At 74.1% G+C, this 112,319-nt stretch carries 101 protein-coding genes and 3 pseudogenes (2 of these 104 running past the window's edge); 48 read left to right on the top strand and 56 right to left on the bottom strand.

All coding sequences use genetic code 11. The features are described from left to right. The 7 genes and pseudogenes from OOK31_RS01600 to OOK31_RS01570 all read left to right on the top strand — a co-directional run. On the top strand, window positions 1-759 hold the 3' portion of the coding sequence (locus OOK31_RS01600; RefSeq protein ID WP_267010484.1) for an ABC transporter permease. Its footprint begins 228 nt before the window's first position; the window shows 759 of its 987 coding nt (coding positions 229-987); the start codon falls outside the window, past its left edge; the stop codon is at window positions 757-759. Continuing rightward, window positions 756-1,682 (top strand): ABC transporter permease, encoded by a 927-nt coding sequence (locus OOK31_RS01595; protein ID WP_267010483.1) that lies wholly within the window; start codon window positions 756-758, stop codon window positions 1,680-1,682. The genes OOK31_RS01600 and OOK31_RS01595 overlap by 4 nt, the downstream gene beginning before the upstream one ends. Next, entirely contained in the window at window positions 1,679-2,665 is a 987-nt protein-coding gene (locus tag OOK31_RS01590; protein WP_267010482.1) for an ABC transporter ATP-binding protein, read from the top strand. Before OOK31_RS01595 ends, OOK31_RS01590 begins: the two co-directional genes overlap by 4 nt. Further along, on the top strand, window positions 2,662-3,519 hold the full coding sequence (locus OOK31_RS01585; protein ID WP_267010481.1) for an ATP-binding cassette domain-containing protein: 858 nt from the start codon (window positions 2,662-2,664) through the stop codon (window positions 3,517-3,519). Before OOK31_RS01590 ends, OOK31_RS01585 begins: the two co-directional genes overlap by 4 nt. Before the next feature lie 106 nt (window positions 3,520-3,625). Continuing rightward, on the top strand, window positions 3,626-3,988 hold the full coding sequence (locus OOK31_RS01580; protein ID WP_267010480.1) for a DUF6204 family protein: 363 nt from the start codon (window positions 3,626-3,628) through the stop codon (window positions 3,986-3,988). 10 nt (window positions 3,989-3,998) lie between these two features. Continuing rightward, window positions 3,999-4,556, top strand: a complete 558-nt coding sequence (locus OOK31_RS01575) for a 2'-5' RNA ligase family protein (RefSeq protein ID WP_267010479.1) — start codon at window positions 3,999-4,001, stop codon at window positions 4,554-4,556. 141 nt (window positions 4,557-4,697) lie between these two features. Next, a pseudogene (locus OOK31_RS01570) lies at window positions 4,698-5,603 on the top strand (PQQ-binding-like beta-propeller repeat protein); the annotation flags it as partial. Window positions 5,604-5,636: 33 nt separating this feature from the next. Here OOK31_RS01570 and OOK31_RS01565 read toward each other — a convergent pair. Next, window positions 5,637-5,867 (bottom strand): DUF6296 family protein, encoded by a 231-nt coding sequence (locus tag OOK31_RS01565; RefSeq protein ID WP_267011796.1) that lies wholly within the window; start codon window positions 5,865-5,867, stop codon window positions 5,637-5,639. Between the two features lie 108 nt (window positions 5,868-5,975). Further along, window positions 5,976-6,551, bottom strand: a complete 576-nt coding sequence (locus OOK31_RS01560) for a maleylpyruvate isomerase N-terminal domain-containing protein (RefSeq protein ID WP_267010478.1) — start codon at window positions 6,549-6,551, stop codon at window positions 5,976-5,978. Window positions 6,552-6,687: 136 nt separating this feature from the next. Here OOK31_RS01560 and OOK31_RS01555 point away from each other — a divergent pair, with 136 nt between their 5' ends. Next, a complete protein-coding gene (locus OOK31_RS01555; protein WP_267010477.1) occupies window positions 6,688-7,350 on the top strand; it encodes a GNAT family N-acetyltransferase in 663 nt (220 codons plus the stop codon). A gap of 10 nt (window positions 7,351-7,360) precedes the next feature. On the opposite strand, the gene OOK31_RS01550 is transcribed toward OOK31_RS01555, so the two are convergent. Both OOK31_RS01550 and cynR read right to left on the bottom strand, forming a co-directional pair. Further along, window positions 7,361-8,017, bottom strand: a complete 657-nt coding sequence (locus tag OOK31_RS01550; protein ID WP_267010476.1) for a hypothetical protein — start codon at window positions 8,015-8,017, stop codon at window positions 7,361-7,363. 133 nt (window positions 8,018-8,150) lie between these two features. Continuing rightward, window positions 8,151-9,074, bottom strand: a complete 924-nt coding sequence (gene cynR / locus OOK31_RS01545) for a transcriptional regulator CynR (protein WP_267010475.1) — start codon at window positions 9,072-9,074, stop codon at window positions 8,151-8,153. Window positions 9,075-9,198: 124 nt separating this feature from the next. Between cynR and OOK31_RS01540 the strand changes: the two genes are divergently transcribed. Together OOK31_RS01540 and cynS are read left to right on the top strand one after the other, a co-directional pair. Then, window positions 9,199-9,795: a carbonic anhydrase gene (locus OOK31_RS01540; RefSeq protein ID WP_267010474.1), complete on the top strand. Its 597-nt coding sequence runs from the start codon at window positions 9,199-9,201 to the stop codon at window positions 9,793-9,795. 60 nt (window positions 9,796-9,855) lie between these two features. Continuing rightward, window positions 9,856-10,326 carry a cyanase gene (gene cynS / locus OOK31_RS01535; RefSeq protein WP_267010473.1) on the top strand — a complete coding sequence of 157 codons (471 nt, stop codon included), beginning with the start codon at window positions 9,856-9,858 and terminating at the stop codon, window positions 10,324-10,326. A 39-nt stretch (window positions 10,327-10,365) separates the two neighbouring features. On the opposite strand, the gene OOK31_RS01530 is transcribed toward cynS, so the two are convergent. Continuing rightward, window positions 10,366-11,634, bottom strand: coding sequence for an amidohydrolase (locus OOK31_RS01530; RefSeq protein WP_267010472.1), 1,269 nt, complete (start codon window positions 11,632-11,634; stop codon window positions 10,366-10,368). 151 nt (window positions 11,635-11,785) lie between these two features. Between OOK31_RS01530 and OOK31_RS01525 the strand changes: the two genes are divergently transcribed. Next, window positions 11,786-11,959 (top strand): thiazolylpeptide-type bacteriocin, encoded by a 174-nt coding sequence (locus OOK31_RS01525; protein ID WP_007268044.1) that lies wholly within the window; start codon window positions 11,786-11,788, stop codon window positions 11,957-11,959. A gap of 82 nt (window positions 11,960-12,041) precedes the next feature. On the opposite strand, the gene OOK31_RS01520 is transcribed toward OOK31_RS01525, so the two are convergent. The 11 genes from OOK31_RS01520 to OOK31_RS01470 all read right to left on the bottom strand — a co-directional run bounded on the left by OOK31_RS01520 (window position 12,042) and on the right by OOK31_RS01470 (window position 29,611). Next, window positions 12,042-13,940: a TOMM precursor leader peptide-binding protein gene (locus OOK31_RS01520; RefSeq protein WP_267011795.1), complete on the bottom strand. Its 1,899-nt coding sequence runs from the start codon at window positions 13,938-13,940 to the stop codon at window positions 12,042-12,044. 62 nt (window positions 13,941-14,002) lie between these two features. Further along, complete coding sequence (locus OOK31_RS01515) at window positions 14,003-14,758, bottom strand: ABC transporter permease (RefSeq protein ID WP_267010471.1); 756 nt, start codon at window positions 14,756-14,758, stop codon at window positions 14,003-14,005. Continuing rightward, on the bottom strand, window positions 14,755-15,789 hold the full coding sequence (locus OOK31_RS01510) for an ABC transporter ATP-binding protein (protein WP_267010470.1): 1,035 nt from the start codon (window positions 15,787-15,789) through the stop codon (window positions 14,755-14,757). Before OOK31_RS01510 ends, OOK31_RS01515 begins: the two co-directional genes overlap by 4 nt. A 68-nt stretch (window positions 15,790-15,857) precedes the next feature. Then, the gene (locus OOK31_RS01505) at window positions 15,858-16,949 is read right to left on the bottom strand and encodes a M50 family metallopeptidase (protein ID WP_267011794.1); all 1,092 of its coding nucleotides are present in this window, start codon (window positions 16,947-16,949) and stop codon (window positions 15,858-15,860) included. 8 nt (window positions 16,950-16,957) lie between these two features. Beyond that, the gene (locus OOK31_RS01500; RefSeq protein ID WP_267010469.1) at window positions 16,958-18,043 is read right to left on the bottom strand and encodes a lantibiotic dehydratase C-terminal domain-containing protein; all 1,086 of its coding nucleotides are present in this window, start codon (window positions 18,041-18,043) and stop codon (window positions 16,958-16,960) included. Then, window positions 18,031-20,874 carry a lantibiotic dehydratase gene (locus OOK31_RS01495; protein ID WP_267010468.1) on the bottom strand — a complete coding sequence of 948 codons (2,844 nt, stop codon included), beginning with the start codon at window positions 20,872-20,874 and terminating at the stop codon, window positions 18,031-18,033. Before OOK31_RS01495 ends, OOK31_RS01500 begins: the two co-directional genes overlap by 13 nt. A gap of 30 nt (window positions 20,875-20,904) precedes the next feature. Beyond that, the gene (locus tag OOK31_RS01490) at window positions 20,905-22,479 is read right to left on the bottom strand and encodes a SagB family peptide dehydrogenase (RefSeq protein ID WP_267010467.1); all 1,575 of its coding nucleotides are present in this window, start codon (window positions 22,477-22,479) and stop codon (window positions 20,905-20,907) included. A 58-nt stretch (window positions 22,480-22,537) separates the two neighbouring features. Next, window positions 22,538-24,472 carry a TOMM precursor leader peptide-binding protein gene (locus tag OOK31_RS01485; protein WP_267010466.1) on the bottom strand — a complete coding sequence of 645 codons (1,935 nt, stop codon included), beginning with the start codon at window positions 24,470-24,472 and terminating at the stop codon, window positions 22,538-22,540. After that, window positions 24,462-26,684, bottom strand: coding sequence for a TOMM precursor leader peptide-binding protein (locus OOK31_RS01480; RefSeq protein ID WP_267010465.1), 2,223 nt, complete (start codon window positions 26,682-26,684; stop codon window positions 24,462-24,464). Before OOK31_RS01480 ends, OOK31_RS01485 begins: the two co-directional genes overlap by 11 nt. A gap of 102 nt (window positions 26,685-26,786) precedes the next feature. Next, entirely contained in the window at window positions 26,787-28,553 is a 1,767-nt protein-coding gene (locus tag OOK31_RS01475; protein ID WP_267010464.1) for a BTAD domain-containing putative transcriptional regulator, read from the bottom strand. Between the two features lie 437 nt (window positions 28,554-28,990). Then, window positions 28,991-29,611, bottom strand: coding sequence for an L-threonylcarbamoyladenylate synthase (locus OOK31_RS01470; protein ID WP_267010463.1), 621 nt, complete (start codon window positions 29,609-29,611; stop codon window positions 28,991-28,993). A gap of 252 nt (window positions 29,612-29,863) precedes the next feature. Here OOK31_RS01470 and OOK31_RS01465 point away from each other — a divergent pair, with 252 nt between their 5' ends. The 3 genes from OOK31_RS01465 (at window position 29,864) to OOK31_RS01455 (ending at window position 33,969) form a co-directional block, all read left to right on the top strand. Next, window positions 29,864-31,360, top strand: coding sequence for an Ig-like domain-containing protein (locus OOK31_RS01465; protein WP_267010462.1), 1,497 nt, complete (start codon window positions 29,864-29,866; stop codon window positions 31,358-31,360). Window positions 31,361-31,444: 84 nt separating this feature from the next. Beyond that, window positions 31,445-32,788 carry an MFS transporter gene (locus tag OOK31_RS01460; RefSeq protein WP_267010461.1) on the top strand — a complete coding sequence of 448 codons (1,344 nt, stop codon included), beginning with the start codon at window positions 31,445-31,447 and terminating at the stop codon, window positions 32,786-32,788. Further along, the gene (locus tag OOK31_RS01455; RefSeq protein WP_267010460.1) at window positions 32,785-33,969 is read left to right on the top strand and encodes an anhydro-N-acetylmuramic acid kinase; all 1,185 of its coding nucleotides are present in this window, start codon (window positions 32,785-32,787) and stop codon (window positions 33,967-33,969) included. Before OOK31_RS01460 ends, OOK31_RS01455 begins: the two co-directional genes overlap by 4 nt. Here OOK31_RS01455 and OOK31_RS01450 read toward each other — a convergent pair. Continuing rightward, entirely contained in the window at window positions 33,887-35,473 is a 1,587-nt protein-coding gene (locus tag OOK31_RS01450; RefSeq protein WP_267010459.1) for a hypothetical protein, read from the bottom strand. The two genes, OOK31_RS01455 and OOK31_RS01450, sit on opposite strands and share 83 nt — an antisense overlap. Next, window positions 35,470-36,864 (bottom strand): hypothetical protein, encoded by a 1,395-nt coding sequence (locus tag OOK31_RS01445; RefSeq protein WP_267010458.1) that lies wholly within the window; start codon window positions 36,862-36,864, stop codon window positions 35,470-35,472. The genes OOK31_RS01450 and OOK31_RS01445 overlap by 4 nt, the downstream gene beginning before the upstream one ends. A gap of 170 nt (window positions 36,865-37,034) precedes the next feature. Here OOK31_RS01445 and OOK31_RS01440 point away from each other — a divergent pair, with 170 nt between their 5' ends. From OOK31_RS01440 to OOK31_RS01430, 3 genes are all read left to right on the top strand, one after another. Further along, window positions 37,035-37,670: a response regulator transcription factor gene (locus OOK31_RS01440; protein WP_267010457.1), complete on the top strand. Its 636-nt coding sequence runs from the start codon at window positions 37,035-37,037 to the stop codon at window positions 37,668-37,670. Window positions 37,671-37,783: 113 nt separating this feature from the next. After that, window positions 37,784-39,889, top strand: coding sequence for a GAF domain-containing sensor histidine kinase (locus OOK31_RS01435; protein ID WP_267010456.1), 2,106 nt, complete (start codon window positions 37,784-37,786; stop codon window positions 39,887-39,889). 68 nt (window positions 39,890-39,957) lie between these two features. Next, a complete protein-coding gene (locus tag OOK31_RS01430; protein WP_267010455.1) occupies window positions 39,958-40,212 on the top strand; it encodes a hypothetical protein in 255 nt (84 codons plus the stop codon). A gap of 108 nt (window positions 40,213-40,320) precedes the next feature. On the opposite strand, the gene OOK31_RS01425 is transcribed toward OOK31_RS01430, so the two are convergent. Together OOK31_RS01425 and OOK31_RS01420 are read right to left on the bottom strand one after the other, a co-directional pair. Further along, a complete protein-coding gene (locus OOK31_RS01425; RefSeq protein ID WP_267010454.1) occupies window positions 40,321-41,109 on the bottom strand; it encodes an oxidoreductase in 789 nt (262 codons plus the stop codon). A gap of 140 nt (window positions 41,110-41,249) precedes the next feature. Beyond that, window positions 41,250-41,828, bottom strand: a complete 579-nt coding sequence (locus OOK31_RS01420) for a TetR/AcrR family transcriptional regulator (protein ID WP_267010453.1) — start codon at window positions 41,826-41,828, stop codon at window positions 41,250-41,252. A 260-nt stretch (window positions 41,829-42,088) separates the two neighbouring features. On the opposite strand from OOK31_RS01420, the gene OOK31_RS01415 reads away from it, so the two are divergent. The 6 genes from OOK31_RS01415 to OOK31_RS01390 all read left to right on the top strand — a co-directional run bounded on the left by OOK31_RS01415 (window position 42,089) and on the right by OOK31_RS01390 (window position 48,949). After that, window positions 42,089-43,528, top strand: a complete 1,440-nt coding sequence (locus OOK31_RS01415; protein WP_267010452.1) for a multicopper oxidase family protein — start codon at window positions 42,089-42,091, stop codon at window positions 43,526-43,528. A gap of 49 nt (window positions 43,529-43,577) precedes the next feature. Further along, window positions 43,578-44,504: a zinc-binding dehydrogenase gene (locus tag OOK31_RS01410; RefSeq protein ID WP_267010451.1), complete on the top strand. Its 927-nt coding sequence runs from the start codon at window positions 43,578-43,580 to the stop codon at window positions 44,502-44,504. Window positions 44,505-44,657: 153 nt separating this feature from the next. Next, window positions 44,658-46,178 (top strand): alpha/beta hydrolase, encoded by a 1,521-nt coding sequence (locus OOK31_RS01405; RefSeq protein WP_267010450.1) that lies wholly within the window; start codon window positions 44,658-44,660, stop codon window positions 46,176-46,178. A 175-nt stretch (window positions 46,179-46,353) separates the two neighbouring features. After that, window positions 46,354-47,181: an MBL fold metallo-hydrolase gene (locus OOK31_RS01400; protein ID WP_267010449.1), complete on the top strand. Its 828-nt coding sequence runs from the start codon at window positions 46,354-46,356 to the stop codon at window positions 47,179-47,181. Window positions 47,182-47,562: 381 nt separating this feature from the next. Further along, window positions 47,563-48,237 (top strand): intradiol ring-cleavage dioxygenase, encoded by a 675-nt coding sequence (locus OOK31_RS01395; RefSeq protein WP_267010448.1) that lies wholly within the window; start codon window positions 47,563-47,565, stop codon window positions 48,235-48,237. A 52-nt stretch (window positions 48,238-48,289) separates the two neighbouring features. Continuing rightward, window positions 48,290-48,949, top strand: coding sequence for a DUF2278 family protein (locus tag OOK31_RS01390; protein WP_267010447.1), 660 nt, complete (start codon window positions 48,290-48,292; stop codon window positions 48,947-48,949). A 3-nt stretch (window positions 48,950-48,952) separates the two neighbouring features. On the opposite strand, the gene OOK31_RS01385 is transcribed toward OOK31_RS01390, so the two are convergent. The 3 genes from OOK31_RS01385 to OOK31_RS01375 form a co-directional block, all read right to left on the bottom strand. Then, complete coding sequence (locus tag OOK31_RS01385; protein WP_267010446.1) at window positions 48,953-50,212, bottom strand: ATP-grasp domain-containing protein; 1,260 nt, start codon at window positions 50,210-50,212, stop codon at window positions 48,953-48,955. Continuing rightward, window positions 50,212-51,381, bottom strand: coding sequence for an MFS transporter (locus OOK31_RS01380; protein WP_267010445.1), 1,170 nt, complete (start codon window positions 51,379-51,381; stop codon window positions 50,212-50,214). Before OOK31_RS01380 ends, OOK31_RS01385 begins: the two co-directional genes overlap by 1 nt. Window positions 51,382-51,529: 148 nt before the next feature. Continuing rightward, window positions 51,530-52,249 (bottom strand): TauD/TfdA family dioxygenase, encoded by a 720-nt coding sequence (locus OOK31_RS01375; RefSeq protein WP_267010444.1) that lies wholly within the window; start codon window positions 52,247-52,249, stop codon window positions 51,530-51,532. A 63-nt stretch (window positions 52,250-52,312) separates the two neighbouring features. Here OOK31_RS01375 and OOK31_RS01370 point away from each other — a divergent pair, with 63 nt between their 5' ends. Then, the gene (locus OOK31_RS01370) at window positions 52,313-53,461 is read left to right on the top strand and encodes an alanine dehydrogenase (RefSeq protein WP_267010443.1); all 1,149 of its coding nucleotides are present in this window, start codon (window positions 52,313-52,315) and stop codon (window positions 53,459-53,461) included. 119 nt (window positions 53,462-53,580) lie between these two features. On the opposite strand, the gene OOK31_RS01365 is transcribed toward OOK31_RS01370, so the two are convergent. Next, entirely contained in the window at window positions 53,581-54,015 is a 435-nt protein-coding gene (locus OOK31_RS01365; protein WP_267010442.1) for a CBS domain-containing protein, read from the bottom strand. 159 nt (window positions 54,016-54,174) lie between these two features. Between OOK31_RS01365 and OOK31_RS01360 the strand changes: the two genes are divergently transcribed. The 3 genes from OOK31_RS01360 to OOK31_RS01350 all read left to right on the top strand — a co-directional run bounded on the left by OOK31_RS01360 (window position 54,175) and on the right by OOK31_RS01350 (window position 57,053). Continuing rightward, window positions 54,175-54,759 carry a TetR/AcrR family transcriptional regulator gene (locus tag OOK31_RS01360; RefSeq protein ID WP_267010441.1) on the top strand — a complete coding sequence of 195 codons (585 nt, stop codon included), beginning with the start codon at window positions 54,175-54,177 and terminating at the stop codon, window positions 54,757-54,759. A gap of 86 nt (window positions 54,760-54,845) precedes the next feature. Next, window positions 54,846-56,252: an MFS transporter gene (locus OOK31_RS01355; protein WP_267010440.1), complete on the top strand. Its 1,407-nt coding sequence runs from the start codon at window positions 54,846-54,848 to the stop codon at window positions 56,250-56,252. Between the two features lie 42 nt (window positions 56,253-56,294). After that, complete coding sequence (locus OOK31_RS01350) at window positions 56,295-57,053, top strand: SDR family NAD(P)-dependent oxidoreductase (RefSeq protein ID WP_267010439.1); 759 nt, start codon at window positions 56,295-56,297, stop codon at window positions 57,051-57,053. A 60-nt stretch (window positions 57,054-57,113) separates the two neighbouring features. Here OOK31_RS01350 and OOK31_RS01345 read toward each other — a convergent pair whose 3' ends face one another. From OOK31_RS01345 to OOK31_RS01335, 3 genes are all read right to left on the bottom strand, one after another. After that, window positions 57,114-58,661: an alpha/beta hydrolase gene (locus tag OOK31_RS01345; protein ID WP_267010438.1), complete on the bottom strand. Its 1,548-nt coding sequence runs from the start codon at window positions 58,659-58,661 to the stop codon at window positions 57,114-57,116. Between the two features lie 146 nt (window positions 58,662-58,807). Continuing rightward, the gene (locus tag OOK31_RS01340; protein ID WP_267010437.1) at window positions 58,808-59,350 is read right to left on the bottom strand and encodes an FABP family protein; all 543 of its coding nucleotides are present in this window, start codon (window positions 59,348-59,350) and stop codon (window positions 58,808-58,810) included. 40 nt (window positions 59,351-59,390) lie between these two features. Then, window positions 59,391-59,852 carry a DUF6463 family protein gene (locus tag OOK31_RS01335; protein WP_267010436.1) on the bottom strand — a complete coding sequence of 154 codons (462 nt, stop codon included), beginning with the start codon at window positions 59,850-59,852 and terminating at the stop codon, window positions 59,391-59,393. A gap of 19 nt (window positions 59,853-59,871) precedes the next feature. Between OOK31_RS01335 and OOK31_RS01330 the strand changes: the two genes are divergently transcribed. Both OOK31_RS01330 and OOK31_RS01325 read left to right on the top strand, forming a co-directional pair. Next, window positions 59,872-60,459, top strand: coding sequence for a TetR/AcrR family transcriptional regulator (locus OOK31_RS01330; RefSeq protein ID WP_267010435.1), 588 nt, complete (start codon window positions 59,872-59,874; stop codon window positions 60,457-60,459). A 142-nt stretch (window positions 60,460-60,601) separates the two neighbouring features. Next, window positions 60,602-61,417 carry an alpha/beta fold hydrolase gene (locus OOK31_RS01325; protein WP_267010434.1) on the top strand — a complete coding sequence of 272 codons (816 nt, stop codon included), beginning with the start codon at window positions 60,602-60,604 and terminating at the stop codon, window positions 61,415-61,417. Window positions 61,418-61,430: 13 nt separating this feature from the next. Here the strand turns inward: OOK31_RS01325 and OOK31_RS01320 are convergent, their stop codons facing one another. Next, window positions 61,431-61,886 (bottom strand): DUF4440 domain-containing protein, encoded by a 456-nt coding sequence (locus tag OOK31_RS01320; RefSeq protein ID WP_267010433.1) that lies wholly within the window; start codon window positions 61,884-61,886, stop codon window positions 61,431-61,433. Window positions 61,887-61,910: 24 nt separating this feature from the next. On the opposite strand from OOK31_RS01320, the gene OOK31_RS01315 reads away from it, so the two are divergent. The 3 genes from OOK31_RS01315 (at window position 61,911) to OOK31_RS01305 (ending at window position 63,695) form a co-directional block, all read left to right on the top strand. Continuing rightward, window positions 61,911-62,336 carry a helix-turn-helix domain-containing protein gene (locus OOK31_RS01315; protein ID WP_267010432.1) on the top strand — a complete coding sequence of 142 codons (426 nt, stop codon included), beginning with the start codon at window positions 61,911-61,913 and terminating at the stop codon, window positions 62,334-62,336. Window positions 62,337-62,389: 53 nt separating this feature from the next. Then, a complete protein-coding gene (locus OOK31_RS01310) occupies window positions 62,390-62,821 on the top strand; it encodes a VOC family protein (protein ID WP_267010431.1) in 432 nt (143 codons plus the stop codon). A gap of 163 nt (window positions 62,822-62,984) precedes the next feature. Continuing rightward, the gene (locus OOK31_RS01305) at window positions 62,985-63,695 is read left to right on the top strand and encodes a hypothetical protein (protein ID WP_267010430.1); all 711 of its coding nucleotides are present in this window, start codon (window positions 62,985-62,987) and stop codon (window positions 63,693-63,695) included. 84 nt (window positions 63,696-63,779) lie between these two features. On the opposite strand, the gene OOK31_RS01300 is transcribed toward OOK31_RS01305, so the two are convergent. Both OOK31_RS01300 and OOK31_RS01295 read right to left on the bottom strand, forming a co-directional pair. Beyond that, the gene (locus OOK31_RS01300) at window positions 63,780-64,886 is read right to left on the bottom strand and encodes a mechanosensitive ion channel family protein (protein ID WP_267011793.1); all 1,107 of its coding nucleotides are present in this window, start codon (window positions 64,884-64,886) and stop codon (window positions 63,780-63,782) included. 248 nt (window positions 64,887-65,134) lie between these two features. Further along, window positions 65,135-65,785 (bottom strand): TetR/AcrR family transcriptional regulator C-terminal domain-containing protein, encoded by a 651-nt coding sequence (locus OOK31_RS01295; RefSeq protein WP_267010429.1) that lies wholly within the window; start codon window positions 65,783-65,785, stop codon window positions 65,135-65,137. Window positions 65,786-65,853: 68 nt separating this feature from the next. On the opposite strand from OOK31_RS01295, the gene OOK31_RS01290 reads away from it, so the two are divergent. Further along, window positions 65,854-67,266, top strand: a complete 1,413-nt coding sequence (locus OOK31_RS01290) for an FAD-dependent oxidoreductase (RefSeq protein ID WP_267010428.1) — start codon at window positions 65,854-65,856, stop codon at window positions 67,264-67,266. 9 nt (window positions 67,267-67,275) lie between these two features. Here OOK31_RS01290 and OOK31_RS01285 read toward each other — a convergent pair whose 3' ends face one another. Together OOK31_RS01285 and OOK31_RS01280 are read right to left on the bottom strand one after the other, a co-directional pair. Next, window positions 67,276-67,938, bottom strand: coding sequence for a disulfide bond formation protein B (locus OOK31_RS01285; protein WP_267010427.1), 663 nt, complete (start codon window positions 67,936-67,938; stop codon window positions 67,276-67,278). 35 nt (window positions 67,939-67,973) lie between these two features. Beyond that, on the bottom strand, window positions 67,974-68,135 hold the full coding sequence (locus OOK31_RS01280) for a hypothetical protein (RefSeq protein WP_267010426.1): 162 nt from the start codon (window positions 68,133-68,135) through the stop codon (window positions 67,974-67,976). Between the two features lie 259 nt (window positions 68,136-68,394). Here OOK31_RS01280 and OOK31_RS01275 point away from each other — a divergent pair, with 259 nt between their 5' ends. After that, a complete protein-coding gene (locus OOK31_RS01275; RefSeq protein ID WP_267010425.1) occupies window positions 68,395-68,751 on the top strand; it encodes a hypothetical protein in 357 nt (118 codons plus the stop codon). Here OOK31_RS01275 and OOK31_RS01270 read toward each other — a convergent pair. From OOK31_RS01270 to OOK31_RS01250, 5 genes and pseudogenes are all read right to left on the bottom strand, one after another. Continuing rightward, window positions 68,741-69,178: pseudogene (locus OOK31_RS01270) on the bottom strand (GNAT family N-acetyltransferase); the annotation flags it as partial. The gene OOK31_RS01275 and the pseudogene OOK31_RS01270 overlap by 11 nt on opposite strands. Before the next feature lie 199 nt (window positions 69,179-69,377). After that, window positions 69,378-70,538 carry an amidase gene (locus tag OOK31_RS01265; RefSeq protein WP_267010424.1) on the bottom strand — a complete coding sequence of 387 codons (1,161 nt, stop codon included), beginning with the start codon at window positions 70,536-70,538 and terminating at the stop codon, window positions 69,378-69,380. 55 nt (window positions 70,539-70,593) lie between these two features. Then, window positions 70,594-70,743, bottom strand: a pseudogene (locus tag OOK31_RS01260) (radical SAM protein); the annotation flags it as partial. A 111-nt stretch (window positions 70,744-70,854) separates the two neighbouring features. Next, window positions 70,855-72,195 carry a radical SAM protein gene (locus OOK31_RS01255; RefSeq protein ID WP_267010423.1) on the bottom strand — a complete coding sequence of 447 codons (1,341 nt, stop codon included), beginning with the start codon at window positions 72,193-72,195 and terminating at the stop codon, window positions 70,855-70,857. A 35-nt stretch (window positions 72,196-72,230) separates the two neighbouring features. Further along, on the bottom strand, window positions 72,231-73,031 hold the full coding sequence (locus OOK31_RS01250; RefSeq protein ID WP_267010422.1) for a PP2C family serine/threonine-protein phosphatase: 801 nt from the start codon (window positions 73,029-73,031) through the stop codon (window positions 72,231-72,233). A gap of 134 nt (window positions 73,032-73,165) precedes the next feature. Here OOK31_RS01250 and OOK31_RS01245 point away from each other — a divergent pair, with 134 nt between their 5' ends. Further along, on the top strand, window positions 73,166-73,465 hold the full coding sequence (locus OOK31_RS01245; protein ID WP_267010421.1) for a hypothetical protein: 300 nt from the start codon (window positions 73,166-73,168) through the stop codon (window positions 73,463-73,465). 43 nt (window positions 73,466-73,508) lie between these two features. Here the strand turns inward: OOK31_RS01245 and OOK31_RS01240 are convergent, their stop codons facing one another. Beyond that, window positions 73,509-74,552, bottom strand: a complete 1,044-nt coding sequence (locus tag OOK31_RS01240) for an aldo/keto reductase (RefSeq protein ID WP_267010420.1) — start codon at window positions 74,550-74,552, stop codon at window positions 73,509-73,511. A gap of 138 nt (window positions 74,553-74,690) precedes the next feature. Between OOK31_RS01240 and OOK31_RS01235 the strand changes: the two genes are divergently transcribed. The 3 genes from OOK31_RS01235 (at window position 74,691) to OOK31_RS01225 (ending at window position 80,111) form a co-directional block, all read left to right on the top strand. Continuing rightward, the gene (locus OOK31_RS01235; protein WP_267011792.1) at window positions 74,691-75,356 is read left to right on the top strand and encodes a TetR/AcrR family transcriptional regulator; all 666 of its coding nucleotides are present in this window, start codon (window positions 74,691-74,693) and stop codon (window positions 75,354-75,356) included. A 280-nt stretch (window positions 75,357-75,636) separates the two neighbouring features. Further along, entirely contained in the window at window positions 75,637-76,587 is a 951-nt protein-coding gene (locus tag OOK31_RS01230; RefSeq protein ID WP_267010419.1) for an NAD-dependent epimerase/dehydratase family protein, read from the top strand. A gap of 14 nt (window positions 76,588-76,601) precedes the next feature. Continuing rightward, a complete protein-coding gene (locus OOK31_RS01225) occupies window positions 76,602-80,111 on the top strand; it encodes an aminotransferase class I/II-fold pyridoxal phosphate-dependent enzyme (protein WP_267011791.1) in 3,510 nt (1,169 codons plus the stop codon). 10 nt (window positions 80,112-80,121) lie between these two features. Here OOK31_RS01225 and OOK31_RS01220 read toward each other — a convergent pair whose 3' ends face one another. The 4 genes from OOK31_RS01220 to OOK31_RS01205 all read right to left on the bottom strand — a co-directional run bounded on the left by OOK31_RS01220 (window position 80,122) and on the right by OOK31_RS01205 (window position 83,418). Continuing rightward, on the bottom strand, window positions 80,122-80,691 hold the full coding sequence (locus tag OOK31_RS01220) for a toxin (RefSeq protein ID WP_267010418.1): 570 nt from the start codon (window positions 80,689-80,691) through the stop codon (window positions 80,122-80,124). After that, window positions 80,688-81,146, bottom strand: a complete 459-nt coding sequence (locus tag OOK31_RS01215; RefSeq protein ID WP_267010417.1) for a helix-turn-helix domain-containing protein — start codon at window positions 81,144-81,146, stop codon at window positions 80,688-80,690. Before OOK31_RS01215 ends, OOK31_RS01220 begins: the two co-directional genes overlap by 4 nt. 329 nt (window positions 81,147-81,475) lie before the next feature. Beyond that, a complete protein-coding gene (locus tag OOK31_RS01210; RefSeq protein ID WP_267010416.1) occupies window positions 81,476-82,639 on the bottom strand; it encodes an MAB_1171c family putative transporter in 1,164 nt (387 codons plus the stop codon). 44 nt (window positions 82,640-82,683) lie between these two features. Then, complete coding sequence (locus tag OOK31_RS01205; RefSeq protein ID WP_267010415.1) at window positions 82,684-83,418, bottom strand: TetR-like C-terminal domain-containing protein; 735 nt, start codon at window positions 83,416-83,418, stop codon at window positions 82,684-82,686. A 160-nt stretch (window positions 83,419-83,578) separates the two neighbouring features. Here OOK31_RS01205 and OOK31_RS01200 point away from each other — a divergent pair, with 160 nt between their 5' ends. Beyond that, a complete protein-coding gene (locus OOK31_RS01200) occupies window positions 83,579-84,913 on the top strand; it encodes a serine/threonine-protein kinase (RefSeq protein ID WP_267010414.1) in 1,335 nt (444 codons plus the stop codon). A gap of 16 nt (window positions 84,914-84,929) precedes the next feature. Here the strand turns inward: OOK31_RS01200 and OOK31_RS01195 are convergent, their stop codons facing one another. Next, the gene (locus OOK31_RS01195) at window positions 84,930-85,880 is read right to left on the bottom strand and encodes a DMT family transporter (RefSeq protein ID WP_267010413.1); all 951 of its coding nucleotides are present in this window, start codon (window positions 85,878-85,880) and stop codon (window positions 84,930-84,932) included. A gap of 64 nt (window positions 85,881-85,944) precedes the next feature. Next, on the bottom strand, window positions 85,945-86,670 hold the full coding sequence (locus OOK31_RS01190; protein WP_267011790.1) for a helix-turn-helix transcriptional regulator: 726 nt from the start codon (window positions 86,668-86,670) through the stop codon (window positions 85,945-85,947). A 219-nt stretch (window positions 86,671-86,889) separates the two neighbouring features. Between OOK31_RS01190 and OOK31_RS01185 the strand changes: the two genes are divergently transcribed. Both OOK31_RS01185 and OOK31_RS01180 read left to right on the top strand, forming a co-directional pair. Beyond that, on the top strand, window positions 86,890-87,681 hold the full coding sequence (locus OOK31_RS01185; protein ID WP_267010412.1) for a polysaccharide deacetylase family protein: 792 nt from the start codon (window positions 86,890-86,892) through the stop codon (window positions 87,679-87,681). Between the two features lie 145 nt (window positions 87,682-87,826). Next, window positions 87,827-89,335, top strand: coding sequence for a SulP family inorganic anion transporter (locus OOK31_RS01180; RefSeq protein WP_267010411.1), 1,509 nt, complete (start codon window positions 87,827-87,829; stop codon window positions 89,333-89,335). A gap of 28 nt (window positions 89,336-89,363) precedes the next feature. Here the strand turns inward: OOK31_RS01180 and OOK31_RS01175 are convergent, their stop codons facing one another. Then, window positions 89,364-89,861 carry a hypothetical protein gene (locus tag OOK31_RS01175; RefSeq protein ID WP_323188168.1) on the bottom strand — a complete coding sequence of 166 codons (498 nt, stop codon included), beginning with the start codon at window positions 89,859-89,861 and terminating at the stop codon, window positions 89,364-89,366. Window positions 89,862-90,033: 172 nt separating this feature from the next. On the opposite strand from OOK31_RS01175, the gene OOK31_RS01170 reads away from it, so the two are divergent. Beyond that, complete coding sequence (locus OOK31_RS01170; RefSeq protein ID WP_267010410.1) at window positions 90,034-91,005, top strand: zinc-binding dehydrogenase; 972 nt, start codon at window positions 90,034-90,036, stop codon at window positions 91,003-91,005. 36 nt (window positions 91,006-91,041) lie between these two features. Here the strand turns inward: OOK31_RS01170 and OOK31_RS01165 are convergent, their stop codons facing one another. Further along, complete coding sequence (locus OOK31_RS01165) at window positions 91,042-91,776, bottom strand: hypothetical protein (RefSeq protein ID WP_267010409.1); 735 nt, start codon at window positions 91,774-91,776, stop codon at window positions 91,042-91,044. 125 nt (window positions 91,777-91,901) lie between these two features. Between OOK31_RS01165 and OOK31_RS01160 the strand changes: the two genes are divergently transcribed. After that, the gene (locus tag OOK31_RS01160) at window positions 91,902-93,002 is read left to right on the top strand and encodes a M20 family metallopeptidase (protein ID WP_267010408.1); all 1,101 of its coding nucleotides are present in this window, start codon (window positions 91,902-91,904) and stop codon (window positions 93,000-93,002) included. Between the two features lie 29 nt (window positions 93,003-93,031). Here the strand turns inward: OOK31_RS01160 and OOK31_RS01155 are convergent, their stop codons facing one another. Further along, window positions 93,032-93,709 (bottom strand): TetR/AcrR family transcriptional regulator, encoded by a 678-nt coding sequence (locus tag OOK31_RS01155; protein WP_267010407.1) that lies wholly within the window; start codon window positions 93,707-93,709, stop codon window positions 93,032-93,034. 167 nt (window positions 93,710-93,876) lie between these two features. Here OOK31_RS01155 and OOK31_RS01150 point away from each other — a divergent pair, with 167 nt between their 5' ends. After that, window positions 93,877-94,908 carry a medium chain dehydrogenase/reductase family protein gene (locus OOK31_RS01150; protein WP_267010406.1) on the top strand — a complete coding sequence of 344 codons (1,032 nt, stop codon included), beginning with the start codon at window positions 93,877-93,879 and terminating at the stop codon, window positions 94,906-94,908. A gap of 204 nt (window positions 94,909-95,112) precedes the next feature. Here OOK31_RS01150 and OOK31_RS01145 read toward each other — a convergent pair whose 3' ends face one another. Continuing rightward, a complete protein-coding gene (locus OOK31_RS01145) occupies window positions 95,113-95,511 on the bottom strand; it encodes a nuclear transport factor 2 family protein (protein WP_267010405.1) in 399 nt (132 codons plus the stop codon). A 168-nt stretch (window positions 95,512-95,679) separates the two neighbouring features. Between OOK31_RS01145 and OOK31_RS01140 the strand changes: the two genes are divergently transcribed. Further along, window positions 95,680-99,936 (top strand): trypsin-like peptidase domain-containing protein, encoded by a 4,257-nt coding sequence (locus OOK31_RS01140; protein ID WP_267010404.1) that lies wholly within the window; start codon window positions 95,680-95,682, stop codon window positions 99,934-99,936. On the opposite strand, the gene OOK31_RS01135 is transcribed toward OOK31_RS01140, so the two are convergent. From OOK31_RS01135 to OOK31_RS01125, 3 genes are all read right to left on the bottom strand, one after another. Further along, the gene (locus OOK31_RS01135) at window positions 99,933-101,711 is read right to left on the bottom strand and encodes an SMI1/KNR4 family protein (protein ID WP_267010403.1); all 1,779 of its coding nucleotides are present in this window, start codon (window positions 101,709-101,711) and stop codon (window positions 99,933-99,935) included. The two genes, OOK31_RS01140 and OOK31_RS01135, sit on opposite strands and share 4 nt — an antisense overlap. Before the next feature lie 70 nt (window positions 101,712-101,781). After that, the gene (locus tag OOK31_RS01130) at window positions 101,782-102,615 is read right to left on the bottom strand and encodes a class I SAM-dependent methyltransferase (protein ID WP_267010402.1); all 834 of its coding nucleotides are present in this window, start codon (window positions 102,613-102,615) and stop codon (window positions 101,782-101,784) included. A 98-nt stretch (window positions 102,616-102,713) separates the two neighbouring features. Further along, the gene (locus tag OOK31_RS01125; protein WP_267010401.1) at window positions 102,714-103,037 is read right to left on the bottom strand and encodes a putative quinol monooxygenase; all 324 of its coding nucleotides are present in this window, start codon (window positions 103,035-103,037) and stop codon (window positions 102,714-102,716) included. 128 nt (window positions 103,038-103,165) lie between these two features. Between OOK31_RS01125 and OOK31_RS01120 the strand changes: the two genes are divergently transcribed. Continuing rightward, a complete protein-coding gene (locus OOK31_RS01120; protein WP_267010400.1) occupies window positions 103,166-103,429 on the top strand; it encodes a hypothetical protein in 264 nt (87 codons plus the stop codon). A gap of 79 nt (window positions 103,430-103,508) precedes the next feature. Here the strand turns inward: OOK31_RS01120 and katG are convergent, their stop codons facing one another. Beyond that, window positions 103,509-105,752 (bottom strand): catalase/peroxidase HPI, encoded by a 2,244-nt coding sequence (gene katG / locus OOK31_RS01115; RefSeq protein WP_267010399.1) that lies wholly within the window; start codon window positions 105,750-105,752, stop codon window positions 103,509-103,511. Window positions 105,753-106,152: 400 nt separating this feature from the next. Next, complete coding sequence (locus OOK31_RS01110) at window positions 106,153-107,058, bottom strand: LysR family transcriptional regulator (RefSeq protein WP_267010398.1); 906 nt, start codon at window positions 107,056-107,058, stop codon at window positions 106,153-106,155. Window positions 107,059-107,248: 190 nt separating this feature from the next. Between OOK31_RS01110 and OOK31_RS01105 the strand changes: the two genes are divergently transcribed. Then, a complete protein-coding gene (locus OOK31_RS01105; RefSeq protein WP_267010397.1) occupies window positions 107,249-107,803 on the top strand; it encodes a DUF6817 domain-containing protein in 555 nt (184 codons plus the stop codon). Here the strand turns inward: OOK31_RS01105 and OOK31_RS01100 are convergent. The 3 genes from OOK31_RS01100 to OOK31_RS01090 are packed head-to-tail and all read right to left on the bottom strand — an operon-like array spanning window position 107,800 to window position 110,923. Then, window positions 107,800-108,774, bottom strand: coding sequence for a DUF6183 family protein (locus OOK31_RS01100; protein WP_267010396.1), 975 nt, complete (start codon window positions 108,772-108,774; stop codon window positions 107,800-107,802). The two genes, OOK31_RS01105 and OOK31_RS01100, sit on opposite strands and share 4 nt — an antisense overlap. Before the next feature lie 6 nt (window positions 108,775-108,780). Next, on the bottom strand, window positions 108,781-109,626 hold the full coding sequence (locus tag OOK31_RS01095; protein ID WP_267010395.1) for an ATP-binding protein: 846 nt from the start codon (window positions 109,624-109,626) through the stop codon (window positions 108,781-108,783). 49 nt (window positions 109,627-109,675) lie between these two features. Continuing rightward, window positions 109,676-110,923 (bottom strand): MFS transporter, encoded by a 1,248-nt coding sequence (locus OOK31_RS01090; protein ID WP_267010394.1) that lies wholly within the window; start codon window positions 110,921-110,923, stop codon window positions 109,676-109,678. 256 nt (window positions 110,924-111,179) lie between these two features. Between OOK31_RS01090 and OOK31_RS01085 the strand changes: the two genes are divergently transcribed. Next, window positions 111,180-112,319, top strand: partial view of a lysylphosphatidylglycerol synthase transmembrane domain-containing protein gene (locus OOK31_RS01085; protein ID WP_267010393.1) — the 5' end (the start) only. 1,272 nt of this gene lie beyond the right edge of the window; 1,140 of the gene's 2,412 nt are visible here — the first part of the coding sequence; the start codon lies at window positions 111,180-111,182; its stop codon lies off the right edge, out of view.

The following is a 112,319-nucleotide window of genomic DNA, read 5'->3' as shown; positions in this document are numbered from 1 at the left end:
CGGTACTGGCACTGGCTCGAAGGGGTCCTGCACGGCGACTTCGGCCGCTCCCACCTCTTCCACCAGGACGTCGGCGCCGTCATCTGGTCCCGGCTGCCCGCCTCCCTGCTCCTCGTCTCCACCGCCGCCGTGCTGATCGCCGTCTTCGGCGTCGGCGCGGGCATCGTCGGAGCCCTGCGCCGCGGCACCCGCACCGACCGGAGCCTGATGCTGATGGTCACCGTCGGAGCGGCCGCGCCCGCCTTCGTCGTCGCCCTGCTCCTGCGGTCCCTGCTCGGGGTCCGCCTCGGCTGGTTCCCGACCATCGGCAACGGCGACGGCCTCCTCGACCGGCTGCACCACGTGATCCTGCCGGCCATCGCCCTGTCGGTGACCTTCATGGCCCTCGTCACCCGCGTCACCCGCTCGGCGATGCTCGACGAACTGCGCCGCGAGCACGTCGAGGTCGCCCTCAGCCGGGGGACACCCCGGCGGACCGTCATCCGGCGCCACGTCCTGCGCAACGCCCTGGGGCCCATCGTCACCGTCTCCGCGCTCCTGGTCTCGGGCATGCTCGTCAGCACCGCGATCGTCGAGACCGCCTTCGGCATGTCCGGGGTCGGCTCCCTGCTCGTCCAGGCCGTGGACCAGCTGGACTTCCAGGTCGTCCAGGCGATCGTGCTGCTCGTCGTGGCCGCCTTCGTCGTGGTCAACGCCCTCGTCGACCTCCTCCAGCCCCTGATCGACCCCCGTACGGCCGCCGACGGGAGCGCCCGATGAACGCCCGCACCGACCCCCGCGCGCAGAGCCCCGCCGAAGCCCCGGCGCCCGGCCCCGCCGCCCCCGCCGCACGGTCCGGCCGCCGTCCCCGCCTCGCCCGGCTCCGGGCCCTCGGAGGCAGCCCCCTCCAGCGGATCTGCCTGCTGGTGCTGCTCCTGTTCGTGCTGGCCGCGCTCCTCGCACCCTGGATCTCACCCCAGGACCCGACCTTCGGGAACCTCGGCGACAGCCTCCTGGGCCCCGGCCCCGACCACTGGCTCGGCACCGACCAGGGCGGCCACGACACCCTGTCCGCGCTGATCACCGGCACCCGCACCAGCCTGACCGGACCCCTCGCAGTGGTGCTGTTCTCCACCGTCCTCGGCGTCGCCGTCGGCCTCTTCACCGCCTGGCGCGGCGGCTGGGCCGACGCCCTCGCCGGCCGGGTGCTCGACGTGGTCTTCGCCTTCCCCGCGCTGCTGCTGGCCATCCTCGCCGTCGCCCTCTTCGGCAAGGGGATGACCGCCCCCGTCCTGGCCATGGCCGTCGCCTACATGCCGTACACCGCACGGCTCGTCCGCGGCCTCACCCTCCAGGAGAAGGCCCGGCCCTACGTCGCCGCCTACCGGGTGCAGGGGCACTCCGCGTTCTTCGTCACCGTACGCGCCGTCCTGCCCAACATCGCCCCGACCCTGCTCGCCCAGTCCACCGTCAACTTCGGCTACGCCCTCCTCGACCTCGCCGCCCTGTCCTTCCTCGGCCTGGGCGTCCAGCCGCCCACACCCGACTGGGGCGCCATGATCAACCAAGGTCAGACCGCCGTCCTCCAGGGCCGGCCCCTGTCCGCGATCGTCCCGGCCGTCGCCGTGGTCCTCGTGGTCGTCGCCTTCAACATCGTCGGGGAGAACCTCGGCGACCGGCTCGCGGGGAGGGACCCCCGATGACACTGCTCCAGTACGAAGACCTCCGCATCACCCTGCCCGGCACGGCCCGCCCCGTCCTCGACGGGATCAGTCTCACCGTCGGCGCCGGCGAGGTCGTCGCCCTCGTCGGGGAATCCGGCTCCGGCAAATCGGTCACCGCCCGTGCCGCACTCGGCCTGTTCCCCGAAGGCGCCCGGATCTCCGGCCGGGTCAGCGTCGACGGCACCGACCTGGCGGGCGCCGACCAGGCCGCACTGCGCGAGGTCCGCACGGCCAAGGCGGCGATGATCTACCAGGACCCCCGCGCCGCCATCAACCCCGTACGCCGCGTCGGGGACTTCCTCACCGAGTCCCTGCGCCTGGTCCACGGCTGGTCCAAGGACCGCGCCCGCACCCGGGCGGCCGAACTCCTCACCGCCGTCGGCCTCCCCGACCCCGTCCGGCACCTGGACCAGTACCCGCACGAGCTGTCCGGCGGAATGCTCCAGCGCGTGGTCATCGCGGCCGCGCTCACCGCCGAACCCCGCCTCCTGCTGTGCGACGAACCCACCACCGCCCTCGACGTCAGCACCCAGGCCGAGATCCTCGCCGTCCTCGGCCGGCTGCGCCGCGAACGCGGCCTCGGCCTGCTCCTCATCACCCACGACATCGAACTCGCCGCCTCCGTCAGCGACCGCATCTACGTGATGTACGCGGGCCGGATCGTCGAGACCGCCTCCGTCGACACCCTGTTCACCGCACCCCGGCACCCCTACACCGCCGGCCTGCTCGGCTCCTCGCCGCCCCTGAACGGCAGCCCCACCGAGCGCCTCGTCCCCATCCCCGGCGCCCCGATGGGCCTCCTCGAATCCGCCCCCGGCTGCGCCTTCGCCCCGCGCTGCCGCTTCGCCGAACCGGGCCGATGCGACCAGAGTCCGCCGCCGCTGCGGGAGCACGGCCCCGCCCGGGTGGCCTGCCACCGGGCCGGCGAAGCCGCCCTCACCCCGCACCAGGAGGCCAGGTGACCCAGAAGCCCCCGCTCCTCGAAGTGAGCGGTCTGCGCAAGACGTACCGCACCGGCGGGGCGGAGGTCGTCGCCGTCGACGGCCTGACCTTCTCCCTGCCGCCCGGCGGCGCCCTCGGCATCGTCGGGGAGTCCGGCTCCGGGAAGACCACCACCGCCCGGATGCTGATCGGCCTGGAGCGCCCCGACGCCGGACGGATCCTCGTCCAGGGCAGCCCCCTGGCCGCGTCCGTCCGGGGCCGGACGGCCCGGCTGGCCCGGGCCAAGGCCGTCCAGATGGTCTTTCAGGACCCCTACCTCTCCCTCGACTCCCGCGTCAGCATCGGCGCGACCGTCGACGGGGTGCTGCGCCTGCACAGCCTGAAGGATCCGGCGGCCCGCGCCGACCGGGTCCGGGAACTCCTCGCCCAGGTCGGCCTCGGCGCCCGCGAGGCGGCCGCCCTGCCCCGCCACCTCTCCGGCGGCCAGCGCCAGCGCGCCGCGATCGCCCGGGCGCTGGCCGTGGAGCCGGCCGTCCTCGTCCTCGACGAGGCCGTGTCCGCCCTCGACGTGTCGGTACAGGCGCAGGTCCTCAACCTGCTGTGCGACATCCGGCGCGACACCGGCATCGGCCTGGTCTTCGTCAGCCACGACCTGGCGGTGGTCCGCTACGTCTGCGACGAGGCCCTCGTCATGTACCGGGGCCGCACCATGGAACACCGCCCCGTCGGGGAACTCCTGACGGACCCCGGCCACCCCTACACCCGGCTGCTGCTGGCATCCGTCCCCCGCCCCGGCTGGGACCCCGACTCCATCAGCCGCCGCCGTCGCGCCCTCGACCCCCTGGAGGCCACCGGGCGACGGCCGGGGCCGTGAGCCCGGACTCGCGGCGGGAACCCGGCCGGGTTCCCGCCGCCCGCCGGGGCCCGCGTGCCCGGAAATCCCGGTGCGCACCGCACGGAACCTGACCTACGGTGCGGGGATGAGCACCCGCACCTTCCGTGTCACCGTCCGAGGCTTCTTCGACGCCCTCACCCCCGAACAGCGCGCCGGACTCGAGGCCGCAGCTCCGGAGCACGACATGCTGCGGGCGACCTTCACCACCGAAGGCAACCTCACCTACGAACTCGGCGGCCGGAACTCCTTCGCGTTCCGCTACCTCGACTCCGGGGAGGCCGAGGAGGACATCCTGGAGGCGACGGCCCGCGCCGAACTCGCCGCCGAGAGCTGGCTGACGGAGCACGGCTACGGCTTCAAGCGGCTGCGCTCCACGGCCGAGGACCTCTCGATGGCCGCCCTCAGCAAGCGCCAACGCCAGGCCGCCGCCCGCGCCCAGACCTCCTGACACCCCCCACATGGCACAGGCAGCCCCCGGCACACCCCGCGCGGGCCGCACGGGCCTCGTCGTCCGCATCCCGGAGGCCGAACCGGCCGTACGGGCCTGGCGCGAGCGCTACGACCCCTCGGCCCGTGCCGGGGTCCCGGCGCACGTCACCGTCCTGTTCCCGTTCCTCGACGAGGAGCTGCTGGACCCGGAGGTTCACGCGGCCCTCGCCGAGGTGCTGGGCGCCCGGCCGGCCTTCGACCTCCGCTTCACGCACTGCGGCCGCTTCCCGGGGGTGCTCCACCTGGCCCCGGAACCCGACACCCGCCTGCGCGAGCTCACCGCCGCTGTCTTCGCGCGCTGGCCGCAGACCCCGCCGTACGGAGGGATGTTCGAGGACGTCGTGCCCCACCTGACGGTGGCCCAGTCCGAGGACGGGAGCCTCCTCGCGGAGATCGAGTCCGACGTCGCCGCCCACCTCCCCCTGACCGCCCGCGTCACCTCGGTCGACCTCATGGTCCACGACGGGACCAGGTGGCGGCAGCGGGCCTCCTACGAGCTGAAGCACGGGCAGCCGTACGCCCGTTGACCGCGCACCCGCCCGGCCCCGGACGCGACGGGCCCATCAGCCGGGTGTACGCCGCCGCGGGCGGGAGCGCTGCCGGCCGGGACGCCCGCCCGGCCGGGCTCCTGGTACCGGCGCCCCCTGCCGCTGGCGGTCGCCGTCGCCGTGCTCCTCGCGGCCACCGTGGCCGTGGTCCGCTGGATACCGTCGGACCGCGGTGGCAGCCCGAGGGCGGCGGGCTCGCAGCCGGCGGGACCGCAGGTGGGCAGGCTGGCCCGCGACCTCGGGGCGGACCCCGGCGCGCCCGCCTTCGCCGACGGCACGGTGTACGTCGGCAGCCTGGACGGCCAGGTGTACGCGGTGGATGCCGCGAAGGGGTCCGTGACCTGGTCGCACCGGACGGGCCGGGGAGCGGTCCGCGGCGCGCCCGCCGTCCACGGCGGCCTGGTGTTCGCGACCAGCGTCGACGACCACGTGTACGCCCTGGACGCCAGGACGGGCGAGGACCGCTGGCAGTTCAAGACCGGCGGCGACATCGCCTCCTCGCCGAAGGTCCAGGGCGGCCTGCTCCTCGCGGGCAGCGAGGACGGCAAGCTGTACGCGCTGGACCCGGCGGACGGCACGCTGAAGTGGTCCAAGGAGACGGACAGGCCGATCCGCCTCACCCCCGCCGTCACCAAGGGGTTCGTCCATGTCGTCAGCGGAGACAAGGACATGTACCGGATCGAGGTGGCGACGGGCGCCATCGTGCTGGCCGCCACCCTCCTGGAACCGCCGACCGCCGCCCCGGCCGCCGACGGGGACCTGTTCCTCTACGCCGACGCCTCGAGTCGGCTGCACGCGCTGGACGTGGACACGGGAAGCGAACGCTGGCGCTTCGAGGCCGCCGGCCCGGTCGCGGGCTCACCCGCCGTCGTCGGCGGGACCGTCTACCTGGGCAGCGACGGAGGCAACCTCTACGCCCTGCGAGCCGGTACCGGCACCCAGCTGTGGCGCCGGAGCGTGGGAGCGGACATCCGCACCACCCCCGCCGTCGGCGGCGCCGCCGTGTACGTGACGGGCGAGGACGGCACGGTTTCCGAGGCCGCGCCGGGCACCCGAGGGTCAGGGCGGGAGGGGGCGGGCCGTCAGGGGGTGGGCCGGGACCTGGTGGCCGCCCGAGGGGAGCATGCGCACCTCGCCCCGGTCGCTGATCTCGGCCCGGACGATGCCCGTGGCGTCGGCGTAGACGGGGTGGCCGCCGGGCCCGCGGGACTCGGTACGGTCCACGATCACGATGTCCTGGCCGGTCCCGGCACTGTCGGGGAACGCCAGCTCGTACCGTCGGACGTCCATCGGCTCACTCCTGTCGGTGTCCTTCCATCGTGAGCCGCCCCGGCCCGCCCCGCCCGCCGGCTTTGCCCGCGCTTTGCGCTCGCTCGCCCGGCCGGGGCCGGGACCCGGTCAGCCGGGGAGGGCGGCCTGCCACGTCCAGGAGGTGCGGCGGGCCCGGCCGGCCAGCTCACCCCGGCCCGTGCACCACAGGAGGACCCCGGCCGGGTCGCCGGCCGGGGCGTCGGGGAAGAGCCGGCGCAGCACGGCGGCGCACAGGTCCCCCGGCGGCAGCCACTCCACCCCCAGCCCCCGCGTGATGTCGTGGGTGTGCAGGAGGACCTCGGCGACGCCCATCGCCGCGAAGCCGCCCGGGTCGGTCGGCCCCCAGTGCCAGGCCCGTACGTCCGGACCCGCGACGGCCAGCGCGGCGCCGAGCAGCCCGCCGCAGGCGGCGACCACCTGGAGCACCTCCCGCGGGGAGGCGTCCGCGCGGACGGTCAGGTCGAAGGGCAGGTAGGCGTCGGCCGGGCGGCCCGCCAGCTGCCCGGCGTAGGCCAGCAGGTCGTGCGCGACGTGGGCCGCGGTGGTCCGGCAGCTCCACTCCAGCGAGCCCGCCGGCACCGACCAGTCCTGCGCGTCGTGCGGTCCGAGCACCCGCAGCATCTCGGCTACGGCCCGCCCGACGTCCAGGTGGTTCAGGGGCACCGGGGACCACTCCTCGATCTCGTTCGTGCAGCGCTCGACTCGGTCGGGCGACCTGCTCCTATGGCCAAATCCTACGCCCGTCACGTAAGGTCCATTCAGCGGTATGACCTATTACTATTCAGGGGGGCGGGCGGCGATGCCGGACACCAGGGACACCAGGACCAGTGAGCTCGTGCGGATGTGGATCGACGGCTGGGCGGTCTCCCGGGGCAGCTCGGACCCGATCGACGAGCCGTGGGGATGGACGATCGACGTCGGGCAGCCCCGGCACGTCTCCCGGCACGTGCTGCCGGAGCCCACCGAGGGCGACGTGCGCAAGATCGTCGCCGGGACGAGCGCGCCCGGGACGTGGCTCAAGCTGTTCGCCGAGGAGCAGGCGGTCCTGCCCTGGGTCGGGCCGGGCTGGCGGCTCGACAGTCCCGGCTTCCTGATGACCTGCCACCTGGCGCCGGAGCGCACCGGGGTGCCGGCCGGTTACACGCTCACCAGCTGGACCCGGGGCGGCGTCAGCCGGGTGCTGGTCCGCACGCCCGCCGGGCACTTCGCAGCCCGCGGACAGATCGCCCGGGCGGGCGCCCATGTCGTGGTCGACCAGGTCGAGACCGCCGCCGAGCACCGGCGCAAGGGCCTCGGCGGCCTGGTGATGCGCACGCTGCAGAGCACCGCGTACGAGGCCGGCGCACGGACGGGCGTCCTGGTCGGAACGCCCGAGGGCCGGGCGCTCTACGCCTCGCTGGGCTGGACCGCGCACTCCCCGATGACGAGCCTCTGGTACGAGCCGTCGGATGCCGGCCGGTGAGCTGTCCGGCCTAGACGGAGCCGCCGCAGATCACGTCGTAGGGCCGGCCGATCGACAGGGTCAGTTCCATCGGCTCGGTGGTGCCGGACGGGCACTGCTCCTTCTCCTTGACCAGGTCCAGGACCTTGACGGCGCCCGAGCCCGCGCTCGCGCAGGCCACCTCCTGGGCCGTCGAGCTCACGCAGTCGCCCTTCACCAGCTGCCCGCCGCCGGCGCCCGCGTCGCCGGGGTGGTCGCCGGAGAGGTTGCGTCCGCAGACGGTGTGGGTCGGGATGCCGCCGCCCTTGTTCTTGTCCTTGCCGGAGGAGCCGTAGGACACCGAGACCCGGATCATCACGTCCGTCCCCGCCGGGCACTGGATCGAGCCGGGGAGGATCCCGGCCGAGGTGACCTCCAGGGCCTTGAAGGTGGCGGCGGAGTCCGAGCAGTCGAGCGCGCGGTAGCCGTCCGGGGCGGCCTTGGGGTCGGGGCCGCCGCAGTCGCCGGTCTGCCACGAACCGCTCTTCCCGCCGCCCTTGGAGTCCGACGACGAGGAGCCCTTGTCGTCGAAGACCACCGCGAGCGCGACGCACAGGCCGAGTACCGCCAGGAGGACGACCGCCGCGACGGTGTTGGCGGTACGCCGCCGGGGTGTGCCGGGGGGTGGAGTGGTGCCGTGCTGGACCATGCTGTTCCTTCTCTCGTACCGATCAGCCGTGTTGAGATAGTGGCGCTGTCCCATGGGGGGCGCAAGGGATGCGCCCGGCGGACGATCCGCGGGGGCGCGGCCCGGTGGGCCCTCGTCGGTCCGCGCTACGGCATCACCTGACGGCGGGTCGCACCGGCGGGGCGTAGCCGCGCGTACGGGTCAACTCGTGGGCCAGGGCGGCGAAGGCGCGGGCGGCGGCGCTCTCGTACGCGCCGTCGCGGCGCAGCAGGGTGACCGTGCGCGGGGGCAGGGGCGGGTCCAGGGGGACCGGGGCCAGTCCGGGCTGCTCTTCGGTGACGGCCTCGGGCAGGACCGTGGCCAGGCCGGTGCGCCGGACGAGCTCGGTGAGGGCCTGGACCGAATTGGCCTCGACCGAGATGCGCGGGCGCACCCCGTGCGCCGCGAGATGCGCGTCCACGTGCACGCGGGTGGCGAAGTCCCCGCTGAGCAGGGCGAGTCGGCGGTCCGCCAGCTCCGTCACGGGTAGCGCGGCCCCGGCGGCGGGCGGGCCGGGGGCGCAGGAGACCACCAGGGTCAGGAGCTCGGTGAACAGCGGGGTCGCGGCGATCCCCGGCAGGTGCGGTCCGTGGAAGGCGATGCCGAGGTCGAACTCGTCGGCCAGCAGCCCCGATTCGATGCGGTCCTGCGGGGCCTCCCGCACCTGGACGCCGATGCCGGGACGGGCCTCATGGAAGGCGGCGAGCAGGGGGCCGAGGAGGTACGCGGTGAAGGTGGGCGTGAGGGCGAGGCGCAGATGGCCGCGGGAGAGGTCGGCGACGTCGTGGACGGCCCGCTCGGCCGCCTCCAGGTCCCGCAGCGCCCGCCGGGCGTGGTGGGCGTAGGCCTCCCCGGCGTCGGTGAGGCGCACCGAGCGGCCGCCGCGGTCCAGCAGCGGCACGCCGACCATCCGCTCCAGCTGCTTGATCTGCTGGGACAGGGTGGGCTGGGAGATGTGCAGCTCCTCCGCCGCGCGCGTGAAGCTGTGCTGCTCGGCGACCGCGAGCAGGTAGCGCAGATGACGCAGTTCCATGGCCATGGCACCGACTATAGATGCCATCGATGAAATTCATCGACAGCACGTCTTGGACGCTATAGGTGCAGGTCGTGCATGGTGGAACACGTCAGCCCCACGGGGTGGATCCCAGAGAACGGGAGTGACCGTGCACGATCTCACCGAGGGCCTCGAGCGGTTCCGGCGCGAGGTGTTCCCCGCCAAGGAGGAACTCTTCGCCGAGCTGGCCTCGACCCACCGCCCGACCGCACTGTTCATCGGCTGCTCCGACGCCCGCGTGGTGCCGGAGCTCATCACCCAGAGCGAGCCGGGCGAGCTGTTCGTCATCCGGACCGCCGGAAACCTCGTCCCCGCCCACACGCCCGGCCCGGACGGGGTCGCCGCCAGCATCGAGTACGCGGTCGCCGTCCTCGGCGTCACCGACATCGTGGTCTGCGGGCACTCCGCCTGCGGGGCCATGACCGCCCTCGCCGAGCGGCACGACCTCAGCGCCGCGCCCGCCGTCGCCGGCTGGCTGCGCCACGCGGACGCCTCCCTGGCCCGTACCGCGGGGGCCGGCGCCGGCCTGGACGCCCTGGTACGGGAGAACGTACGCGCCCAGCTCGCCAACCTCGCCACGCACCCCTCGGTGGCCCGGGCCCTCGCCGGGCGGACCGTGACCCTGCACGGCTGGGTCTACGACATCCCCACCGGCGCCGTCGAACAGCTGGCCCCCGCGGGCAGCCGCGTCACGCTCGCCGCCTGAACCTCCCCCCAAAAAAAGAGAAACCACCCGCACCACCCCTTTCGAGAGGAACCCTTCCCCATGGCACACGCCCAGTTCGCCCCCGCCGTCCGTGAGCAGCTCGCCGCCGCCGCGGTCGAGTCCAAGATCCGCAAGGACCTCACCTGGCAGGAGATCGCCGACACCACCGGCCTGTCCGTCGCCTTCGTCACCGCCGCCGTACTCGGCCAGCACCCGCTGCCCGAGGCCGCCGCGAAGGCCGTCGCCACGCTCCTGGAGCTGGACGAGGACGCCGCGATGTGGCTCCAGACCATCCCCACCCGGGGCTCCATCCCCGGCTCCGTCCCCACGGACCCGACGATCTACCGCTTCCACGAGATGCTCCAGGTCTACGGCACCACCCTCAAGGCCCTGGTGCACGAGCAGTTCGGCGACGGCATCATCAGCGCCATCAACTTCAAGCTGGACGTCAAGAAGGTCGCCGACCCCGACGGCGGCGAGCGGGCCGTCATCACCCTCGACGGCAAGTACCTGCCGACCCGGCCCTTCTGACCCCCACCGGGAAGCCCCACCGGGAAACCGCGGCCGCGCTCAGCGGCGCCGGTCCAGGCAGGCCAGGGCCGCTTCCGCCAGCGCGGTCACCCCGGCGGGCAGCGCCGTACGCACGTCGGGGGCGAAGTCCGGGGCGTGGTTGGCGGGGAGGGCCGCGAGCTTCGCCGCCGCGCCCTCCCCGGGCGCCGCGGCCCAGGCCGCCGGCCCGATCGCCCCCAGCATCCAGTAGGCCAGCCGCACCCCCTCGGCGCCGTGCACGGACCGGCCCGCGTCACCGAACAGCCCGAAGTCCTCGGTGGCCAGGGACGGCGGCCACATCGCCACCCGCTCCGCGCCCAGCCGTGCCGTATGGGCCTCCCGCACCGTCGCCGTCGTCGCCGGATCCGGGTGGGTGACGGGGGAGGAGCTCTCCCGGACGATCTCCGGCTCCCTCGGACAGCCCGACGCGGCGCACTCGGCCCGTACGATCCGCTCGACGGCCTCCGCCGCCCGTGCCAGCGCCGCCTCACCGGCGGCCCGTACGGTGATCCCCAGCTCGGCCCGGTCGGGTACGACGTTCGCCCGCTCGCCCGCCCGGAACGAGCCCACGGTCACCGCCACCAGCTCCGACGGCGCCGCCTCCCGCGACACCACCGTCTGGAGCCGTGTCACCACGTGGGCGGCCGCCACCACCGGGTCCACCGTCAGCTGCGGGGCCCCCGCGTGCCCGCCGCGCCCGTGCACGACGACCCGGAAGGTGACGCTCCCGGCGGTCATCGGCCCGTACCCGTGCGCGACCATCCCGGCCGGCAGCGGCGCGCAGTGCTGCGCGAGGACCACGTCCGGGCGCCCGGTCCGCTCGTACAGGCCGTCGGCCAGCATGGCCCGCGCCCCCTCCAAGGTCTCCTCGGCGGGCTGCCCCACCACCACGAGCGTGCCCCGCCAGTCCGGCGCGCCCGGCCCGGCCAGCAGGGACGCGGCCCCGGCTGCCGCCGCCAGGTGCAGGTCGTGCCCGCAGGCGTGCGCCGCCGGGCCCTCGCTGGCGTAGGGCAGGCCGGTGGTCTCCCGTACCGGCAGGGCGTCCAGCTCGGCGCGCAGCATCACCGTCGGGCCCGCGCCCCGGCGCAGCACCCCGGCCACACCGTGCCCGCCGATCCCGCGCGTGGTCGCGTACCCGGCGGACTCCAGCCAGCCCGCGAACCGGTCCGCCGTCCGCCGCTCCCCGCCCGACAGCTCGGGGTGGCGGTGCAGGTCCAGGTAGAAGGCCGTCAGGGGCCGCAGGAGCGCGGGGAGTCCGGCGGGCGTGGCGGGCGTGGCGGAGACGGTCATGACGGCCATGCTCGGCCACCGGCCGGAACCGGACGTCTCAGGGCGCTGACACTTCCTGTCAGCGGGGTGTCAGGGGGAGAGCGGGTCAGATGACGGCGCGGGGGGTTCTCCTTGAGGTGCGCAGTGACCGCACCGACTGAAGGAGCCCCCCATGGAGAAGTCCCCGCTCGCCTCGCTCGCCGACGAGATCCTGGAACTGGAGTCGGAGACCTTCGAGATCTCCGACTACTCGGACGCCAGCGAGGTCGTGCTCGCCGGTTCCACAAGCTGCAGCTCCACCTCGACCTGTTCCTCGACCACCAGCACCACCTCCTGCAGCGCCTGACACCCCAGCGCCGCACAGGGATGCCCCGGACCCCTTCGCAGGGGTCCGGGGCATCCGGCGCGTCCGGTGCTCGGCGCACCGCTCAGGGGAAGGGGTGCGGCACCAGCCGGATCTCCGCGTCCGTCAGCGGCGCGTCCCGAAGTCCCGCCCGGTGCGCGGCCGTCCGCAGCCGGGGCAGGTACGGGGCCCGCTGCCGGGACCAGCCGAAGTCGATCGGCAGCAGCCCCGGCACGATCGCGCACACCGTCCGCAGCCCCATGCGCAGCTGCTCCGGCGTGCTCTGGTCGACGACGATCACATCGTGCCCCGCCCGCGTCAACTCCCCGACGCAGAACAGCAGATCGTCGCGCAGATCACCGGTCGACGGCCGCACCCCCGCCTCCCAGGACCGGTACAGCTCCGCCATCGGGCGTACGGACAGGGGCTCCCGGTAGGTCCGTACGTACGGGGCCATCGCGGGCAGGCCGTACAGCTGGGCGTGGTCCTTCAGGTGCTCGACCCGCCCGAAGTCCCGCGTCATCGCCTCCAGTTCACCCTGCCGCTCGGCGACCTGCCGGGGCAGGTGCGGGATGTACGTCAGCACCTCCGACAGCGCCGACTCCACCGCCGCCGCCGGGTCGAGGGCCGCGCCCGCGCCGAAGGAGTACAGCCCCGGACCGCCGTCGCGCCGTACCGCCAGCCCGGTGACCACGGGGACCGCCAGGTCGATGCGGTTGTCGAAGGCGTGCACGTCGTAGCCCTGGAGGGCCGCCCGGTCGACCATCGTGCGGACCGCCGGGCCCGGTACGGAGTCCAGGTCGATCTCCGTCAGCCGCTGGCCCCCGTACCAGGCGAGCAGGAACGCGTCCCGCTCGATCAGTTCGAGCAGCGCCCCGAGCAGCGCCTCCTCCAGACAGCTCCCGATCGCGCAGCCGTTGGAGCACTCGAAGACGAAGTTGTCCGCCGCCAGGCCCGCGCTGTAGTAGGCGAGCCGGTGCGGGACCAGCACCGGACGGTCGTCGCGCAGCGAATGCCCGTACACCCAGGGGATCGGCCGCTCCGGGTCGAAGGGCGACACCATCGGGTCGTCCCGGTAGGTCGCGTCCGGGTACAGACCGCACCGCGCCGGGTCCAGCGCCCGCCCGCCCAGCTCCGCGTACGAGGCGGTGAGCACCGAGGTGCCGGTGCGGCGGTGCGTGCCCGCGTACCGTTCCAGCCCCTCCAGGAAGGCGAGGTCGCGGCTGGCCGAGAAGCTGTTGGCCTGCCCGCTCCAGGTGACGTCCGTGAGGCCCGCGTAGCCGCGCATGAAGACGCTGCCCGCGACGGGGGCGGTGGTCGGCGAGGTCACGTTGATCCAGGTGCCCCCGCCGAGCACCCCGGTCACCGGATTGGCCAGCGCCTCACGCGGCACCGGGTACGAGGACGCCGCGCGCAGCCGCTGGGCACCCGGCTCCGGCTTGGGCCGCGAGACGGGGACGAAGGGCCGGGGCAGATCGGTGCCGCCCGGCCCGCAGTCCGGGCAGAGCGGGTCGGCGGCCAGCGGGTACGTCCGCACCTGGAGGCTCTCCAGGTCCAGCCGGGTCACCTGCGGCAGCGCCCGGTCGGCAGCCGCCGCCCCGGGCGCGGTGGCCGAGCCCGAGGCGAGGGCGGAGTGCAGGGCGGCCACCGCGTCCCGCGCGTACGGGGACAGCCGGGGCCAGCCGGCGGCGACGGCGGTGGGCGGCCGGGTCCCGGTCTCCAGCGCGTCGCGTTCGCTGCGGCTGCGCAGCCGCTGCCAGCGCATGGCCAGGCACTGCCCGCAGGCGGGGGCGGTGCCGTCGCCGCCCCAGGGGCCCAGCAGCACGGCCCGCGCCGTGAGGTGGACGGTGGCGGCCGCCCGTACGGGGGCGAACGGGTCGGCGGCGCGCGGCCCGAGCGCGTCGTGCACGCCCAGGGTCACCACGCGCGGCCCCTCGCCCGACCGGCGCAGTTCCCGCTCCAGATCCCGGCGGGCCGTCTCCATCGGGGTGCCGTCAGGGGCCTCGGCCCGTAGGGCCCGTACGGCCTGCGGCGCGCTCGTCGTGGTCATGACTGGTTGCTCCAGCGGAAGGTCTTGAGCCCGATCGCGCCGAACAGCAGGGCGAACCCGCACAGCGCCGCGCACCCGATCCCGATCGCGGCGAGCGAACCGGAGCCGGTGAGCGCCCCGGTCGCCGCGTCGTTGAGGTAGCGCAGCGGCAGCACCCGCGAGAACGACCGCAGCCAGGACGGCATCATGTCGAGCGGCAGGAAGGAACCGGACAGGAAGGCCATCGGCACCATCAGGCAGTTGGCGATGGCGGCGACGGCCTCCGGCGTCTTGGCGTACGTGCCGACGATCACCCCGATCGCCATGAAGGCGGTGATGCCCGCCACCAGCGCCGGCAGCACCAGCGGCCAGCGGCCGTCCAGTTCGAGCCCGAACCCGGGCAGCATGGCGACGGCGACGAACACCGCGGCCTGCACCACGCCGATCACCAGGGCCAGGACGTAGCGCGAGGCGAGCACGGTGGTCAGCGGGGTCGGGGTGAGCCGGATCAGCCGCAGCAGGTCGTCGCGCCGCCACTGCATCAGGGTGAAGGCGATCCCGAACACGGCGGCGTTGGCCACGCCCCAGGACATCACGCCGGGCGCGATGTACGAGATGTACGGGCGGCCGCTCTGCTCCACGTCCTGGCCGCTGAAGATCAGGCCGAAGACCACGAGGAAGAGGAGGGGGAAGGCGAACGTGAAGAAGAGGGTGGCCTTGTCGCGGACCTGGGCCCGGTAGCCGGCGGCCGTCAGTGCCGTGTACGCGCTCATGCCGGGAACTCCGAGGTGTGTGCGGGGGCGCCGGACTGCCCGGCGGGGTCTGCGGGGTCTGCGGGGCCTGCGGCGCCGGGGTGGTGGCCGGAGTGGCCGGTCAGCTCCAGGTAGACGTCCTCCAGGGTGGCCGTCCGGGTCATCACCCCGTCCAGCCCGGTCAGCGCGTCGACGGCCTGGAGCACCCGGCCGGGCGCCGAGGTCTCCAGGACCAGCGAACCGCCCTGCTCGCTGACCCGGTCCACCCCTTCGAGGGCGGCGGCCTGCGCCAGGCCGAGCCGCCCGGCCGGGACCAGCAGCCGCGCCGGTGCCCCGGCGGCGGCGACCAGCCGGTGCGGGGAGTCGAGGGCGGCGACCCGGCCGCCGACGAGGATGGCCACCCGGTCGCACAGGGCCTCGGCCTCGTCCAGGTGATGGGTGGTGTAGACGATGGTGCGGCCCTCGCTCTTGAGGGTGCGCAGCACCTCCCACAGGTCGCGGCGGGCCTGCGGGTCGAGGGCGGCGGTGGGCTCGTCGAGGAAGATCAGTTCCGGGTCGTGGACCAGCGCCGAGGCGATCGCCAGGCGCTGGCGCTGGCCGCCGGAGAGGTTCTCGACGAGGACGTCGCGCTGTTCGGTCAGCCCGACCGTGGCCAGGGTCCGGTCCGCGGCCGCCGCGTCCTTGCGGTACAGGCCGGCGACGGTGGCGAGGTGCTCGCGAGCCGTCTGGCGGACGAAGAAGGCGGAGGCCTGCGTCTGGACGCCGATCCGGGGCAGCAGGGCCGTGTCGCGGGGCCAGGGGCTGCGGCCGAGGACCCGTACGGTGCCGGAGTCCGCCCGGCGCAGGCCCTCCACGATCTCGATGAGGGTGGTCTTGCCCGCGCCGTTGGGGCCGAGCAGGCCGAAGAACTCGCCGCGGCGCACGTCGAGGGAGATCCCGTCCACGGCCTGGCGGTCGCCGTAGCGCTTGCGTACCTGCTGGACGGAGACGGCGACGTCGGGGTCGGCGTCGCGGTCGGGGGAGTCGGGCGGTGGGGTGCGGTCGGTCGTCATGGGCGGTGCGGTTCCCTCGGATCGAAGACGGGTGGGAGGTCGGTTCGGCGGAGGACGGTCGGGACGTTTCACGGGGGCTGCACGGCGAGGACCAGGCCGGTCACCGCCGCCCCGGCGAGCAGCAGCACCAGGGCGGCCGAACCCAGCCCGTAGGCCAGGTAGAGCCGCCGGGCCCGCCCCGGGTACGCGGCCGCGGCGGCCCGGTCGCGCAGCCGCAGCCGCAGGTACAGCGAGCTGGCCGGCGCCAGCCGGGTCACGCGCAGCGCGTGCCCGAGCAGGGTGTAGCCGTCGAGCGGGGGCAGCGGGACCAGGTTGACCAGGGCCTGCGCGCTGCCGAGCAGCAGCAGCGCGCCCAGGACCCGGCCCGTGGGGTCGCCGGCCGGCAGGGCCGCCCACCAGCCCAGGAAGGGCAGCAGGAAGAGCAGGTTGGCGAAGGCGCCCGCCCCGGCGACGGCCAGCTGCTGCCGACGCCGGGCCAGGTACCGGTAGTTGTCCACGGTGCAGTACATGATCACGACGGGCAGCCGCCAGCGCAGCCCGATCTCCCCCACGGTTCCCCCGACATGGCGCGCGGCGATCCCGTGCGCGAACTCGTGCAGGGCGGTACTGAGCCACAGCAGCGTGGCCACGGCCAGCAGCGGTACCGGCCGCGACAGCAACCACCCGAGATCCCGCAGGAGTTCGCCAGCCGAGGCCGCCAGCACCCCTTCCATGGCCAGGCATACGAGGAGCAGCGCGCCCAGCACCACCGGCCGCAGGACCGGCCGCAGCAGGCGGTGCAGCCGCGCCGTGGTGGCATCGGCATCGGCGACCAGCCGCAGCGTTCCGCGCAGCAGGGTCCCGGTGCGCTGCGGCCCCGGGCCCGCCGCCGGCTCGGGGGCCGGGCCGCCCGCGAGCAGGCGCCGGGATCCGAGCAGCCCGAGCAGCTGCTGCCAGTTCCGCTCGCCCAGGCGGCGCCCGAAGGCCGCCCCGTACGCCTCGCCGATCTCCGCGAGACTGCGCGAGCCGTCCAGGCGCGAGAGCAGGAAGTACTCCTTCGGCCCGATCTCGAAGGACGCCCCGGACACCGGGTCCTTGACCAGGTGCACCACGGCCGGGCCGTTCAGCAGCGGCGGCGACAGCAGGATCCCGGGGCGCAGCGCCGGCCGGTGCTCCAGCATCCCGGTGGTCACGGCCCGACCACCCCGGCCGCCCCGGAGCCCCCGGCCGCCCCCGCGCCCAGCTGCTCCCGCAGCACCCGGCCCAGGAGGTGGGCGAGGTAGGCCTCGTCCCGGATCGTCACGTGCAGCCGGTTGTTGGTCATGTGCATGTACGGCGAGAGGAGCAGCGGCAGCGCCACCGCCGGATCCGTCACCCGCTCGTCACGGCTCCCGTCCCAGGACCGGAACACCAGCTCCCCGCTCATGGCGAGGAACTCGGCCCGCCGCCGCAGCTCCCGGCAGTGCTCGGCCCAGCCGGCGAGGAAGCCGGGCAGCCTGCCCGTCTCCCCGGAGCCGAGCGCCTCCAGGACGCCGGCGAAGCGCCGTCCGAGGCCGGGTCCGGTCTGCTCGTAGCTGCGGTCGTACTCGGCCGAGCCGATGAAGCCGGTGCCGGGGAAGGCCTGGTGCCAGAACCGGTAGTAGCGGTCCAGGTAGTCGCCGAGCTCCTCCCGGCCGGGCAGGAACACCCCGGCCATCACCATCATCAACTGGGCGGAGGTGCCCAGCAGTACGGTCCGCAGGTGCAGGTTCATCCCGCCCAGGGCGTCCATCACCAGGTCGCTGGAGTGCGCGAAGTGCCACTCCGCGAGCTCGACCCCGGCCGGGCCGCCGTACTTGCCGTACTCCGGCTCGTACGGCTCGTAGGACCAGGAGTTGTTGGGGCGCAGGTTCATACGGCCGTCGGGGCCCATGAAGGCGGCCCGGTCGCCCTCGGGGAACTCGATGTCGAAGAGGGTGTTGTAGAACTCGTTGAGGAAGCCGGAGTCCACCTCGTACAGCGCGGGTCTGGCCTTCAGGAAGGCCGCGACGGCCTCCTCCGTGCGGTGGCGCACCTCGTCGGCGGCCGCCGGGCTCGCCGGCCGCAGCCGCAGCCGGACGTGCGGCCCCTCCAGCCAGTAGTTGATGAAGAAGTGCCCCGCCAGCAGACCGTCCGCGGTGAGCGAGGCGATCAGCGGGCGCACGCAGTTCACCAGCAGGGGCTGCGGGTTGGCGGCGTAGAAGATGTGCACGGCCTGCCACGCGCCGCGCCGCGCGTTCGCGCTCAGCTCTGACATCGGGTACCGCCCTCCGGGATCGGGGTGCAAGCGTGGGTGGTGGTGGTCGTGAAGGTTTCGACGGCCAGTTCGGCGACGTGCGCGCCGCGCGCCGAGCGGGCGTACGGGACGCCCGGGGCGTCCGGGTCCGGGAGCATCTCGCGGAACACCACCCGGTGTCCGGGCTCGCGCAGCAGCGGTTCGAAGGCCGCCAGCGAGAGCAGGCTCGCGAAGTCCACGTACTGCGGTTTGGCGCCCAGTGCCGACGGACCCGCCGACACGGTCGCGAACACCCGCTCCGGCAGCCCGTGCGCCCGCCGCCAGCGCTGCCACTCCAGGAAGTGCGCGGCCTCCCGCGCCCCGCGCACGGGCAGTTCGCCCGCCGTGGTGATCCAGCTGCGCCGGCTCAGCACCAGGTCCCCGTGCACCACCCGGGGCCGGGTGGTGACCCCGCCGTGCGCCACACCGTCCGGCACCCCCGCCCACACGTCCAGCGGGGACATCGAGGACGGCGAGAGCAGCAGCAGCGTGCGCGGTACGACGGGCAGCGCGAGCGGCACCAGGTAGCCCAGGTACACCGGGATCACCTCCACCCCGAGCCGCCGCGAGCGCAGCACCACCCGGCCGGTGTCCGGGACGTGCTCCGCGTACAGGTCGTCCAGGCGCAGCAGCCGGTCCTCGGGCAGGGTGCCGCTCTCGCCCGGGCAGACGATCTCGTACTCGGTGAGCCGCCCGTGCAGGTTCAGGTTGGTGGTGACCGGCCCGCCGGTGACCTCCGCGAGGACCGCGCCGGGCGGGGTGGTCTCCAGGGCGCCGGCGCGCAGCAGCCCGTCGAGGCCGGGCCGGACGCCGCCGTCCTCTGCCTCCTCCTCTTCGAAGACGTGGGTGAACCGGCTGAAGGGGAAGGACAGTCCGCCGTAGGAGCGGTTCAGGACGGTCAGCTGCTCGCCGGTGGCCGGGTCGCGGGCGAGCTGGACGTGGTGGCAGCGCGGGACGAACCCCGGTACCACCGGCTCCAGTTCGTCCGCCACCCGCTCCACGTCCTCCTCGGTCAGGCGCAGTTCGCCCTCGCCGCCGTGCTCCTCGTACGCCGCCCAGTGCTCCCGCATCCGGCCGACGAAGGCCCGCCGGGCCGCGTCCAGGGCCCGGATGCCGGGCAGGCCGAGCCAGTTCTCCTCGGGCACGTACTCGCCCCGCGCGTCGAAGGGCGTCCGCCGCGCGGTGAAGGACAGGTACTGGTCGAAGAAGTCCTCGTGGAAGTCGTGCACCAGGCCGAGGAGGTCCTCGCAGCGGCCGCCCTGCCCGTAGCGGGCCGTGAAGAACCCCTCGAAGGTGATGCGCTGGGCGAGCGTCAGGTCGAAGGCCGGCAGGATCCGCTCCACCGACCGCAGCGCACCGCCCCCGCCCTCCGCCCGAGCCCAGGCGGGCTCCGGGGCGGCCAGCTCGCGGCCCGCGCTCACGTCCTCGTAGACCAGCGTCTGCGGCAGCGCCGCGTCCGCGGGAGCCCCCAACTCGGCCCACACCCGGCGCAGTCCGGAGCGCAGCGCGCGCAGCAGCTCCGCCCGCTCGGCCCGCCCCGCGTCCGGGTAGCGCTCCAGGATCCGGGCGGGCTCCTCCAGGAGGGCCCCCAGGGCGTCCGCCCAGGGCCGGTCCAGCCCGGACAGGGAACGCTGGAAGGCCCGTACGGGATCGCCGCCGTGCACCTCGGTGTCCAGGCACGGCACCCGCACCATGCCCAGCTGGAGCAGGGCCCCGATGTACGCCTCGCACTCGGCCGGACCCGCCGCGTGCTCCGCCGCCAGCCAGTCGGCGACCTCCTCGTGGCGCAGGTCCGCCGCACCGCCCTGAGCGGCGCGCTCCGCGAACAGGGCCAACAGCCGCTCCAGGGTGCCGCTGCGGCGCAGGAAGAACAGCCGGTCCTTGACCGCGTCGAAGGTGACGGCCGCGGAGTCGTCGCCCGCCGTCACCGAACGCCGTACGTAACGGATCCGGTCGTCCTCCTGCCCCCAGCCGGAGGCGGGCCGCAGCGGCAGGTCGCGGCGGCGCACCGGGTCGGCGAGGACCAGCTCGGCGAGCCGGGCCAGGACCACGACGTTCAGCCGTACGTGGCTGCGCCAGTCGTCCTCGACCCGGATCCCGTCCGGCTGAGCCTCCGTCCCCGGGGTGAAGCGGCCGGTGGCCACCCCGGTGAAGGTGCTGAAGGGGCTCGTCTTGCAGGCGGTGCGGTACAGGTACGAGAGCACCGAACGCTCCGCCTTGCGGGCCCGGCCCCCCGGCTCCCCGCCCCGCGCGGTGGCCTGCGCGTACGCGTCCAGCTGCCCTTCGAGGACCGGCGAGGCCAGCAGCAGTCCGTGCCGCAGCCGCTCGTCCCCGAGCAGATCGCGCAACGCCGCGCGGCCGCGCCGCAGATCGGCGGCGAGCAGCGGCTCCCCCTCGCCGAGCAGCTTCTCCAGCTCCCGCTGCCGCCCCAGCCACCCGGCCAGCCGCGCGGGAGCGTCGGAGTCGGGGGCGGGTTCCGGGGTGGGGGTGAGGGAGTCCATGAGGCGCAGGGCGGACTCCGCGTCGGCGGGCAGCCTGCCGTTGTGGATCTGGCGGCGCAGCCGCAGCAGGTCGCGCCGGCGGGCCGCGTCCGACCCCCCGGGCTCCGGGTCGGTCGCGGCGACCGCCCGGTGCAGTACCTCGCTCAGCCACTGCGCGTCCGCGCGCAGCGCCTCCTCGGCCGCCAGCACGTCCTCGGCCCAGCGGCGGACGGCCTGCGAGCGCAGCGCGTCGGCCGAGGCCAGCGGCAGGCCGGCCACGCGCAGCATGAAGCGCTCGCCCGCCCGCCATGCGGTGGTGGTGATGGTGTTCATCCTGGTCTTCCTGCTTCTCTCGTCGCCCGGTCAGGCGATCTCGTGGCGGAAGTCGGCGGGCCGCGGCCGTTCGTGGCCCAGCAGCATCACCAGCAGCGGGGCCTCGTCGGTGTCCTCGAAGCCCAGCCGCTCGGCGTAGGAGACGTTGTCGAAGCCGAGCGCGACGCCCGCACCCAGCCCGTGGGCCGCCGCCGTCGTGTAGAAGGTCTGCGCGACCGCGCCGACGGCGGCCCCGACGAGGCGGTAGCCGCGGTCGCCGACCGCGTCGAGCACCGCCCCGGTGCGCACCGTCGGCACCAGTACCGCGCCCGCCTGCTCCAGGTTGTAGTTGGACAGGAAGTAGTTGCGCTGGAGGAACGGGCCGGGCGGCCCGGGGACCACCAGCCGCAGGGCGTGGGCCCGCGGGTCGTAGGCGTAGCTGCCGGGCGCGATGCCCTCGACGTGGTTGACGAAGGCGTACAGCGCGGTGAGCGGCGGCCCCCCGGCGCGTTCGGCCTCGCTGCCCGCCGAGGTCGCCGCGCAGTCGGCCAGGGCGGCCGCGAGCTGCGCCGCCCCGAGCGGCCGGCTCGCGTCGAAGCGGCCGAAGCTGCTGCGCCGGGCCCGCAGCGCCGCCGCCGGACCCATCGGCGCGGGCGCGGCGGCGGGCAGCGGTACGGGCTGCCCGCCCCGGGGCGGGTAGGCGGCCGCCGTGTCGAGGGCGCCGGGCGCCGGACGGTCGGCGGCCCGGCCGAGGGTGGCCCCGTGGATCCGGCGCAGGGTCTCGAACGGCAGGACGGTACGCGAGCGTTCGGCGTCCCGGTGGCGTACGGACACCCGCGCCGGGGGCGGTCCGGCCGGGGCCTCGCGGTCCTCGCCCTCCCACTCCAGCGGGACGACCGCGAAGATCCCCTCCTCCTCGGGGAGGACCCCGAGCAGCCCGGCGAGCCGCTCCTCGTCGAACCAGAGCGCGGGCGCGATCCGCAGCCCGTGGGCCGCCGCCCACAGCCGCCAGGTCTGGAGGACCGTACCGACGTCCATGCTGACGGCGTGGAAGGAGAAGCTGTTGTACTTGAAGGCGTTCTGCCAGTACTTGACGCTGAGCAGCAGGTACTGCCCGGCCGCGCGGGGCCCCTCGGGGCGGCCGGGTCCGGCGTCGAGGGCCTCGCGGACCTCACCGGTGACATCGCCGGTCAGCAGCCGCCGCAGCCCGTGCTGGTGCGGGGCGTAGTGGTACACGCCCGGGGTGAGCGGCCCGCCGGCCCCGGCCGCCCAGTACACGCCGACGGGATACAGACCGCCGCCGGAGGCCGTGCCCCGCGACCAGTTGGCCTGCGGGTAGTGGGGGAGCGCCGCCAGGTCGGTGTTGGCCTGCACGCCCAGGCGCCGCCCGGTCAGCCCGTACGAGTCCTGGAGCATCCCGGACAGCAGCGGCAGGGTGAACCCGCCCGCCGGGCCCGGGCCCGGCGGGGTGCCGTCCGGCGGAGCGGGCAGCGGCAGGGTCTCGGCGTACGGGTAGTACTTCGCCTTGCGGGGGCGGTCGGCCCAGTCGGGCACGAAGTCGACGGGCTCCATGGGCACCCGGCCCCGGTGCAGGATGGCGCTGGCGTAGTCATGGGCGTAGCCCACGGGTCCTCCTCGGTTCGTTTCGGACGCGTCGGATGCGTCGGACGCGTCGGCGGCCGGGTCAGGGGAAGGGGTGCGGAGCCGGATTGAGATCGGCGGGCTCCAGATCCCGCTCGCGCAGTCCCGCCGCCCGCAGGGCGGTCCTCATCCGGGGCATGCCGAGCGCACGCTGGCGCGACCAGCCGAAGTCGATCGGCAGCAGACCCGGCACCAGCACGCTCACCGTGTGCAGGCCCAGCGCCCGCTGCTCCGGCAGGGTCTGGTCGACCACCACCACGTCGAAGCCCCCGGCGGCGACGGCGTCGACGCACCGCGTCAGGTCCTCGCGCACGTCGTCAGCGACCGTCCCGGGCCCGGCCAGCGACCGCACCGGCCGCAGGGGCCCGGCCGGGGCACCGCGCAGCAGGAAGTCGGCGTGCCGGCCCATCTCCGGTACCCCGTACACCAGCGGATGGTCGTGCAGCGCGGTGACCAGGTCGAAGTCGGCCGCCATCGCGCGCAGCCGGTCCGCGTCCCGCTCGGTGCGCCCGGGCAGGTTCACGGCGTCCGTGGCGATCTCGCACAGCGCCGAGTCCAGCGCCGACTCCGGGTCCAGTCCGGCTCCCGCCCCGAAGCACATCCGGCCGGTGCCGCCGTCGAACCGCTCCGCGACGGCCGTCACCACCGGGATCGGGAAGCTGATCCGGGTGTCGAAGAACCGCGCCCGGTACCCGTAGAGCGCGAGCCGGTCGACCATCGCCCGCGTCGAGGCGCGGGAGCTGGTCTCCGGGTCGATCTCCGGCAGCGGCTGACGTCCGTACCAGGCCAGCAGGAAGGCGTCCCGTTCGACGACCTCCATCAGGCCGAAGTAGCAGGCCTCGGCCAGACTCCCGCCGGAGGCACACCCGTTGGAGGACTCCTGCACGAACCGGTTCTCCAGGCCCGGGGCGTGATAGTACGTCAGCACTTCCGGCACCAGGCGCGGCGTCCGGTCGCGCAGCGACCAGCCCCACACCCAGGGGATCTCCCGGTCGGGGTCGAAGGGCCGCACCCGGGGGTTGTCCCGGTGGAACCGCTCGCTGTACAGGCCGACTTCGCGCGGGTCGACGGCGTCCGGGCCGAGCGAGCGCAGGGAGCCGGTGACGCTGGTGGTCCGGGCGCGCGAGCGCATCCCCGCGTACCGCTCCAGTCCCTCCAGCACGCCGACGCGCGCACTGCGGTCGAAGGAGTCCGTGTGGCCGCCCCAGAACGTCTCGCGCAGGTACTCGCCCGAGCGCATGGAGAAGCAGCCGATGGTCGCCGAGGTGGAGGTCGAGGAGACGTCCTGCACCAAGGAGGGGCCCAGCGCCCCGCACAGGGGGTTGGCGAAGGCCGCCACCTCGATCCCGTACGCCTCCACGGGCCGCGTACGGAACGCACCCGGCCGGTACTTGGGCGCCGGAGCCAGCTCCAGTACCCCCGCCGCGTCCACCGAGGGCGTACCGCACACCGGGCACTCCGGATCGGGCACCAGCGGATACCCGCGCACCGCCCCGCTGCGCAGGTCCAGCACCCGCACCTCGGGGAACACCCCGCCGGGAGCCCCGGCCCGCTCCGCCCGCACCACCAGCGCCGCGAGGGCGTCGGCGGCGAAGGCGTGCGCGTACGGCCAGCCGCCCGCCGCCCGGGTGCCCCCGCCCAGCTCCAGGGCGTCCCGCAGCGCGACGGACCGCACGGCCTGCCAACGCCGCTCCAGACACCGGGCACACCCCGCCGCACCACCGCCCGGCACGGGCCCGACGACAGCCTGGTACCCGTACACCCGCACGGGCACCTCACCACGCGCGTCGAAGCCCCCACTGCCCGCCTGGGCGAACGAGTCGCGTACGCCCAGCGCCGACAGGGCCACCGGCGGCCCGTCCAGGGCCGAAAGGGCACGGTCCAGCAGGGCCGTGAACCGTTCGGCCGCCTCGGCCCCGAGGCCCGCCGCGAGCGCGGCGTCGGCCCGGACCAGCCGGGCCCCGGCCCTACGCGTCATCGCCGGACTCCCGTACCGACGTCAGCAGGACCCGCACGGTGTGGATGCCCACGCCCGCCAGCTCCGGCGAGCCGGTCGCCACCACGTACGCGTCGAGCCCGGCGTCGCCGAGCCGCTCCAGCACCCGCTCCCACGACGTGCCCGGCCCCGCCACCGGCTCCGCCCCGGCCCCGGAGACGCCGATCGCGCGGGCGTCCAGGTCGCGCAGCAGCGGGTCACCGGTGTCGGCCGGGCCGCCCGGGCCCGCCCCGTCCGCCTCGTACTGCACCGCGCCCAGCAGCTCCCGCAGCGCCGCGACCGCCGCCGTACGCCGGTCCAGGCCCTCGCCCAGCGCCCACCGCTCCCCGGCCCGCGCCAGCAGCACCTGTACGCCGCTGCGCCCGCCCTCGCCCAGGTCCAGCAGTTCCACCGCCAGCTCCAGCCGGTCGGCCGACCGGACGAGGAAGGTGAGCTCGGCGTCTGCGCCGTCGGGCCCGGGCAGCGGTACGCGCGCCGCCGCCGCACCCCGTACGGCCCGCAGCAGCGCGGCGTGCCCGAGCGCCGACAGCAGCCCGGCGGCCGCCGCGTCGGCGGCGGAGGGACCGGCGCCCGCCCCGGCCCGGGTCCGCTCGAAGAGCCGGTCGGCGTTGTGCGGGCCGAACGGCCGTACCGCGCCCGCCGGGACCAGCACGGGCTCCTTCGTCAGCAGGGACACCGCCCGCTGGTACGCCGCCACCTCGCCCGGCATCCCCGAGGCCGTGGCCAGCGCCGCAGGGACCACCGCCGCCGGGTCCCCGGCCGCCGGCGCCCCGGGGACCTCGACCAGCCCCCGCGCGGGCACCACGTGCTCCGCGTACACCAGGGCCGCCGCGTCGAGGGCCCGCATCCGCGCACCCGCCACGTGGTGGACGTCGAAGGCGGCGACCGTACGCGGCCCCGCGTGCCCGACGCCCAGCTCGACCACGCCCAGCTTCAGCGGGATCTGCGTCAGCTCCTCGTCCGCGTACCGGGTGAACACCCCCGCGTACGGGCGCACCAGCGCGGAGCGCCGGTTCAACTCCTCGACCAGGGCGTCGGCTTCACGGGCCGTCTCCAGCGTGGGCAGCGCGGGCGCGCCCGAGGTCCCGGCCGACGCGAGGTCCACGGCCTGCTCGGCCGGCCCCTCGGGCACGCAGAACGGGCAGCGCGGATGCGGGAACAGCGGCTCGGCCGTCACGTCCAGCGAGGCCATGTCCTGGACGAGCAGCCGCCCGGCGGTCTCGGCGGGCAGCGCCCCCGACGTCGCACGGAACACCTCGTAGCCCAGCAGGTTGCCGATCATCGCGGCCAGCGGCCGCCCCGGCACCGGCCCGGCGGCCAGGGGCGCGCCCGGCAGCGCCAGCGAACTCCACAGCTCGGCGGCCCCCGCACCCCCGCGCGCCGCGCCCAGCCGCAGCGCCGCGCAGGACCAGCAGCCGGCCGCGCCGTGCGTCATCAGCGGGCCGACGACGGCGTCGTTCCCGTACGACCAGGCGGGCAGCAGGCTTCGGCCCTCGGGTATCCCGGCGCGCAGCAGCGGGAAGAGCCGCGCGGGCGCGCCCGCCCCGCCGCTCACCACGACGAAGTCGAACCCCTCCAACTCGGCCCAGCCCAGCGGGGTTTCACCGTCCGGCAGGGTGCGTATCTCCACCGGGCAGCCATCGGCGCGGGCCTCGGCCGCCTCCGCCTCGACCTCCTGCGCGGCCGCCCCCGGCAGGACGCCGACGACCGCGCAGCCGTTGCGGACCAGGCTCACCGCGCACCAGCGGGCGACCGCGTCCGCACCGAGCACGGCGACCCGGGTCCCCCGGAAGCGCAGGAAGCGGGCCTCGGCGTCGTCCGCGTAGTGGTCGGCGTAGGCGATCTGCGGCGCGAACCGGCGGGCGACGTCCGGTTCCGGGACGGCGGCGGGGAGCTCCGCCGCGCCGGGCTCCTCCACGGCGCGGGCGAAGTCCCGTTCGTACAGGGTCTTGACGAGTTCGCCGATCATCGTGCGCTGGGGTTCGCCCAGCCCCTGACAGAGCTCGGCGACGGAGTGTTCGCCCGTCAGGTGCGGGACGATCAGCGTGGCGAAGCGGTACGCGGTGCGCGCGGTGAGGCGGAAACCGCCGTCGGAGTTGTGGAAGAGCACCCCGTCGGGGGTCTCGGTGAAGAGCACGTCACGGCGGATGCGGGGCCGGGTCGCCGCGACGGCCTGGTAGCTGGCTTGGGACATGGAACACCTCTGAGTGCGGTCTGAGTGGGGAGAAGCGTGAGGTGGGAAATGCCGGTGGGACGGGTGAGGGGTGGGGGAGTGGGAGGTGGGGGAGCGTGTGGGTCAGGGGCAGATCTCGGGTGCGCGGCTCGCGCCACCGTGTTCCCGCGCCAGCCAGCGCGCGCAGACCCGCAGGAAGGCGTGGACCCGGTACGGCTGGCCGGGCGGACCGTCCTCCAGCAGCCCCGCCTCCACGAGTTGTTCGAGGACGGTCTCGCTGCCCGCTCCGGAAAGACCTGAACCCGGGTCGAGCGCGCCCAACCGCAGGAACACGTCGCGCAGTTCGGGCGCGAGCGCGCCGACGGCCCCGCCGATGACCTCCGGCACCGAGAGCCGGGGATCCTCGGCGAGCGCCAGCCGGCCCGGCGGGTCCTCCGCCAGCCAGGCGGCGCAGTCGGCGACGGACAGCCCGGGCCGGGTCAGCAGCCTCCCCGCGGCGATCCGCAGCGCGAGCGGGAAGTACCCGCACACGGCGGCGAGTTCCCTCGTGGCCCGTTCCTCGGCGGCGATCCGCGCGGTCCCCACGAGCCCGGCCAGCAGCGCGTGCGCGTCGCCCGGGCCGAGTACGTCGAGCCGGTGGACGGCGCCGCCGTGCGTGGCGACCACCGCCGCCAGTCCGCGCCGGCTGGTGACGACGACCGTGGCCCCGTCCGTCGCGGGCAGCAGCGGCAGCACCTGCCCGGCGCCGGCCGCGTTGTCGAGGATCAGCAGCCGCCGCCCGGAGCCGCCCGGCCCGGGCAGCAGCTTCCGCGCCTCCTCCACGTCCAGCGCGGTGCCGTCCGGCCGGGCCAGGTCGACGCCGGTCACCCCGCCGGGGAACGCCTGGCGGACCTGGTACGCGCTCTGGTGCGCGAGCGCCGACTTCCCGATCCCGGGAGCTCCGGAGACGACCACCAGCCGGGGCCCGCCGGGGTCGGTGAGGCGCAGCGCCATGGCCCGCAGGTCGTCCTCACGCCCGGCGAACCCGGGCACCGGCGGTATCACGGCCCCGCCCGGCGACGCCGACGGCGCGGGGGCCGGCGGTGGGGCGGGGAGGGCCGACGCGGCGCGCGGCGCGGGGAGTTCGGGTTCCCCGGTACGGGTGGCGGGGCCCAGCTCCTCGGCCCGCAGGATCGCCAGCTCCAGGCGCCGCAGCCCGGGGCCGGGGTCGACGCCGAGTTCCTCGCGCAGCCGGTCGCGTACCGTGCGGTACTCGGCCAGCGCCTCCGCCTGCCGGCCGGTGCGGTAGAGGGCCTCGACGAGCTGCTCGGTGAACCGCTCGCGGACGGGGTGCCGGCGGGTGGTCTCGTAGAGGTCGATCAGGACCTGGTGGCAGTTCCCGGCGGCCAGTTCGAGGTCGCAGACCCGCTCCAGGACCCGCAGCCGTTCTTCTTCGAGCGCGGGCACGGCGTCCCGCTGGAGCATGCGCGAGGCGACGTTGGCCAGGGGCTGCCCGTGCCAGAGGGAGAGGGCCTCCCGGAGCCGGTACAGTTCCTCGCCGGTACCGGCGGCGGCCCGGGCCCGCGCCGTCAGCAAGCGGAACAGGACGAGGTCGAGGGTCTCGGGGTCGTTGCGCATGCGGTAGCCGCCCGGCACGGCCTCGATGGTGGTCGCGGATATGCCGTATTTCTCGAATAACCTGCGCAGGCGCAGCACGCACGTCTGGAGTGCGGCTCGCGCGGTGGCGGGCGGTTCCTCGTCCCATACGGCGCGCAGCAGATAGTCGGTGGAAACGACGGTGCCGGGATGGAGCAGAAGGGCGGCCAGGAGACTGGTCGGCTTGGACGGTTTGAGAACCACTGTCTCGGGGCCGTGCGCAATGCTGAGCGGCCCCAGAAGCTGGAACCGCATGATGGTCCCCCGTGTCGGGTCACGTGTGTCGCAGACGAACGCGCGCCGGGGGTGGTGGTCTGGCGAGTCTCCGTGCCGGACATGCTCCGGAAAGAGTCCGGAACCGTGCCTGGGGCCACTCGCCGCACCCCGTCGGGCGGTGAATAACTGGAACCCTACATAACGGATCTTGTGAAAGTCGAGTCGTCGACCCGATCAATTCCGGCGTACCAGGCGAACTTCTCCTCTCCGTAACTCGGGAGTCCCGTGGAGTTACTGTCGGCGGGTCAAGACTGTTCATATCTAAACGAGTCCTGATGGTCGCCGCGCTCGAGTTTGAATTGAAGGCGCAATCCCGCCGTATCCCGCCGTGGCTGGATCCGAACGAACTGAAGGGCAGATTCCGGTTCCCGGACCGGGAAACCGGAATCCGCCCCTGTCGGCGTCTCCCCGGGCGGCTACTCGAAGCGCGCCGTGTCGCCCGCGCCCCGGCGCACGATCTCGGCCTCGCCCTCGGAGAAGTCGATGACGGTCGTCGGCAGGGTGCCGCAGTCACCGGAGTCGACGACGGCGTCCAGCACGTGGTCGAGCCGCTCCTTGATCTCCCAGCCTTGCGTCAGCGGCTCGTCCTCGTCGGGCAGCAGCAGGGTGCTGGAGACCAGCGGCTCGCCGAGCTCGGCGAGCAGGGTCTGGGTCACGTGGTGGTCGGGGATCCGGACGCCGACCGTCTTCTTCTTCGGGTGCAGCAGCTGGCGCGGCACCTCCGACGTGGCCTTGAGGATGAAGGTGTAGGGACCGGGCGTCGCCGCCTTGATCGCACGGAAGACGTCGTTGTCCAGCTGTACGAACTGCCCCAGCTGCGCGAAGTTCTGGCAGACCAGGGTGAAGTGGTGCCGGTCGTCGAGGTTCCGGATCGACCGGATCCGGGTGATGCCGTCGCGGTTGCCCAGCTGGCACCCCAGCGCGAAGCACGAGTCGGTCGGATACGCGATGAGCGCGCCGGAACGGATGCTGTCGGCCACGCTGCTGATGGTGCGCCGCTGAGGATTCTCGGGGTGCACGTCGAAGTACTTCGCCATCCGCCGAGCGTACGTGACCGGACCGGATGACTCCGGCCACGCGGAGGCCACGCGGAGGCCACGCGGCGGCCGGGCGGCGGCCGGGCCCGGCCGGGCCCGGGCCGCGCTCTTCCCCGCCGCCAGGGCCCTCCTGTGCTCCGTGCGGGTTCACTTGGCGGCCCGTTCGGCCGCAGCGCCGGGTTTGTGATCATCGTTTTGGCTCCAGATCGTTTTGATGCTGCCATCCGGCCGTAGGAGATCTGGGAGGGCTGCGTGGCGATGTCGTGGACGAAGACGTGGAGCACGGTGGCCGCGGTGACCGGCGCCCTGCTGGCGGTCGCGGCGGCGCCGGGCCGGGGGCCCGAGGGGGACCTCGGCCAAGGCCCGGCCGCGCCCCCGCAGGAGGCGGCCGTCACCCTGCTCGTCGGGAGGCAGGTCGAGGGTGAGGAAGGCGACCGCGCGGCCGCCCCCGGCTGGTGCCCCGTACGCACCTTCCACGCCGGGGAGTGCGGCTCCTGGCGCGAGCAGCGGATCCTGGCCACCGCCCGGGGCGCGGCGACCGTCCTGTGGAACCCCGCCGTCGGCCGCGCCGACACGCTGCCCACCGACCCCGGCGGACCCCTGGAGATCGCCCTCGCCCGCTCGGAGGCGGGCCGCCTGACCGACGTCACCGTACGCGACGGGCACGGCCGCCACCTGGCCGGCGAGCTCGGCCCCGACGGCGGCCGCTGGCACAACACCGAGCCGCTGAGGGCGGGGGAGGCCTACACCGTGCAGGTCGGGGCCCAGGACGGCAACGGCACCCCGGTCGGGGTGACCATGGCCTTCCGGACCACCTCGCCCGCCGGGCGGGACGCGGGCCCCGACGACGGCAAGGGCGGGCAGGCCGCGGAGGGGAGCGAGGCGGCTCCCGCGCCGTCCGAGCGGCTCACGGTCGAGTTCGGCCCCCGCCCGGGCACGTACGGCGCGGGGGAGATCGTCACCGCCTCCCTCAGCCACCCCCTGCCCGCCGACGACCCCGACGCCCGCGCCCGCCTGGAACAGGCCCTCCAGGTCACCTCCGAACCCCACGTCGAGGGCGCCTGGCACTGGGTCGACGACTCCACCCTGCACTTCAGGCCCCGCACCTACTGGCCCGCCCACACCGTGGTCAGCGTCCGCAGCGGCCTCGACGGCGTCCAGTTCGGCGACCACGACTACGGCGGCCCCTCGGAACCCCTCGAGTTCACCGTCGCCGACCGGATCGAGGCCGTCACCGACTCCGCCGCGCACGAGATGACCGTACGCCGCAACGGACGGGTCATCAGGACCATCCCCGTCACCACCGGCAAGGCCGGCTTCCTGACCCGCAGCGGCGTCAAGGTCGTCCTCGGCAAGGAGTACAAGGTCCGCATGCGCGGGGACACCGTCGGCATCAAGAAGGGCACCAAGGAGTTCTACGACCTCCCCGTCTTCTATGCGACCCGGGTGACGTGGAGCGGCGAGTACGTCCACGCCGCGCCCTGGTCGGTGGAGGCGCAGGGCGAGGAGAACGTCAGCCACGGCTGCACCGGCATGAGCACCGCGGACGCCGCGTGGTTCTTCGAGACCGTGCGCGAAGGGGACATCGTCGAGGTCGTCAACAGCGGCGGCGCGAAGATGCCGCCGTTCGAGAACGGCATCGGCGACTGGAACATGGACTGGCCCACCTGGCTCGCCGGCAGCGCCCTGCCCCCCGCCCCCCACCCCGACACCCCCGTCCCCGCCCCCCGCCTCCACCCCACCGCCTGACGGTCCGGCGGCGGGCCGGGGCCGATCTGCTGAACCCCGGGGCCGGGACGCATTCCCCCCGGCCCCAGCGGGCAACCAGCACGGGTGAACCTCCTCGCGCTCCGTCCCGCGCCGCCGGCCACGGCGGTCCGACCGCGCCGCGTACTGCTGGCGGGGGCGGCGGGCAACTTCGTCGAGTGGTACGAGTTCGGCGTCTACGGCTGCTTCGCCACCGTCCTCGCCGCCCGCTTCTTCACCCCGCCCGACGCGCCGGGCGCGGCCGGCGGCGCGGGCCCGCTGGTGGCCACCTACGCCTCCTTCGCGGTGGCCTTCTTCTTCCGGCCCGCCGGAGCCCTGCTCTTCGGCCGCCTCGGCGACCGGATCGGCCGCCGCCCCACCCTCGTCCTCGTCATCGGCCTCATGACCTTCGCCACCACCCTGATCGGCCTGCTCCCCACCCGCGGGACGGCGGGCGCCGCCGCCCCCTGGCTGCTCACCGCGCTCCGCGCGCTGCAAGGCCTCAGCGCGGGAGGGGAGTTCGGCGGAGCCGTGGCCCTGATGACCGAGTCCGCACCCCCGGGACGCCGCGGCCGCTACGGAGCCTTCCAGTCCCTCACCGTCGCCCTCGGCCTGCTCACCGGCGCCGCGACCGCCGCGCTCCTCGCCACCCTGCTCACCCCCGCCGCCCTGTACGGCTGGGGCTGGCGCGTCCCCTTCCTCCTCGCCCTGCCCCTGGGCCTGACCGCCCTGTGGCTCCGCACCGGCCTCCCGGAGCCCCCGACCCCTCCCACAGCCCCCCACCGACCCGAACCACCCGCGCCGGCCGGTTCCGCCGGTTCAGGCGATGACGGTGGGCCGGGGATCGCGTGGGCCGTGGGGCTCGGGGTCGGGCGCGTCATGGGGTGGGCGGCGGCCGGGTACACCTTCCTCGTCGTCCTGCCCTCCTACCTCCAGAACACGCTCGGCGCGTCCTTCCGGGAGGCCCTGATCGCCACCACCCTCGCCAACCTCGGCTTCGCCGCCGCGATCCTGCCCGCCGGGATGCTCAGCGACCGCGTCGGCCGCCGCCCCGTGATGCTCGGCGGGGCCCTGGCCGTCGTCGTCCTCGCCCTGCCGCTGTTCCACCTCCTCCAGGACCCCGCCGCCTCCGCCCCCGCCAAGGCCGCCGCCGTCCTCGCCGCGGGCGCGGTGGTCGGGCTGCTCGCCGGGCCGGGGCCCGCCATGCTCGCCGAGATGTTCCCCGCCCGCGTCCGCTGCACCGGGCTCGCCGTGGCCTACGCCCTCGCCAACGCGGTGTTCTCCGGCTGCGCCGGCCTGCTCGTCACCGCCGTGACCGCCGCCACCGGCGACACCGACGTCCCCGCCCACTACGCCGCCGGCGCCTGCGCGCTCAGCGCCCTCGCCCTCGCGACCCTGCGCGGCGACGACCACCGGCGGCCCCTGCGATGAGGGTCGTCGGCCTGATGTCGGGCACCTCCTACGACGCCGTCGACGCCGCGGCCGCCGACCTCACCCTCGACGCCGACGGCGACACCCTGCGCCTGGTCCCGCTCGGGATGATCGGCGCCCCCTACGAGGACTCCCTGCGCGGCGCGCTCGGCGCGGCCCTGCCGCCCGCCCCCACCACCCTCGCCGACGTGTGCCGGCTCGACACCCTGATCGGCCAGGCCTTCGCCCGGCTCGCCGTCCGCGCCGACCGCGAACTCTGCTCCGGACGCGCTGAGTTGATGGCCTCCCACGGCCAGACCGTCTACCACTGGACGGACGCCGGCCAGGTGCACGGCACCCTCCAGCTGGGCCGCCCCGCCTGGATCGCCGAAGCCACCGGCTGCCCCGTCGTGTCGGACTTCCGCCCCGCCGACGTCGCGGCCGGCGGCCAGGGCGCCCCGCTGGTGAGCCTGCCCGACCTGATGCTCCTGCGCGGCCGCCCCGGCGCGCCCGCCGCCCTGAACATCGGCGGCATCGCCAACGTCACCGCCCTGCCGCCCGCCGGCCCCCCGGTGGCCTTCGACACCGGCCCCGGCAACGCCCTGCTCGACGCCGCCGTACGCGAACTCACCCGGGGCCGCCTCGGCTACGACGCGGACGGCGCCCTCGCCGCCGTCGGCCGGGTCGACGAACCGCTGCTGCGCAGGCTGCTGGCCGAGCCGTACTACGCCCGGCCCGCCCCGAAGACCACCGGCAAGGAGCTCTTCCACCCGGGCCACCTGCGCTCCGCGCTGGCCGGCCGCCCCGCCCCCGCCCCGGCCGACCTCCTCGCCACCCTCACCCGGCTCACCGCCCGGACCGTCGCCGACGCGCTGCGCCCGCTCGGCGTCACCGAGGTCGTCGCCTCCGGGGGCGGCACCCGCAACCCGGTCCTCATGGCGATGCTCCGCGAGGAACTCCCCGCCGCCACCGCCCTGCTGAGCTCCGACGCGCTCGGGCTGCCCGCCGCCGCGAAGGAGGCGTACGCCTTCGCGGTCCTCGGCTTCCTCACCCTGCACGGCCTGCCCGGCAACGCCCCCGGCTGCACCGGCGCGCGCGGCCCCCGCGTCCTCGGCTCCCTCACCCCGGGCCGGCGGCCCCTGCGGCTCCCGCCCGGTCCGGCGAGGCCGCCCGGCCGGCTCGTCGTGGAGCCGGCGCCGTGAGCAGCACGGCCGGCCGCGCGGGCAGCCGTACGGGCGTGCGCCGGGCCAGCGCGTACTCCTCGCGCCACACCTCGAAGGTGAGCAGCGCCCACACGGCCGCCGCGAGCCGGTCGTCGGGCCGGGCGGCCTGCGCGTCCAGCAACCGCCGCACCGCCGCCGGGTCCAGCAGTCCGCCCGCCCGGAGCCGGCCGGGGGCCAGCACCTCGCGGACGTAACCGGCGAGCGGGCCGTCCCCGGTGAGCAGCCCGCCGAGGGCGGCGCCGGGGCGGGCCTCCGCCGCCTCCGCCGCCTCCCAGGCCCGGCGCGGGGACACCGGGAGCCGGGCCCGCACCCCCTGGGCCCCGCTCAGGTGCGCGAGGCGGCGCAGCCCCCGCGCGGGCAGCAGCACCTCCAGCTCGAACCGGGTCAGGGCGCCGCGCGCCGCCCCGGGCCCCGCCTCGCACGGCGCGCCGAGCCGCTCCGCGAGCCGCAGCGCGGCGTCGCCCCGGTCCGCCAGGTACGCCCGGTAGTCGGCGCTGTAGAGGCGGGACCGGGCGTCGGCGGGGACGGGCGCGAGCGCGTCCGCGTACCGCGCGAGCCGTACGCCGTCCCGCGCGCGGACGGCCTCCTCGACCCGGGCCCGCCCCTCGGCGATCTCCCCGACCGGGTCCGGGGCCAGGGCGGTGCGCTCGCCCGCCCGGCGGGCCGACCCGAAGCGGAGGTAGCCGCCGAGGGTGCCCGGATCGGCGTCGGGCTGCCCCAGCCGCCACAGCAGTTCGGGCAGCAGCTCGGGCAGCCGGGCCGCGTCGGCCCCCGCCTCACCCGCACCCGCCGGCGTCGGCCCCGGCCCCCCGAGCCCGCGCGGCGGCACCGCCGCCGTGCGGGGTGCCTTCGCGGCCCGGCGGACCAGGCTCAGGCCCCGGCCGCGCGAGCAGACGGCGGTCGTCCCGGGCGGCAGCATCCGTACGCCGTCGATCAGGGTCGCCCCGTCCAGCGCGGCCCCCGTGGTCAGGTAGGCGTCGAGGCCGGGCTCCCACAGTCCCGGAGGGTCCGTCAGCAGCGCCAGCAGGGCCGGGATCTCGGAGGCGAAGCGCAGGCAGCCCCGTCCGGGGTCCCAGTGGTAGTAGAGCGGGGTCGTGCCCGCGTCGTCGGTCGCCAGGACCAGCACCGGCGCGGCCCGCGCGTCGACCACGGCCGCCGCGTACGCCCCGTCGAGGTGCTCGGCGAACTCCGCGCCGTCCAGCTCGAAGGCGGCCCGGAGCACCGCCGAGCCGTCCCGGTCGGCGACCGCGTGCCCGCGCACCTCCAGCCGCGTGAACAGGGCCAGCCGGTTGTCGATCTCCCCGTCCAGGACGGCGGCGACCCGCCCCCGGAACGCCGTCCGGCCGGACACCAGCGCCCACCCCTCGCCCCGGCGCACGCACGGCCCGTCCGGGGAGCGGTCGTGGACCCGGGCGGCGGCGCGCAGCCGGTGCGCCGGTACGTCGCCGCCGAAGCAGCCCAGGAATCGGTACACGGTGATCACGTCCTCGGGATCAGGGCCGGCGAAGGCGCCGACGAAGCAACGGGGGAGGCGCCGGGGGAGGCCCCCGGCGGGTCGTCCAGGGAAGCGGCCGGAGCCTTTTGCGGGGAGGTTCCGAGAGCCTCGTCCAGGGAGGCCCCCAGCGGGTCGCCCGGGGAGGCGGTCGGAGCATCGCCCAGTGAGGCGCCCGGTGCGACGCCGACGGCGCCGCCGCGCGACGGCCCCGGGCCGGGGATCCGCTGCGCCGCCACAGAGGCCACAGGGGCAGCAGGGGCAGCAGGGGCAACGGCAGTCACGGGGGCCATAGGGGCAACAGCAGTCACATCGGCCACCCCCGCCACCGAGCCCAGCGCCGCCTCCAGCACCTCCCGGCCGACGGGCGCCAGCAGTCGCCCGTGGTGCGCGTACGGCTCTCCCAGCCCGCGCAGCAGCACCATCGGGGCCGACTCCCGCCCCCGGAGCAGGCGGTCGAGCACCTCGTACGGCCGGATCCCGGAGGGCAGGGTCCGTACGGCCCCCGCCCGGTCGAGCAGTTCGGCGTGCGCGGCCTCGTCCGCCGCGTCCATCAGTCCCGACAGCCGGGCGGCGCGGGCGGCGACGCGCAGCCCGAGGGCGAGCGCGTCCCCGTACGGGATCCCGCCGGCGCCCGGCCCGGGTACGGCCCGTGCCACCTGCTCCCCGTAGCGGAAGGCGGCGGCGGGCCCCCGCCCGCCGGGGTCGTGGCAGCCGAGGACGGCGCGGGCCTCCACGCTCAGGGCGATGAACGAGGCCAGGGTGGCCGGGTCGTAGCGGCCGTCGGGCCGCAGCCGGAAGCCCACCTGCCCGGCGGACGCCGGTACGGCCGCGAGCACGTCCCGGACCACGGTGACCACCCCGGCGCGGACGGCCCCGGGGGAGAGGGTCCGCAGGAACTCCAGCTGCGCCCGCACCAGGACCGCCGGCGCCGGGACGGTGCGCCCAGGGCCCCCGGCCACCGACAGGGCGGTGTCGGACATGGCCCGCAGGGTGGTGGGGAGGCGGACGAGCGGCGGGCGGCCGCCGTCGCCGTAGCGGACCCGGCCGGAGGCGGCCATGACGCGCGTGCCGCCGAGGGCCACGACGAGGGCGCCGTCGGCGGCGACCAGCGGGCCCGCGCCCCGGGCGTCCGGGCCCGAGAGGTACGGCCACAGCACCCCGGTGGGCGCGGCCGCGTCGAGCAGCCGCAGCACGCGGGCGCCGTGTGCGCGCGGCAGGGCGGGGTCGGTGACCAGGACGATCCGCTCAGGGCCCGCCGCCCGCAGGAGCCGGGCCAGTTCGTCCATCGAACCGCCGCCGCACCGCACCTGCACGCTCAGGCGGGCCGGGCCGAGGAGCAGGGACCGGTCGATGGCGACGGGGGAGGTGTGTACGGGCATGCCGTTCACGATCCGTGCGCCCGGACCCCAGGGGCATGAGGCGCGGACCCCCTCCCGGTCCCACCCACCCGGCCCAGCCCCGGCGACGCCACCCCGATTCCGCTCGGTGACCGATTCGTAACTGCTAGTGTCGGTGCGTGTGCGAAGAAGACCGAACCATTCCCCGTGTCTTGATCGTCGATGACCATCCGCTCTTCCGTGAGGGCCTGAAGGCCGCCCTGGAGAGCACGCGCGGCGCGATCGTCGTCGGCGAGGCCGAGACCGGCGGCGCGGTGCCCGACGCGGTGGCCGAGCACCGCCCGGACGTGGTCGTGATGGACCTCTCCCTGCCCGACGTCTCCGGCATCGAGGCCACCCGCCGGCTCGCCGACACCCACCCGGGACTGCCCGTCCTCATGCTCACCATGTCCGACGACGACGGCAGCCTGCTGGCCGCACTCCAGGCGGGCGCCCGCGGCTACGTCGTCAAGGGCGCCGGATCCGAGGAGGTGCTGCACGCGCTGCGCACCGTGGCCGCCGGCGGCGCCGTCATCGGATCGGACATCGCCGCCCGGCTCTCCGCCCTGCTGTCCGGCGGCCACCGGCGCGACGCCGAACAGCTCTTCCCCGCCCTGACCTCCCGCGAGGTCGAGGTACTGGAACTCATCGCCAAGGGCCACGACAACCGGCGCATCGCCCGGGAACTCGTCCTGTCGGAGAAGACGGTCCGCAACCACGTCACCCACGTCTTCGAGAAGCTCCAGGTCACCTCCCGCGCCGAGGCGGTCGCCCGGGCCCGCGACGTGGGCCTGGGCGAGGACGCCTGACCCGGTCACCCGGTCAGGACCCCCGCCTCAGGCGTCCGGGACCCCGGGCGGGCGAAGCTGGAAGCGACGGCAGCGGGCGGCTCGACCCGAAAGAGACGGCCGAGGAGGCCGATATGCGCCCACCGCCCCGGACCACCGCGAACCCGCCCCGCTCGGGGCCGGAGATGCTGCCCGCCTACGCCGTCTGCGTCCTGACCATGGCGGCCGCCATCGTCTGGGCCGTCGTTACCCTCACCCACCTCGGCCACCCGGCCCTGCGCGCCGTCAGCCTCCACCTCGCCGCCGACCACGTCCTCGTCGGCCTCGGCATCGCCCTCACCGGCATGGTCTTCGCCGCCCGCCGCACCGCGCGCGTGCTGGGCGGCCTCATGCTGTGCGCCGGGTGCGCGCTGACGCTCGCCCAGACCGTCCCGCTGATCGCCGTCGTCGCGGACGCCGGCCCGCGCGTCTTCACGGCCGTCGTCGTCCTGTCGATGATCGGCTTCACCCTCATCAACGTCATCATCTACCCCCTGCCGCTGTGGCTCCCCAGCGGCCGTTTCCCCCGGGGCTGGGGTCCGCCGTACGCGGCGTTCACCGCCGTGTGGGCCGCGCTCCAGCAGTACTACGACTTCACCCGCCCCGGCTACCTCTACTACGGGCTCCCCACCCCCTTCACCGGCCCGTTCTGGGAGGGCGTGGACCGGCTGCTGATGCCGTGGATGGACGTCGCCGTCGTCTGGGTCCCCCCGGCCCTCGTCAGCGCCGGCCTGCTCATCATGCTGGTCCGCTGGCCCCGCACGCCCAAGTCCGAACGCCCGTACGCGGTCCTGGCCGTGCCGTACGTCGTCTTCCTCGTGGTGATCTGCGTCAACCAGTACGCCCACGTGCCCGAGGGCGTCGGCGTGGTCATGGTCTTCCTCGCCGCCGCGGCCTGGCCGGCCACCGTCGGCTACGTCCACGTCCGCGAACGCACCTGGGCCCTGGACCGCGCGGGCCGGCGCATCCTCACCGCCTTCGTCCTCACCTTCGCGTTCTTCATGGCCTACGCGGGCGGCGCCTTCGTCCTCTCCTACTTCGCCCCCGGATCCCTGACCCCCGAGGCCGCGCTGATGGCCGTCCTCACCCTGATCATCGGCGCCCTCCTGCGGCCCACCGCCCGCCGCGCCGGCCGGATGGTCGACCGCTACTACTACGGCGAACGCGCCCAGCCCTACCAGGCCGTACGCAAACTCGCCGACCGGCTCAGCCACGCCCTCGACCCCGGCGACATGCCCCGCCTGGTGTGCGACACCGTCGTGCACACCCTGCGGCTGCCGGGCGCCCGCCTCGTCATCCACACCCGGCACGGCAGCCGCGAACTGGCCCGACTGGGCAGCCCCGGCAGCGCCGACGAGGCCTTCCCGCTCGTCCACCGGGACCACGACATCGGCCACCTCTACGTCCCCGCGCGCGAGGGCGAACTCGCCCTCGACCAGCAGGACCGCGAGGCCGTACGCGTCCTCGCCGACCACAGCGCGCCCGCCATCGCCTCGCTCCAGCTCTACGAGGACCTCCAGACGAGCCGCGAACAGATCGTCCTGGCCCGCGAGGAGGAACGCCGCAGGCTGCGCCACGACCTGCACGACGGCCTCGGCCCGGCCCTGTCGGGGCTGCGCCTCCAGGTCGACGCGGCCCGCGCGGCCGTACCGCCCGGCACCCGCGCCACCGCCTCCCTCTCCACCGTCTCCGAGGGCATCGGCCGCGCCATCGACGAACTGCGCCGCATCACGGGCGGCCTGGCCCCGGCCGCCCTGGACGGCGCCGACCTGCCCCGCGCCCTGCGCCAGCTCGCCGAACACCTGGGCCGCACCCTGCGGATCACCGTGAGCCTGGCCCCGGAGCCCTTCCCCGGACTGCCCGCCGCCGTGGAGGTCGCGCTCTACCGGATCGCCGCGGAGGCCCTGAACAACGTGGTCCGCCACGCCCGCGCCGACCACGCCCACGCCACCGTGGTGCTCACCCCCGAGGCGGTGACCGTGGAGATCCGCGACGACGGAAGCGGCGTCCCCGAGGGCGGCCCCGGCGACGGCGGGGTGGGCCTGCGCTCCATGGCCGAGCGCGCCGAGGAGCTCGGCGGCACCTTCTCCCTGGTCAGCACCGAGGCCGGGACCCTCGTACGGGCCGTGCTCCCACGCACGGCCGGGACCGGAGCGGGACCCGCGGACCATGCGCCCGGGACCCGGGGCTTCGTACGTTGATGGTCCGAGATCCGCACGGGTCCCGGGGAACCAGCAAGAAGGAACAGGAAGAAAACGAGGAACCCCTCATGAACGCGAAGATCCTCCGCATCGCTCCGGTGGCCGGTCTGGTCACCCTCGGCGTCCTGCTGGCCGGTCCGGCCGCGACGGCGGCCCCGCAGCACGAGGTCACCGCCGTGTCGGCCGAGCAGCACCGGGCGACGGGCAAGAAGGGCCCCTACTCCTCCAAGTCGTCGTGCGAGTCGGCCGGGAAGAAGGGCCACTACCGCAGCTACCACTGTGAGTACGAGCAGCACAAGTGGTGGCTGTACTACACCTCCTGACGGCACCTCCCCCCTGGAGGCCAGCCACCTTCCGCCGGGCCCGGGACTTCTGTCCCGGGCCCGGCCCCTTCGTGTGCCGGAAGGCTCGCCAGGCCCTTCAGCGGCCCGTCAGAGGGCCTTCAGGGAACCGCCGTCGATGACGTGGTCCGCGCCGGTGATGTTCCCGGCGACCTCGTCGGACAGCAGGAACGTGATGAGCGCGGCCACCTCGTGCGGCTCGGTGATCCGGCCGGTGGTGACGCCGAAGGCCTGCGGGATCGCCTTGAAGAAGGTGTCGTGGTCGACGCCGGCGGCCGCCGCGACCTTGCCGCCGTAGCCCTCGGGGTCGTCCCAGATCGCCGTACGGACCACCCCGGGCGAGACGGTGTTGACGCGCAGCCCCAGCGGGCCGAACTCCTCGGCCAGGGACTTGCCGACGGCGGTGAGCGCCGCCTTGGCCGCGCTGTACGCCACCGGTCCGGCCGCGGGCAGGCGGGAGTTGATGGAGGAGACGTTGACGATCGCACCCCGGCGCTCGATCAGGCTGGGCAGGAGGGCGCGGGTGACGCGGACCGCGCTGTACAGGTTGACGTCCAGGTAGCCCGCCCACACGGCGTCGTCGGTGTCGAGGAAGCCGGCCGGGCCGGTCTCCGTGTCGCCGCCGCCGACGTTGTTCACGAGCAGGTCGATCCCGCCGAGCGCGGCGTGCGCGGCCTCGGCGAGGGCCGCGACCCCGGCCGGGGTGCTGAGGTCGGCGGAGACGGCGACGGCCCCGGACCCGGCGAGTTCGGGCGTCACGGTGCGTGCGGCGCCGACGACGCGGACCCCCTCGTCGAGCAGGGCCCGTACGGTCGCGAGGCCGATGCCGCGGCTGGCGCCGGTGACGACGGCGGTCTTGGAGTTCAGTCCGAGCTTCATGGTTCCCCAATTCTTGAACTGCAGGTACAAAACGAGGGTGTGCGCAGCCGCCCCGGGTGCGGCGAAGAGCACGGCCCGGGGTCGGGTCAGGTCGGAAAGGTCAGGTCGGAAAGGTCGGGCCGGATCGGGCGAGGCCGGGATCAGAGCGAGTCGACCGTGGCGTCGATCACCCGGGAGAGTCGCTCGGGCCCCTCGGCGACGCGTGCCAGCAGGCGCAGGCCCACCAGGGTCCCCAGCAGCATGCTGGCGAGTGCGGCCGCGTCGCGCCCGGGTGCGATCTCCCCGGCGCGCTGGCCCTCCTCGATCAGCGCCCGGAAGGCCTCCTCGGTCCGGTCGAGCATGCGCCGGACCAGGTCCGCCGCGACGGCGTCGGTCCCCGCCAGCTCGGCGGCGGTGTTGATCGCCAGGCAGCCGCGCCGGTCCGGGTCCGCGAGGTCCATCTCGGCGAGCATCAGGAGCATGCCGCGCACCCGTTCCTTCACGGGCCCGCCCGCATCGATCAGCTCCACCAGGGCGAGCGCCTGGGTGTCGCGGTAGCGGCACAGGGCCCGCTCGAACAGGGCGTGCTTGCTGCCGAAGGTGTTGTAGAGACTGCCCTTGCCGATGCCGAGGGCGTCGACGAGGTCCTGCGGGGTCGTGGCGGCGTATCCCTGACGCCAGAACACCTGCATCGCCTGCTCGACGGCGACGTCCGGATCGAACTGCTTCGGCCTTCCCATGACCATGATCAAACACCATTCTTGACCCGTAGGTCAAGTACTTCCTCCCGGCGGCCGGTGGATGGCGGCCGCCGGCCGGGCCGCCGCCCCGCCGACGTGCTCCTCGAATGCGCCGCGAGTGCCGCACCACCGCACCCGCGCACACTCTCTGCGTCCACCACCGCGTACCCACGCGCGAAACCCGCCGGCGCGTGAGGCGCCGGGCCGGCACCACCCACGGGGGAACAGTGATCACTCGACGGACCGCACTCAGGGCAGGCGTGGCCACCGCCAGCGTCATCGGTACGGGCGGCATGCTCCTGCCCGTCGTCAACGCAGCCGCCGACCAGCCCCGCACCGCCGCGGCCGACCTCGACCCGGCCGGCATAGCCAAGTTCACGCAGAAGATGCCGCTGGCGCCGGTGCTCCAGCCCTACCTCACCACGAGCACCACCAGCTACTACAACATGACCCTCAAGGACGCGACGAAGGAGATCGTGCCGGGCCTCACCACCCCGCTGCGCACCTTCAACGGCTCCTTCCCCGGCCCCGTCATCAAGGCCGAGTCGGGCCGCAGGGTCGTCGTCAAGCAGACGAACACCCTCGCCAACCCCACCTCGATCCACCTCCACGGCGGCCACGTCCCTCAGGACAGCGACGGCTCCCCGATGGACCTCATCGCCGCGGGCGGCGGCACCAAGACGTACACCTACCCCAACACCCAGCCGCACGCGAACCTCTGGTTCCACGACCACGCCCACCACCTGGAGTCGGAGAACGTCTTCCGCGGCCTGACCGCCACCTACCTCCTCACCGACGACACCGAACGCCGCCTCGGCCTGCCGTCGGGCGCCTACGACGTCCCCGTCGCGCTGCGCGACGCCCGCTTCGCCCAGAACGGCGAACTCGTCTACGAGATGGGCGACTTCCAGCACCGCAACGTGATCCTCGCCAACGGCAAGGCCTGGCCGTTCTTCGAGGTCGCGGCCCGCAAGTACCGCTTCCGCCTCTACAACACGGCCAACATGCGGTTCTTCGACCTCCGCCTCTCCGACGGCTCCGAGCTCGTGCAGATCGGTACCGACGGCGGCCTGCTCGCCGCCCCGCACCACACGAACGCGGTCTCCATCACCCCCGGCGAACGGGCCGACGTCGTCATCGACTTCTCCCGGTTCCCCGTCGGTACCACCGTCGAACTCGTCAACAAGGCGTTCGCCCCCGGCGAGCCCGAGGACCTCATCGGCCGCGTCCTGCAGTTCCGCGTCAACCGCACCGCGGCCGACGACAGCGTCGTCCCCGCCGCCCTGCGCACCCTGCCGCCCCTCGCGGTGCCCACCGTCAACCGCACCATCGAGCTGCGGATGGACGAGACCGGCGCCCCGAGCGACATGGCGTACATCGACGGCAAGACGTACGACATGGACCGCATCGACACCGAGATCGCCTACGGCGCCACCGAGGTCTGGACCGTCAAGAACGTCAACCAGTTCGTCCCCCACAACTTCCACATGCACCTGGTGCAGTTCAGGGTCCTCGAACGCAACGGGCAGCCCGTCACCGCCGGAGCCGAGACCGGCCTCAAGGACACCGTCGCCCTCATGCCCGGCGAGACGGTCAAGCTCCAGGCCACCTTCACCGGCTACCGGGGCACCTACGTCTACCACTGCCACATGTTCGACCACGGCGCGATGGGCATGATGGCGAACATGCGCATCTCCTGACACACCGTCACGGAAGCACCGGGCCCGCCCCGCCGAGAAAGGCACACAGATGCAAGCCCTCGTCTTCGACCCCCAGGCCCCCATGCGGCTGAGCCTGGCCGACGCACCGGACCCCAAGCCGCGCCCCGGCCAGGCCCTCGTCGAAGTCTCCGCCGTCTCCTTCAACTTCGGGGAGATCGCCTACCGCTCCGACCGCACCCGGCCCGGCTACGTCTCCGGCTGGGACGCCGCGGGCGTCGTGGTCCGCCCCGCCGACGACGGCTCGGGCCCGCCCGCCGGAACCCGCGTCGTCACCTTCGGCTGGGGCGGGGCCTGGGCCCGGCTGCGCGCCGTGGACACCGCCGAACTGGCCGTCGTACCCGACGCGGTGGACCTCGGCACGGCCAGCGCGCTCCCCGTGGCCGGGGTCACCGCCCTGCAGGCCGTCCGCCGCCTGGGCTCGGTCCTCGGCCGCCGGGTCCTGGTGACCGGCGCCTCGGGCGGGGTGGGCCGGTTCGCCGTCCAGCTGGCCGCCCTCGCCGGGGCGCACGTCGTCGCCTCCGCCGGCAGCGCCGCCCGCGCGGAAGGGCTGCGCGAGCTGGGCGCCGCCGAGATCGTCGGGAGCCCGGCCGAACTGACCGCGCCGGTCTACGGGGTACTGGACAACGTGGGCGGAGTCCAACTCGCCGACGCCTTCTACCGGCTGGAGCACGACGGAGTCGTCCAGGCCATCGGGAAGGCCTCCGGGGAGGCGACCGTCATCGACTTCGAGCAGTCCCGGGTCAACAGCGCGCGGGGCCGGCTGGAGAACTTCAACCTGGGCACCCCGCTCGGCAAGGACCTCGGCTTCCTCCTCACCCTGCTGGAATCCGGCCGCCTCGACGCCCAGGTCGGCTGGCGCGGCCCCTGGACCCGCGCCGCCGAGGCCGCCGAAGGGCTCGTCGCCCGCCGGATCCTGGGCAAGGCCGTCCTGGACACCACCCCGGCGGCCGCCTGAACCGCCGGGGGCGGGCGGTGACCGCTCCACCGCCCGTCCCCGGCACAGCCGTTCCCCGCAGGTCTGCCCGAGCCGGACAGGGGGGATATCCCCACCCAGGGTCGACCGGGCTGCCGGATGGGGCCCCGGCGCTGCTTCAACGAGGCTTGCGCCATGACCACTTACCGCAGCAAGGCCCTCCTGATCGCCCTCTGCGCCGCCACCGCGGCCGCGGGCCTCACCGCCACCGTCCCCGCTCTCGCGGACGGCCCCGCCGACACGATCGGCGCGCAGCGCCCCGCCCTGAGCTGGCACCCCTGCGCCAAGCCCGGCGGCCCGGCCACCCAGGAATGCGCCGAACTGCCCGTCCCCCTCGACTACGACGCCCCCGACGGCCCCCAGGTGAGCGTCGCCGTCTCCCGGATCCGCAGCGACCGGCCCGAGGCCCGCCGCGGCACCCTCGTCGTCCTGCCCGGCGGCCCCGGCGGCTCCGGCGTCCAGCGCCTGACGCAGAAGGGCGCCGCCCTCCAGAAGCAGCTGGCCGGCGCCTACGACCTCGTCTCCTTCGACCCCCGCGGCGTCGGCGGCAGCACCACCGCCCACTGCGACCTCGCCCCCGGCGACCGCTACCTCACCAGCCTGCGCGCCTGGCCGGCCCCGGACGGCGACATCTCCGAGAACGTCGCCCGCTCCCAGCGCATCGCCGAGGCCTGCGCCAAGAACGGCGGCCCCGTCCTGCGCAGCTTCACCACCGCCAACCAGGTCCGCGACATGGACCGGCTCCGCGAAACCCTCGGCGAGCGCAAGCTCTCCGCCTGGGGAGTCTCGTACGGCACCTACGTGGGCGCCGTCTACGCGCAGAAGTTCCCCGAGCGCACCGACCGCTGGGTCCTCGACAGCAGCGGCGACCCCGACCCGCAGCGCGTCGCCCGGGGCTGGCTCGCGAACATGTCGCAGGGCGCCGACGACCGCCTCCCCGACTTCGCCGCCTGGGCCGCCCACCCCGACCGCGAGAAGGACGGCCTCCGCTTCGCGCAGCGCCCCGAGGACGTCGCGCCGCGGCTCCAGGCCCTCGCCGCCTCCCTGGACCGCACCCCGAGGCCCTCCACCACCCCCGGCGTGCCCCTCACCGGCAACGGACTGCGCCAGGCCCTGCAGAACACCCTCTACAGCGACGCCGGCTTCCCCGCCTTCGCCAAACTCCTCGCCTCCCTCCAGGACCCGGCGAACACCCCCGCCCTCCCGCCGGAGCTGGCCCAGCCGCTGCGCGACGAGGACGCCGCCCAGATGGTCGCGGTGATCTGCAACGACGTGACGTGGCCGCGCGAGACCACCGCCTCCTTCCAGCGCGCCGTCGACGAGGACCGGGCCCGGCACCCCTTCACCGCCGGCATGCCGGTGAACGTGCAGCCCTGCTCCTACTGGAAGAGCACCCCCGACGAGCAGCCCACCAAGATCACCGCGAACGGCCCCTCCAACGTCCTCATGGTCCAGAGCCGCCGCGACCCCTCCACCCCCCACTCCAAGGGCCTGAAGATGCGCGAGGCCCTCGGCGACCGCGCCGTCCTCGTCACCGTCGAGCAGGGCGGCCACGGCCTCTACCTCGGCAACGGCAACGCCTGCGGGGACCGCACCGTCACCCAGTTCCTCACCACCGGAAAGCGCCCCGCCCGCGACGTGACCTGCGCGAACTGAGCGCGCGGCCCTCAGGCCCTGTCGGCCTAGGCCGCCCGCCGGACCCCAGCGGGCGGGCCGCCGGCCCCCGGCCGGACCCCGCGCCCCGCCGCCCCCTCCCGCGCGCGGGCCCGGGCGGACGGCGCCACGATGGAGGAAGAGCCGCCCGTCCCCCCGCAGGGCTGTGGAGATGATCATGAACACGCACCAGGCCGGGCCCGACACCACCGTCCTCGCCGACTGCCTGGAAGTGCCCGGCATCGGATTCATCCCCGTCAACGCCTTCGTCCTGCACGCCGAGCAGCCCGTCGTCGTCGACACCGGCCTCGGACTGCCCGACCGGGACTTCCTGAACACCCTCGGATCGGTGATCGACCCGGCCGACGTGCGCTGGATCTGGCTGACCCACCCCGACCGCGACCACACCGGCGGCCTCTTCGCCCTCCTCGAAGCCGCCCCCGGAGCCCGCCTCGTCACCACCTTCATGGGTGCCGGGATCATGTCCTGCGAACGGCCCGTGCCCATGGACCGGGTCCACCTCGTCAACCCCGGCCAGAGCCTGGACGTCGGAGACCGCACCCTGCACGCCTTCCGGCCGCCGCTGTTCGACAACCCGGCCACCGTCGGCTTCTACGACGACCGCTCCCGCACCTGCTTCAGCTCCGACTGCTTCGGCGGCCCCCTGCCCACCGCCGAGACCGCCACGGGCGCCGGCGTCGCCGACCTCGACGCGGAGGAGCTGCGCGGAGCCCAGCGGCTCTGGGCCAGCGTGGACAGCCCCTGGGTCCAGCTCGTCGACCCCGACCGCTTCCTCGCCACCGTCGAACCGCTGCGCACCATGGACCCCGAGACCATCCTGTGCACCCACCTGCCCCCCGCCACCGGCCTGACCGGACGGTTCATCGACACCCTCGGCACCATCCCGGGCCTCAGCCCCTTCGTGGGCCCCGACCAGGCGGCCCTGGAACAGCTCCTCGCGGGCTTCGAGCCGGGCCCCGGCGCCACCGCGGGGGGCGGCCGCTGAGCCCCGTGGGGCCTGCCGGGATCGCCGTCGCGGCCGACGGCCGCCCCGCCACCGACCCGGCGTCTGCGGACACTACGGCGACTACACGCACAGCAAGGCCGACGCGGGCACCGTCAAGTGGGGCAAGGAGGTCACCGCCCTGCGGGACTCCGTCGCGTCCGGGCTCAAGGAGGAGCGCGAGTCCCTCGACAACCCCGCCGACGTGGGGCAGGTCTCCATCGCGGCGCGGTCGTACCTCCCCTTACTCCTTCGAGGGGACCAAATGCACGGGCTGAGTCCTAGGTCGTGTCGGTCGTGGCGGCCGACGCCGCCCTGGGGCACGGTGGGCGCGATGGGCGGCCGTCCGCGTGCGCCGGCCCCGGAACACCCCGAGGGGTTCGCATGGCCGACCACGACACCTCCCGAGCCAGCCGTCGTACGGTCCTGCTGGCCGCCGCGCTGACCGCCTCGGCCGCCTCCTGCGCCGCCCCCGACGGACAGCGCTCCACGGCCGCGCCCCCGCCCGCCTGCGTGCTCACCGCGGAGGCGGGGGAGGGGCCGTACTACCTCGACCTGGACAAGGTCCGCTCCGACATCACCGAGGGCCGCGAAGGGGTACCGCTGCGGCTCGACCTCACCCTGGTCCGGGTGTCGGCGGGCTGCCGGCCGCTCGCGGACGCCGCCGTCGACGTCTGGCACGCCGACGCCGCGGGCGACTACTCCACCGGCGGCGCCACCTTCCTGCGCGGCACCCAGGTGACCGACACGGCCGGCCGGTGCGTGTTCCGTACGGTCGTCCCCGGCTGGTACGCGGGCCTGGCACCGCACATCCACTTCAAGGTCCGCCCCGGCTCCGGGGCCGGGACGACCTCGCAGTTCTTCTTCCCCGAGGACCTCCTGCGCCAGGTCTACGCCCGCCGCCCCTACTCCCGCCGCCCCGCCCCCGCGCACCCCAACGAGCGCGACAGCCGCTACCGGGCCACCGGCGCCGCCATGACCCTGGCCCTCCGTCCCGAAGCGGGCGGAGCGGGCGGAGCCGGCGGCTACCGGGCCGCCTACACGGTGGGAATCGCCTGAGCCCCGGCGCGCGTCCCACCCCCGGCGCGGAGCCGGTGGTTGACTGCCCGGCATGCCGCTCGACGCCTACGGGGTGCTGTCAGGAACGCTGCACAGCCACTTCCGCGACCAGCCCGACACCCAGGGCCACTGGTTCCACGTCAACCTGGAGGTGGACGCGCCCGCCGGCCGCTACCGGTGCGCCGTCGACGTGGACAGCAAGCAGTCCACCACCGGGGTCCAGTGGAAGGTCCTCACCCTGGCCGCCTCCGTCCTCGACCCGGTGCCCTCCCTGGCCCCGGGCTTCCACGAACTCGACATGAGCTCCGGATCCGGCGCCCTGGACTACCTGCGCCACCCGGCCCTCGCGCACCGGCCCGGCTGCCTCTTCTTCAGGCGCCCGCCCGCCTGGCTGCAGGCACTCCTGGACCGGGTGAACCCGCCCCACCCCTGGATCTCGGGCTCCAACCTGGACGCCGCGCAGGCCCTCGAACCCATCCTCGTGCCCGGCCGCCCGATCCTGGTGTTCGGCGAGCCCTTCGACCACGGGCTCGGCGTCCACAACATCCACCAGAACCAGGGCGACCCGTACGGCAGCCAGTGGTGGCCCGACAACGGCACCTGGCAGGACGGCGCCACCCTCACCCGCCGTCCCGACGGCCGCTACGACGTCTTCCTGAACAAGTTCTCCAGCCAGGCCGACCAGACCGACGAGGCCGGCCACCCCGCCTAGTACCTAGGCGGTCTCTTCCGGTTCGACCTCGTAGAGGCCGGGGCCGTCCAGGAAGCGGATGGTGCCGGCGCCGCGCAGGACCGCTTCCTCCGTCTCGTGCACCAGGAGCGCGGAACCGGCGTACGTCATGTCGTCGACGGTGCGCGAGATCCGCTCACCCGGCCGCAGGTAGAGCTGGAGGTCGTGGAAGCCCTCCAGGCCCCGGATCGCGTCCAGGCCGCGGTACCCCCGCAGCACCCCTTCGACGGGCGAGACCAGCGCGACGTGACCGACGTGCCGCGCCAGCCGGTAGTCCTCGTCGGCCAGCCGGTGGAAGCCCTCGGGGTCGAGGAACGCCCGCACCGTCCAGTCGAGCTGGGACTCGCCGATGGCCAGCTGTGCGTGCTGGGGCAGCCTGCCGCCGGACAGGCGCGCGCCGACCTCGACGAGCCTCGGCCCGTCGTTGGTCACCTTCACCTCCAGGTGCGCCGGACCGTGCTGGATGCCGAGCGCGTCGAGCACCTGCTCCGCGTACGCGGCCAGCTGGTCCTGCACCTCACCGCGGCGGGCCATCAGGTAGATGCCGTCGAGGAGGTCCGACACGCCGTTGACGGCGAGCCGCGTGGTCCGCCAGATCTCACAGACCCGGTGGTGGCCGTCCCGGCTCACCGTGTTGACCATGTACTCGGTGCCGCTGAGGTACTCCTGAGCCACCACCCCGGCGTTGCGCTCGGAGAACACGTTGATGCTCCCGGCCGTCTTCCGGTACGCGGCCACGGACTCCTCGGGCGTGTCGCAGAAGAAGACGTGGTCGTTGCCCGAGCTCCGCAGCGGCTTCACGACGACGCGGCCGCCCAGGGCGCGGTGCCACTGCGCCAGCTCCTCCTCGCCGGTGACCTGGAGCTGACGGGCCCCGGGAACACCGGCCCGCTTGATCGTCTCGATCATCACGTACTTGTCGCGCCGGGCCTCGCTCAGCTCCACGCCGTTGCCGGCGAGGCCGAGCGCCGAGCTGAGCGCGTCGGTGAGGGGGACGCCGAGCTCCCCACCGGCCACGACGGCCACCGGGGCGTATGCGGCGAGACGCTCGACGGTGGTGGCGAGGTCCTCGTGGACGATGGTGTCCACGTAGCCGTCCGGCGTGTACGACGCCCGGTAGACGGCGGGCACCTCCGCGGTGCTCTGCACCCTGATCAGCGCCGCCCCGGCCTGCCGGAACTCTTCGGCGAGCCGCAGGGCCGGTATGTAGGGATCGACGAGGACGACGTGGGGCACGGCGGACATCAGCGGTTCTCTTTCTCACGGTGGGCGGAAGTGTCGGACGGGGCGGCGGGTACGGCCCGTGCGCGCGGGCGCATCGCGGGCCAGGCCGCCAGGGAGACGAGCAGGACGCAGGCACCGACCGCGGCGAAGCCCCAGGAGGCGTCCCCGTGGTCCAGGGCCGTGCCGACGAGCGGCCCGCCGAGCGCGGCGCCGACGGCCGTCGCGGTGGAGTACAGGCTCAGCGCCGAGGCCCGGGCCCCGCTCACGGCGAAGGTGCTGGCGGCGGTCGCGGTGGAGGCGTAGGCCGGTGCGTTCAGCAGGGCGGCGGGCAGCAGTGCCACGGCCAGCCAGGGCACACCGCCCACGAGGCCGACGGGGATCGTCACGGCTCCCAGGGCGGCGACGGTCAACGCCGCCGGAGGGCGCCGCGACAGGCTCCCGTAGAGGAGACCGCCGACGATCGAGCACAGGCCGACACCGACCAGGACGGGGCTGAGCCACGCCGTCTGGTCGTGCGCGCGCAGGACCCCGACGATCCCCAGCTCCGCGCCGGAGGAGAACATCCCGGCGGCGAGCGCGCACGCGCAGGTCGCGACCAGTGGCCGGTTGAGCCACTGGCGCAGCGGGGGCAGCGGGGCGTCCGACGGCCGGTCCTCGGCGCGGGATCGCGGACGGGGGTTGCGGACGATCACGGCCAGGCAGCCGAGGACCAGCAGCAGCCCGACCGTCCGGACGGCGAGGGTGGTCGAGGCCTGGGTCGCCAGTACGACGGCGAGCGACGGGCCGGTCAGGTACGAGACGGTGGTGAGCGTGGAGTCCACGGCGAAGGCCGTGTGACGGTCCTCCTCGGGTACCAGGCCGGTGATGGCCAGGCGGGAGATCGTCGATCCCTGGACGATGAGCAGCCCCGACAGCGGGGCGGCCACGAGCAGGGCGGCGTACGGCAGTTGCGCCACCAGTGCCCAGAACAGGGCCTGGGTCACGGTGGCGACGACCAGCACCGGGCGCAGTCCGTGCCGGTCGATGCGGCGTCCCTGGAACGGGGAGCCCACGGCGGCGCCGGCGGTCCACAGGGCGATGACCGACCCGGCCTGTGCGTAGCCGAGTTGCTGCGTGGCCGTCAGGTGCAGGGTGAGGACCAGCGGGACGGCCACCAGCGGGATCTTGACCAGCGAGCCGAGCAGGAGCATCGAGGGCAGTCCGGGAGTGCTCAGTACCCGGCGGTAGGCGTGCAGTGTCGTGCCCTTCGTGTCGCGAGTGCCGTTCGGCGGGGGGTGGAGGGGGGAGGGGGCGCGGCGCGGCGCACCGCGGCCGGGGCCGCGGTGCGCGGCCGCCGCGTCAGTCGGCGATCCAGTAGCGGGTGAGGCGGCGCCGGGTGTCGGTGAAGGCCGAACGCGAGTGGAACATCCGGTGGTTGTCCCAGATCAGCATCGCGTCCTCGGGGATGAGGACCGACACCTTGTTGTCCTGGAAGAAGTCCAGCGCCTGCTGGGCGAGCGCCACGCCCTCGGCGCCCAGCGGCGGTTCGTGGGGGCCGGCCTGTTCGTCGAGGTCCTCGGAGTAGCCGCCGGTCCGCAGGAGGGTGCAGCTCAGGCGGTTGATCGTGCCGTGTTCCGTCCGCTCGACCAGGGGCTTCCAGAGCCCCTTGACGTCCGCGTCCTCCACGTAGGAGGGCCAGTACAGCTCGCTCTCGTGCACCAGGTGACGGTCCTGGTCGCTCAGCCCCGCGACGAAGGCGTGCGCGTCGGCGAGCATGGTCTGGCCGCCGCCGCAGGTCGCCTGGACGCGGCAGTGCAGGGCCAGATAGCGGGGCGGCGGGTTCTGCCCCGGCGCTTCGGTGTGCGGCCGCAGCGTGTGGGCGCTGCGGGTGTCACGGACCTTCTCGAAGCCGGGGTGGGCCATGATGTCGTAGGTCAACTCGCCGGTGCTCTGCGGGACCAGGGTGCCCAGGGTTCCCGCCAGCGCGGCAGCCTCCTGCGGATTCAGCGGACCCTGCGTTAACGCGTACCCCTGCACCGTGAGATCGCGGACGATCTCGGAGCTTGTGTGATTCACCATTGCCACCAGAAGTTAACTAGGAGGATTTGACGGTTAGTTAAACATATACACAGACTTGTCAACATGAATCAGCTCAGCATCGGTGTCCTCGCTTCCACCCACAAGAAGCACGAGAAGCGCGCCCCCCTGCACCCCGCCCACTTACCGCTCATCGATGCCTCGATCCGCAGTCGAATGTTCCTCGAGTCCGGCTATGGCAGCCGGTTCGGATTCTCGGACGAACAGCTCGCCCCCCAGGTCGCCGGCCTGCTGCCGCGCGACGAGCTGATACGCCGCTCCGACCTCGTCATGATGTTCAAGGCCACCCCCCGCGACATGGCCGAGCTGCGGGACGGTCAGATCCTGTGGGGGGCGCCGCACTTCGCCCAGAACATGGAGACGACGCAGCTGGCCATCGACCGCAAGCTGACCGTGATCTCCAAGGAGGCCATGCGCGACCGGCCCGAAGGCAGTGACACGGACCGCTTCGTGTTCCACCGCGTCAGCGAGATCGCCGGCTACTGCTCGGTCCAGCACGCCCTGCAGTGCCTCGGGCGGACCGGGGCGTGGGGGAGGCCCCTGGAGAAGGCGGTCGTCCTCGGGTTCGGGTCCACGGGGCAGGGCGCCGCGCGCGCCCTCCAGGCCCACGGCGTGCGCGAACTGAGCGTCGTCACCCAGCGTCCGAGCTCCGCCGTCACCCCGCCCGACGACTCCGCCCGGATGGCTCAACTCCACTACGACCAGGCCGATCCGGCCGCGAGCACCGTGACCGTGCAGGGCGGTGGCACGGCCAAGCTGGCCGAGTTCCTCGCCGAGCACGACATCGTCGTCAACTGCGTGATGCAGGACATCGACGCGCCGCAGGTCTACCTCACCGAGGACGACCTGCCCCGGTTCCCCTCCGGTGCGCTCGTCGTCGACGTCTCCTGCGACGTGGCCATGGGCTTCGGCTGGGCCCGCCCCACCTCGTTCGACGAGCCTCTCGTCACCGTCGGGGACCACGTCCGCTACTACGCGGTCGACCACAGCCCGTCCCTGCTGTGGGACTCCGCCACCTGGGAGCTGAGCAGCGCCGCCCTGCGCTACCTGCCGATCGTCGCCGACCCGCAGGCCTGGGACGCCGACGAGACCGTCCGGCGGGCCCTGGAGGTGCGCGACGGCGTCGTCCAGAACCCCAGCATCCTCGCCTATCAGGGCCGTTCACCGCAGTACCCGCACGCCACCGTGGAGTGACCGCGGAGTGACCGCGGCTCGAGTCCGACTCGAGACCGGCTCGAGCCGGACTCGAAAAGTGCGGACGACGACCGGGAGGGAACGGCCGAGGCCGTTCCCTCCCGGTCTCGAGCGCGGCCCTAGTTGGCGGCGTAGACGCGGACGGCGAACTCGGCGATGTCCTCGTCGGAGAGGTTCTTCGCGAGGTTCGCCTCGGTGATCATGCCGACGAGGCGGTGCCCGCCCGCCACGTCGATGACCGGCAGCCGCTTGATCTGGTGGACCTCCATGGTGTCCACGGCCTCCTGGGCGCTGCTCTCGGAGTCCACCCAGTGCAGGACCCCGCCCAGCTCGCCGGCCCGCACCTGGGCGGGGTCCTTGCCCTCGGCGCAGCACTTGACGACGATGTCGCGGTCGGTGATCAGCCCCTGGAGGCGCTCGTCGTTCCCGCAGATGGGCAGGCAGCCGACGTTCAGGTCGCGCATCATCCGCGACGCGTCCAGCAGGGTCTGGTCCTGCCGGACGCACTGCACATCCCCGGTCATGATGTCCCGGGCCCGCAGGTTCCTGTTCACGGTTCCTCCTCGGCTCTCGGTCTTCCTCCGGCTTCCCCCCTACCGAGGACAGCACGGATGGGGCGGCGCGGCGCGTCGAGGGGGCCCGCCCGATCCGGTCCCGGAAAGCCGTCCCCGCATTGTTGACCGTTCGTTCCAAATGGCTCTAAGATCATCTCCATGGCCAGGACCAAGGAATTCGATCCGGACGCCGTGCTGCAGTCGGCTCTCGAGCTGTTCTGGCGGCGCGGCTACGAGGCGACGTCGGTGGCGGACCTCGTCGAGCACCTCGGCATCGGCCGGGCGAGCATCTACGCCACCTTCGGCAGCAAGCACGAGCTGTACCTCAAGGCTCTGGACCGGTACGCCGAGTCCGTCGACCCGCGGCTCGTCGCGGAGCTGTCCCAGCCAGGGCCGGCCCTGCCGGCGGTACGGGCGCTGGTGCGCCGCTTCGCCGCCGAGGCGGGCTCCGCCGAGGACCGGCGCAGCGGCTGCTTCGTCACCAACACCGCCGCCGAGCTGGGGCCCCACGACCCGGTGGCGGCCCGCCGGGTCGAGTCGAGCTGGGACCGGCTGGAAGCCCTGCTGCACTCGTCCCTCGTACGGGCCCAGGCCCAGGGCGAGCTGCCGCCGGAGCGGGACCCGCGCGGGCTGGCCCGGATGCTGCTGGTCCTGCTGCAAGGGGTGCGGGTCGTCGGCAAGGCCTCGGACGACCCGGCCCGCGTCAGGGGCGCCGCCGAACAGGCGCTGGCCCTGCTGGACTGACCACTTCCTGACCGGGGGAGCCCTCACGGCTCCCTTGCGCATGCCCGCATACTGAACCGTTCATTCAAATATAAGGGGGAGGGGAGATGGGGAGGGGCACGACCGCCACCGAAACCACCGCCCACGACACCGCTGTCGACGACACCACCGTCGACAGCACCACTGCCCACGGCACCACCAGGACCGGCCCGGCCTTCGCGCTGCTCGGCGCCGTCCAGATCACCCTGATCTTCACGCTCGCCGCCACCACCGTCCCGCTGCCCCGGATCGCCCGTGAGTTCACCCTCCAGCGGTCCGACCTGATCCTGCTCAGCGCCGCATACGGACTGAGCTTCGCCGGACTGCTGCTCCTGGGCGGCCGCCTCGCCGACCGGTACGGCGGCCGCCGCGCCCTCACCGTGGGCCTGGCCGTCTTCTGCGCCGCGTCGCTCGCGGCGCCGCTCGCCCCCGGCGCGGACGCGCTGCTCGCCGCACGCTTCGCACAGGGCGCCGGAGCGGCCCTCGTCGCCCCCGCGGCCATGGCGGTCCTGCGCGCCCTCTTCCCCGCCCCCGCCGCGTACGGCAGGGCGATGGCCACCTGGGGCGGGCTCTCGGTCCTCGGCGCCACCGCGGGCAACCTGCTCTCCGGGGTCGTCTCCGCCCTGCTGAACTGGCGCTGGGCCCTGGCCGTACCCCCGGCCGTGGCGCTGGCCGCGCTCGCCCTCGCGCCCCGGCTGCTGCCGCGCACCCCGCCGGGCCGGGGCCGGAGCCTGGACCTGCCCGGGGCCCTGCTCGCCACCGCCGGCATCACCCTCGTCAGCTACGGCCTCGTCGTCACCGACGCCCACCCCTGGACCTCGGCGGCCGTCCTCGTCCCCCTGACCACCGGGGCCGTCCTGCTCGCCGCGTTCCTCCACGCCGAGCGCCGGGCCCGCGATCCGCTGCTGCCGCCCGGCTTCCTGCGCGACCGCCGCAGGGCCGGCGCCCTCGCGGCCATCGCCCTGACCGCCTGCGGGACCGCGAGCACCTTCGTCCTGCTCTCGCTCGACTTCCAGCAGGTCCGCGACTGGTCACCGCTGCGGACGTCCGCCGCCTTCGTGCCCTACGCCGTCGTCCTCATCGCCGCCGGCCGTGCGGCGCGCCCGCTGACCGCCCGCTTCGGGGCCCGGGCCGTCACCGCCGGCGGGCTCGCCACGGCCGGGGCCGGGCTCGCGCTCCTCGCGCTGACCGGTCCGGGCACGGACACCCCGTACGCCCTGGGCCTGCTGCCCGGCCTCCTCCTGCTGGCGGCGGGCGGCGCGGCCTCCTTCGCCGGAGGCGCCGTCCTCGCGACCGAAGGGGTCCCGCCCGAGCACACGGGCCTCGCGGGCGGCGTCCTGAACACGGCCATGGAATGCGGCCCGACCGTCCTGTTCGCCCTCCTCCTCACCCTCGGCAGCGACCGCGCGTCGCTCGCCGCGACGGCGGCCGCGTTCGCCGCCGTCGCCCTCCTGCACCACCGCCGTACCAAGTAGCCGAACAGCCCGACAGCCCACCCACTCAAGGGAGTCATCGAAATGAACCGCTTCACCGGCAAGTCCGTCCTGGTCACCGGCGCGGGATCCGGCCTCGGCCGGGCCATCGCCCTCGCCTTCGCCGCCGAAGGCGCCTCGGTGGTCGCCGCCGGACGTACCGCCGCCTCGCTGGAGGAGACCGTACGCCTCGTGGAGGCGGCCGGCGGCACCGCGGCCGCCGTCACCGCCGACGTCACCGACTCCGACCGGCTCCGCGAGCTCGTCCAGGAGACCGTCACCCGCTTCGGCGGCCTCGACATCGCCGTCAACAACGCCGGGATACTCCGCGGCACGGTCCCCTCCGCCGAGATCCTCGAAGAGGACTGGGACGAGGTGATCCGGACCAACGTCACCGGCGTCTGGCTGGCCATGAAGCACGAGATCGCCCACATGAAGGAGAACGGCGGCGGCGCCGTCGTCAACATCTCCTCCAACCTGGGCGCCCACAGCCGGATCCCGAACGCCTCGGCGTACATCACCTCCAAGGCCGCGGTGTCCGCGCTGACCCGAGCCGCCGCCCTCGACCACATCCGGGACGGCGTCCGCATCAACGCCGTCAGCCCGGGAGCCGCCGCCGCCCCCATGTCGCTGCGGGCCGGTGAGACCGAGGCCGACCGGGCCGAGCGGGTCAAGACGGAGAACCCCCTCGGCCGGGTCGCGGAGGCCGAGGAGGTGGCGGCCGCCGTGCTGTACCTGGCCTCCGCCGCGGCCGGGTCCGTCGTCGGCACCGACCTGGTCGTCGACAGCGGCTCCTCCGCCTGATCCGACCCCCGCACGCCGCCGCGCCCGGGCCCCGCGAAGGGGTCCGGGCGCGGCGGGGGTTCAGCTCCGCGCCGCGGCCCCCGGCAGCGGCTTGCCCGCGCAGGCGGCGTCCCGCTCGGGCAGCCGCCCGTCGAGCAGGAAGCCCTCGACGTACGCGTCCACGCAGGAGTTGCCCGCCTGGTAGACGCCGTGGTCACCGCCGCCCACCGTGATCAGACGGGATCCCTCGAACCTGCGGTGCGCCCGCAGCGCCCCTTCGTAGTGGGTCGCCGGGTCGTGCAGGGAGTTCAGCATCAGCGTCGGCGGCAGCCCCCGCCCGGTGACCTCGACGCGCGGCGCCCCGGAGCGCGGCCAGGCGGCGCAGACCGACGCGAAGGTCAGCTCCCGCGCCCCGGCCATCGGGTGGGTACGGGTGTCCGCCTCGCTCCTGCGCACCCAGTAGCCGGTGCCGCGCGTCCACGGGGTGTCCGAGCACACGACGGTGAAGAAGTCGGCGGCGAACTCCGCCGTCAGCGGGTGCCGCAGGTTGCGGGCGACGGCCTCCCGGGTGGCGGGCGGCGCGGCCTGCGGGTCCCGCAGCAGGGCGAGCAGCCCCGCCAGGTCCGGGAACCGGTCACCGCGGTAGATGATCGAGGTCGCGGCCGCGTCGAGGTGGTTGGCGGTGATCACCGTCCCTTCCAGGTCCAGCGGCCGTTCCCGCAGGACGCCGCGCAGCCGCTCGTAACCGGCCTTGGCCTCCTGGGGGGTGGCCCCCTGGTGGTAGGTGGCGTCGTTCGCCGCCAGCCACGGCAGGAAGTCCTCCTCGAAGCGGCGCTGGAAGCTCAGCGGCTGCCCCGTGAGAAAGTCCTGCCAGCTGCCGGTGAAGTCGACGTTGCTGTCGAGGACCACCCGCTCGACGCGGGCCGGGAACTCGGTGGCGTAGTACGCGCCGAGGAAGGTGGCGTAGGAGGGGCCGTAGTAGGAGACCTTGGGGGCGCCGAGCAGCGACCGGTACAGGTCCATGTCGTGCACGGCCTGGTCGGTCGTGACGAAGGGCAGCAGCCCGCCCGAGTTCCGTCGGCAGTCGGCCACGAACTCCCGCGTGCGCCGCAGGGTTTCGCGGACCGCCTCCGCCGAGCGGTCGCGCAGGTCGCCGCTGGAGAAGAGGGCGTCGACCTTGTCCTGGTCCGAGCACACCACGCGAGTGCTCTCGCCGACGCCGCGCTGGTCGAAGCCGACGATGTCGTAGGCGGCCGCCAGCTTCGGCGCGTACGCCGCCAGCCTCGCCGGCCGCTCCAGGCCGGAGGCGCCCGGCCCGCCGGCGGCCGTCATCAGGACACCGCGCCGGGCGGCGGGGTCCGTGGCCCGGTGCCGCGACACCCGCACGGTCAGGTCCGGGCCGTCCCCGGGGTGGTACCAGTCCCGGGGGACGGCCATCGAGGCGCACTCCAGCGAACCGGAGGCGCAGGGCTGCCAGTCGAGCAGCTGCTGCGCGTACCGGGCGGGCGTGGGCGGGGTGCCGGGCGCGGGCGCGGCGCCCGCCGGGGACGCGGGCAGGGCCGTCAGGGCGAGGGCCGCGCACGCGGCGGTGGCGGCGGCCCACCGGGCGGGTGTGCTGAAGAGGCGCATATGAGGGTGTTCTCCCCGTCGGAGCGGATCGGTGCGGACCTGTCGATCGGTCACCACCACCCTCGCCGGGGGAGCGGGCACCCCGCGATCCCCCTGTCACCCGTGTCGGGGGTGGTGCTGATGCCACCCCCGTCGCGCCGCCCCGGTCAGGAGGAGCGTCGCCGCAGACGCGTCGTCAGGTGGTGCTGGAGGGGCTGGCCCACCGCCGCCATGTCGTGCAGCACCGTCAGCCGGTCGCCGTCGAGGCTGTAGCGGCGGCGGGTGCCGGTGACTTCCTTGGCGAGCGGGGTCAGCGCCACGTCCTTGGTCTCGATCTCGATCTCCGGGCCGGAGACGGTGCCGACGTAGGTCTCGACGATCCCGGTCGGGTGGGCGAGCACGACCTCCAGGGTGCCGTCGGGCGTGGCCCGCCACCATCCGGCCTCGCGCCCGGCCGGGCGCACCGGTGCTCCGGATTCGTCGACGATCCAGGCGCGTGCCTCGTAGCGCAGGAAGGGGCGGCCGTCGTGGCTGAAGGTGATCTCCTGCTCGTAGCGGAAGTCCCGCTCCAGCGTCGGGTACTCGCCCTCGCCCCGGCCGTGCCAGCGCCCCAGCAGGGGCAGCACCGGCGCCAGCAGCGGGTGAGGGTCGGGGCCCTCGCCCGGGGTGTGGGTGTCGGGGTAGGGATTGTCCTGCGCGGGCTCGAACATGGTGACCTTGTCTTTTCCGGGTACCTGGGCGGCGTGCAGCCTAGCGCGGGGCCGTCGGCGTACCGGAGCGGCCGTACCGGGCGGCGAGGAGCAGGCCGACCGGGACGATGCCGAGGGGGAAGCCCGAGGGCTCCAGGACCGCGGCGCAGAGCAGCACCCACGCCCCGAGGGTCCAGGGCACGTACCCGGGGACCTCCTGGCCGGTGCGGGCCATGCGGACGAGCAGCAGCCCGAGCAGGACCAGCGGTACGGCGAAGCTGCCGGGCAGGGCCCAGAAGGCGCTGAGCGAGGGGGAGTTGGCGGGGTCGTCGATGGCGGCCCGGCTCCGCAGGGCGCCGCCCGCCCAGTCGTCCCACCGGGACCAGGATTTGACGGTGAAGTAGACGAGGTGCAGGAGGCCGATGGCGACGGTGGTGCGGCCCGCCCAGACGGTCAGGGAGCGGGATCGGGAGCGGTCCGGATCGGCGGAGGTGGTTACGAGACTTCTCGTTCCGATACTCATAGTTCCGTATGATGGGCCCGTGGAGCCTTCGAAGCAACCCCCCGGCCGGCCGCGGGACGCCCGCGTGGACGACGCGATCCGCACGGCGGTACGCGAGTTGGTGCGGGAAGCCGGGTACGCCGCGCTGACCATGGACGCCGTGGCCGCCAGGGCGCGTGTGGGCAAGGCGGCCATCTACCGCCGCCACGCCTCGCGCGGCGAACTGGTCTTCTCCGCCCTCGTGCACGGACGGGAACCCGAACCCCTGCCGGACACCGGTTCGTTGCGCGGGGACCTCACCGCGCTGGCGGGCCTGATCCTGGGCATCTTCGGCGACCCGGTCGTCGCCGCCACCACCCCCGGCCTGCTCGCGGAGCTGAAGCAGCAGCCGCAGATCGCCGCCCGCTTCCAGGCCACCTTCATCGCCGGGGAACGGGCCGAGGTGACCGCCATCCTCGAACGGGCCCTCGTGCGCGGGGAACTGACGGAGCCTCCGGATCCCGCCCTGGTCCACGCCGCGCTCCTCGGCACGGCGTTCGCCTGGGTCTTCCTGCTGGAGCTGCCCCCCACCCCCGGGCTGGCCCCCCGCCTCGCCGCCCTGGCGGAAGCCGCCGCGACGGGCGCGTAGCCGACGGGCGCCGGCCGCCCGCGCCGTTGCGCCGTTCGCCTGAAGGCGGCGGCTCCCCCGCATACGGGCGCCCGGCCGCTGGTAGGAACCCTCGGGCGGCCCCCCGCCCCCGTCGGTCCCTACGTTCCCCGGGAGTCAGGGCATGCCGCTCCTCCACACCGCAGGCCCCGGCCTCTTCTACGAGGTCTTCGGCGAAGGGGACCCGCTGGTCCTCGTCCACGGCTCGTGGAACGACCACACCTCCTGGCTCCCCGCCGTCGAGGCCGACGTCCGCGCCTCCTACCGGGTGATCGCCTACGACCGCCGAGGCCACGGCCGCAGCGGGAACGCGCCGGGCCAGGGCACGCGCAGGCAGGACGAGGACGACCTGGCCGCCGTGATCGAGGAGCTCGGCCCCGGCCCCGCGCACGTGGCGGGGAACTCCTTCGGTGCCTCCGTCGCCCTCGGCCTGGCCGCCCGCCGCCCCGAACTCGTCCGTACGGTCACCGCCCACGAGCCCCCGCTCGTCACGCTCCTGGCCGGCGACCCGCAGGCCCTCGCGGAACTCGCCCCGGCGGCGGCCTCCATCGAGGCCGCCCTCGCGCTCCTGCGCGAGGGCGAACACGCGGCGGGCGCCCGGCTGTTCGTCGAGGAAGTGGCCATGGGTCCGGGCATGTGGGAACAGCTGCCCCCGCAGGCCCGGGAGAGGTTCGTGAGCAACGCCCCCACCTGGCTCGACGAACAGTCCGACCCCCACTGGGCCGACCTCGACCTCGACGGCCTCGCCCGCTGCCCCGCACCCGTACTCCTGAGCGGCGGCGGCCTGAGCCCGGCCTGGCTGGGCGCCGTCCTCGACCGCCTCGCGGCATCCCTGCCCCACGCCCGCCGCCAGACCCTCGAAGGCGCGGGGCACATCCCCCACATGACGCACCCCCAGCAGTACGTGGCCGCCCTCAAGCGCTTCCTCCGCGCGCAATGACGCCACGCCGCCCTCACCCGCTGACCCCCGCCTCCGCCCCCGCACCGGCCCCGTCCGCCGTGCCGAACGGGTTGTCGATGAGGTACCGCCACAGCCCGTCCGCACCCCGCCGGGCCACGTCCGTGGCCGTGCCCTCGATGTGGACGTGCTCCCCGTCCGGCCCCTCCCCGTCGATGACCCAGTCGACGATCAGCAGCGCGGTGTCGCCGGCCACGTAGGTGTGCCGGGGGCGGACGCGGATGGGCAGTCCCAGCGACTGGAAGGCGGAGTTCGCCGCCCTCAGCTCCGCCCCGCCGACCGGTTCCCCGGCGCGCGGGACGAACACGGCGTCCTCGGTGTACACGGCGGCGAGGGCGTGCGCGCTGCCGGAGTTGAAAGCGGCCTCGAAGACCGACGGGTGTTGCACCGCGTCGGACGTCAGGGTGACAGTGGGGGCATGACCGTGCGCGAGATCCGTAGCTATGTCCATGCCGGCAGTCAAACCTCCGGCGACGTGGGTCACCAAACGGAAACCGACGGCCGGCCCTGGGACACCGACCTGGTCCCCTCCCCGCCCGGCCGCAGCCCGCGCCCGGACCCGGACTGCCCGGTGGAGATCGCCCTGGCGGCGGTGTCCGGCCGCTGGACCACCCTGGTCCTGCGCGAGCTGATGCACTCCCCGCACTCCTTCGGCGCCCTGCGCGAGCGGCTCCCGGACCTCAGCCCCAAGGTCCTCACCGACCGGCTGCACACCCTCGTCGAACGCGGACTCGTCACCCAGCAGCGCCTCCCCGGCTTCCCGGTCCGCACCCGCTACACGCTCACCGCGACCGGCCGCGCCCTGCGCCCTCTCCTCGTCGAGCTCTACCGCACGGGCGAGGCCCTCAGGGACGGCGCCGGCGGAGCGGGACGCGCCGAGGCGCCCGCCCTGAACGGCTGACCGGCCCCGGTGCGGGAGGCTGGACGCACCGCGGCGCCATGAGGAGGCCTTCCGTGAACTGGACGCTCGAAGTCGTCCCCGTCCCCGTCAGCGACATGGACCGGGCCAAGGAGTTCTACGCCGACCGGGTCGGCTTCGCCGTCGACCTCGACGACGAGGTCGCACCCGGGATGCGCGTCATCCAGCTGACCCCGCCCGGCTCCCGCTGTTCCATCGCGCTGCTGCACGGCATGCCCGCCGCGCCCGGTACGAGGACCATGACCCCCGGCACGCTGCACGGCCTCCAGCTCTGCGTCACCGACATCGAGGAGGCCCGCGCCGAACTCGTGGCCCGCGGCGTGGACGTCTCCCCGGTGAGCCACCTCGGAACGACGGGCTGGGAGGACGGCAAGGGCGACACCTGGAACTCCTTCATGTCCTTCGAGGACCCCGACGGCAACGGCTGGACGGTCCAGGAGGCCCCCTCCGAGCTCGCTCAGCGCTGACCGGACGACCGGTGGAGGCGGGCGGCCGTCAACAGGGCCTGCCCGGCCGCCCGTACGCCCGATCCGGACATACCCCGAGATACCCGGTCACCGGGATCGGCGCGCGCTGATAGGAATGCCGGGCAGCTCTGCACGCCGCCACCCATGAGGAAGAGGCACCTTCGTGCGATTACTCCGCCGCGCCATCGGATCCGCCGCAGTCGCTGGTGCGCTGGCACTGGCCCTCGTCACCCCCGCGAACGCCGCGCCCGCGCCCGTCACCCCGGCCCAGCCGGCGGCGGCCGCCGCCGTCGGCCCGGTCCAGCTCTACTTCGGCGGCCTCGGCAGCGGCCCCTACAACATCGCGGTCGAGGCGGCCGTCCGCACCGCACTCGACCAGGCGGCGAACCGGGGGTTCGCCCCGGCCCAGTGCCGGATCACGGCCGGCCCCACCGTCGTCAACCAGCTCCCCAACGGCTACGTCCAGGTCGCGGTCGACATCCTCTGCACGGGCGAGCCGACCGTCACCTCCCCGACCTTCGTCCTGTACCGCTACCACAAGAGCTCCGACACCATCAGCACCCCGTGGAACGCCCCGGCCGGCTACCAGCTGCAGGGCCCCCTCGGCACGCTGCACACCTCCGCGGCCCCGGGCACCCAGCCCCTGTACCTGTGCGTGGTGCGCGGCGACCACTTCGCCACCACGGACGTCAACTGCGAGGGCCAGACGTACGTGACCCGGCTGGGCTGGCTCTACGCCTCTCCGCCGGCCGGGGTGGGCTCGCTCCCGCTGCTGCGCTGCCTGCGCAAGGAGAACCGTCAGATCTTCGAGTCCCACAAGGTCGACTGCGAGGGCCAGATCATCGGCGGAACCCTGGGCTACGTCCTGGCCTGACGCCCGGGTCCGCCCGGGGAGAACCCCCGTCCCGCCCGCGGCCGGAAGTGACCGGCGGTCGCGGGCGGGCTGTCGTACCGCGCACTACCGGGCGCGTTCCGCCGGTACCGGGGCCGATGCCTCCCGCTGGTGGGGGAACGGCGGCGCCGACGGCGCCGGGTGGCCCTCCTGCTGGAGCGAGACGGTCCGCGCGGGCGCGGGGATGGAGATGCCCTCGGCCCGGTACCGCTGGTGCAGCCGCTTGATGAACTCGTGCTTGATGCGGTACTGGTCGCTGAACTCGCCGACTCCCAGGATCACCGTGAAGTTGATCCTGGAGTCCGCGAAGGTGTGGAAGCGTACGGCCGCCTCGTGGGTCGGCACTCCGCCCGCGATGTCGGCCATCACGCTGTCGACCACCTCCAGCGTCACCCGCTCCACGTGCTCCAGGTCGCTGTCGTAGCCGACCCCGGCCTGGACCAGGATCGACAACTTCTGCTCGGGCTGCGTGTAGTTGGTCATGTTGGTGCGCGCCAGGCGCCCGTTGGGGATGATCACCAGGTTGTTCGACAGGTTGCGGACCACGCTGTTGCGCCAGTTGATGTCGACGACGTAGCCCTCCTCGCCGCTGCTCAGCCGGATGTAGTCACCGGGCTGCACCGTCTTCGAGGCGAGGATGTGCACGCCCGCGAAGAGGTTCGCGAGGGTGTCCTGGAGTGCCAGGGCCACCGCCAGACCGCCCACCCCGAGGGCCGTGACCAGTGGTGCGATCGACACCCCGACGGTCTCCAGCGCCACGAGGACGCCCATCGTGAGCACCACGATCCGCGTGATGTTGACGAAGATGGTGGCGGACGCGGCGACGCCGGTCCGGGAGGCGGCGACGGACTGGACGAGCCCGGCGACGACCCGGGCGGCGGCCAGCGTGGCGATGACGATGAACAGGGCGGTCAGCGACTGGTTGACGAGGCCCGAGATCCGTGCGGTCAGCGGCAGCGCCGAACAGGCCACCGCCGTGCCCGTGATCACGGCTGCCCAGGGGACGATCGTGCGCAGCGCGTCGACGATGATGTCGTCGCCGCTCCACCGGGTCCTGCTGGCGTGCTTGCCGAGCCATCTCATGAGGCCGCGCAGCAGCAGACCGGCCACGCATCCGGAGGCGAGCGCGATGGCGGCCACGATCCAGTCGTGGAGGACGAGTTCCCGGGTCAACGGACTGCCTCCGAGGGGCGCGGGCCCGGGGCGGCGGGGAGGGGTGTCCACGCCGGCCGCCGTATGTGTTGTGTCGTCACCTTGTCACCTGTCGGCTCGTGTTGCGGGCTGGCCTCGTTCGAGCGCGTGTACGCAAACGGAACGAGCTGCCATCCTGCCCCATGCACCGTCAGGCCCCGGCACCCGGGCATGCGGAACCCCGCCCCGGCCGGGGCTCCGGCCTTGGTTCCGGTGCCGGTGGAGGGGTTTCAGGCGGTGAGGTACCGGGCCTCGATGCCCGCGACCAGCAGTCCCAGCCCCTCCTCGAAGCCCTCGTCGTACTCCTCGAAGAGGCCGGCGCCCGCCGCCGCGGCGAGCGGGAAGCCGGCCATCCGCGCGGCCCGTTCCTCGATGTCGAAGCCCTCGCGGCGTTCGCCCGGGAACGGCTGGACGCCCTGTTCCTCGGTGACGAAGCCGAGGGTGAAGAAGTAGGCCGTGGTGCTCGCGCGGACGGCCTGGGGGAGCGAGAAGCCGGCTGCCACGAGGGCGCCCAGGACCGCTTCCATCCCGGCCGCGTGCTCGGTGCCGGTGAAGCGGGTGCCGCTGAAGACCTTCGCGCCGTCGCGGTAGCCGAGCAGGGCCGCGCGCAGACCCCGGTTGGCGTCCAGGAGCCGTTCCTGCCAGGGGGCGTCCGGGGCGGCCGCCGCGGACGAGGGCATCCGGCGCAGCATCTCCGTCGCCATCTCGTCGAGCAGTTCCTGCTTGTTCTTGAAGTGCCAGTACAGGGCGGGGGCCTGGACGTCGAGGGCCTTCGCGATGGCCCGGAGGCTGAGGCCGTCCAGGCCGACCTCGTTCAACAGCGTCAGCGCGGTGTCGACGGCCTGCTTCTTGTCGAGCTTGGGGGATCTCCGGGTAGCCACGCTTGACAGCTTAACACCGTTAAGTACATCCTCCGGGGATGGAGCTTAACGCTGTTAAGGAGATGGTTATGGAAACGGACGTACTGATCGTCGGAGCCGGCCCCGCCGGGCTCGCCCTCGCCGTGGACCTCGCCCGCCACGGGGTCCGCGCCCTGCTCGTGGAACGGTCCGCGGACCTCTTCCCGGGCTCGCGCGGCAAGGGCGTCCAGCCCCGCACCCTGGAGGTCTTCGACGACCTCGGCGTCGGCCGGGCCGTCCGCGCCGCCGGCGGCCCCTACCCGACCGGAATGATCTGGCGGGACGGCGAGCGCCAGGGCGAGCACCGGATGTTCGACGACGACGAGGCCACGCCGGCCGAGGGCGCCCCGTACCACGAGCCCTGGATGGTCCCGCAGTGGCGGACACAGCGGATCCTGCACGCGCGGCTCACCGAACTGGGCGGCGAGGTGGCCTTCGGCCGGGAACTGGTGGGCTTCACCCAGGACCCGGACGGGGTGACCGCCGCCTTCGCCTCGGGCGGGCCCGTCCGCGCCCGCTACGCCGTCGCCGCCGACGGCGGCCGGTCCGCCGTACGCCGCGCCCTCGGCATCGCCATGACCGGCGAGAGCGTGGACCCCCGCCCCATGCTCGTCGCCGACGTCCGCGTCCCGGGCCTCGACCGCGACCACTGGCACGTCTTCCCGCCCGCCGGCGGCGAGGGCTTCCTCGCGCTCTGCCCGCTCGCCGGCACCGAAGACTTCCAGGTCGCCGCACAGTTCCCGGAGGGCACCCGGATCGACCTCTCGCCCGACGGCGTCCGCGCGGCCGTCGCGGCCCGCTCCCACCTCGCCGCCGAGGACGTCACCGAGGTGCGCTGGGCCTCGGACTTCCGGCCGCGCGCGGCGCTGGCCGACCGCTTCCGCCAGGGCCGCGCCTTCCTCGTCGGCGACGCCGCCCACATCCACTCGCCCGCCGGCGGCCAGGGCCTCAACACCAGCGTCCAGGACGCCTACAACCTGGGCTGGAAGCTGGCCGCCGTACTGCGCGGCGGCGCCCCCGCCGCCCTCCTCGACTCCTACGAGGAGGAACGTCGGCCCGTCGCCGCCGAAATGCTCGGTCTCTCCACCCGGATCCACCGGGGCGAGAGCCGCCGCGGCGCCGCGACCCGCCAGCTCGGGCTCGGGTACCGGCACTCCTCGCTCGCCGTCGAGACCCGCACCGGCCTGCCCGAGGACGCCCTGCGCGCCGGCGACCGCGCCCCCGACGGAACCCTCGACGGCATCCGCCTCTTCGAGGCCTTCCAGGGCCCGCACTGGACCCTGCTCACCGTGGGAGCGGCGGCCCGGCCCCCGCGACTCCCCGGCGTCCGCACCGTACGGATCCCCTCGTACGGGCCCTACGGGGACGGGGTCTTCCTCGTCCGCCCCGACGGCCACGTCGGCTGGGCGGGTCAGGACGCGCAGGGCGCGGCCGCCTACGCCGCCCGGCTCGGCCTGCGCTGACGGCCGGGCTCAGAGCCCGAGGTCGGTGAAGAACTGGTATCCGGTGGGGTCCCCGGGCATCTGCCAGTGGAAGCCCTGCAGCAGCAGGCAGGCGAGCAGGTTGCTCGCGGCGAAGACGAACAGCACCGCGAGGGTGACGGTCGCGGCCCGGCGAAGAGCGGGAGAGGCGGCCGGGGCGTCCAGGGGCTCCACCCAGGAGGTCAGGAACAGCGCGGCGCCGGCGCCGAGCGCGGCGGCGAGGAAGGCGATCAGGGCCCAGGTGTACAGGTGCAGGCCGAACAGGGCGCCGGCGTAGCCGGGGTCCGGGGGCACGATGTGCATCAGCACCTGCGCCGCGGAGACCGTCGAACCGAGGAGTGCGGCCACGACCGCCCAGCCCCAGCCGCCGGCCCACTCCCGCGAGGTCACCGCCCCCGTGCGGGAGCGGGCGATGATCCAGGCCGGGCCCAGCGCGCTGAGCAGGAAGAACATGCGCTGGAGCAGGCACATGGGGCAGGGGTACTCCCACAGCCCGAACTGGAAGAAGTAGGCGCCGGCCAGGGTCCCGCAGAGCCCGACGACGTACGCGTGGGCGAACCACATGCCCAGGCGGCGGGGGAGCGGGGCCGCTCCGGACGCGGCGGGTCCGGCGGACCCGGAAGGCCGGGCGGGGGTCAGGGTGGTGCTGCTCATGATTGAGGTCTCCTCCTCGGAACGGACGCGGTGGTTCAGAGGGCGATGTGGAAGGTGTGGTCGAGGACGTGCGGCAGGAACGCCAGCACCGAGAGCGCCAGCGTCGCCGTCCACAGCGGCAGCCGGATCCGGGCCGGCCGGTCCTGGAGCACCGCCATGACGCACAGGAAGATCAGAAGGAAGAGGAGGGTGTACATGCTGTCCCAGCTTCATCGGGGGAACGTGTTCTCGACTCCCACCCTCCGCCCGGGACCTACGCGCCGGTAGGTACCTCGGGCCGATGCACCCATAAGCCCGCTCTATGGCCGACGACCGCGTACGGTGCGTGACCGGCCGGGCGGCGCGGCGCCGGCTCCGCGAGGGCCGTTCATCCGGCCAGCCGAGCAGCGGATGCCGTCCGGACGCGGCCGGGGCAGGCTGTGCCCAGGACAGCCGCCACACAGACGAGGACGTGCCATGACCCACAGCCGGCATATCGGCGTCATCGCCGGGGCCGCAGCACTGCTGCTCACCGCCACCGCCTGCTCGGGCCTGGGACGGAGCACCGTCGGCATGCTCAAGTTCCGGTCCCACGACTCGCCGGTCGAGCTGAGCTACTCGAACACCCTGGTGAAGGGCTGCCACCCCATCGCCCTGCCCAAGGGCGCCGCCCACGTCGAGAACAACACCCTCGTCGACATCGTCCTGTACCGCTCTCTCGACTGCGCGGAGGATGAGGAGGACCGGCCCGACGGCACCTACGTCGCCACCACCCTCTCGAACGTGACGGCCCCCGAGAGCCGGCCCTGGCGCAGCTTCCGCGTCATCCACTGACCCCGGGGCCCGGACCCCCGCCCCGGCGGGGGTCCGGGGCCGGCGGGAACGCCGGCAGCAGGCTGTCGTAGCCGTAACCGCTCTTCTCCGCGACACGGCAGGACGCCGCGTTGTCCACCTGGTGGCGCAGTTCGAGCCGTTCCAGCCCCTCGGCGCCGAAGCGGGCGAAGGCCCAGGCGGTGACCGCCTCCAGGGCGCGCGGGGCCACGCCGTGCCCGCGCGCCGACGCCGCCGTCCAGTAGCCGACCTGCGCGGAACGGGCCCCCGCGGTGAGATCCTTCAGGACCACGTTGCCCGCGAGCCGGGGCGCCGCCCCGCCGGTACCGGGTTCGCGGACCGCGAAGCCGAACCGGTCCCCCCGCGCCCACCCCCGCTCCTGCTCCCGGACCCATCGCAGCGCGCCCGCCCCGTCGTCCAGGGCCGCAGCAGGAGAGCGGGCGCCGCCGCGGTCGCGGACGACAGACCCTAGTGCTGTGACCGGAAAGGTTCACCGTGTCACGGCGCCCGGCACGGCACCTCGCCGCGTTGTCGGACCACCCGAGTACGTCCAGTACAAGCGGCGGCCCTCCGCCTTGCGAGGCACCGCACCGGACACCGCGACCCGGCAAACCTTCCCGGCCACAGCACTAGACGGCGGCCGCCGCGACGGCCAGGAGGAGGTCCTCCCGGCCCGGGCGGGCGACGAGTTGGAGGCCGACCGGTTCGCCGGCCGGGGTGAGGCCGGCGGGGATGCTGATCGCCGGGTGTCCGCTGATGTTGAACGCCCAGGTCAGGGCGACGCTCATGACCTCGCCCGGCCCCTCGTGGCCGTGCGGCGGGTTGGGGGTGGTGGGCGTTGCCAGCAGGTCGGCCCGCTCGAAGAGCCGGTCCAGCTCCGTGCGGAGCGCGGCCCGGCTCCGTTCGGCCGCTTCGAGGGCGCGCGCGTCGGCCGCGCGGCCGCGCAGGCTCCGCCAGGCCCCCGAAGGATCCGTGAGCCGGACGGGGAACTCGCACGGGACCAGGGCCCCGGAGCCGGCCAGCGCTTCGAGGAGGGCGTACGCCGTCGCGGCGACCCCCGGATCCGTCGCGGTGAGGCCCAGGTCCGCCGACCAGACGGCCACCGGCCCCCGCAGCGGCGGGCGCGGCGGGGGCCCCACCGGGGTACCGGTGAGCACGCTCAGGTAGGCGGCGGCGTCCCGCGCGTCCCGGGCGAGGGGGCCGGCGACGTTCAGGCCGGCCCGGTCCCGGGCGGGCACGCTCCCGTTGGTCGGCTTGAGCCCGAGTACCCCGCACCAGGCCGCCGGGATGCGCACCGACCCGGCGCCGTCGCTGCCGGTGGCCAGCGGCACCATCCCGGCGGCCACGGCGGCGGCCGACCCGGCGGAGGAACCCCCGGGACTCCAGAGCGGGTTGTGGGGATTGCGGGTCGGGCCGTGTTCCGTGGCGCCCCAGGTCTGCCAGCCGGTGCCCGGCCCGGGGGTGGAGGTGGCGCCGACGGGGACGCAGCCGGCCTCCACCAGCCGGGCGGTCTGGAGCGACTGACGCCCCTCGGTGCCCTTCACGGCGAGCGGGACCCCGGCCAGCGGCAGGCGCTCGCCCGCCCGTACCCGTACGTCGACGGCCGCCGCACGCTCGGCCGCCCAGCCGGGCCACAGCTCGGTGAAGGCCCGGACGCCGGGGTCGAGCCGGGCGATCCGGTCGAAGGCGGCCTCGGCCGCCTCACGGGCCGACAGCCGGCCCGCGTTGACGGCGTCCGCGACCGCCCACGCGGACACCCGGTCCCCGGAACCGCTCGACGCCCTGTCCACGACACACCCTCCGAAGATCGTCCCGCCCGCCCCGTGATGCCGGCCCGTCAGCCCGTCAGCCCGCCGGGTCCTCCAGTCCCTCCAGGCTGTCCATGAAGGAGCTCACCGAGAACACCGCCCGGCCGGGACCCGCCGGGCCGTAGCCGGGCGGGGAGCTCAGACCGTACTCCTCCAGCGTCGCCCGGTACGTCTCCAGCAGGCGGAGTCCGCGACCGCCCACGCGGACACCCGGTCCCCGGAACCGCTCGACGCCCTGTCCACGACACACCCTCCGAAGATCGTCCCGCCCGCCCCGTGATGCCGGCCCGTCAGCCCGTCAGCCCGCCGGGTCCTCCAGTCCCTCCAGGCTGTCCATGAAGGAGCTCACCGAGAACACCGCCCGGCCGGGACCCGCCGGGCCGTAGCCGGGCGGGGAGCTCAGACCGTACTCCTCCAGCGTCGCCCGGTACGTCTCCAGCAGGCGGATGTGGTACTCCAGCGGCGCGCCCAGCGGGTTGGCCTTCCCCAGCGGCGTCGTCGGCTCCGGGCACCAGGTCGTGAAGCGCGGCACGACCCCGTTCGACATGAAGAACCGCAGGCCCTCGGCGGTGGACTCGATGGCCTCGCTCACCTTGGTGAAGCCGAACGGCTCGGCCATCTCGATGCCCGCCACGAAGTTGGGGATCACGTTGCGCGGACCGAACACCTCGGTGGAGTCGAGGATCCTGCGGTGCCACTCGTCGCGGCCGACGTAGCGCTCCTTGCCCGGGCAGTGCAGCTCGAACAGCCGGCGGTCCCACACCTCGAAGTTGGGGTGGTAGATCCGGACCCCGTAGTCGTGGAAACGCTGCACGTCGGCCTTGGGCAGCGCCTGGGCGACGACCTTGCCGATCCAGCGGCCCGGGAAGCGCTCCTCGATGGCCTTCGCGTAGTGGCCGTAGAAGTCGGCCTCGTCGCGGCCCGCGACCTGCGAGGTGATCGACCCGCCGGTGAGGGTGTAGGCGCGGGAGGTCCCGGCGGTGTCGTACCGGTCGATGATCTCCAGGGCCTCCAGCACCTCCTCGACCGGCTTCACGCCCGTGTAGGGCCGGCCGGCGGCCTTGTGCTGGCGCCAGTTGTGGTTGATGTCGCAGAACTGGCACTCCTCCTTGGCGCCGAAGTACTGGCACACCCGGAAGACCGTCAGGTAGATGAGGTAGCCCCACTGGATCGTCGGCGCGACCTCCATCACCGACTTGCCGTTCGCGAGCGTGTGCCGGTAGTACTCCGGCATCGGCGGCAGGCCGACGTCGGCGATCCGCGCCCCGTCCAGGTAGAGGCCGAGCGTGCCGTCCTCGCCGCCCTTCACGACGTACGGGGAGTCGGGATTGACCCGTACGGAGACCACGGTGCGGCGCAGACCGTACGGGCCGCCCGTGAGCACGATCTCCTCCGGCGGCCGGTTCAGCGCGGCCGCGCCGAGCTCCGGCAGGGTGCGGTGGTCGAAGGAGAAGATGAAGTACGACTTGGGCTTGACGTCGCCGGAGGCCCCGTCGGCGGTGCCGCTGAGCGCCGACTCGTCGAAGGCCATACCGCCGCGCAGGAGGTCCTCCTTGATGACGGCTTCCCGTGGTACGTGGGGGAAGCGACCCATCAGGTCCTCGACCAACGCGGTGCGGCTCGGGCTCTCGATGTCCATGGAGGACACGCTATAACCGCCCGTTCCGGGGGGAATTACCGGGGGCCGTGGCGTGCGGGGCCGTCGCCTTCGTCGCCGTCGCCCTCGTCGCTTCCTCCCGCGCGGACGAGCGCGAGGGTGATGTTGTCGGGGCCCCCGGCCTCGATGGCGGCCTTCCACAGCGCGAAGGCGGCCCTGCGGTCGTCGCCCGCGCCGCGCAGCAGGCCTTCGATCACCTCGTCGGGCACCGGGTCGGTCAGGCCGTCGCTGCACACCAGGTAGCGGGCGCCCTCCTCCGGGGCGAAGGCCGCCACGTGCGGTACGACGGTCCCGAAGGCGCGGCTGCCGCCGAGGACCTGGGTGACGGCGGACGTGGTGCGCCGCCCCGGCGGGAGCGGCGGGCTGTCGTCCACGCTGACCTGGCGCAGGCCGCCCTGCGGGCCCACCGCGTACACCTTGCTGTCGCCGATGTTGAAGACCAGCAGGGAGTCCGCGAGGAGGAGGATCCCGGCGACGGTGGTCCCCATCGAGGTCAGGTCGGGGCGGCCTTCGGTCGCTGCGTACACGGCGCGGTTGCAGGCCTCCAGCGCGTCACCGAGGGCCTGCTCGCCGTCGAGGGAGTGTCCGAGCGCCGAGAGCCGGCGGACGACCAGCTCGCTGGCCACCTCACCCGCCGGATGCCCGCCGAGCCCGTCCGCCACCGCGACGACCAGCGGCCTGCCGTAGGGGAAGAGGAGGGTCTGCGGGTTGTCGGTGACGGTGCCGCACAGGGTCCACGGGCCCACGGCGAGGCTGTCCTCGTTGTGGTCGCGGACCAGCCCGGCATGGCTCAGGGCGGTGACGGCTATGTACGGCACCTCGGTCGCCTCCCCTCCCATTGTCGCGCCGGACGGGCCGCGGGGCCGCTCGGCGTGCGGGGGGCCGTCGGCTGCCGCAGGCTGGTCCTTGAGCTGTCCGGCCCGGCCGGCAGCCGTGCAGGAGGGTTTCGGCGATGTTCGCGAGACTGAGCACCTACCAGGGCTCACCCGTTCCGGACGGGGGAGACCTGACCGCGCCATCGGAAGCGATCGTCAAGCAGGTGGAGGACGTCCCCGGGTTCCTCGGCGCGTACTACCTCGTCGACCGGGTCTCCGGGAAGGCCGTGTCCCTGACCCTGTGGGAGGACGAGCGGAGCATGCGGGCGAGCGAGGAGACCGCCGCCCGCATCCGCGAGGAGACCGCGCGGCGCGAGGGCCAGCAGGTCGTCTCCGTCGACCGCTTCGAGGTGGGCTACAGCACCCTGAAGCGCTGAAGCGCTGAAGCCCTGAAGCGCCGCACCGTCGTGCCGGTTCCGGTCAACCCCGGGCGGTCATCGGCGGGTTGATCCGGGCGAAGCCCTCCTGGCGCTCGTAGGGAAAGTGCGGGTACGGGGCCGGCCGGTGGCTCGCCGCGTCGAGCCGTGCCACCTGCTCGGGCGTCAGCTCCCAGCCGACCGCCCCGATGTTCTGGCGCAGCTGCTCCTCGTTGCGGGCGCCGACGATGACCGAGGAGACGGTGGGCCGCCGCAGCAGCCAGTTGATGGCCACCTGCGGGATGGTGCGGCCGGTCTCGTGCGCCACCTCGTCGAGGGCGTCGACCACGTCGTAGAGGTGCTCGTCCTCGACCGGCGGGCCGTAGTCGGCGGTCTCGCGCAGCCGGCTCTGCGCGGGCAGCGGGCGGCCGCGGCGGACCTTGCCGGTGAGCCGGCCCCAGCCCAGGGGGCTCCACACCATCGCACCGACGCCCTGGTCCTGGCCGAGCGGCATCAGGTCCCACTCGTAGTCGCGGCCGATGAGGGAGTAGTAGACCTGGTGGGCGGCGTAGCGCGGGAAGCCGTGCCGCTCGGCGGCCGACAGGGACTTCATCAGCTGCCAGCCCGCGAAGTTGGAGACGCCGACGTAGCGGATCTTCCCGGACCGCACCAGCTGGTCGAGGGTGGACAGGACCTCCTCGACGGGGGTGGCGGCGTCGAAGCCGTGGAGCTGGAACAGGTCGATGTAGTCGGTGCCGAGGCGGCGCAGGGCGTCTTCCACCGCCCGGATCAGGCGGGAGCGCGAGGTGCCGGCGTCCAGGGGGCCGTCGCCGGTCGGCAGGCCCGCCTTGGTGGACAGCAGGACCTGGTCGCGGCGGCCCTTGACGGCCTGCCCGAGCACCTCTTCGGAGGCTCCGGCCGAGTAGACGTCGGCGGTGTCGAAGAGGTTGATGCCCGCCTCGATGCAGATGTCCACGAGGCGGCGCGCCTCCTGTGCGTCCGTGCTGCCCCAGGCCCCGAACAGTGGTCCCTGGCCGCCGAAGGTGCCGGCCCCGAAGCTCAGGGCGGGGACCTTGAGGCCGGACGTACCGAGCTGCCTGTACTCCATGACGACATCCCTTCGACAGCGGCACTAATGGCACCGCAGAACCTTTAAGGTGATCCCAAGGTAGCAAGAGATCGTCACTAATGGAACCGGAGACCCGTTATGGCGGAGAGTGATCCCGTGGACGACAACAGCAGCGACATCGCCGCGGCCTCGGACACGGCCCCGGACACGGCCACGCCCGAGGCCGAGCCCGGCACCGTGCGCCCCGGCGGACGGACCGCCCGGGTGCGCGCCGCCGTACTCGAGGCGGCCGGTGACACGCTCGCCGAACACGGCTTCCCCGGGCTGGACCTGGCCGAGGTCGCCCGCCGGGCCGAGGTGGGCAAGACCACCGTCTACCGGCGCTGGGGCACCGTCGCCGGCCTGGTCGCGGACCTGCTCGCGGACATGGCGGAGCAGTCCCTGCCGCGCACCGAGACGGGCTCGCTGCTGGAGGACCTGCGGGCCAACGCCGGGCTCGTACGGCGCACCCTGGCCGATCCCCGCCAGGGGGCCCTGTTCAAGGCGGTGATCGCCGCCGCCACCAGCGACGAGCGCACCGCCGAGGCCCTCCACCGCTTCTACGCGGTCCGGGTCGCGGAATGGGCGCCCTGCGTACGGCAGGCCGTCGAGCGGGGCGAGGTACCGCCGGGCACCGACGCCGCCGAGGTGATCCGGGCGGTCTCGGCCCCGCTGTACTACCGGTTCCTGACGACGGGCGCCCCCCTCGACGAGGCCGCGGCGCTGCGGGCGGCGGGGGCGGCCTTCGCGGCGGCCAGGGCGGGCGAGTTCACGCCGGGTCACGCGGCCGAAGGAGCCGCCTGACCTGCGGAACGTGCGCCGGGCGGGGGTGTCGCGGAACCGGAACCGTGGGATATAGTCGATCTCACGCTCCCGGCCGCGACTCGCGGTGGTGGGACCGGCGTTGGTGGTCCAAGGAAAGACACCCCACTTCCCGTGGGGGAATGCAGGTGCAAGGCCTGCCCAGCGCTCGACGAAAGCCCCGCCCTCCGCACGGAGGGCGGGGCTTTTCCGTGTACGCGCCCGGGCTCCGCCGGCGGCTGGATTCGTGCTCACGATGTGGGACACCCCGTAGGGTTCGCACGTGAGTTTTTACGTGGTAATCGGATTCGGACCCGCCGGAGCGGCCACTGCTCGACTGCTCGTCGAGCAGGGGCACACGGTCAGGGTCGTGACCAGGTCGGGCCGCACCCCGGAGCCCGGCATCGAGCACGTCGCGCTGGACGCGACCGACAGCACGCGGCTGACCGAAGCCGTACGCGGCGCGGCCGCCGTCTTCAGCTGCGCCGCACCCCCCTACCACCGCTGGACGAGCGCCTGGCCACCCCTCGCCTCGTCCCTCTGCGCGGCGGCCGAGGCGACCGGCGCCGTCCTCGTCCTGCTCGGCAACCTCTACGGCTACGGCCCCGTCGACGGCCCCCTGACGGAGGGCCTGCCCCTCGCCGCGACCGGCCCCAAGGGACGGGTGCGCACCGCCGTCTGGGAACAGGCCCGGACGCTGCACGAACAGGGCCGCCTCAAGGCGGTCGAGGTAAGGGCCTCGGACTTCTTCGGCCCCGGCGTGACCGACGGCGGGCACCTGGCCGGACGGGTCCTGCCCCCGCTGCTGCGCGGCAAGCCGGTCTCCACCCTCGGGGACCCGGACGCCCCGCACAGCTGGACCTACCTCCCCGACGTGGCCAGGGCCCTCGTCGAGGTCGCGGGCGAGGAACGGGCCTGGGGCCGGGCCTGGCACGTCCCGACGGAGCCCGCCCGGTCCGTACGCGAGATGGTCGACCGCCTCGCCGCCCAGGCGGGCACCGGTCCGGTCGCCGTCCGCCGCCTGCCGTCCGCCGTCCTCGCCGTCGGCTCGCTGCTCTCGCCGATGCTCCGCGAGCTCAAGGAGATCCGCTACCAGTTCGACCAGCCCTTCGTCGTCGACGCGAGCGCCTACGAAGCCGAGTTCGCGGTCCGCGCCACCCCCCTCGACCAGCAGGTCAAGGAGACGGTGGACTGGTGGCGCGACCGGGCGGGCAGTGCCGGGGCACGTCCGTGACGACGAACGAGCACATGGACCCCGCCCGGCCCCCCACGGACGCACGGCGCGACGACATCGCGATCGTGGGCATGGCCTGCCGCTTCCCCGGAGCCCGGGACGTCAACCAGTACTGGCGGCTCCTCACGGACCCCCGGCCCCAGTTCTCCACCGTCCCCGACTCGCGCTGGCGCAGCGCCGCCTTCCTCAGCGACAACTTCGCCGACGCGTCCGCCTCCTACACGGACACGATGGCGCTGCTGCCGGACGTCGGCCACTTCGACGCTTCGCACTACGGCATCCCGCCCCGGCGCGCCCGGTCGATGGACCCCCAGCACCGGCTGCTGATCGACCTCGCCCGCGAGGCCGTCCAGGACGCGGGCTGGGAGGTGGAGGGCTTCGACCGCGAGGAGACCTCCGTCATCACCTCCCTCACCGAGAGCGGCTACCGCGAGCTCAGCACCATGCAGATCCGCATGCGCCAGCTGACCGGAGGCGAGTTCGGGGCCAGGGTCGACGATCCCCGCTGGCCGACGGCCGTCCGCGGCGTCGACGGACTGCACGGCACCTCCGTGGCCGGACTCCTGCTCAACATGGGCCCGAACACCATCAGTTCGGTCTTCGACCTGCACGGCGAGAGCTACGCCCTGGACTCGGCCTGCTCCGGCGGGCTGATGGCCGTGGCCAACGCCGTGTTCGCCCTGCGGTCGGGCCGCACCCGCATCGCCCTCGCCGGCGGCGCCCAGCTGATCCTCGCCCCCGACCTGCTGGTGGGACTGAGCCGGATCGGCGCCCTCTCGCGCAGCGGCAGGTGCCTGCCCTTCGGCGGGGAGGCCGACGGCTTCGTCCTGGGGGAGGGCGGCGGGGTCCTGGTCCTGCGCCCCCTCACCGACGCGCTGGCCGCCGGCGACCGCGTCTACGCCGTGATCCGGGGCGTGGGCACGGCCAACGACGGCACCGTCCAGGGCGGTCTGCACCCCCAGGCCTCCGGCCAGCTGCGCGCACTGCGCCGCGCCTACCGAGACGCGGACCTGAGCCCGGACTCGGTGGGCTACCTGGAAGCCCACGGCACCGGCACCCGGGTCGGCGACCCCGTCGAGATCGGTGTCCTGCGCGAACTGCGCGGAGCGGGCACCGAACACGGCGCGGGACCCTCCTCCGGCGGTCCCGCCTTCCTCGGGGCCGTGAAGGCGGTCGTGGGGCACTCGCTCAACGCCGCCGGGATAGCCGGGCTCGTCAAGACCGTCCTCGCCGTCCACCGGGGAGTCGTACCGCCCCAGCCGGACTTCGAGCCGGCCGACCCCGCCGGCCTCGACGCCGCCCGGCTGGTGATACCGACGAAGCCCACCCCCTGGCCGGAGTCCGCCGAGCCGCGCCGGGCGGGCGTCAGCGCCTTCGGCTTCGGCGGTACCGGCGTCCACCTCGTGGTCGAGCAGAGCCCGCGGGCGCCCGCCCGCCCCGCACCGGACGGCGCACCGCACCTCCTGCTGCTCAGCGCCCGCGACCGCACCGGACTCGCCCGCTACGCCCGGGAGCTGGCCCGCACCGTCGAGGAGGACCGGCTCGCGCCGGCCGAGGTCGCGGACACCCTGGCCCGCCGGACCCCCTTCGCGGAGCGCCTGGCCGTGGTGGTCGAGGACGCCGCCGACGCGGCGGCCCGGCTGACGGTGGCGGCCGAGGCCGTGGAGGCGGGCCGCACCGGGGAACTGGGACCCGGGATGGCCGTCGGTACGGTGCCCTCCGCGGGCGACCGGCCGGAGCCGGCCCTCCCCGCGCCGGGCCCGCTGCCGGCAGCCGAACGCCGGGCCGCGTGGGAGCGGCTCGCCGTACGCGCCGTCACCGGCCCCGGGGTCCGTCCCGTGACCGGGCGGACACCCCCGTGCACCCTGCCGCCGAGCCCGCTCGCCCCGCGCCGCCACTGGGTGGTGAAGGAGTCGGCCCGCGACGTCGCACCCCGGCCCGAGCCCGAAGACGCACCGGCCACCCCCGCCGCGGAACACCGGCCCGCCGCGCCCGCCGTGTCGGCCGAGCGGGCGGCATCCGCCGCGACCGTGGTCCTGGACGCGGTCTCACGGACCGGCGTCTTCCCCCTCTCCGACCTGAGCGGGCGGATGGCGCTCACGACCGACCTCGGCTTCGACTCCCTCATGCTGCAGGAGCTGGAGGTCACCCTGGGCAAGCGGGCGCCGGGCTTCGTCAGCAAGGAGATGTTCTCGCCCGGACTCACCATCGACCGGCTGATCACCCTCGTCGGCCCGCACCTCACGGAGCCGTCGGCCGGCGAGCCCCTCCCCGAGGAGGCGGCGGTCGAGCCGGCCGAGCGGGGGGAGTGGGAGGCGGCGACCGCGTCCGTCGACGACTTCCCGGAGGTGCGGCAGTTCGAGCAGCGCCTGAGCGCGATCACCGGGAGCGGCGCGGACTTCCCGTACTTCCGGGTCCACCAGGGCACCATCCGCGACACGACCGTGATCGGCTCCCGCGCGTACCTGTCCTTCGGCAGCTACAACTACCTGGGCCTCTCCGGCCACCCGGCGGTCAACGAGGCCGCGCGGCGGGCGGTGGAGCGCTACGGCACCTCGGTCTCCGCCAGCCGGGCCCTGTCCGGCGAACGGGACCTGACCGTACGCCTGGAGCGGGCGCTCGCCGGCTTCCTCGGTGTCGACGACTGCCTGGCCCTGGTGAGCGGCCACGCCACCAACGTCACCGCCATCGGGCACCTCGTCGGCGCGGGGGACCTGATCCTCCACGACGCGCTCGCCCACGACAGCATCCTCCAGGGATGCGCCCTGTCGGGGGCGGCGCGGCGCCCGTTCGCCCACAACGACGCCGGACAGCTGGAACACATGCTGCGGGCCAACCGGTCCCGGTTCCGCAGGGTGCTGATCGTCGTCGAGGGCGCTTACAGCATGGACGGCGACCTGGTCGACCTGCCCGCCGTCATCGAGCTGAAGAAGCGGTACGGCGCCCTGTTGATGGTCGACGAGGCGCACAGCATCGGCACCGTGGGCGAACGGGGCCGTGGCGTCGGCGAGTTCTTCGGCGTCGACCGCTCCGGCGTGGACCTGTGGATGGGCACCCTGTCCAAGTCCTTCGCCAGCTGCGGCGGTTACCTCGGCGGCTCGGCCCGCATGGTGCGCTGGCTGCGGCACACCCTGCCCGGCTTCGTCTACAGCGTCGGCCTGACCCCGGCGAACGCGGCGGCGGCGCTGGCGGCGACCGAGATCATCGAAGCGGAGCCGGACCGGGTGCGTGCGCTGCGGCGCAACTCCGAGCTGTTCCTCGGCCTGGCCGCCGCGGCGGGCCTGGCGACGGGCTCCAGCGCGCACACCCCGATCGTGCCGTGCCTCCTCGGCGACTCGGCCCGCACCCTGCGCGTCGCGGACCGGCTGTTCGAGCGGGGCGTGGTCGTCGACCCGATCTTCCACCCCGCCGTGGAGGAGGGGCTCTCGCGGCTGCGGTTCTTCGTCACCAGCGAGCATTCCGAGGGCGACATCCGGCGGGCCGTGGCCATCCTGGCCGAGGAGGTGGCGGCCGCCGGGGGGTGAGCGCCCCGCGTCAGAATAGGGTGCGTTCGATCCGGTCGAGCATGTCGTCCTTCGCGGGTGTCCCGCCGTCCGCGGCCGGGGCGGCGCCGTGCCGTTCCTCCGCGCCGCTCATCCGCTGGGAGAGCAGGTAGGCGATGACCTCCGCCTCCTGTTCCTGGACGTCGTCGTAGGTGGCGCGCAGGAGCATGTCCCGTACGAGGTCGGGGTCCAGGCTGGGGAAGAGGAGGCGGGCACCCGCCTCGTCCAGCCCGCCGGCCCCGCGGTGGCAGCAGATGATGTGGCCCAGCTCGTGCAAGATGATGTGCTCCTGATGCGCGCTGGTCGTGTTGGCGTCGTAGAAGATGAGGTCCTCGTCGCGTGCGGCGACCCACATGCCGCAGGGCTGCGACGCGGGCATCTGCATCGGGACCAGGGTGATGGGGCGGTCGCGGATCTCCCCGAGGTAGCGGCACAGCTCGGCCATGTCGGCCCCGTCCGGCAGGTCGAGCTCCGCGATCCGCCGCGCGCCGTCCTTGCGCAGCTTCTTCAGCTGGCTGCGGCGCTCGTGGTCGGCGGACCACCCCTTCCCGGTGACCCTCACTCCGATTCCGTACGTTCTGCGGGTTCGGAGGGATCGGTGACGGGCGGGAGGCCCTGCATCTGCCGGTACTGGTCCATGATGGCGGTGATGGCCTGGAGGTTCTCCTTCTTCATCCCGGCCGCGCGCATCGCCACGGAGCGGACTCCGGCCTGCCGCAGCGCCTCGATGGCGGCGACCTCGCTGAGCACGGACTCGGCGACCTTGTCGTCGAAGAAGTAGGCGACCGACACGCCGAAGAAGCGTGCGAGGGCGGCCAGCAGGTCCGGTGAGGGATTGGAGCGCTTGCCCGTCCGCAGCTGCGACAGGTAGACGCTGCCGGCCTTGAGTTCGGGGTTGGCCCGCTTCAGCTCCTCGGCCACCTCTGCGTTGGTCCAGTGCTTGCCCTTGGGGCGGACCGTCTTGAAGAGGTTGTCCAGACGCACTGCCAGCACGGGCCGTTCGTCGATCTCGGGCACTGCGAATCTCCCTTCCGTCACCTCCTCGGCATTGCTCTCAGCTATCTGCCAGTTTTGCAGATTAGCGGTCAGTTGACAATCTGCTCGGATTCCGCCACCGTGGACCTCGCCGATAGCTGCCAGCTAACTTCGCTTACGGGGGTAGCCGAGTTGGCTGCTGGTTATGGGCCCGGCTCGGACCGGCCCCCGGGGGATGGGGGCCGGGCCGAGCGGGGGAATCCCGCCCGGTCCGATCCGGACCACGGGGGGAGTCACGGGGGAAATCGGGGGGATCACGGGGGCGTGAAACCCGCCCGGCCTGACGGGGGGCAGACCGGGCGGGAGCTCTCTCAACCCGCTTTACTGAGCTTACGATAAACAGACGCCACCTTGGTGAGCCAGGCGACTTCCGCGGAGAAGTTGTCCGTGTCCCGGTCGTCGAAATCGCCGGCGTCCTTGCTGTGGTGCGGGATGGTCCCGGCGCGCTTGGCGTCCAGGGCCTGCCGGATCTGCGCCGCCTCCGCGAACGCCTGCCGGTGCTCCTCGCTCGCCCCGCCGTCCGCCTCGCCGGCGCCCGCGTCCGGCGCGGCACGGTCGATGTAGGGGCGCAGGTCCCGCCACCCGTCGCGGATCTCGATGACCCGCCGGTGGAGCCGGTAGTTGAGGTCGGAGACCGAAGCCGAGCCCGGGGGCTCCAGGACGATGTCGGGCGAGGCCTCGTACAGGTCCCGCCAGAGCGGGTACAGGGCCCGGTACGAACGGTAACTGCGCGCCCAGTCCAGTAGTTTGGCCGCCGACGCCTCCCAGGAGGAGATGGTCAGGCTCAGCGAGAGGGTCAGGATGCCCAGGGCGCTGAAGACGTTCGACGCGAGCTGCCAGACCCCGATGTCGATCCCCCACGCGGCCGTGAGGATGTTGACGGTCCGGCAGGTGCAGTAGAGGAAGAGGATCACCGCGGCGACCGAGAGCATGCGCAGCGCCTGCCGCAGCGAGGCCTTGCCGGTCATCCGGGCGTAAGGGCCGCACTGGCGGAAGATGGTGACGCACGGAACCGCCTGGGAGACGATGAAGACCAGGAGGTAGATGAGCACCAGCGGCTGGCCGCTGCCGGTGTTGAAGTCGGTCGCCGGCCGGTTCGTGCCGTCGGCGACGAGGAAGAGCACGATCAGGAGCACGCTGAGGGCGATGCCGGTGATCAGCCAGTAACGGGCCTTCCGCGCGGCCTCCTCGGTGGGGACGGCCCAGCGCAGCAGGATGATCTGGGCAGCCACGCAGAAGGCGACCGCCGATATGTGCATCATCAGGATCGCGAGGTTTCCGACGCCCAGGAAGCTCCCGTCACCCATGGCTATGGCGCCCATGGTGAAGGTGAGGCACTGGAGCAGCAGCGTGACGACCAGGGTGCGGTAGGCGTTGTCCCGCCAGCTGCGCCGCACTTGGAACAGCCGGTAGACGAGCGCGGCGTACGACGAGAGCGCCGCGATGACGAAGCAGAGGGTTCTAGTGGTGTTCACGGCCTGATTCCCCGCCGGTGCCGCGCGCACGCGCGGCAGACGGTCTAGTCGGTGGTGGTGTTCTCGTCCACGGGGACGTCGAGCCCGACGCCTTCGGCCGCCACCGCGATGGCGAAGTCGAAGTACGCGGACTCGTCCCGGACGCTGTCATGGGTACGGCTGAAGACCTGGAAGACCAGGAGCCCGATCAGGCTGCTCCACAGCACGATGCCGCGCTCGATGATGTCCGAGAACGGGGCCTCGGGCACACCCCCGAACATCTCCACGGCCTCCGGGCGCAGCAGCGGCGGCCCGGGCACCGCCCGCCGGGGCGGGGTGAGCGCGCCGGCCTCCAGCGCGGAACGGATGATTGCGGCGAGCACCGCGGGAGTGCGGGACGCGGGCGGCACCGTCTCCTGCGGAGCGTGGTAGTCCGGTACGGGGGAGCCGTAGATCAGGGTGAACTCGGCGGCGTGCGCGAAGGACCACGCCCGCAGCGCACGGGCCACCGCCAGCAGCCGCGCCCCGGCCGGGGCCCCCGCGGCGACGGCGGCCCGGTCGGCCCGCTCCATCGCGGCGGCGGACTCGTCGTAGGCGTCGACGACCAGCGCGGTCAACAGGTCGTCCCGGTGCGGGAAGACGGCCCGCACCTCGGCGAGGGCGAGGCCCCCGCCGTGGGCGACGGCCTCCAGGGACAGTCCCCCGGCGCCCAGTTTCACGAGCAGGTCGCGAGCGATCGCCTTGACGGCCTCCGGCGGCCCGGTGTTCTCAGCGGTAGCACTTGTTCCGGCAACATCCATGGCCAAACCGTACCTGTCGGCTACCGCGGCCCCGGGGGCATTCCCCCGAGCGCCCGCGAACCTGCCGCGATCCGGACCGTAAGGCGACCGTTTTCGGATACCCCGGCCTGAAGTGCCCGGTCCGGGCCGGGTGTCCGGGGCGGGGGTTAGGGTGTGCGCCGTGGCAGAGTCAAACGGGGCGTTGATCGGTGGACGGTACCAACTCCTGGAGCTGATAGGCCGGGGCGGGATGGGCCGGGTCTGGCGGGGCCGGGACGAAACCCTCGGCCGGGAGGTCGCCGTCAAGGAGGTGACGCTCCCGGAGGGCGTGGGGGAGGAGCAGCGCGAGGTGCTGCTCCAGCGGGTGATGCGCGAGGCGAAGGCCGCGGCGCGGCTGAACCATCCGGGGATCATCACCGTGCACGACGTGGTCGAGCACGAGGGCGCCCCGGTCATCGTCATGGAGTTCGTGACGGGCCTGTCGTTGGGCGCGGTGGTGGCCGGGGAGGGCGGGCTGCCGGTGCGGCGGGTCGCGGAGATCGGCGTACTGCTGCTGAAGGCACTGCGGGAGGCGCACGCGGCGGGGATCGTCCACCGGGACCTGAAACCGGACAACGTGCTGCTGATGGGAGACCGGGTGATCATCACGGATTTCGGCATCGCGCACCTGGCGGACGCCACGACGGCCCTCACGCACACGGGGACGGTCATCGGGACCCCCTCCTACATGGCTCCCGAACAGCTGGAGGGCCGGCCGCCGGCGCTCCCGCAGGACCTGTGGTCGCTGGGGGCCACGCTCTACAGCGCGGTCGAGGGACGCCCGCCGTTCACCGCCGAGACGTTCACCGCGCTGTGCGTCGCCATCGCCACCCAGGAGCCGCCCCTGCCCGGGCGGGCGGGCGCGCTGGCCCCGGTGCTGACGGCGCTCCTCACGAAGGACCCCGCACGGCGGGCCACCGCCGACCAGGCGCTGGCCGCACTGGAGGCCGTCGCGGCGGGCGACGCCCAGGGGGCCGCGCCGCACTTCGCGGTCCGGCCCGTCGGCGCACCTGTATACATCGGCGGCCCCGCGCCCTTCGGTGAACCCGAGCGCTTCGACGAACCCGGGTCCACCGGCGTCCCCGAGCCCGCCGGAGCCACCCGGCCGCCGCGGCGCGGCCCCGCCCTCCGGCTGGAGCCGGCCCAGACCCTGGCGGTGCGCGGGGTGGCCTGCATCGCGCTGGTCTGGGCGGGAGCCGCCGTACTGCCCTGGAACCACCGGGTCAGCGGGCTGGTCGTCTTCCTCATGGCCCTGGTGACGGCCGCCCTCAACACCTCGCTGCGCCCCCACCCCTCGGCGGTCCGGGGGTGGCTGTGGTTCGCCACGGTGAACACCGCCCTGTTCGCCGTCGTGGGCGTGTTCCTGCCGTCGCTGCAGGGCTGGGAGATCCTCCGGGTCGCCCTCTGGAACGGTCTTCCCCTGGCCACCTGCTGCTGGGCCCTGTGGTGGGTACTGCCGGACCGCCGGACCCGCTGAGCGGCGCGGGGAACCGTCAGGTGTCCGCGTTCTCGGGGCGGCGGGGCGCACTGCGGGGGCCGTCCGGGGCGCCGGCCTTCGGGCGGTGGCGGGACACGGCCACACCGGCCAGGCAGAGCACACCGCCCAGCAGGGTCAGCCAGGCGGGAATCTCGCCCAGGAACAGCCAGCTCAGTCCGACCACGATGGCGGGCACGGCGTACGTCGTCGCGCCCAGCTTCGAGGCCGGCATGCGCGACAGCGCGTAACTCCAGGTGGTGAAGGCGAGGGCGGTCGGCACCACGCCCAGGTAGACCATGTTCAGCGTCGCGGACAGCGGAGCCGTCGGCAGCTCCGCCACCAGCTGCCCCGCGAACGGCAGGCAGGCGGCGGTGCCGGTCAGGCAGCTGAAGGCGGTGATCTGCAAGGGGGTCCCGAAGGACAGGGCGGGCTTCTGCGCGACGACACCGCTCGCGTACGCCACGGCCGCGAGCAGGCACAGCACGACCCCGAGCACCGAGGTGGAACTGCCCTCGCCGGAGGACATGGACAGGCCGACGACCACCGCGCCGACGAAGGACACGCCCATCCCGGCCAGCAGCCGCGGCGGCAGCGCCTCGCCGAGCAGGCGGGCCGCGAGCAGCGCCATGAGGATGGGCCCGATGTTCACGAGCAGGGCCGCCGTACCCGCGTCGACCAGGCGTTCGCCCCAGTTCAAGGCGACCATGTAGCCGCCGAACCAGACCAGTCCTGACACCACGATCCCGCGCCGGGCCTCCCGCGGCGGCAGGCCCTCACGGCGTATCAGGAGCAGGACGACGAGCACCACCGAGGCGGCCAGCAGCCGTCCGAGGGCCAGGGCCCCGGGGGAGTACGCGGCGCCCGCGCTGCGGATGGACACGAAGGCGGAGGCCCAGGCGAACACGGTGACGGAGATGGCTCCGGCCGTGAGGACGCCGGGCGGGATCAGGCTCAGGCGAGACTTCATGCCCTCACCGTAGGGAGGAAACATTTCGGCGTCCACCGAAATATCCGAGGGTGCTCGCCCGCGTTCAGCTCCATGCGTCGGGCGTGATCCCCAGCAGCTCCCCGAAGGCCCCCGCGCCCGCCCCGGTCACCTCCAGGGCCCGGCCCCCGTCCGCCGCCCGCAGCACCCACCCCTCCTCCAGCGCCCGCGCGCACAGCCGCGCCCCCGCCAGACCGCCCAGGTGGCGGCGCCGCTCGGTCCAGTCCAGGCAGGAACTCGCCAGGGGCCTGCGCCCCCGCCGGGCCAGGTCGACGCCGGCCCGCGCGCACCAGTCGAGCCCCGACCCGGTCAGCGCGAACACCCCCTCGGTGTCGAGCAGCCCCTGCCGCTCCATGGCATCGGTGACCGCCATGCCGAGCCGCCCCGCGAAGTGGTCGTAGCAGGTACGGGCCCGGGCGAGGGGGTCCGGTGCGAGGACCACGGGGGTGGTGTGCGGCGCGTCCCGGCCCGGGACCGCGTGCGTGGCCAGCTCGTCCACCAGACGGGCCGTCGCGGCGTCGGCGATCCGCACGTAGCTGTGGCGGCCCTGCCGCTCGGTCACGCAGATGCCCGCCTCGATCAGCCGGGCCAGGTGCCCGCTGACCGTCGACGGCGCGACCGCCGTGATCCGGGCCAGCTCGCCCGCCGTCCAGGCGCGCCCCTCGAGCAGGCTCATGCAGATGGCGGCCCGGGTCTCGTCGGCCACCGCCGACGCGAGGGCGGCGAGGCGCGCAGCGGGGGCGGGGGCATCGGCCGGTACCCCGGCAGCCATGTCCTTCATACCCCCAGAATGCCCCAAAATTTCGTCAGATGACGAAAGATTCCCTTCCGCTCCTGCCGCAGCCCGCCGACCGGGGACACCGGTCGAGGCCGAGGAGGCCGGGGCCGAGGATCACCCGGGTGCTCCGGCACGGCTGCGCGACACCGGGCCGCCCGCGCCGGACAGTCGTGAGCGGGCCGCCACCCCGGTCGGGCCCCGGAAGGAGCGACGATGACGGAGACGATGACGGGTACGGGACGACGCACCGCGCTGGTGGCGCTGGCCGCCGCGGCATTCCTGCCCTGCACGGGTGCCCGGGCCGCACCCGGGCGCTCCGCTCCCCGGACCGCGGCGGGCCCGCGCCCTCCGGCCTCGCTGCTCGGCGACGAGATCCGCCGGCTGCCCACCTCGCGCCGGGTCATGGCACTCACCTTCAACGCCGCCTGGGACGAGAGCGGGATCGACACCGTCCTGACCGAGCTGAGACGGCGCCGGCTGCCCGCCACCTTCTTTCCGACCGGCGCGTTCGCCGACGCCCACCCGGCCGCCGTGCGCGCCTTCGCCCAGGCCGGGCACGGCCTGGGCAACCACTCCTACAGCCACCCCTACTTCGCCGACCTCGACACCGAGGAGCGGGCCGAGGAGGTCCGCAGCGCCGACGCGGCGATCCGCACGGCCGCCGGGGCCGAGCCCCTGCCGCTCTTCCGGTTCCCGTACAGCGCGACGACGGCGGACTCGGTGGCCGACGTCAACGACCTCGGCTACGCGGCGATCGAGTTCACCGCCGACACCAACGGCTACCTCGGTCCCGGCGGCGGCATGAGCGTCGACAAGGCGGTCCGGCGGGCCGTCGACGCGTTCACGCCCGGGGCGATCCTGCAGATGCACGTCGGCAGCACCGGCGACGGCGTCGTCCTCGACGCCCAGGCCCTGCCCCGCATCATCGACGCGGCCCAGGCCGAGGGCTACGAGCTCGTCGCCCTGCGGGACTTCCTCACGGACACAGCGGCGCCGGGGCTCTGACCAGGGGAAACGGTGGAGGAGGGGGTGGTATCCTGGCAGGCGCTTCATGGGGGCCACGGATGGTGTCCACACCCCGTCCCCGGTCCTGTCGGGCCGGGCCCTTCCCGCGTCTTCGCGTTCACGACAGGACAGGTCCGCCCCACCAATGCCCTCCTCCACCCCCTCCATACCGCTGTGGCCGCGCCTCCGCCCTCCCCGGCCGGCCTGGCTCTCGCCGAAGGTGCTGCGGACCGAGGTGCTCGGCGGGCTCGTCGTCGCGCTGGCGCTGATACCCGAGGCCATCTCGTTCTCGGTCATCGCGGGGGTCGACCCGGCGATCGGCCTGTTCGCCTCGTTCACCATGGCCGTGACCATCGCGGTCGTCGGCGGCCGGCCGGCGATGATCTCGGCGGCGACGGGTGCGGTGGCCCTCGTCATCGCCCCGCTGAACCGGGAGCACGGGTTCGGATACCTGGTGGCCGCCGTCATCCTCGCCGGCGTGTTCCAGATCCTGCTCGGCGCGCTCGGCGTGGCCCGGCTGCTGCGGTTCGTCCCCCGCTCCGTCATGGTCGGCTTCGTGAACTCGCTCGCGATCCTGGTGTTCCTGGCGCAGACGCGTGAGCTCCTGGACGTGCCGTGGGCGGTGTATCCGCTGTTCGCGGCCGCCCTGGCGCTCATGGTGTTCCTCCCCAGGATCACCGCCGTGGTGCCCGCGCCCCTCGTCTCGATCGTCGTCCTGACCACCGTCACCGTGGCGGCCGGGATCGCGGTGCCGACCGTCGGCGACAAGGGGGCCCTGCCGTCGGCCCTTCCGGTGCCCGGGCTGCCGGACGTGCCGTTCACCCTGGAGACCCTGACCACGATCGCGCCGTACGCCTTCGCGATGGCCCTGGTCGGGCTGATGGAGTCGCTGATGACGGCGAAGCTCGTCGACGAGATCACCGACACCCGCTCCAGCAAGACCCGGGAGTCCGTCGGACAGGGCATCGCGAACATCGTCACCGGGTTCCTCGGCGGCATGGGCGGCTGCGCGATGATCGGCCAGACCATGATCAACGTGAAGGTGTCCGGCGCCCGGACCCGGCTCTCGACCTTCCTGGCGGGCGTGTTCCTCATGGTGCTGTGCATCGCCTTCGGCCCGGTCGTCTCCGAGATCCCGATGGCCGCGCTGGTCGCCGTCATGGTGATGGTCTGCTTCGCGACCTTCGACTGGCACTCCGTCGCGCCGAGGACGCTGCGGCGGATGCCGGCCGGGGAGACCGCCGTCATGGTGATCACCGTGGCCTGCGTGGTGGCCACCCACAACCTCGCCGTCGGCGTCGTCACCGGGTCCGTCGCCGCCATGGTCGTCTTCGCCCGACGGGTCGCGCGCCTCGCGGACGTCACCGCCGTCACCGACCCCGACGGCACGCAGGTCGTCTACGCCGTCACCGGAGAGCTGTTCTTCGCCTCGTCCAACGAACTCGTGAACCGGTTCGACTACGCGGGAGACCCGGACAAGGTCGTCATCGACCTGTCCTCGGCCCACATCTGGGACGCCTCGACCGTCGCCCTCCTGGACGCGGTGGAGACGAAGTACGCCGCGCGCGGCAAGACCGTCGAGATCACGGGCCTGAACGAGCACAGCGCCCGCATCCACCGCAGCCTGAGCGGCGAACTCCCGACCGGATCCTGACCCCGGCCGACAGGCCCTGGCCCGCGCGTCAGTAGACGAGCTTGTACGTCACGTCCTTCGGGACGGGGGACGGCGCGGTGTCGGTGTACAGGAGCCGGATCGTCGTGAAGCGCTCGGTACCCGGGTGCCCGGGCCAGGGCTGCGGGTCGGCCAGGGTGACCGTCACCGGGTAGGCGCGGAAGCGGCCCGCCGCACAGTAGGGGCGGCAGTCGTTCACCATGTCGGTGCCGGTGGCCGTGGCGGTCCGCGGCCCCCAGGAGTCCCAGCGCAGCCGCACCAGCTGGTTGTTGCCGTCACCGCAGGCCAGCAGGTACTCCTCCGGGCGCACCTGCGCCTTGGAGAAGCAGTCGACGACCACCACCGGATCCGCCCCGGCCCGCGTCTGCGTGTGCGTCTGCGCGGACGCCGGTATGACGCCCGCGGTCAGGGCCGCCGCTGCGCACAGCAGCACGGCCGTCCGCACGCCGGAGCGGCGGGCGGGAGCGGGGGCCGGCCCCGCGTTTCCTGAGGCGTCGTCCACGTCCACGCGACCTCCTCGTGCTCCGTCAGGTCCACGACCAGCTTCCCCCATCCGCACCGGCCCCGCACCCGCACGGAACGCCCCGCGAAGATCGCTTGACCTCAACCGCGCTTGACGTCCGAGACTCGCAGCACGGCGGCCGGAACGTCCGGCAGCGCCAGGGGGAGAGGTGAGCGCCATGCGTGCGACACAGGCGATCGGATTCGGCGGCCCGGAGGTACTGGTCCCGGTGGAGGTGCCCGAGCCGGTGGCGGGTCCGGGGGAGGTGCTGGTGGCCGTCGCGGCCGTGGACACGATCTTCGTGGACACCCAGGTCCGCTCCGGCTGGGGCCGCGAGTTCTTTCCCGTCACCCCGCCGTACGTGCCCGGCGGCGGCATCGCCGGCACCGTCCGCGCGACGGGCGAGGGCGTGGACCCCGCCTGGACCGGCCGCCGCGTCGTCGCCTCGATCGGCATCAGCGGCGGCTACGCGGAACTGGCCGTGGCCCGGGCCGAAGCACTGACCGCCGTACCGGACGAGGTGAGCTTCACGGACGCCGCGGCCCTGGTCCACGACGGTGTGACCTCGGCCAAGCTGATGGCGACGACGGCCGTACGGCCCGGTGAGCGGGTGCTGATCGTGGGTGCGTCGGGCGGCATGGGCACCGTACTGGTCCAGCTCGCGAAGGCGGCCGGGGCCCACGTGGTGGGCGTGGCACGCGGAGACCGCAAGACCGCCCTGGTACGGGAGCTGGGCGCGGACGCCGTCGTCGACGCCGCCCGCCCCGACTGGGCGGAGCGGGCGCGCGAGGCCCTCGGCGGCGACGGCGCGGACGTCGTCCTGGACGGGGTGGGCGGCGACATCGGCCTGGCGGCCTTCGCCCTGGTCGCCGACGGCGGCCGGTTCTCGGCCCACGGAGCCCCTACGGGCGGCTTCGCCGCCGTGGACGCGGCGGACGCGGCCGCCCGGGGTGTCCGACTGCTCGGCATCGGGGACGTCCAGCTGACGGCCCCGCAGCACGCCGAACTCGCGGCCCGGGCCCTGCGGGCCGCGGCGGAGGGCACCCTGCGCACGGTCATCGGGGGCACCTTCCCCCTGGAGCGGGCGGCCTCGGCGCACGAGGCGATCGAGTCCCGCGCGCTCCTGGGCAAGACGGTGATCACCATCTGAGACGAGGGAGGGGGAGAGGGGGGCGCCGGGGGGCGTTCAGGACACGGCGTACCACTGGCTGGCCCAGCCGGTGTTGATGGTGCTGGTGGACTGCTCGGAGAGGTTCACGTTCGGCGGCAGCGAGCTCTGGCCGGTCAGCACGGTGCTGTAGCGGAGCTTCGGCGGCGTCAGCCCGGCATTGACCGAGATGCCGGCCCCGGTGGCCTTCAGGGTCAGCGCGTTGGTGGCCCAGGTGCCGTTGAGGAGGAGCGCGATGAAGTAGGTCCCGGGCGGGGCGGCGAACGGCTTCGCGAGCGGCAGCGGCTTGGCGACGGCCTCGGTCATCAGCTGGGGCGATATGTCGGCGGTGGCCGCGACCAGGGCGCCGCCCGCGTCGTACACGCCGAGGTAGCAGTTGGTGAGCTGGGCGTTCGGGTCGATGCCGGCCAGGCCCAGCCAGATGTTGGACCAGGTGATCTGCTCGCGCAAGGTGATGCGTACCAGCGTGACCCGTCCGCCGACCCCGGCGGCCGACTGGGCGGTCACGTGTCCGGCGTCGTTGGGGTCACCGGTCCAGGCCAGCAGGTTCTGGTCCTGCGGCCGGGGCCCCTCGTACCCGCCGGGGCCGCCCTGCGCGGGCGGGGGTGCGGAGCCGGCTGCCGTCGTGCCGGCCCCCGGCTTCGCCGTCCCGTCCCGGCCCCCGCTGCTGTCCGCCGAGGTGCAGCCGGCCAGGACGAACAGGGCGACGAGCGCGGCGAGGAGGCCGGTCGTGGCGGTGGTGCGGGTGCGCATGGTCCCCCCATGAGGTGCTGATGTGCTGACGGGTCATCGTCACACGGCGCGCTACCGCATCGGGGAGGACCGTCGTGGCAGGCGCGGGCAAGGGTGTGCGCGGCGTGCCAGCTACCCTGTGCGATGTGACGATGCACAAGACCGTTGATGTGAGTGTTGACGCGATGCTCGACGACCTGAGGACGCTCGTCGAGGTCGAGTCGCCCTCGCGCGACGTCGACGCCCTGGCGGCCTCCGCCAAGGTCGTCGCCTCCGTCATCGAGAGCCGCCTCGGCGGGGAGGCCGTCCTCGTCGAGAGCGAGGCCGGTCCGCACGTCCACTGGACGGGCGGCGGCGAGCCCCGCGTCCTGATCCTCGGTCACCACGACACGGTGTTCCCGCTCGGCACCCTCGAGCGCCGCCCGTTCAGGACCGAGGACGGACACGCCACCGGCCCCGGGGTCTTCGACATGCTCGGCGGCCTGGTGCAGGCGTTCCACGGTCTGGCGACGCTGGAGGACCTCTCCGGGGTCGAGATCCTGGTGACGGCCGACGAGGAGGTCGGCTCCCGCTCCTCGCGCGCCCTCATCGAGGAACGCGCCCTGGCCTGCGGCGCCGCGCTCGTCCTGGAGGGAGCCGCGGACGGCGGCGGCCTGAAGACCGGGCGCAAGGGCTGCGGCACGTTCCAGGTCTCCATCGCGGGCCGCGCCTCCCACGCCGGACTCGAACCCGCCGCCGGGGTCAACGCCCTCGTCGAGGCGGCGCACCAGGTACTCGACATCGCGGCGCTGGCGCGCCCCGCCGTCGGTACGACCGTCACCCCGACCGTCGCGTCCGCGGGAACCCTGGACAACGTCGTCCCGGCGGAGGCGACCGTCGTCGTCGACGTCCGCGTCGAGTCCTCCGCGGAGAGGGAACGCGTCGAAGCCGCCTTCGCCGCACTGGCTCCTCACCTCGACGAGGCGCGGATCACCGTCGAGGGAGCCATCAGCCGGCCCCCGATGCCCGAGTCCGCCTCGGCCGAACTCTTCGCGGTCGCGCGGCAGCTGCTCCCGGACCTCGAAGGCAAGGCCGTCGGCGGCGGGAGCGACGGCAACTTCACGGCCGCACTGGGCGTCCCGACCCTCGACGGCCTCGGCGCGGTCGGGGGCGGCGCGCACGCCGACCACGAGTACCTCGTCATCGACGCCATGGCCGAGCGGGCGCACCTCGTCGCCGGACTGGTGAACGCCATCCGCAACGCGTAGCGGTACGGCGGCGCCGGTTCGGCATCGGCTCAGCGGGCGGTCAGCCCGTCCAGCTCCGCCGCGAAGAGCAGGGCCGGATCCAGGCCCATGCCGTTGAAGTGGCCCGCCAGCTCCAGCGAGAGCACGCCGTGCAGGCGGCTCCAGAAGGCCAGCGCCAGGCGCAGCGCCGCCGGCGGGGCGTCCGGGTGGCTGCCGGCCCACTCCCGGTGACCGGCCAGGTGCGCGTCGACGGCACGGGCGGCCACCTGGGGCCCCACGGCTGCCGTGCAGGCGTCGAGCAGGACCGCCATCATCTCCGAGGCGGTCTCCGTGACGTCCTGCGGCGCCTGGTAGCCCGGCACGGGGGTGCCGTAGACCAGGAAGTAGCGGTGCGGGTCCTCCAGGGCCCAGCGTCGCAACGCCCCGGCCAGCGCGGCGAGTCGGGCAGAGCCTGAACCCTCGCCGTCGCCGTGGCCGTCGCCGCCGACGGCCACGAAGGCGTCGGCGAGGCTGCGGTAGGCGTCCCGGACGAGCTCGGTGATCAGCTCGTCGCGGTTGGCGAAGTACCGGTACAGGGCGGGTCCGCTCATGCCCATCTGCTTGGCGATCGCGTTGAGGGACAGCGCGGAGGTGCCCGCCCCTGCGATCTGCTGCCAGGCCTTCTCCTTGACCTCCGCGCGTACCTGCTGCCGGTACCGCTCGCGGGGGCTCGTCGTACTCCCGGACATGCCTGCCACCTCTCCACGGCTCATTTTGGTTAGAACGTATCACTATCGGCATGGGTGCTCGCGAACGATCGAGTCATTCCCTTGACACCCGCACTGTCGCTCCTCATTCTGGTTATAGGTTCTAACGAATACGAGAGCCTGAAGCCAACCAATAGTGGGAGTCAGTCATGAACACCGTCGAGCGCGTCGAGGTCGTCCTGCCGGGCAAGGTCGAGCCCGAAGGGCTGGAGCTGCGCCACGGGCCCGTGCCCGTACCGGCGGCCGGGCAGGCGCTGATCGCCATGGAGGCGACCGGCGTGTCCTTCGCCGAGCAGCAGATGCGCCGGGGCCGGTACTACGACCAGCCGCCCTTCCCCTTCGTCCCCGGGTACGACCTCGTCGGCACCGTGCGGGCCGTCGGCGACGGCGTCGCGCCCGACCTGCTCGGCAAGCGGGTGGCCGCGCTGACCAAGACCGGCGGCTGGGCCAGCCACGTCCTGCTCGACGCCGCCGATCTGGTGGACGTACCCGAAGGACTCGGCGCGGCGGCCGCCGAGACCGCGGTCGTCAACGGCATCACCGCCTGGCAGATGCTCCACCGCAAGGCCCGCGTCCGGACGGGGCAGACCGTACTGGTCCACGGCGCCAACGGCGGGGTCGGCTCGATCCTGGTCCAGCTCGCCCTTGCCGCGGGCGCCCGGGTCATCGGCACGGCCTCGCCCCGCCACCACGACGCGCTGCGCGCACTCGGGGTGACCCCCGTCGACTACCGCTCGGGTGATGTCCCGGCGCGGGTACGGGACTTTGCGCCCGGCGGCGTGGACGCGGTGTTCGACCACGTCGGCGGGGGCGGCGTCGTCGACTCCTGGCGGCTCCTGGCCCCCGGCGGCACCCTCGTCTCCTACGGCAGCGCCGCCACCCGCGACGACGAGGGCTCCGGAACCTGGCCCGTCCTGCGGCTCCTGGGCCGGGTGTGGCTGTGGAACGCGCTGCCCAACGGCCGCCACGCGTACTTCTTCAACGTCTGGGCCGGCCGCGCCTACGCCAGGAACCGCTTCCGGGCCCGCCTGCGCTCCGACCTCACCCAGGTGTTCACGGCCCTCCGGCGCGGCGACATCACCGCCCAGGTCGCGGCCGAGATCCCCCTCTCCAGGGTCGCGGAAGCGATGCGGCTGGCCGAATCGGGCACCGTCGCCGGCAAGGTCGTCCTCGTGCCCTGACCCGCCACCGCGTGGGATATAGTTGATCTCACGCTCCCGGCCGCGACTCGCGGTGGTGGGACCGGCGTTGGTGGTCCAAGGAAAGACACCCCACTTCCCGTGGGGGAATGCAGGTGCAAGGCCTGCCCAGCGCTCGACGAAGGCCCCGCCCTCCTCACGGAGGGCGGGGCTTTTCCGTCCACGCGCCCGTGCCGGGCCGCGCCGTCACTCGGTCACGGTGTCCCCGTGACGGTGCGCCACACGCCATGCGCCGCCCTCGCGGCGATACACCTGGGTCACGCGCAGGGTGTACGTACGCGGCCGGCCGTCGACGGACGTCGAGACGTGCTCGCGGCCCGCCGTGTAGGCCAGGTCACCCACCACGTCGTACGCCAGCAGCTCGAAGGCGTACGAGGTGCAGTCGGAGAAACTCTCCCCGAGGGCGGCGAAGAGCTCGTCCAGCTCCCGCTGCCCGCGTGCGTCGCGCCAGGCCCCCAGGACGCTGACCGGCTCCTCGCGCGACCACAACGCCCGCCGGGGCGCCGGGTCGCCGTCGTGGAGCGCGCGTTCGGCCTCGTACAGCGCGCTCCGCACCCACGTCAGGAAGCCCTCGTCCGTACCCATGCGCACCGCGCCCCTTCCCGGGAGCCGGGCGGTCCCCGCCCCATGGTGCGACCCGGGGCCCGCGGCCGACCGGCACGACACGGCGGAACCCGTTGTGCGAGCGGCCCGCGCGCACCATCCTGGCCCCCGAGGCGCAACAGGGACACGGGGAAAACACCGGGGGAGCGCATGGCCGCTGTGCGGAGGAGCGAGGGGTTCGAGGCGTCGCAGGTACGCGTCCGCACGGCCGGGGGCGAGGTGGTCGGCGCCGGCTTCCTCATCGCCGCCGACGTGGTGTGCACCTGCGCCCACGTCGTCACCGGCGCGCTCGGGACACCGGACAGCACACCGGACGCCCCCGCCGAGGCCGTGGAACTGGACTTCCCCCTGCTGGCCGGCCGTCCGGCGGTACGGGCGGCCGTGGTGTCGTGGCGCCCCGGGAACCAGGACGTCGCCCTGCTGCGGCTGGCGGCCCCCGTCGAGGGCGCCCGCCCCGTACCGCTGGCCGACGGGACCGGCGTGTGGGACCACGCCTTCCGGGCGTTCGGCTACCCGGCCGGCGCCGAACACGGCGTGTGGGCCTCCGGGGTGCTGAAGGCCGGACAGGGCGCCGGCTGGGTGCAGATGGAGGTCCGGGGGACGGGACCGAGGATCTCGCGCGGGTTCAGCGGGTCCCCGGTCTGGGACGACGCCCAGGACGGCGTCGTCGGCATGACCGTCGCCGCGCACCGGGGCGAGAGCACCGCCTACCTGCTGCCCTCCGCCGAACTCGTCGACGAACGCACCCTGCTGCCCCGCTGCCCCTTCCAGGGCCTCGCACCCTTCGCGGAGGACGACGCCGAGTTCTTCCACGGCCGCGACGGCGACACCGCCCGCGTGTACAAGGCCGTCCGCAGACGCCCGGTGACCCTCGTGGCGGGCCCGTCGGGCTGCGGGAAGTCCTCCCTCGTCGGCGCCGGAGTGCTGCCCCGGCTCCGGGCCGAGGGGATGGGCGTGACCGAGCTGCGGCCCGTACCCGGCGTACGGGCCGCAGCCGTCCTCGCGGGGGCGCTCGTCGGGGTCCTGGAACCGGAGCTCGGGGAGATCGAGGCGCTGGCCAGGGCCGAGGACCTGGCGCGACTGCTGGACGGCGCGCAGGACGTCCCGGCGGCGTTACGCCGGCGGATCCTCGCCCGCTCGCAGAAGGCCGGCCACCTGCTCTTCGTCGACCAGCTGGAGGAGTACGCGGGCGCCGAACCGGACTCCGCACGCCGGCTGTTGGGGCTCCTCGCCGCGCTGGCGGGCCGGGAGGGTGCGGCGGTGCTGCGGGTCGTGGCGACCGCCCGCCCCGACTCCCTCGACGTCCTGGTCACCGCCGACACGTCCGACCTGGTCAGCGACGCCGTGGAGTTCCTGGCGCCGCTCGCCGCCGAGGGCCTGGAACAGGCGGTGACCGCGCCCGTCGACGCCGAACCGGGCCTGTGGTTCGAACCGGGGCTGCCGGAGCGCATCGTCGCGGACGCGGGCGCCGAACCCGGTCGGATGACGCTGGTCCAGTTCGCCCTGACCGAACTGTGGGAGCGCCGCAGCCGCTCGATGCTGACCCACGCCGCGTACGACGCGCTGGGCGGGGTGGCGGGAGCCCTCGTCGGATACGCGGACGACACCCTCGACGGGCTGACGCCGACCCGCCGGGAACTCGCCCGGCGGCTGTTCGTCCAGCTGGCCCGCCCCGACGGCGACTCCTTCGTTCGCCGACCCACCCGCGTCGCCGACCTGGCACCCGAACTCGTCGCACTGGCCCGGGAACTGGCGCCCGGCAAGCTCGTCGTCCTCTCCCGGGCCCCGGGCGGCGCCGAGGAGATCGTCGACCTCGCCCACGAGGCCCTGACCAGGCTCTGGCCGCGCCTGAAGGAATGGCTGGCCGACTCCAGGGACTTCCGCGCCTGGCAGGAGCAGCTACGGGCCGACCTGCGGCGGTGGCAGGCACAACAGCACGAGAAAGCCCGCCTGTTGAGCGGCACCGACCTCGCCGAAGCCGAACGCCGACTGGCGGCGCACCCCGACGACATCGCCGCCGAGGAACGCGGCTACGTCCACCTCAGCCGCCGCCACTCCCGACGCGGCGCCCGCGCCCGACAGGCCGCCGTGGCGGCGTTGTCCGTCCTGACGGTGCTGGCCGTGGTCCTGGCCGTGTCCAACGCGCGGAGCCTGCGCGAGACGGAGAAACAGCTACGCATCCAGGCGGCGGCCATCCTGGCCCAGGAGGCGGAGGACACCCCGGCCGACGACCCGGCCACTGCACTCCAACTGGCCTTGGCGGCATGGAGCATTCAGCAGAGCCCGAAGACCCGGGACGCGCTGATGCACCAGTACGTGCGGGATCAGTACCTGGTGGGCGCCCATCCGGCGGTGTGGAAGGGCCAGATAGACGGCATGGATGCGACACCGGACGGCCGTACCCTCGTCGTCGGGTTGAAGCCGGAGGGCGGTGTCACATGGACGTTCACTGTCGTCACGGGTGCCCTCGAAGGAAAGATCCGGACGACGGACCTCGGCGGAGTGCCCGCAGGCGAACTCGTCAGCGCCATCAGTCCGGACGGCAGCCTCTACGCCGTCGCCGCCGGGGATGCGGTCCGGCTGTGGCGGATGAACGACCCGGAGCATCCCGTCGTCCTGAACCGCGGGGAGCACGAGACCGCCGAACGGTTCGGAGCGACCCTGGACTTCAGCAGCGACGGGAAGCGGCTCCTGCTCACGATGCACGACAGCGGCTCGGCGTGCCGCGAAGCCCCCGCCAGGTGCGTTCCGGCATTCGCCGCAGCATGGGAAGTCCCCTCCGGTGACCGACTGCCTGTCGCGGACGATCTCGTGGCCGGATACAGGGTGGACGAGGCGGCATTCACCACCGACCCGAGCGCGGTGGCCGTGACCCGCCTGGACGGGAGCGTGCGACAGGTGGAGGTCAAGGACCTCACCACAGGTCGTCAGCTCTACCGTCCGGGTTCGGCGGCCGGTGAGGCTTCCTCTGTCACGAAGCTTCTCGGAGCCGGGGGAGAAGTGGTGACCACGGGGGCCGACGGCCGGGCGTACGCCCAGGCACTGGGCCGCACGCCCGGGCCGCGCCTCGCACTCCCCGACATCGGGACGTTCAGCGATGGCACTGGGAACTACAGGATCGAAGATCTCAAGGAAGTCAAGGAGGGCGGGTACGTCGAGTCGATCTTGGCTGATGTGCGCACGGGGCAGGCCTACCGCACACGCCTGCCCACATCGGGCGAGATCACCGACGAGGGCCCACCGATGGTCGCTGCGGTGCCGCGTGCGGACGGTGGTCTCACCGTTCTCGTAGCCGTCGGGGGGACGCTGATGGCCGTGCGGGCCGAGCAGTCGGGCCCCGCACGCTTCAAGGCGGGGTACGGCTCGAATGGGTGCTTCGCACTGTCGCCCGACGGGCGCTTCGTCGCCCGCGTCTACGAGAAGACCCTCGAGGTCCTGGATGCCTCGCGCACGGTCCTGAGGTCCGTGGAGGTCCCAGCCAGTACCGAGGCCAGGGGCTGGAGGCTGACGTGGACCGCGGACTCGCAGCAGGTGGTGCTCTGGGGACGTCAGGACGGCCTCTACCGCTCCTACCCGGCGTCCGACCTGGGCCGGAGCGTCCCGATCCCGCAGGAGGTACGGCAGGGTGCGATGGTCGACAGCGTCGTCGGAGTGCAGGGGGGTGAGATCGCCCTGTTGACCGAGGGCGGCATGCTGGTGCGCCTCGACGCCACCCGCGGGACCGTTCTCGCTCAGCCGTTTCTCGCCCACCCCGGACCCAACTCGAACGGCCCCCTCGGTGACCTCTTCAAGAACGGCCAGCTCACGGCCCGTCCCGGGCATCCTGGGCAGGTTGCGGTCGTGACCAGGGCAGGAGCTGGTCGCGGGGAGATCCTGCTGTGGGACGTCCGTACCCCGGAGCGCGTCGCGATGCTGACAGGCCCCGCCGTCAGTGTGTCGCAGGTCGCGGATTCCCCCGGCACGGGGATCGTCTTCACCGCCGACGGCTCGCGGCTCGCCGTGAAGAGCCTCGACGGACAGGCGCGCCTGTGGGACGTCGACCACCAGGAACGGTTGCCTGAACAGGTGCCTTTGCCGACCTTGAGCGAGCTGATCGGCTTCACGCCGGACGGCAGTCTCGTCACGTACCGGAAGGGACGGGCTGTGGTCCACGACCTGGCCAGGGGATCCTCCCTCTCGCTGGCGGTGGCGGACCAGAACGACGATGAGGTCACCAACGCGACGGCGCAGCTCACACGGGACCACCAACTGCTGATCGACAGCAAGAGGGGCCGCCGGACCTTCGACCTCCGCCCCGAGGTCCAGTTCCGCACGCTCTGCGCCGCCGTCGGGCGGGACTGGACCGACGACGAGCGCAAGCGCCTCCCGAAGGGAACCCCGTCCGGGCCGCCCTGCTCCCGGGGCTAGCCGGCCAGGTCCGCCGCCAGGTCGTCGCGCCAGCGGATCGACAGGCGCCGGCTCAGGACCGTCTCCGCCGCGGCCGGCAGCGGCAGCAGCAGGAAGGCGCGCAGCGCGCCCGCCGCCGCATCGCGCAGCGCCCACGCGGCGTGGTCGGCCGGGGTGACGGGCGCCGGGTCCGGCTGGTGCCTGGCGGCGTCGAGGAGTCCCCGGGCCGCGCGGGATTCCGCCGCGAGGGTCCTCATCCGCAGGTCGAGGGGCCCGTCGGCCGGGAGGTCCACCGGCTCGTCCCGGTGGATCCGCTCCAGCGCCCCCGCGATCTCCGGGTAGGTGTCGATGCCGGTCTCGGACGCCAGCCGCGCGAGCTGCGCCGCCGTCGCGGAGCGCAGCCGCTGCGGCGGGGTCCCCTCGACGAGCCCGCCGAGGTCGAGGCCGCGTACCTCGGTGACCGGGTGCCGGGACGGCGGCACGTCGTCGAGGACCGGCAGGAGGAGCGCGCTCGGCACGGGGCCGTCGCCTTCGTCCTCCGGGTTCCAGGTGATGCCGTACGCCGTCTCCAGGCCGGCCAGCAGCCGGGGGTACGCGGCCGTCGAGCCGGGCCAGGGATCGACGCCGACGCGCTGGAACTCCTGTCCGTCGGGCCCGGTCACGTAGTCCTCGCGGGGCGAGTCGACCCGGCGGGCCGCCTCGGGACGCTCCGTGCCGTCCTCGACGACGGTGACCCGTACCTCCGGCCCCTGCTTCGCGAGCCTCACGACGCGGGTCCCGCGGGACAGCCGGCGCAGCACCTCCGGGCGGCCGAACTGGGCGTCGCCGCCCTCCTGGGTGGCGTACGACCAGCCGCCGCCGCACGACCCGGCCCGCACCATCGGACGGTACGCCGCCCAGGGCGCGGCGGCGGACAGCCGCGCCTGCTCCCGGCTGCGCGGCCCGGCCGTCGCGGGTATCGCGCCGAGCCGGTCCAGCAGTTCCTCGGGCGGGATCCCGGCCACGAACACGACGTCCGGCTGCACGGGCGGCGGCGCCTGCTCGGCCAGGGCTCCGAAGCCGAAGACGGCGTACGCCCCGTCGGGCCGCGGGGCGGGCGGGGCCGGCTCGGCCGGGGACTCCGGCCGCGGTTCGGCGGCCCCGGCGGCGAGGCCGAGGGGGGAGAGCGGATCCGGGACGGTCGTCCGGTCGTCGTCCCAGATCAGCCGGCCCTCGAAGGCGAGCGGCGTCCGCCCGTTGAAGGGCGTGCCGCTCTCCAGAGCCGTGGCGAAGTCGGCGAGGACGTGCCGCAGGCCCGGCCACGGCGTGAAGGAGGGGCGGTCCTCGTCGAAGTACCGGCCGACCCGCCCGTGGTGCGGGCCGCGGCGGCTGACCAGGAACAGTCCGTCGGAGGACTGCCAGCCGATGCCCAGGGTGATCAGCAGCCGTTCGTGCGGCCAGTACGCGTACTGGTCGGCTTCCTCCTCGTCGAGTTCGTCCTCCGCGTCCTCGTCCTCGTCCTCCGCGAGGTCCGCTCCGATGCCGCGCAGGAACTCGGTGCTCCGGACGATGTCCTCGACGCCCGACAGCGGCCCGTAGTAGCCGAGGGTGACGGTCCCGTCCTGGAGCCGGACGCCGTCGTGGCGCAGCAGCGACTCCCTCAGGTCGGGCGGGAACGTCACCCCGAGACGGAGCTCGGCCGCCGCGACCTCCTCGGGAAGGGCCGCGGGCCTGAGCAGGCCGTGGCTGACGGGAGCGTGCTGTGCGAGCCAGGTCTCGATCCGGGCCCAGGAGTGTTCGACGGGGAGCGTGGTCATACCGGTACCGTAGCCGCGGCCACTGACAGTCCCGCCAGCCGGCTCTGACGGTGCGCCATCCGTCCTGCGGCTACGGCCGGGTGGCCGTGACCACGTAGTAGTCGAGGATGCGCGCCTCCCAGGCCGCCAGGAAGTTCCGGGGCCAGGTCCCCGGCTCCCAGAGGCGGGCGAGCCACCGGTCCCAGCCCGGCCACACCTGCGGGCCGATCGAGTCGGCCCGGACGTCGACGAGGCCGGCGTCCGCGAGGGCATCGGTGAGCCCGGACACGGGCCGGGCGATGTCCAGGCCGCTCGCGAACGAGTCGAGCAGTCCGGCCAGCCGGTCGGCGTGCGCCGGCGCGGCGTCGACGGTGAAGAAGCTGGCGACCGCCACGCGCCCGCCGGGCCGCAGCACCCGCGCCGTCTCCCGCGCGAACGCCGACAGGTCCGGGAAGTGCTGGGCCGCCTCGACGCTGTACAGGCAGTCGAACTCCCCGTCGCCGAACGGCAGGTCCTCGGCGGCGCCCAGTACGAAGCGCAGCCGGTCGGGGCGGGCCGCCAGGAGGCGGGCGTTGGTGTCGCGGGCCCGCTGGAGCTGCTGGGGGTGGATGTCCACCCCGGTGATCCCCGCGGGCACGTACTCCTCCAGGGCGAGCGCGCACCCGAGGCCGAGTCCGCAGCCGACCTCCACGGCCCGCCCGCCGGAGGGGGCGGCGGCGTCGAGGACGTGACGGTAGAGGTCCTGCTCGCTGCGGACCCGGTCGTCCTGCGACAGGGGGCCTTCGAGGTCGACGGACTTCCAGTAGCCGAAGTTGATGAACCCTCCGGCGAACACCGGAACCGCGCTGAGATCGGCCGGACCGTACGTCTCCCACACCGCGGGCCGTACGACCGGATCGGACTGCTGCCCGGGCTCGCTTGCCAACACCCCACCGCCTTCCTGACGTTCGGGGGCCGTCCCCGTACGTCATCAGTGTGGCGGGTGGGGACCCGTCAGGACAGACCGCCCGGTCGGACCGCCGGTCAGTCGACCTGCAGTTCGCCCATCCGGCTCCAGCCGGTCGCGCCCTCGATGGTGGTGCTGACGATCTCGGGCGTACGGGTGACCAGCGGGCGCATGGTCTCCAGGGCCTTGCGGAAGTGCTCGGAGGTGACGTGGGCCTCGGCCGCGTCGTCCTGGAAGGCCTCGCACAGCACGTAGGTGTCCGGCTCCTCCAGACTGCGGGACCACTCGAACCACAGGTTGCCGGGCTCGGCGCGGGTGGCGTGGGTGAACTCGGCGACCTTCTCGGGCCACTGGTCGACGTATTCGGGCTTGACGGGGAATTTCACCACAATGAAGATCATTCGACGATTGTAGGCACGGCCCGGCGGGTGCTCCGGCGCGGCGCCCGTGCGCGTGCGGGTGCCCGGGGAGTGTTCTAGCGTCGGAAGAGGGGTGTGCGGCGGGAGCCGGAGAGGACAGGTGCGTGCGCATGCGTCCGTCGTCGCGTGTCCGCGGGGTGCTCGCCGGCCTGGTCCTGGGCCTCGTCGCCGTCGCGGTACCGCCGGCGGCCCACGCCGACATCCAGGCCTGCGAGAACCACGTCCAGGACGCGGGCGTCCCGGTCACGGACGCCGTCCGGACGGCCTGCTCCGTCGCCTTCGTGGGCGACCTGCCCGGCTGCGTCAGCACCCTGACCGGGGCGGGCATGACGGACGCCGCCGCGACCGGGGCGTGCCGACAGGCCCCCCGCTAGGGCCTGTCGTCAAACTCCCGTCTGCCCCGCGACGCCTGGCCCGGGGCCAGCCCGCACGGGCCGGCCCCGGGCCAGGCGGTCAGGCGAGGTCGAACCGGTCGAGGTTCATCACCTTGTCCCAGGCGGCGACGAAGTCCTCGACGAACTTCTCCTTCGCGTCGTCGCTCGCGTAGACCTCCGCGAGCGCGCGCAGCTCCGAGTTCGACCCGAAGACGAGGTCGGCGCGGGTGCCGGTCCACCTGACCTCGCCCGTCGCGGCGTCGCGGCCCTCGAAGGCGTGCGCGTCCTCGGACGTCGCCGACCAGGTCGTGCCCAGGTCGAGCAGGTTCACGAAGAAGTCGTTCGTCAGGGACCCGGGGGCCGTGGTGAGGACGCCGTGCGGCGACTGCTGGTGGTTCGCGCCCAGCACGCGCAGGCCGCCGACGAGGACGGTCATCTCGGGCGCGCTCAGGGTCAGCAGGTTCGCCCGGTCGAGCAGCAGGTACTCCGCCGGCAGGCGGTTGCCCTTGCCGAGGTAGTTGCGGAACCCGTCGGCCGCCGGTTCGAGCGCGGCGAAGGACTCCACGTCCGTCTGCTCCTGAGAGGCGTCCGCCCGGCCGGGGGTGAAGGGCACCTCGACGGTGAAGCCCGCGTCCTCGGCGGCCCGTTCGACGGCCGCGGCGCCCGCCAGCACGATCAGGTCGGCGAGCGAGATCCGCTTCGCGTCGCTCCGGGCACCGTTGAAGGCCTCCTGAATGCCCGTCAGGACGCGCAGGACGCCCGCCAGCTGGTCCGGGTCGTTGACCTGCCAGCCGCTCTGCGGCTGGAGGCGGATCCGCGCACCGTTGGCCCCGCCGCGCTTGTCACTGCCCCGGAACGAGGAGGCCGAGGCCCACGCCGTGGACACGAGCTGCGGCACCGTCAGGTCCGAGGCAAGGACCTGGGCCTTGAGGGCGGCGATGTCGGCGGCGTCGACGAGCGGGTGCGTCACCGGGGGCAGCGGGTCCTGCCACAGCAGCGTCTCGGCCGGCACCTCGGGGCCGAGGTAGCGCACGACCGGGCCCATGTCGCGGTGGGTCAGCTTGAACCAGGCGCGCGCGAAGGCGTCCGCGAACTCGGCGGGGTTCGCGTGGAAGCGCCGGGAGATCTCCTCGTAGGCCGGGTCGAACCGCAGCGACAGGTCGGTCGTCAGCATCGTCGGGGCGTGGCTCTTCGACGGGTCGTGGGCGTCGGGCACCGTGCCGGCCCCCGCGCCGTCCTTCGGCCGCCACTGGTTGGCCCCGGCGGGGCTCTGGAACAGCTCCCAGTCGTAGCCGAAGAGGATGTCGAAGAAGGTGTTGTCCCAGGTGATCGGGGTGTTCGTCCAGATGCCCTCGAGGCCGCTGGTGATGGCGTCCCCGCCCTTGCCGGTGCCGTACGTGCTCTTCCAGCCGAGGCCCTGCTGCTCCAGCGGGGCGGCCTCCGGGTCGAGGCCGACGCTCTCGGCGGGGCCCGCGCCGTGGGTCTTGCCGAAGGTGTGACCGCCCGCGATCAGAGCGACGGTCTCCTCGTCGTTCATCGCCATGCGGTGGAACGTCTCCCGGATGTCGCGGGCCGCGGCGATCGGGTCGGGGTTGCCGTTCGGGCCCTCCGGGTTGACGTAGATCAGGCCCATCTGGACCGCGCCGAGGGGATTCTCCAGCTCGCGGTCGCCGGTGTAGCGCGCGTCGTCGAGCCAGGTGGACTCCGGACCCCAGTAGACGTCCTCGTCGGGCTCCCACACGTCGGCGCGGCCACCGCCGAAGCCGAAGGTCTCGAAGCCCATGGACTCCAGGGCGACGTTGCCGGTGAGGATCATGAGGTCGGCCCAGGAGAGGCTCTGCCCGTACTTCTTCTTGACCGGCCACAGCAGGCGGCGGGCCTTGTCGAGGTTGCCGTTGTCCGGCCAGCTGTTGAGCGGGGCGAAACGCTGCTGGCCGGCTCCGGCGCCGCCGCGGCCGTCGCTGATCCGGTAGGTGCCGGCGCTGTGCCAGGCCATCCGGATCATGAACGGGCCGTAGTGGCCGAAGTCGGCGGGCCACCAGTCCTGCGAGGTGGTCAGCACCTCGGCGATGTCCCGCTTGACCGCCGGGAGGTCGAGCGCGGCGAAGGCCGCGGCGTAGTCGAACTCCGCGCCGAGGGGATTGGCCACGGCGGGGTTCTTGGCGAGGATCTTCAGGTTCAGGCGTTCGGGCCACCACTGGCGGTTGCCGCCGCCCTGGGTCGGGTGCGGGGCGCGCTCGTGCGCGACCGGGCAGCCGCCCGAACCCTGCGGTTCGGCGTCCGTGACGATGGCGTCGTGGTTCTGGTTTTGGTTCTCAGACATGGGAAATCCTTCCGGACCAGGCGGATCACGGGGCTGAGGAATTTCATGTGAGGAATGGCCGGGCTGCCGACGAACCCGATCCTATGGTGGACGCAATCCAAGTCAAGACGATCATCACGTCTGTATTCCACGCGCTCCCGGGCGTGCGCCGACAAGCCCCGGGCATGGTGCTGAACCCGAAGGGGCGAGTGGAGAACGGGGATGCGGCACGCCCACCGGAACCCCCACCGGCCCCTCGTCCCGGCCGCCTACCGGGGGCTGTGCCCGGCCTGCGCGCAGCCCCCGGCGGACGGGGAGCCCGCGAGCAGCGCCACGATCGCCGCGGCGGTCGCGGTGGCGGTCAGGCGGGCACGGCGCAGGGCGTGGCGGGCCGGCGCGGGGGAGGAGGCGGTGGCGCCGGTCAGCCCGGAGTCGCCCGGGTCGCGCAGGTACGGGCGACGGTGTCGGCGAAGGTCCGGGCCAGGGGGGAGAGCGCGTCCCAGCTCCGGACCGCCCACCCGGCCGACAGGACCGGGAGGGCGGGGATCGGGACCAGCCGCAGACCGCTGTGACGGGGGCCGAGCCAGCCGGGCAGGGCGGGGACGATCGCGCAGCCGAGGCCCAGCTCGGCCAGCAGGATCGCGGTGTCCCAGTCCGCGACGCTGGAGTCGAGGACCGGACGGACCTGCGCGTCCTGGAGCCAGTGGTCGAGATGGGACCGGGAGATCGAGTTCCCGGGCAGCCCGACGATCGCGAGGCCGTCGAGGTCCCCGGGGGCGATGCTCGCCCTCGCCGCGAGGGGGTGGTCCGCGCCGACCGCCAGCGCCCAGGGCAGTTCCACCACCGTCCGCTGGTCGATGCCCCGGACGACGGGCGCGCCGATGGTGATCCAGGCGAGGTCGACACCGCCGGAGGCGAGCGCCTCGAAGCAGCGCCGGGTGGAGTTCTCGGTCTCGAACTCCAGACTGACCTGCGGATGGCGCCGCCGGAACTCGACGATGGCGTCGGACATGAAGTGCCGGACCGTCGTCGCCCCCGTGGTGATCCGCACCGAACCGCCGTCGCCGCGTACCAGGGCCTCGATCTCCCGCAGGGCCCGGTCGATGCCGCCGAGGCCGTCCTCGACCGCGGCCCGCAGCAGGTGCCCGGCCTGGGTGGGCGCCACCCCCCGGGGATGCCGCTCCAGCAGGCTGAGGCCCAGCTCCCGCTCCAGGCGTTTCACGTGCTGGCTGACCGCCGACTGTGTGCACGACATGTCGCGCGCCACCGCGCTCAGCGATCCTGCCTTGCACACCGCGACGAAGAAACGAAGATCGTCAAGCGTCATGGACCCAAGCTACCGCTTGGGTCCATGCAACCAAACCCGAGGATTGACTTGGATCCTGGCCCCTGTGAGCATCGTTCTCGGGCCCAAGGGCGGCAACCCGGCAGGGGCCCGAGCGCTGTTCCGGACGGCCGCTCGGGCAACTGCCGGGTGTCGACCCGACCACCCCGCCCGCGAAGGAAGGACCCCCTCCATGCCCCTTCCGGCCGACCCCGAGCGCGAGGCGCTGCGGCTCCTGACCGAACTCGGCGCCGCGGACGCGCCGCACCCCGGCGGCACCCTCGGTGCCCACCTGCGCAGGGTGCACCGGCAACTCGAAGCCTGGCAGGCCCGTCCCGCGCTCCGGCTCGCCGGACTCTGCCACGCCTTCTACGGGACCGACGGGTTCGCCGTCGCACCGCTGCCGCTCACGCACCGCTCCCGGCTGGCCGAGGCGATCGGCGCCGAGGCCGAAGCGATCGTGTACCTCTACGCGAGCTGCGCGCGCGAGGCCTCGTACCCCACGCTCGCCGGCGCCGACCCGGCCTTCCACGACCGGTTCACCGGCCGTACGTTCACCCCGTCCCGGCGGCAGCGCGAGGACTTCGCGGAGCTGACCGCCGCCAACGAACTGGACATCGCCCGCGTCGACCCTGCCTTCCGCGAGAGGTGGGGAGCGGACCTCCTGGCCCTGTTCACCCGCCTGCGCCCCCTGCTGAGCGCGCGGGCGTGGCAGGACTGCGCGACGGTCCTCACGGAGACGGACTAGTAGTCCAGGACGGTCTTCGCCGCAGCGGCCATGCCCGCGTACATGGTGGCCATCTGGGCGTGGAGCATCGCCGCCGCGTGCTGCTCCGGGTGCTTGTCGAGCGCCCACTCCCGGAAGGCCTCTTCCGCGCTCTTGCGCTGCCGCCACGCCAACTCGTAGTACTCGGTCGCCTGCTTGTCGCTCATGCGTCCCATCGGTCCCCCTCGTAGCGCGTGTTCACGTCCGACGACGGGCCAGACTACGGACCGCACGAGGATCATGAAAACCCGGACGGCCGGGTCATCGCCGAACTCGCCGGTCTCCGGCGCCGAGAGGATGCTCTCGTGGCCCTCGACGGTCGTGATCTCCCGCAGCGGTGGGCGTTCCGCGGTCCGGGGCACCGGCGGGTCCACCCGGCCCTCGGCTCCGAGTCCGGTCCGCGCCCCGCCCGCGCGGCCGCCGTCGGCCGACCGGCGGGGGAAGGCCGCGCCGGCCTCGAACGGCCGCAGGTCCACCGGGAGCCACGACAGCGTGTGCCACTCGGGCCGGGCGGCCCGCCACATGCGCAGCGGCCACAGGGCGTCCATGTCGACGCCGCGCAGCAGGAGTTCGTGGAAGAGGCAGGCCCGGATCTCGTCGAGCCCGTCCCGCCGCGGGCGGTCGTAGAGGAGCTCGGCCAGATCGGCGGGCCGCTGCGCCTCGGCGAGGAGGGAGGCCACGGTGCGCGGATCCGTTCCCGAGCGTCCGAACGGGCCGTGCTCGTCGAAGAGCCGGACCAGCTCCGCGACGGAGTCCCGGCCGGGCGTCAGCGCGAGCGTCCACACCACCCGGGCGAGCCCCCGCGCGTACGCCCGTACCTCCTCCTCGGCGGCGGCGAGCCCTGCGGACAGCCGCCCGCCCAGCTCCCGTACGTACGCCACGTCGCCCCGCAGGGCACGCGGTCCGGCCTGTTCCCGCGCGAGCTTCTCCAGCCCGCTCGCTCCGTCGTTCACAACCGGTCACCCTATGGCCTGGGCCGTCGCGTGGCGGACGATGCTCGCGGCCTCCTCCGGGTGGTGCCCCAGCCAGTCCCACCGCAGGGCCACCTCGCAGGAGCCCGCCTCGAAACCGATGACGGTGGGGTGGACCGGCGCCGCCGGTTCCCCTTCGCGGGCGTCGAGGTGGGTGAGGAAGCCCCGGAGTCCGCCGTCACGGCGGTAGCGGACCGTGTTCCGGTCCGCCTCCGGGCGCTCGTCGGTCAGCGAGACGGTGAGCTCCCCGCACAGGTACGCCAACTCCCGTACGTGCCGTGCCAGGGCGGTGAAGGAGTGGGTCGTCGTCGTGAAGAGCTCGTCGTCGGCCCAGAGGGTGAGGGTGGTCCCGTGCGCGTCCGTCGCCTCCCGCCGCGCCGGCGGGGCGAGCGGAACCCCGCGCGCGTACTCCTGGGTCCACCGGAAGCCGTCGCGCCGCACCTCGGCGGTCAGCCGCCTCGACAGCCCGTTGACGACGGCGAGACCTGTGCCGCAGCTCCCTCTGGAGTCCGGGTAGCCGCCGCGCAGTTCGGTCAGTACGGACTCCAGCGCCGGTTCGCCGGACGTGGGCCCGGCCACGCCGACGGGCAGGCCCCGCCCGTCGTCGGCGACGCGCACGCCGCCGTCGGCGGTGAGAGTGACGTCGACAGCGGTGGCGTGTCCCGCGACCACCTCGGCGACCGCGTGCCCGACGACCTCCGCCACCAGGCGGAGCAGCCCGCCCGCACCGTCCGAGCCGACGTACATCCCGGGCCTCTTGCGCACCGCCTCCAGCCCCTCCAGCACCTGGATGTGGCCGACGCCGTACGGGACGCCGTCCGGACGACCGGTCATGAGATCCCCCTCCACGCGGTCCCGGGCACTGTAGTGCGCCCGGCCCTCCTCACGCGGCGGCCGCCTGCTCCTGCTTCAGCGGGCCGCCGGACCGCGTCCGCGCGGCGGCGTCCTGCCGGCGCTGTGCCCGGCGGACGGCGAGCGGCGCCGCCAGGCCCGTCAGCGCGAACAGGGCTCCGACCACGTACCAGCCGGGCCGGCCCCAGGTGATGCACAGGGCGATCAGCAGCGCGGGTCCGGCCGCCTCGGCCAGGCCCGCGCCGAGGCCGAAGACACCGAGGTACTGGCCGGTGGCCCGCTCCGGCGCGAGGGCGAAGGAGATCTCGAACCCGGCGGCGGAATGCCACAGCTCACCGATCGTGTGGACGGCGACCCCGGCCAGCAGGACCGTCGCGGCGGCCCAGCCCGGCAGGCCCGCGGCCAGCGAGATCAGCACGCAGGCCAGGAGGAAGGCGAAGCCGGAACGGCGGTAGGCGAACCCGCCGGCCGCGGGGGTCGCGATCCGGCGGCCGGCCCGCACCTGGCAGGTGACGACCATGACGGTGTTCAGCAGCATGGTGCCGGAGATCAGCCAGTGCGGGGCGGCGGTGGCCCCGATCAGCCACAGCGGGACGGCGACGGTCAGCACCTTGAACTGGATGGCCATGATGCCGTCCAGTGCGGTGAGCGCCAGGTAGGGCCGGTCCCGCAGCGCGATCCAGCGCGGCCCGCCCACGGCCGGCCCGGGTGCGACGGGCCGCAGCCGGAACACGATCAGCGCGGAGCCGGCGAAGGCGATGGCGTTCCCGACGACGAGGAGCTGGTAGGCGCTGTGGCTGCCGACCTGGACGGCCCAGCCCGCGAGCACGGCGCCCATCGAGATCCCGATGTTGGTCACGGCGCGCAGATAGGCGCGGAACTCCTGCGGCCGGGCCCCTCCGTGGTGCCGGATGAGCGGACCGCGCGCGGCCAGCCCGGCGCCCTTCGCCCCGGTCGCCACGCACACCACGAGCACGAACGGCCAGAAGCTGTCCGCGAGCAGGAAACCGGCCGTCGCCAGGGCCTGTACGGCGAGGGTGGCGGCGTAGACCCCGCGCGCGCCGCGGCGGTCGGCGAGGTGCCCGACGGCGATGCCCACCGCGAGCGAGAGCAGCCCGGCGATCCCGAGTCCGAGGCCCACCTGCGGGGCGGGCAGGCGGACCGCCTGGGTGAAGTAGAGCACCCCCGCGGTCAGGTAGAGGCCGCTGCCGACGGTGTGGACGAAGTTCGAGGCGGCGATGACGCGTTGCGGTCCCGTGTCGGGCAGCAGGTGCGGCATGAGGGCTCCACATCGCGGGGTGGGGAGTAAGGGCCCCTCATGGTGAGCGCAACTTACATGTATGGGCAAGGGGTTGGCCCGGGCCGCGTGCCGGCCGGAGCGGCCGGGGCGGGCGGGACCACCGGGGCGCAGGGCCCCGAGGCGGCCCGTGCGAGCATGACGTGTGTCAAGAGCGAAGCTGTCGAACAACCCCGGGACCGGGCCTCGGCCCGACGGTCCACTGCCCGAGCCGCCCGAGCCGCCCGAGGTGCCCGCGGTGCCCCAGCCCTCCGCGGCGCAGCCGCCGCGGTCCGCCGCCGTACGCCCCGACGAGCTGGTCCTCCCCGTACGGGCCCGCCGCCCCGAGGCGTTGGTTCGCGTCCTGCTCGGCGCGGCCCTAATGGCGGTCGTGTCCCTCCTGGCGGGCACCGCCCACGCGACCATGGACGGCCTCGACTCCGACATGGCCCACGGCGGCGACAGCGTGCCACCCCTGCTCCTGGCCGCCGCCCGGCACGCCGCCGCCCTCGCGCCGGCCCTGCTGCTGGCCGCATTCACGGCGCACGCGCTGCTCCGCCGCCGGATCCGGCGGATCGCCGCCGGTGCGGTCGCGGCCGTCCTCGCCCACGGGGCCGGCGAGCTCATGCTCCTGCTCGTCCCGCAGCGGCCCGCACTGCCCTTCGTGACCGCCGTGTTCGCCTTCGTCACCGCGACCGGGCTGGCCCGGCGGCCGCGCTGGCGGGCGGCGGCCGCCGCCGCGCTGGCCGTGTACCCCTTCCTGGCGCTGACCTCCGGCGACACCCGCGTCCTGGACCTCGCGCTGGCCGTGCTGACCGGATGGACGCTCGGGCACGGCACGAGGTACGCCCTGGGCAGCCCGACGGGTCGTACGACCGGCCAGGACCTGTTCGACAGCCTGGCCCGGTCCGGGCTGGCACCCGCCCGGGCGCACCGGGCCGCGGGCGGGCCCGCGCACGACACCCGCCGCCGCTACCTGGTCGGCCAGCACGACGGCCGGCCGGACCTCGACGTCGTCGTGGTGGACGTCCAGGACCGGGCCTCGGGCTTCGTCCACCAGGTCTGGCAGCGCGTACGGATACGCACGGCCCCCCGGACCAGAGGCCTCCAGCCCCTGCGCGCCCTCCTCGAACGCGAAGCCCTGCTGGCCTACGCCGCCCGGGCCGCCGGGGTACGCACCCGCAGCATCCTCGCCACCGCCGACCTGGGACCCGACGCCGCCCTCACCGTGTACGAGCACCTCGACGGCCGCGGACTCGACGAGCTGGCGGACGACGAACTCACCGACGGCCTGCTGCGCGCCGTCTGGACCCAGACGGCCCTGCTGCACCGCCGTCAGATAGCCCACCGCGCCCTGGTCGCGGAGTCCCTGCTCGTGGACGGCCGGGGCCGGGTCCAC

The sequence above is a fragment of the Streptomyces sp. NBC_00249 genome, assembly GCF_026342355.1.
Taxonomy (GTDB): domain Bacteria; phylum Actinomycetota; class Actinomycetes; order Streptomycetales; family Streptomycetaceae; genus Streptomyces.
Note: the sequence above shows the minus strand (reverse complement) of the source record. Positions and strands in the feature narration are given on the sequence as shown.

Bases quoted from the DNA above. Each gene is read 5' to 3' on its own strand.
- OOK31_RS01595 (WP_267010483.1), top strand. From the start codon at position 756: ATGAACGCCCGCACCGACCCCCGCGCGCAGAGCCCCGCCGAAGCCCCG.
- OOK31_RS01590 (WP_267010482.1), top strand. From the start codon at position 1,679: ATGACACTGCTCCAGTACGAAGACCTCCGCATCACCCTGCCCGGCACG.
- OOK31_RS01580 (WP_267010480.1), top strand. From the start codon at position 3,626: ATGAGCACCCGCACCTTCCGTGTCACCGTCCGAGGCTTCTTCGACGCC.
- OOK31_RS01575 (WP_267010479.1), top strand. From the start codon at position 3,999: ATGGCACAGGCAGCCCCCGGCACACCCCGCGCGGGCCGCACGGGCCTC.
- OOK31_RS01565 (WP_267011796.1), bottom strand. From the start codon at position 5,867: ATGGACGTCCGACGGTACGAGCTGGCGTTCCCCGACAGTGCCGGGACC.
- OOK31_RS01555 (WP_267010477.1), top strand. From the start codon at position 6,688: ATGCCGGACACCAGGGACACCAGGACCAGTGAGCTCGTGCGGATGTGG.
- OOK31_RS01550 (WP_267010476.1), bottom strand. From the start codon at position 8,017: ATGGTCCAGCACGGCACCACTCCACCCCCCGGCACACCCCGGCGGCGT.
- cynR (WP_267010475.1), bottom strand. From the start codon at position 9,074: ATGGCCATGGAACTGCGTCATCTGCGCTACCTGCTCGCGGTCGCCGAG.
- cynS (WP_267010473.1), top strand. From the start codon at position 9,856: ATGGCACACGCCCAGTTCGCCCCCGCCGTCCGTGAGCAGCTCGCCGCC.
- OOK31_RS01530 (WP_267010472.1), bottom strand. From the start codon at position 11,634: ATGACCGTCTCCGCCACGCCCGCCACGCCCGCCGGACTCCCCGCGCTC.
- OOK31_RS01525 (WP_007268044.1), top strand. From the start codon at position 11,786: ATGGAGAAGTCCCCGCTCGCCTCGCTCGCCGACGAGATCCTGGAACTG.
- OOK31_RS01520 (WP_267011795.1), bottom strand. From the start codon at position 13,940: ATGGAGACGGCCCGCCGGGATCTGGAGCGGGAACTGCGCCGGTCGGGC.
- OOK31_RS01515 (WP_267010471.1), bottom strand. From the start codon at position 14,758: ATGAGCGCGTACACGGCACTGACGGCCGCCGGCTACCGGGCCCAGGTC.
- OOK31_RS01510 (WP_267010470.1), bottom strand. From the start codon at position 15,789: ATGACGACCGACCGCACCCCACCGCCCGACTCCCCCGACCGCGACGCC.
- OOK31_RS01505 (WP_267011794.1), bottom strand. From the start codon at position 16,949: ATGCTGGAGCACCGGCCGGCGCTGCGCCCCGGGATCCTGCTGTCGCCG.
- OOK31_RS01500 (WP_267010469.1), bottom strand. From the start codon at position 18,043: ATGTCAGAGCTGAGCGCGAACGCGCGGCGCGGCGCGTGGCAGGCCGTG.
- OOK31_RS01495 (WP_267010468.1), bottom strand. From the start codon at position 20,874: ATGAACACCATCACCACCACCGCATGGCGGGCGGGCGAGCGCTTCATG.
- OOK31_RS01485 (WP_267010466.1), bottom strand. From the start codon at position 24,472: ATGACGCGTAGGGCCGGGGCCCGGCTGGTCCGGGCCGACGCCGCGCTC.
- OOK31_RS01480 (WP_267010465.1), bottom strand. From the start codon at position 26,684: ATGTCCCAAGCCAGCTACCAGGCCGTCGCGGCGACCCGGCCCCGCATC.
- OOK31_RS01475 (WP_267010464.1), bottom strand. From the start codon at position 28,553: ATGCGGTTCCAGCTTCTGGGGCCGCTCAGCATTGCGCACGGCCCCGAG.
- OOK31_RS01470 (WP_267010463.1), bottom strand. From the start codon at position 29,611: ATGGCGAAGTACTTCGACGTGCACCCCGAGAATCCTCAGCGGCGCACC.
- OOK31_RS01455 (WP_267010460.1), top strand. From the start codon at position 32,785: ATGAGGGTCGTCGGCCTGATGTCGGGCACCTCCTACGACGCCGTCGAC.
- OOK31_RS01445 (WP_267010458.1), bottom strand. From the start codon at position 36,864: ATGCCCGTACACACCTCCCCCGTCGCCATCGACCGGTCCCTGCTCCTC.
- OOK31_RS01435 (WP_267010456.1), top strand. From the start codon at position 37,784: ATGCGCCCACCGCCCCGGACCACCGCGAACCCGCCCCGCTCGGGGCCG.
- OOK31_RS01430 (WP_267010455.1), top strand. From the start codon at position 39,958: ATGAACGCGAAGATCCTCCGCATCGCTCCGGTGGCCGGTCTGGTCACC.
- OOK31_RS01425 (WP_267010454.1), bottom strand. From the start codon at position 41,109: ATGAAGCTCGGACTGAACTCCAAGACCGCCGTCGTCACCGGCGCCAGC.
- OOK31_RS01420 (WP_267010453.1), bottom strand. From the start codon at position 41,828: ATGGGAAGGCCGAAGCAGTTCGATCCGGACGTCGCCGTCGAGCAGGCG.
- OOK31_RS01410 (WP_267010451.1), top strand. From the start codon at position 43,578: ATGCAAGCCCTCGTCTTCGACCCCCAGGCCCCCATGCGGCTGAGCCTG.
- OOK31_RS01405 (WP_267010450.1), top strand. From the start codon at position 44,658: ATGACCACTTACCGCAGCAAGGCCCTCCTGATCGCCCTCTGCGCCGCC.
- OOK31_RS01400 (WP_267010449.1), top strand. From the start codon at position 46,354: ATGAACACGCACCAGGCCGGGCCCGACACCACCGTCCTCGCCGACTGC.
- OOK31_RS01395 (WP_267010448.1), top strand. From the start codon at position 47,563: ATGGCCGACCACGACACCTCCCGAGCCAGCCGTCGTACGGTCCTGCTG.
- OOK31_RS01390 (WP_267010447.1), top strand. From the start codon at position 48,290: ATGCCGCTCGACGCCTACGGGGTGCTGTCAGGAACGCTGCACAGCCAC.
- OOK31_RS01385 (WP_267010446.1), bottom strand. From the start codon at position 50,212: ATGTCCGCCGTGCCCCACGTCGTCCTCGTCGATCCCTACATACCGGCC.
- OOK31_RS01380 (WP_267010445.1), bottom strand. From the start codon at position 51,381: ATGCTCCTGCTCGGCTCGCTGGTCAAGATCCCGCTGGTGGCCGTCCCG.
- OOK31_RS01375 (WP_267010444.1), bottom strand. From the start codon at position 52,249: ATGGTGAATCACACAAGCTCCGAGATCGTCCGCGATCTCACGGTGCAG.
- OOK31_RS01370 (WP_267010443.1), top strand. From the start codon at position 52,313: ATGAATCAGCTCAGCATCGGTGTCCTCGCTTCCACCCACAAGAAGCAC.
- OOK31_RS01360 (WP_267010441.1), top strand. From the start codon at position 54,175: ATGGCCAGGACCAAGGAATTCGATCCGGACGCCGTGCTGCAGTCGGCT.
- OOK31_RS01355 (WP_267010440.1), top strand. From the start codon at position 54,846: ATGGGGAGGGGCACGACCGCCACCGAAACCACCGCCCACGACACCGCT.
- OOK31_RS01350 (WP_267010439.1), top strand. From the start codon at position 56,295: ATGAACCGCTTCACCGGCAAGTCCGTCCTGGTCACCGGCGCGGGATCC.
- OOK31_RS01345 (WP_267010438.1), bottom strand. From the start codon at position 58,661: ATGCGCCTCTTCAGCACACCCGCCCGGTGGGCCGCCGCCACCGCCGCG.
- OOK31_RS01340 (WP_267010437.1), bottom strand. From the start codon at position 59,350: ATGTTCGAGCCCGCGCAGGACAATCCCTACCCCGACACCCACACCCCG.
- OOK31_RS01335 (WP_267010436.1), bottom strand. From the start codon at position 59,852: ATGAGTATCGGAACGAGAAGTCTCGTAACCACCTCCGCCGATCCGGAC.
- OOK31_RS01325 (WP_267010434.1), top strand. From the start codon at position 60,602: ATGCCGCTCCTCCACACCGCAGGCCCCGGCCTCTTCTACGAGGTCTTC.
- OOK31_RS01320 (WP_267010433.1), bottom strand. From the start codon at position 61,886: ATGGACATAGCTACGGATCTCGCGCACGGTCATGCCCCCACTGTCACC.
- OOK31_RS01290 (WP_267010428.1), top strand. From the start codon at position 65,854: ATGGAAACGGACGTACTGATCGTCGGAGCCGGCCCCGCCGGGCTCGCC.
- OOK31_RS01285 (WP_267010427.1), bottom strand. From the start codon at position 67,938: ATGAGCAGCACCACCCTGACCCCCGCCCGGCCTTCCGGGTCCGCCGGA.
- OOK31_RS01280 (WP_267010426.1), bottom strand. From the start codon at position 68,135: ATGTACACCCTCCTCTTCCTTCTGATCTTCCTGTGCGTCATGGCGGTG.
- OOK31_RS01275 (WP_267010425.1), top strand. From the start codon at position 68,395: ATGACCCACAGCCGGCATATCGGCGTCATCGCCGGGGCCGCAGCACTG.
- OOK31_RS01255 (WP_267010423.1), bottom strand. From the start codon at position 72,195: ATGGACATCGAGAGCCCGAGCCGCACCGCGTTGGTCGAGGACCTGATG.
- OOK31_RS01245 (WP_267010421.1), top strand. From the start codon at position 73,166: ATGTTCGCGAGACTGAGCACCTACCAGGGCTCACCCGTTCCGGACGGG.
- OOK31_RS01240 (WP_267010420.1), bottom strand. From the start codon at position 74,552: ATGGAGTACAGGCAGCTCGGTACGTCCGGCCTCAAGGTCCCCGCCCTG.
- OOK31_RS01225 (WP_267011791.1), top strand. From the start codon at position 76,602: ATGGACCCCGCCCGGCCCCCCACGGACGCACGGCGCGACGACATCGCG.
- OOK31_RS01205 (WP_267010415.1), bottom strand. From the start codon at position 83,418: ATGGATGTTGCCGGAACAAGTGCTACCGCTGAGAACACCGGGCCGCCG.
- OOK31_RS01195 (WP_267010413.1), bottom strand. From the start codon at position 85,880: ATGAAGTCTCGCCTGAGCCTGATCCCGCCCGGCGTCCTCACGGCCGGA.
- OOK31_RS01190 (WP_267011790.1), bottom strand. From the start codon at position 86,670: ATGGCTGCCGGGGTACCGGCCGATGCCCCCGCCCCCGCTGCGCGCCTC.
- OOK31_RS01185 (WP_267010412.1), top strand. From the start codon at position 86,890: ATGACGGAGACGATGACGGGTACGGGACGACGCACCGCGCTGGTGGCG.
- OOK31_RS01180 (WP_267010411.1), top strand. From the start codon at position 87,827: ATGCCCTCCTCCACCCCCTCCATACCGCTGTGGCCGCGCCTCCGCCCT.
- OOK31_RS01170 (WP_267010410.1), top strand. From the start codon at position 90,034: ATGCGTGCGACACAGGCGATCGGATTCGGCGGCCCGGAGGTACTGGTC.
- OOK31_RS01165 (WP_267010409.1), bottom strand. From the start codon at position 91,776: ATGCGCACCCGCACCACCGCCACGACCGGCCTCCTCGCCGCGCTCGTC.
- OOK31_RS01155 (WP_267010407.1), bottom strand. From the start codon at position 93,709: ATGTCCGGGAGTACGACGAGCCCCCGCGAGCGGTACCGGCAGCAGGTA.
- OOK31_RS01150 (WP_267010406.1), top strand. From the start codon at position 93,877: ATGAACACCGTCGAGCGCGTCGAGGTCGTCCTGCCGGGCAAGGTCGAG.
- OOK31_RS01145 (WP_267010405.1), bottom strand. From the start codon at position 95,511: ATGGGTACGGACGAGGGCTTCCTGACGTGGGTGCGGAGCGCGCTGTAC.
- OOK31_RS01140 (WP_267010404.1), top strand. From the start codon at position 95,680: ATGGCCGCTGTGCGGAGGAGCGAGGGGTTCGAGGCGTCGCAGGTACGC.
- OOK31_RS01135 (WP_267010403.1), bottom strand. From the start codon at position 101,711: ATGACCACGCTCCCCGTCGAACACTCCTGGGCCCGGATCGAGACCTGG.
- OOK31_RS01125 (WP_267010401.1), bottom strand. From the start codon at position 103,037: ATGATCTTCATTGTGGTGAAATTCCCCGTCAAGCCCGAATACGTCGAC.
- OOK31_RS01120 (WP_267010400.1), top strand. From the start codon at position 103,166: ATGCGTCCGTCGTCGCGTGTCCGCGGGGTGCTCGCCGGCCTGGTCCTG.
- katG (WP_267010399.1), bottom strand. From the start codon at position 105,752: ATGTCTGAGAACCAAAACCAGAACCACGACGCCATCGTCACGGACGCC.
- OOK31_RS01110 (WP_267010398.1), bottom strand. From the start codon at position 107,058: ATGACGCTTGACGATCTTCGTTTCTTCGTCGCGGTGTGCAAGGCAGGA.
- OOK31_RS01105 (WP_267010397.1), top strand. From the start codon at position 107,249: ATGCCCCTTCCGGCCGACCCCGAGCGCGAGGCGCTGCGGCTCCTGACC.
- OOK31_RS01095 (WP_267010395.1), bottom strand. From the start codon at position 109,626: ATGACCGGTCGTCCGGACGGCGTCCCGTACGGCGTCGGCCACATCCAG.
- OOK31_RS01090 (WP_267010394.1), bottom strand. From the start codon at position 110,923: ATGCCGCACCTGCTGCCCGACACGGGACCGCAACGCGTCATCGCCGCC.